Source organism: Cognatiyoonia sediminum (assembly GCF_900129845.1).
GTDB lineage: Bacteria > Pseudomonadota > Alphaproteobacteria > Rhodobacterales > Rhodobacteraceae > Cognatiyoonia > Cognatiyoonia sediminum.
Map to the genome: position 1 here is coordinate 112,236 of NZ_FQXB01000004.1, position 101,387 is coordinate 213,622.

Annotated in this window: 100 protein-coding genes, 1 tRNA gene and 2 pseudogenes; 65 read left to right on the top strand and 38 right to left on the bottom strand. The window is 55.1% G+C overall.

The features are described from left to right. Positions 1-8 precede the first annotated feature (8 nt). Both BUA85_RS12790 and BUA85_RS12795 read left to right on the top strand, forming a co-directional pair. Positions 9-650, top strand: a complete 642-nt coding sequence (locus BUA85_RS12790; RefSeq protein ID WP_072901714.1) for an LON peptidase substrate-binding domain-containing protein — start codon at positions 9-11, stop codon at positions 648-650. Then, the gene (locus BUA85_RS12795; RefSeq protein ID WP_072901715.1) at positions 647-826 is read left to right on the top strand and encodes a Trm112 family protein; all 180 of its coding nucleotides are present in this window, start codon (positions 647-649) and stop codon (positions 824-826) included. The genes BUA85_RS12790 and BUA85_RS12795 overlap by 4 nt, the downstream gene beginning before the upstream one ends. Here the strand turns inward: BUA85_RS12795 and BUA85_RS12800 are convergent. Then, on the bottom strand, positions 823-2,040 hold the full coding sequence (locus tag BUA85_RS12800; protein ID WP_072901717.1) for a UbiH/UbiF/VisC/COQ6 family ubiquinone biosynthesis hydroxylase: 1,218 nt from the start codon (positions 2,038-2,040) through the stop codon (positions 823-825). The genes BUA85_RS12795 and BUA85_RS12800 overlap by 4 nt on opposite strands. Positions 2,041-2,125: 85 nt before the next feature. Between BUA85_RS12800 and BUA85_RS12805 the strand changes: the two genes are divergently transcribed. The 5 genes from BUA85_RS12805 (at position 2,126) to BUA85_RS12825 (ending at position 9,761) form a co-directional block, all read left to right on the top strand. Then, entirely contained in the window at positions 2,126-3,454 is a 1,329-nt protein-coding gene (locus BUA85_RS12805) for an amidase (RefSeq protein ID WP_072901905.1), read from the top strand. A 118-nt stretch (positions 3,455-3,572) separates the two neighbouring features. Next, positions 3,573-4,751 carry an aminotransferase class I/II-fold pyridoxal phosphate-dependent enzyme gene (locus BUA85_RS12810; RefSeq protein ID WP_072901719.1) on the top strand — a complete coding sequence of 393 codons (1,179 nt, stop codon included), beginning with the start codon at positions 3,573-3,575 and terminating at the stop codon, positions 4,749-4,751. Between the two features lie 11 nt (positions 4,752-4,762). Then, positions 4,763-7,714 (top strand): DNA translocase FtsK, encoded by a 2,952-nt coding sequence (locus BUA85_RS12815; RefSeq protein WP_072901721.1) that lies wholly within the window; start codon positions 4,763-4,765, stop codon positions 7,712-7,714. 242 nt (positions 7,715-7,956) lie between these two features. Continuing rightward, a complete protein-coding gene (locus BUA85_RS12820) occupies positions 7,957-8,781 on the top strand; it encodes a bifunctional allantoicase/(S)-ureidoglycine aminohydrolase (protein ID WP_072901723.1) in 825 nt (274 codons plus the stop codon). Beyond that, positions 8,778-9,761, top strand: a complete 984-nt coding sequence (locus BUA85_RS12825) for a type I glyceraldehyde-3-phosphate dehydrogenase (RefSeq protein WP_072901724.1) — start codon at positions 8,778-8,780, stop codon at positions 9,759-9,761. The genes BUA85_RS12820 and BUA85_RS12825 overlap by 4 nt, the downstream gene beginning before the upstream one ends. Here BUA85_RS12825 and BUA85_RS12830 read toward each other — a convergent pair. Further along, a complete protein-coding gene (locus BUA85_RS12830) occupies positions 9,742-10,233 on the bottom strand; it encodes an ureidoglycolate lyase (protein WP_072901726.1) in 492 nt (163 codons plus the stop codon). The two genes, BUA85_RS12825 and BUA85_RS12830, sit on opposite strands and share 20 nt — an antisense overlap. After that, positions 10,230-11,639, bottom strand: coding sequence for an allantoinase PuuE (gene puuE / locus BUA85_RS12835; RefSeq protein WP_072901728.1), 1,410 nt, complete (start codon positions 11,637-11,639; stop codon positions 10,230-10,232). The genes BUA85_RS12830 and puuE overlap by 4 nt, the downstream gene beginning before the upstream one ends. Positions 11,640-11,930: 291 nt before the next feature. Between puuE and BUA85_RS12840 the strand changes: the two genes are divergently transcribed. Next, positions 11,931-12,530 (top strand): LolA family protein, encoded by a 600-nt coding sequence (locus tag BUA85_RS12840; RefSeq protein ID WP_072901907.1) that lies wholly within the window; start codon positions 11,931-11,933, stop codon positions 12,528-12,530. Here the strand turns inward: BUA85_RS12840 and BUA85_RS12845 are convergent. Together BUA85_RS12845 and BUA85_RS12850 are read right to left on the bottom strand one after the other, a co-directional pair. Further along, positions 12,527-13,111, bottom strand: a complete 585-nt coding sequence (locus BUA85_RS12845) for a transglycosylase SLT domain-containing protein (protein ID WP_072901729.1) — start codon at positions 13,109-13,111, stop codon at positions 12,527-12,529. The two genes, BUA85_RS12840 and BUA85_RS12845, sit on opposite strands and share 4 nt — an antisense overlap. A 77-nt stretch (positions 13,112-13,188) precedes the next feature. Beyond that, positions 13,189-14,070 (bottom strand): AEC family transporter, encoded by an 882-nt coding sequence (locus BUA85_RS12850; protein ID WP_072901731.1) that lies wholly within the window; start codon positions 14,068-14,070, stop codon positions 13,189-13,191. An 84-nt stretch (positions 14,071-14,154) separates the two neighbouring features. On the opposite strand from BUA85_RS12850, the gene hspQ reads away from it, so the two are divergent. Beyond that, positions 14,155-14,481 (top strand): heat shock protein HspQ, encoded by a 327-nt coding sequence (gene hspQ, locus BUA85_RS12855; RefSeq protein ID WP_072901733.1) that lies wholly within the window; start codon positions 14,155-14,157, stop codon positions 14,479-14,481. Positions 14,482-14,503: 22 nt separating this feature from the next. Here the strand turns inward: hspQ and BUA85_RS12860 are convergent, their stop codons facing one another. Continuing rightward, a complete protein-coding gene (locus BUA85_RS12860) occupies positions 14,504-16,081 on the bottom strand; it encodes a gamma-glutamyltransferase family protein (protein WP_072901734.1) in 1,578 nt (525 codons plus the stop codon). A gap of 253 nt (positions 16,082-16,334) precedes the next feature. On the opposite strand from BUA85_RS12860, the gene BUA85_RS12865 reads away from it, so the two are divergent. From BUA85_RS12865 to BUA85_RS12900, 7 genes are all read left to right on the top strand, one after another. Beyond that, positions 16,335-17,492 carry a thiolase family protein gene (locus BUA85_RS12865; RefSeq protein WP_072901736.1) on the top strand — a complete coding sequence of 386 codons (1,158 nt, stop codon included), beginning with the start codon at positions 16,335-16,337 and terminating at the stop codon, positions 17,490-17,492. 477 nt (positions 17,493-17,969) lie between these two features. Further along, positions 17,970-18,539, top strand: a complete 570-nt coding sequence (locus tag BUA85_RS12875; protein ID WP_072901740.1) for a helix-turn-helix domain-containing protein — start codon at positions 17,970-17,972, stop codon at positions 18,537-18,539. Between the two features lie 8 nt (positions 18,540-18,547). Beyond that, positions 18,548-18,937 (top strand): GFA family protein, encoded by a 390-nt coding sequence (locus tag BUA85_RS12880; protein ID WP_072901742.1) that lies wholly within the window; start codon positions 18,548-18,550, stop codon positions 18,935-18,937. Between the two features lie 10 nt (positions 18,938-18,947). Then, positions 18,948-21,410, top strand: a complete 2,463-nt coding sequence (locus BUA85_RS12885) for a GcvT family protein (RefSeq protein ID WP_072901744.1) — start codon at positions 18,948-18,950, stop codon at positions 21,408-21,410. Next, positions 21,407-22,279 carry a homocysteine S-methyltransferase family protein gene (locus BUA85_RS12890; protein WP_072901746.1) on the top strand — a complete coding sequence of 291 codons (873 nt, stop codon included), beginning with the start codon at positions 21,407-21,409 and terminating at the stop codon, positions 22,277-22,279. The genes BUA85_RS12885 and BUA85_RS12890 overlap by 4 nt, the downstream gene beginning before the upstream one ends. A gap of 2 nt (positions 22,280-22,281) precedes the next feature. Further along, a complete protein-coding gene (locus BUA85_RS12895) occupies positions 22,282-24,726 on the top strand; it encodes a GcvT family protein (RefSeq protein ID WP_072901748.1) in 2,445 nt (814 codons plus the stop codon). A 55-nt stretch (positions 24,727-24,781) separates the two neighbouring features. Continuing rightward, on the top strand, positions 24,782-25,198 hold the full coding sequence (locus BUA85_RS12900) for a VOC family protein (RefSeq protein WP_072901908.1): 417 nt from the start codon (positions 24,782-24,784) through the stop codon (positions 25,196-25,198). 54 nt (positions 25,199-25,252) lie between these two features. Here BUA85_RS12900 and BUA85_RS12905 read toward each other — a convergent pair whose 3' ends face one another. Further along, positions 25,253-25,822, bottom strand: coding sequence for a carboxymuconolactone decarboxylase family protein (locus BUA85_RS12905; RefSeq protein WP_072901750.1), 570 nt, complete (start codon positions 25,820-25,822; stop codon positions 25,253-25,255). 97 nt (positions 25,823-25,919) lie between these two features. Between BUA85_RS12905 and BUA85_RS12910 the strand changes: the two genes are divergently transcribed. Further along, on the top strand, positions 25,920-26,498 hold the full coding sequence (locus BUA85_RS12910) for a TetR/AcrR family transcriptional regulator (protein ID WP_072901751.1): 579 nt from the start codon (positions 25,920-25,922) through the stop codon (positions 26,496-26,498). Between the two features lie 286 nt (positions 26,499-26,784). Here BUA85_RS12910 and BUA85_RS12915 read toward each other — a convergent pair whose 3' ends face one another. The 6 genes from BUA85_RS12915 to BUA85_RS12940 form a co-directional block, all read right to left on the bottom strand. Continuing rightward, the gene (locus BUA85_RS12915) at positions 26,785-28,122 is read right to left on the bottom strand and encodes a S41 family peptidase (protein WP_072901753.1); all 1,338 of its coding nucleotides are present in this window, start codon (positions 28,120-28,122) and stop codon (positions 26,785-26,787) included. A 13-nt stretch (positions 28,123-28,135) separates the two neighbouring features. Then, positions 28,136-29,248: a murein hydrolase activator EnvC family protein gene (locus BUA85_RS12920; RefSeq protein ID WP_072901755.1), complete on the bottom strand. Its 1,113-nt coding sequence runs from the start codon at positions 29,246-29,248 to the stop codon at positions 28,136-28,138. Continuing rightward, the gene (gene gpmI, locus BUA85_RS12925; RefSeq protein ID WP_072901910.1) at positions 29,245-30,762 is read right to left on the bottom strand and encodes a 2,3-bisphosphoglycerate-independent phosphoglycerate mutase; all 1,518 of its coding nucleotides are present in this window, start codon (positions 30,760-30,762) and stop codon (positions 29,245-29,247) included. Before gpmI ends, BUA85_RS12920 begins: the two co-directional genes overlap by 4 nt. A gap of 68 nt (positions 30,763-30,830) precedes the next feature. Further along, positions 30,831-31,301, bottom strand: a complete 471-nt coding sequence (gene rlmH / locus BUA85_RS12930) for a 23S rRNA (pseudouridine(1915)-N(3))-methyltransferase RlmH (protein WP_072901757.1) — start codon at positions 31,299-31,301, stop codon at positions 30,831-30,833. Further along, on the bottom strand, positions 31,301-31,666 hold the full coding sequence (rsfS, locus tag BUA85_RS12935; protein ID WP_083526291.1) for a ribosome silencing factor: 366 nt from the start codon (positions 31,664-31,666) through the stop codon (positions 31,301-31,303). Before rsfS ends, rlmH begins: the two co-directional genes overlap by 1 nt. Positions 31,667-31,892: 226 nt before the next feature. Continuing rightward, on the bottom strand, positions 31,893-32,099 hold the full coding sequence (locus BUA85_RS12940) for a hypothetical protein (RefSeq protein WP_072901760.1): 207 nt from the start codon (positions 32,097-32,099) through the stop codon (positions 31,893-31,895). A gap of 424 nt (positions 32,100-32,523) precedes the next feature. Between BUA85_RS12940 and leuC the strand changes: the two genes are divergently transcribed. The 6 genes from leuC to BUA85_RS12980 all read left to right on the top strand — a co-directional run bounded on the left by leuC (position 32,524) and on the right by BUA85_RS12980 (position 39,054). After that, positions 32,524-33,930, top strand: coding sequence for a 3-isopropylmalate dehydratase large subunit (leuC, locus tag BUA85_RS12950; RefSeq protein WP_072901763.1), 1,407 nt, complete (start codon positions 32,524-32,526; stop codon positions 33,928-33,930). Then, positions 33,930-34,535 carry a 3-isopropylmalate dehydratase small subunit gene (leuD, locus tag BUA85_RS12955; protein ID WP_072901765.1) on the top strand — a complete coding sequence of 202 codons (606 nt, stop codon included), beginning with the start codon at positions 33,930-33,932 and terminating at the stop codon, positions 34,533-34,535. The genes leuC and leuD overlap by 1 nt, the downstream gene beginning before the upstream one ends. 412 nt (positions 34,536-34,947) lie before the next feature. After that, entirely contained in the window at positions 34,948-35,787 is an 840-nt protein-coding gene (locus BUA85_RS12965) for a hypothetical protein (RefSeq protein WP_072901770.1), read from the top strand. Between the two features lie 44 nt (positions 35,788-35,831). Further along, a complete protein-coding gene (locus tag BUA85_RS12970) occupies positions 35,832-36,818 on the top strand; it encodes an endonuclease/exonuclease/phosphatase family protein (protein WP_341350630.1) in 987 nt (328 codons plus the stop codon). Between the two features lie 85 nt (positions 36,819-36,903). Beyond that, a complete protein-coding gene (gene leuB / locus BUA85_RS12975; RefSeq protein WP_072901772.1) occupies positions 36,904-38,010 on the top strand; it encodes a 3-isopropylmalate dehydrogenase in 1,107 nt (368 codons plus the stop codon). 84 nt (positions 38,011-38,094) lie between these two features. Next, complete coding sequence (locus tag BUA85_RS12980; RefSeq protein ID WP_072901774.1) at positions 38,095-39,054, top strand: DMT family transporter; 960 nt, start codon at positions 38,095-38,097, stop codon at positions 39,052-39,054. An 11-nt stretch (positions 39,055-39,065) separates the two neighbouring features. On the opposite strand, the gene BUA85_RS12985 is transcribed toward BUA85_RS12980, so the two are convergent. Continuing rightward, entirely contained in the window at positions 39,066-39,356 is a 291-nt protein-coding gene (locus tag BUA85_RS12985; protein ID WP_072901914.1) for a DUF1244 domain-containing protein, read from the bottom strand. 11 nt (positions 39,357-39,367) lie between these two features. Continuing rightward, a complete protein-coding gene (locus tag BUA85_RS12990; protein WP_072901775.1) occupies positions 39,368-40,105 on the bottom strand; it encodes an N-formylglutamate amidohydrolase in 738 nt (245 codons plus the stop codon). 124 nt (positions 40,106-40,229) lie between these two features. Between BUA85_RS12990 and pyk the strand changes: the two genes are divergently transcribed. The 4 genes from pyk to rplT all read left to right on the top strand — a co-directional run bounded on the left by pyk (position 40,230) and on the right by rplT (position 42,629). After that, a complete protein-coding gene (gene pyk / locus BUA85_RS12995) occupies positions 40,230-41,675 on the top strand; it encodes a pyruvate kinase (protein WP_072901777.1) in 1,446 nt (481 codons plus the stop codon). Between the two features lie 35 nt (positions 41,676-41,710). Continuing rightward, positions 41,711-41,938, top strand: coding sequence for a hypothetical protein (locus tag BUA85_RS13000; protein ID WP_242649067.1), 228 nt, complete (start codon positions 41,711-41,713; stop codon positions 41,936-41,938). Positions 41,939-42,052: 114 nt separating this feature from the next. After that, on the top strand, positions 42,053-42,253 hold the full coding sequence (gene rpmI / locus BUA85_RS13005) for a 50S ribosomal protein L35 (RefSeq protein ID WP_072901778.1): 201 nt from the start codon (positions 42,053-42,055) through the stop codon (positions 42,251-42,253). Positions 42,254-42,269: 16 nt separating this feature from the next. Further along, positions 42,270-42,629, top strand: coding sequence for a 50S ribosomal protein L20 (rplT, locus tag BUA85_RS13010; RefSeq protein WP_072901780.1), 360 nt, complete (start codon positions 42,270-42,272; stop codon positions 42,627-42,629). 56 nt (positions 42,630-42,685) lie between these two features. Here rplT and BUA85_RS13015 read toward each other — a convergent pair whose 3' ends face one another. The 3 genes from BUA85_RS13015 to BUA85_RS13030 form a co-directional block, all read right to left on the bottom strand. Continuing rightward, complete coding sequence (locus tag BUA85_RS13015) at positions 42,686-43,447, bottom strand: hypothetical protein (protein WP_131802814.1); 762 nt, start codon at positions 43,445-43,447, stop codon at positions 42,686-42,688. 87 nt (positions 43,448-43,534) lie between these two features. Beyond that, complete coding sequence (gene ispH, locus BUA85_RS13025; RefSeq protein WP_072901784.1) at positions 43,535-44,485, bottom strand: 4-hydroxy-3-methylbut-2-enyl diphosphate reductase; 951 nt, start codon at positions 44,483-44,485, stop codon at positions 43,535-43,537. Between the two features lie 94 nt (positions 44,486-44,579). Then, positions 44,580-45,152: a LabA-like NYN domain-containing protein gene (locus tag BUA85_RS13030; RefSeq protein ID WP_072901786.1), complete on the bottom strand. Its 573-nt coding sequence runs from the start codon at positions 45,150-45,152 to the stop codon at positions 44,580-44,582. A gap of 90 nt (positions 45,153-45,242) precedes the next feature. Between BUA85_RS13030 and folK the strand changes: the two genes are divergently transcribed. From folK to recO, 12 genes are all read left to right on the top strand, one after another. Further along, complete coding sequence (folK, locus tag BUA85_RS13035; RefSeq protein ID WP_072901787.1) at positions 45,243-45,833, top strand: 2-amino-4-hydroxy-6-hydroxymethyldihydropteridine diphosphokinase; 591 nt, start codon at positions 45,243-45,245, stop codon at positions 45,831-45,833. 81 nt (positions 45,834-45,914) lie between these two features. Next, the gene (gene rpoZ, locus BUA85_RS13040) at positions 45,915-46,268 is read left to right on the top strand and encodes a DNA-directed RNA polymerase subunit omega (protein WP_072901789.1); all 354 of its coding nucleotides are present in this window, start codon (positions 45,915-45,917) and stop codon (positions 46,266-46,268) included. Between the two features lie 30 nt (positions 46,269-46,298). Continuing rightward, positions 46,299-48,431, top strand: coding sequence for a RelA/SpoT family protein (locus BUA85_RS13045; protein ID WP_072901790.1), 2,133 nt, complete (start codon positions 46,299-46,301; stop codon positions 48,429-48,431). Between the two features lie 12 nt (positions 48,432-48,443). After that, positions 48,444-49,085, top strand: coding sequence for a DUF2062 domain-containing protein (locus BUA85_RS13050; RefSeq protein WP_072901792.1), 642 nt, complete (start codon positions 48,444-48,446; stop codon positions 49,083-49,085). Positions 49,086-49,147: 62 nt separating this feature from the next. After that, positions 49,148-49,891, top strand: a complete 744-nt coding sequence (locus BUA85_RS13055) for a pyridoxine 5'-phosphate synthase (RefSeq protein ID WP_072901794.1) — start codon at positions 49,148-49,150, stop codon at positions 49,889-49,891. Further along, entirely contained in the window at positions 49,888-50,511 is a 624-nt protein-coding gene (locus BUA85_RS13060) for a LysE family translocator (RefSeq protein ID WP_072901796.1), read from the top strand. Before BUA85_RS13055 ends, BUA85_RS13060 begins: the two co-directional genes overlap by 4 nt. Beyond that, positions 50,511-50,915, top strand: coding sequence for a holo-ACP synthase (acpS, locus tag BUA85_RS13065; protein ID WP_072901798.1), 405 nt, complete (start codon positions 50,511-50,513; stop codon positions 50,913-50,915). The genes BUA85_RS13060 and acpS overlap by 1 nt, the downstream gene beginning before the upstream one ends. A gap of 65 nt (positions 50,916-50,980) precedes the next feature. Then, positions 50,981-51,805: a signal peptidase I gene (gene lepB, locus BUA85_RS13070; protein ID WP_072901799.1), complete on the top strand. Its 825-nt coding sequence runs from the start codon at positions 50,981-50,983 to the stop codon at positions 51,803-51,805. Then, entirely contained in the window at positions 51,802-52,482 is a 681-nt protein-coding gene (rnc, locus tag BUA85_RS13075) for a ribonuclease III (RefSeq protein WP_072901801.1), read from the top strand. Before lepB ends, rnc begins: the two co-directional genes overlap by 4 nt. Continuing rightward, positions 52,479-53,390 carry a GTPase Era gene (gene era / locus BUA85_RS13080; RefSeq protein WP_072901803.1) on the top strand — a complete coding sequence of 304 codons (912 nt, stop codon included), beginning with the start codon at positions 52,479-52,481 and terminating at the stop codon, positions 53,388-53,390. The genes rnc and era overlap by 4 nt, the downstream gene beginning before the upstream one ends. Beyond that, positions 53,387-53,713: a DUF1491 family protein gene (locus tag BUA85_RS13085; protein ID WP_072901805.1), complete on the top strand. Its 327-nt coding sequence runs from the start codon at positions 53,387-53,389 to the stop codon at positions 53,711-53,713. Before era ends, BUA85_RS13085 begins: the two co-directional genes overlap by 4 nt. A 12-nt stretch (positions 53,714-53,725) precedes the next feature. After that, entirely contained in the window at positions 53,726-54,448 is a 723-nt protein-coding gene (gene recO, locus BUA85_RS13090; RefSeq protein WP_072901916.1) for a DNA repair protein RecO, read from the top strand. Here the strand turns inward: recO and BUA85_RS13095 are convergent. The 4 genes from BUA85_RS13095 to BUA85_RS13110 all read right to left on the bottom strand — a co-directional run bounded on the left by BUA85_RS13095 (position 54,445) and on the right by BUA85_RS13110 (position 59,424). Then, positions 54,445-54,831 (bottom strand): META domain-containing protein, encoded by a 387-nt coding sequence (locus BUA85_RS13095; protein WP_072901807.1) that lies wholly within the window; start codon positions 54,829-54,831, stop codon positions 54,445-54,447. The two genes, recO and BUA85_RS13095, sit on opposite strands and share 4 nt — an antisense overlap. Beyond that, a complete protein-coding gene (locus BUA85_RS13100; RefSeq protein ID WP_072901809.1) occupies positions 54,828-55,850 on the bottom strand; it encodes an NAD-dependent epimerase/dehydratase family protein in 1,023 nt (340 codons plus the stop codon). The genes BUA85_RS13095 and BUA85_RS13100 overlap by 4 nt, the downstream gene beginning before the upstream one ends. 111 nt (positions 55,851-55,961) lie before the next feature. Continuing rightward, positions 55,962-57,641, bottom strand: coding sequence for an acyl-CoA dehydrogenase family protein (locus tag BUA85_RS13105; RefSeq protein ID WP_072901811.1), 1,680 nt, complete (start codon positions 57,639-57,641; stop codon positions 55,962-55,964). 184 nt (positions 57,642-57,825) lie between these two features. Beyond that, complete coding sequence (locus BUA85_RS13110) at positions 57,826-59,424, bottom strand: phosphoenolpyruvate carboxykinase (protein WP_072901813.1); 1,599 nt, start codon at positions 59,422-59,424, stop codon at positions 57,826-57,828. Between the two features lie 298 nt (positions 59,425-59,722). On the opposite strand from BUA85_RS13110, the gene BUA85_RS13115 reads away from it, so the two are divergent. From BUA85_RS13115 to BUA85_RS13145, 7 genes are read left to right on the top strand one after another with little or no spacing between them, the layout of a single operon-like run. Further along, entirely contained in the window at positions 59,723-60,424 is a 702-nt protein-coding gene (locus tag BUA85_RS13115) for a response regulator transcription factor (protein WP_072901815.1), read from the top strand. Positions 60,425-60,427: 3 nt separating this feature from the next. Beyond that, positions 60,428-62,170: a sensor histidine kinase gene (locus BUA85_RS13120; protein ID WP_072901817.1), complete on the top strand. Its 1,743-nt coding sequence runs from the start codon at positions 60,428-60,430 to the stop codon at positions 62,168-62,170. Between the two features lie 5 nt (positions 62,171-62,175). Further along, a complete protein-coding gene (locus BUA85_RS13125; protein WP_072901819.1) occupies positions 62,176-62,595 on the top strand; it encodes an HPr kinase/phosphorylase in 420 nt (139 codons plus the stop codon). Next, positions 62,592-63,509: an RNase adapter RapZ gene (gene rapZ / locus BUA85_RS13130; RefSeq protein ID WP_242649068.1), complete on the top strand. Its 918-nt coding sequence runs from the start codon at positions 62,592-62,594 to the stop codon at positions 63,507-63,509. The genes BUA85_RS13125 and rapZ overlap by 4 nt, the downstream gene beginning before the upstream one ends. Then, positions 63,506-63,898, top strand: coding sequence for a PTS sugar transporter subunit IIA (locus BUA85_RS13135; RefSeq protein ID WP_072901821.1), 393 nt, complete (start codon positions 63,506-63,508; stop codon positions 63,896-63,898). The genes rapZ and BUA85_RS13135 overlap by 4 nt, the downstream gene beginning before the upstream one ends. Positions 63,899-63,902: 4 nt before the next feature. Further along, positions 63,903-64,172: an HPr family phosphocarrier protein gene (locus BUA85_RS13140; protein WP_072901823.1), complete on the top strand. Its 270-nt coding sequence runs from the start codon at positions 63,903-63,905 to the stop codon at positions 64,170-64,172. Positions 64,173-64,203: 31 nt separating this feature from the next. Then, positions 64,204-65,085, top strand: a complete 882-nt coding sequence (locus tag BUA85_RS13145) for a lysophospholipid acyltransferase family protein (RefSeq protein WP_072901824.1) — start codon at positions 64,204-64,206, stop codon at positions 65,083-65,085. Here the strand turns inward: BUA85_RS13145 and BUA85_RS13150 are convergent. Next, complete coding sequence (locus tag BUA85_RS13150; protein WP_072901922.1) at positions 65,082-65,957, bottom strand: 3-hydroxybutyryl-CoA dehydrogenase; 876 nt, start codon at positions 65,955-65,957, stop codon at positions 65,082-65,084. The two genes, BUA85_RS13145 and BUA85_RS13150, sit on opposite strands and share 4 nt — an antisense overlap. A 166-nt stretch (positions 65,958-66,123) precedes the next feature. Between BUA85_RS13150 and BUA85_RS13155 the strand changes: the two genes are divergently transcribed. Further along, positions 66,124-66,975, top strand: a complete 852-nt coding sequence (locus tag BUA85_RS13155; protein ID WP_072901826.1) for a DUF6473 family protein — start codon at positions 66,124-66,126, stop codon at positions 66,973-66,975. 53 nt (positions 66,976-67,028) lie between these two features. On the opposite strand, the gene BUA85_RS13160 is transcribed toward BUA85_RS13155, so the two are convergent. From BUA85_RS13160 to BUA85_RS13185, 6 genes are all read right to left on the bottom strand, one after another. After that, positions 67,029-67,958 (bottom strand): electron transfer flavoprotein subunit alpha/FixB family protein, encoded by a 930-nt coding sequence (locus tag BUA85_RS13160; RefSeq protein ID WP_072901828.1) that lies wholly within the window; start codon positions 67,956-67,958, stop codon positions 67,029-67,031. Then, the gene (locus BUA85_RS13165; protein WP_072901830.1) at positions 67,958-68,716 is read right to left on the bottom strand and encodes an electron transfer flavoprotein subunit beta/FixA family protein; all 759 of its coding nucleotides are present in this window, start codon (positions 68,714-68,716) and stop codon (positions 67,958-67,960) included. Before BUA85_RS13165 ends, BUA85_RS13160 begins: the two co-directional genes overlap by 1 nt. 145 nt (positions 68,717-68,861) lie before the next feature. Further along, complete coding sequence (locus BUA85_RS13170; RefSeq protein WP_072901925.1) at positions 68,862-69,434, bottom strand: cob(I)yrinic acid a,c-diamide adenosyltransferase; 573 nt, start codon at positions 69,432-69,434, stop codon at positions 68,862-68,864. A 1-nt stretch (position 69,435) separates the two neighbouring features. Then, on the bottom strand, positions 69,436-69,639 hold the full coding sequence (locus tag BUA85_RS13175; protein ID WP_072901832.1) for a twin transmembrane helix small protein: 204 nt from the start codon (positions 69,637-69,639) through the stop codon (positions 69,436-69,438). A gap of 59 nt (positions 69,640-69,698) precedes the next feature. Beyond that, on the bottom strand, positions 69,699-70,526 hold the full coding sequence (locus BUA85_RS13180; RefSeq protein WP_072901833.1) for an SDR family NAD(P)-dependent oxidoreductase: 828 nt from the start codon (positions 70,524-70,526) through the stop codon (positions 69,699-69,701). A gap of 43 nt (positions 70,527-70,569) precedes the next feature. Then, entirely contained in the window at positions 70,570-71,166 is a 597-nt protein-coding gene (locus BUA85_RS13185; protein ID WP_072901835.1) for an SH3 domain-containing protein, read from the bottom strand. 146 nt (positions 71,167-71,312) lie between these two features. On the opposite strand from BUA85_RS13185, the gene BUA85_RS13190 reads away from it, so the two are divergent. Then, positions 71,313-73,655, top strand: coding sequence for a DNA topoisomerase IV subunit A (locus BUA85_RS13190; protein ID WP_072901836.1), 2,343 nt, complete (start codon positions 71,313-71,315; stop codon positions 73,653-73,655). 33 nt (positions 73,656-73,688) lie between these two features. On the opposite strand, the gene BUA85_RS13195 is transcribed toward BUA85_RS13190, so the two are convergent. Together BUA85_RS13195 and BUA85_RS13200 are read right to left on the bottom strand one after the other, a co-directional pair. Then, positions 73,689-73,946: an Imm27 family immunity protein gene (locus tag BUA85_RS13195; RefSeq protein WP_165611619.1), complete on the bottom strand. Its 258-nt coding sequence runs from the start codon at positions 73,944-73,946 to the stop codon at positions 73,689-73,691. An 11-nt stretch (positions 73,947-73,957) separates the two neighbouring features. Then, positions 73,958-74,329 (bottom strand): VOC family protein, encoded by a 372-nt coding sequence (locus BUA85_RS13200; protein WP_072901840.1) that lies wholly within the window; start codon positions 74,327-74,329, stop codon positions 73,958-73,960. Between the two features lie 182 nt (positions 74,330-74,511). Between BUA85_RS13200 and tuf (BUA85_RS13205) the strand changes: the two genes are divergently transcribed. Continuing rightward, on the top strand, positions 74,512-75,687 hold the full coding sequence (gene tuf / locus BUA85_RS13205) for an elongation factor Tu (protein ID WP_072901842.1): 1,176 nt from the start codon (positions 74,512-74,514) through the stop codon (positions 75,685-75,687). Positions 75,688-75,959: 272 nt separating this feature from the next. On the opposite strand, the gene BUA85_RS16870 is transcribed toward tuf (BUA85_RS13205), so the two are convergent. Together BUA85_RS16870 and BUA85_RS13215 are read right to left on the bottom strand one after the other, a co-directional pair. Further along, positions 75,960-76,172 carry a hypothetical protein gene (locus BUA85_RS16870; RefSeq protein ID WP_207548157.1) on the bottom strand — a complete coding sequence of 71 codons (213 nt, stop codon included), beginning with the start codon at positions 76,170-76,172 and terminating at the stop codon, positions 75,960-75,962. Positions 76,173-76,213: 41 nt separating this feature from the next. Beyond that, positions 76,214-76,867 (bottom strand): lysophospholipid acyltransferase family protein, encoded by a 654-nt coding sequence (locus tag BUA85_RS13215; protein WP_072901844.1) that lies wholly within the window; start codon positions 76,865-76,867, stop codon positions 76,214-76,216. Between the two features lie 104 nt (positions 76,868-76,971). Here BUA85_RS13215 and BUA85_RS13220 point away from each other — a divergent pair. The 10 genes from BUA85_RS13220 (at position 76,972) to rpoC (ending at position 90,071) form a co-directional block, all read left to right on the top strand. Further along, positions 76,972-77,047, top strand: a tRNA-Trp gene (locus BUA85_RS13220). Positions 77,048-77,081: 34 nt separating this feature from the next. Further along, a complete protein-coding gene (locus BUA85_RS13225; protein WP_072901846.1) occupies positions 77,082-77,963 on the top strand; it encodes a hypothetical protein in 882 nt (293 codons plus the stop codon). 64 nt (positions 77,964-78,027) lie between these two features. Then, on the top strand, positions 78,028-78,222 hold the full coding sequence (gene secE, locus BUA85_RS13230) for a preprotein translocase subunit SecE (RefSeq protein ID WP_072901848.1): 195 nt from the start codon (positions 78,028-78,030) through the stop codon (positions 78,220-78,222). Positions 78,223-78,416: 194 nt separating this feature from the next. Beyond that, positions 78,417-78,947 (top strand): transcription termination/antitermination protein NusG, encoded by a 531-nt coding sequence (gene nusG, locus BUA85_RS13235; protein WP_072901850.1) that lies wholly within the window; start codon positions 78,417-78,419, stop codon positions 78,945-78,947. 110 nt (positions 78,948-79,057) lie between these two features. Next, positions 79,058-79,483 carry a 50S ribosomal protein L11 gene (rplK, locus tag BUA85_RS13240; protein ID WP_072901851.1) on the top strand — a complete coding sequence of 142 codons (426 nt, stop codon included), beginning with the start codon at positions 79,058-79,060 and terminating at the stop codon, positions 79,481-79,483. Next, the gene (rplA, locus tag BUA85_RS13245) at positions 79,483-80,184 is read left to right on the top strand and encodes a 50S ribosomal protein L1 (RefSeq protein WP_072901853.1); all 702 of its coding nucleotides are present in this window, start codon (positions 79,483-79,485) and stop codon (positions 80,182-80,184) included. The genes rplK and rplA overlap by 1 nt, the downstream gene beginning before the upstream one ends. A 246-nt stretch (positions 80,185-80,430) precedes the next feature. Continuing rightward, entirely contained in the window at positions 80,431-80,943 is a 513-nt protein-coding gene (rplJ, locus tag BUA85_RS13250) for a 50S ribosomal protein L10 (protein WP_072901856.1), read from the top strand. 68 nt (positions 80,944-81,011) lie between these two features. After that, positions 81,012-81,389, top strand: a complete 378-nt coding sequence (gene rplL / locus BUA85_RS13255; RefSeq protein WP_072901858.1) for a 50S ribosomal protein L7/L12 — start codon at positions 81,012-81,014, stop codon at positions 81,387-81,389. Between the two features lie 235 nt (positions 81,390-81,624). Further along, the gene (rpoB, locus tag BUA85_RS13260; RefSeq protein WP_072901860.1) at positions 81,625-85,764 is read left to right on the top strand and encodes a DNA-directed RNA polymerase subunit beta; all 4,140 of its coding nucleotides are present in this window, start codon (positions 81,625-81,627) and stop codon (positions 85,762-85,764) included. Positions 85,765-85,817: 53 nt separating this feature from the next. Beyond that, positions 85,818-90,071, top strand: a complete 4,254-nt coding sequence (rpoC, locus tag BUA85_RS13265; protein ID WP_072901862.1) for a DNA-directed RNA polymerase subunit beta' — start codon at positions 85,818-85,820, stop codon at positions 90,069-90,071. A gap of 67 nt (positions 90,072-90,138) precedes the next feature. On the opposite strand, the gene BUA85_RS13270 is transcribed toward rpoC, so the two are convergent. Continuing rightward, positions 90,139-90,951 carry a hypothetical protein gene (locus BUA85_RS13270; RefSeq protein WP_131802815.1) on the bottom strand — a complete coding sequence of 271 codons (813 nt, stop codon included), beginning with the start codon at positions 90,949-90,951 and terminating at the stop codon, positions 90,139-90,141. A 68-nt stretch (positions 90,952-91,019) separates the two neighbouring features. Next, positions 91,020-91,541: pseudogene (locus BUA85_RS13275) on the bottom strand (P-loop nucleotide/nucleoside kinase family protein). A gap of 267 nt (positions 91,542-91,808) precedes the next feature. Here BUA85_RS13275 and BUA85_RS13280 point away from each other — a divergent pair. Together BUA85_RS13280 and BUA85_RS13285 are read left to right on the top strand one after the other, a co-directional pair. Beyond that, positions 91,809-93,866 (top strand): DEAD/DEAH box helicase, encoded by a 2,058-nt coding sequence (locus BUA85_RS13280; RefSeq protein ID WP_072901866.1) that lies wholly within the window; start codon positions 91,809-91,811, stop codon positions 93,864-93,866. 85 nt (positions 93,867-93,951) lie between these two features. Beyond that, entirely contained in the window at positions 93,952-94,836 is an 885-nt protein-coding gene (locus BUA85_RS13285; RefSeq protein WP_072901868.1) for a DMT family transporter, read from the top strand. Positions 94,837-94,840: 4 nt separating this feature from the next. Here the strand turns inward: BUA85_RS13285 and BUA85_RS13290 are convergent, their stop codons facing one another. Next, entirely contained in the window at positions 94,841-95,425 is a 585-nt protein-coding gene (locus BUA85_RS13290; RefSeq protein ID WP_131802816.1) for a hypothetical protein, read from the bottom strand. A 358-nt stretch (positions 95,426-95,783) separates the two neighbouring features. On the opposite strand from BUA85_RS13290, the gene rpsL reads away from it, so the two are divergent. The 4 genes from rpsL (at position 95,784) to tuf (BUA85_RS13310) (ending at position 100,029) form a co-directional block, all read left to right on the top strand. After that, the gene (gene rpsL / locus BUA85_RS13295; RefSeq protein ID WP_072901927.1) at positions 95,784-96,155 is read left to right on the top strand and encodes a 30S ribosomal protein S12; all 372 of its coding nucleotides are present in this window, start codon (positions 95,784-95,786) and stop codon (positions 96,153-96,155) included. A gap of 12 nt (positions 96,156-96,167) precedes the next feature. Then, the gene (rpsG, locus tag BUA85_RS13300) at positions 96,168-96,638 is read left to right on the top strand and encodes a 30S ribosomal protein S7 (protein WP_072901872.1); all 471 of its coding nucleotides are present in this window, start codon (positions 96,168-96,170) and stop codon (positions 96,636-96,638) included. A gap of 21 nt (positions 96,639-96,659) precedes the next feature. Then, positions 96,660-98,777 carry an elongation factor G gene (gene fusA / locus BUA85_RS13305; RefSeq protein ID WP_072901873.1) on the top strand — a complete coding sequence of 706 codons (2,118 nt, stop codon included), beginning with the start codon at positions 96,660-96,662 and terminating at the stop codon, positions 98,775-98,777. A gap of 76 nt (positions 98,778-98,853) precedes the next feature. After that, positions 98,854-100,029 carry an elongation factor Tu gene (gene tuf, locus BUA85_RS13310; protein WP_072901842.1) on the top strand — a complete coding sequence of 392 codons (1,176 nt, stop codon included), beginning with the start codon at positions 98,854-98,856 and terminating at the stop codon, positions 100,027-100,029. 152 nt (positions 100,030-100,181) lie between these two features. Here tuf (BUA85_RS13310) and BUA85_RS13315 read toward each other — a convergent pair whose 3' ends face one another. Together BUA85_RS13315 and BUA85_RS16955 are read right to left on the bottom strand one after the other, a co-directional pair. Continuing rightward, positions 100,182-101,291 (bottom strand): alpha-hydroxy acid oxidase, encoded by a 1,110-nt coding sequence (locus BUA85_RS13315; protein ID WP_072901929.1) that lies wholly within the window; start codon positions 101,289-101,291, stop codon positions 100,182-100,184. Next, positions 101,291-101,387: pseudogene (locus tag BUA85_RS16955) on the bottom strand (sulfopyruvate decarboxylase subunit beta); the annotation flags it as partial. The gene BUA85_RS13315 and the pseudogene BUA85_RS16955, both read right to left, overlap by 1 nt.

Below are 101,387 nucleotides of genomic sequence, written 5' to 3' on the forward strand. Positions count from 1 at the left end.
TCCCTGATATGTTCAAAGCCAAGGACTTACCCGAAACCATTGCGATCTTCCCTCTGCCCGGCGCACTTTTGCTGCCGCGGTCACGGCTGCCGCTGCATTTGTTCGAACCGCGCTACCTTGCCATGTTCGACGATTGTCTGAAAACGCCTGCACGGATGATTGGCATGATCCAACCGTTTGACGGCCCAAACGGGGAATCTTCGCTCCACAGCATCGGCTGCGCGGGGCGGGTAACAGCGTTCTCTGAAACCGAAGACGGCCGCTATATGATCACCCTCTCGGGCATCTCGCGGTTCCGCGTCGTGGACGAGGTCGAGGGCTTTACCCCCTACCGCCGCTGCAAAGTGAATTGGGAAGGGTTCGACCGCGACCTTGGCCCGACCGAGCATGATACTCAATTCGACCGCAAGTCATTCCTGTCGTCACTGGAACGCTACTTTGACGACCAAGGGCTAAAAACTGATTGGGAGTCTTTGCAGGAAGCCGAAGATGAGCTTTTGATAAACTCTCTGTCCATGCTTTGCCCCTTTGACGCCGAAGACAAACAAGCCTTGCTGGAAGCCCCATCGCTCACCACCCGTCGTGAGACCTTGATGACCCTTATCGAGTTTGCGATGAGAGGGGGATCAGGCGAAGAGGTGATGCAATGAGCGAGATGTCTTTCGATCCCAAGATGTTAGAGGCGCTGGTCTGCCCGCAGACCCAAGCGAGCCTGAGCTATGATGCAGATAAACAAGAGCTGATCTCAAAGCCGGCCAATCTGGCCTTCCCGCTCCGCGATGGTATCCCAGTGATGCTGGTGGATGAGGCGCGTCAGCTCGATTAACGCGCCATTAATGAAGGCAAATCGCCGTTCAACCCTGCCGCTTCTCGGATAAAGGCTCGACGTAGGGCGGGGGAGGCGTTGATAACACCCATCCCAATATCTCGCGCGGCGCGCAGCAGCGGATTGTCGTTTGAAAACAAACGGTTGAACCCATCCGTCGCCATCGCCAGCTTCGTCGTGTCGAATTGGCGCCAGCTTTGGTAGCGGGCGAGTGCTTGCGCCCCGCCAAAGTCCTCGCCCCGTTTGCGGGCATCAATCAGCACGTCGACTAAAGCCGCCACATCTCGCAGACCTGCGTTCAACCCTTGTCCGGCAATCGGGTGGATGCCATGCGCGGCATCACCGATCAAAGCCACGCGATCCGCGACTAAGCTCGTCGCAATCGACAGGCCAAGTGGGTAGGTGAACCGTTCACCGCATAAGGTGATCTCGCCAAGGAAATCTCCAAACGCGGGCCGCAGTGCATCCAAGAAACCGTCATCATCGAATGCCGCGACATGATGCGCCTTCGCGCGATCTTCGCTCCACACAATCGCGCTGCGGTTTCCCGTCAGCGGCAAGATCGCCAAAGGTCCGCCGGGCATAAAGAATTGATGCGCAATGCCACCATGCGGCTTGGCGTGCTCAGCAGCGCAGACCAAGGCGGTTTGCCCATAGTCCCAAGCTGTGCGCTTGATCCCAGCCCGCTGCGCCGTCCCGCTGGACCGCCCGTCAGATCCGATCAGAACGCTGGCTGAAAGTGTTGAGCCATCGGCAAGCGCGATTGAAATCCGACCCGCCTCTGCCGTTTGGTCCACGACCGTCGCAGGCGCGATATGCTCCAACTTCGGATGATCCTCCATCGCACTCAGAAACGCGCGTCGCAGGTGCCGATCCTCCACCAAATAGCCCATCGGCCCTTCGTCAATTTCAGCATGGTCAAAATGCATCATCCACGGGCTCGGCCCCTCGCCAGCGCGCCCATCAGTGACCTTGATCTCCAACATCGGCTGCGCATTCGGTTCTACGGTCGGCCAAACCCCGATACCCGACAAAAGCCGCTGTGACCCCAAGGCCAAGGCATAGGCGCGGCCATCAAATTCGGCATCTTCGCGCACGTCCTTTGGCAAACTGTCCACGATCCGAACCGAAAATCCAGCATTGCCCAAAGCCAATGCCAAAGCGGGGCCATTTAGCCCCCCGCCAACAATCAGAATATCCGAATGCGTGTCCATAAGGTGCTATATGTGCAGCGCAATCCGATTGTCCATGCGGTTTGCTGCCGCTACGGTGCCCTCAAACAGAAGTGAGGGGCGAAAGATGGAAGACTGGCGTTGGATGACAGCTGCGGATCTGGGCCGTGGAATTGGCGCAGGGGACATTGATCCGGTCGCCCTGACCGAGACGTATCTGGCCGCCATCGATGCGCACCCGCACCGGGATCGCATCTATGCCCGCGTCACCCATGACCGCGCGCGGGCCGAGGCCAAAGCCGCTTCGGAACGCGCCGCCAACGGGATGCGTCGCGGGCCATTGGACGGGGTGCCGATCTCTTGGAAAGACCTTTTTGACACTGCAGGAACGGCAACCGAAGCAGGCACAGCATTGCTCGAAGGCCGCGTGCCAGACACAGATGCGGAAGTTCTGCAAAACGCCACAGCTGCGGGTTTGGTTTGCCTCGGCAAAACCCACCTCTCGGAAATTGCCTTCTCTGGCCTTGGCTTAAACCCGATGACCGCGACACCGCCGTGCGTGAATGATGAAGACGCCGTGCCGGGAGGCTCTTCATCTGGTGCTGCCGCATCGGTTGCTTTCGGCCTCGCAGCTGCCGGAATAGGGTCTGATACAGGCGGATCGGTGCGCATACCATCGGCCTGGAATGACCTGACCGGCCTGAAAACCACCCACGGTCGGGTGTCTGTGAATGGTGTCCTGCCGCTCTGCCTGACCTTCGATACAGTTGGCCCGCTCTGCCGCTCTGTCGAAGATAACGCATTGATCCTTGCGGCCCTCGAAGGACAAAAACCCGCCGATCTTACTGCACCAACACTGGACGGAGCACGGTTCGCCATCCTGGACACAATCGCGATGGACGATCTCGAGGATGCACCCCGCGCGGCATTTCAGTCCGCTGTGGAACGCCTGCAAGCGGCGGGGGCGCAGGTCGAACATATTCAATTCGATGCTTTGAACGAGGCCTTTGCCATGACTGGTCCGCTTTACACGGCGGACGCATGGGCATGGTGGAAGCATCGTATCTTGGCTGATCCCGCCAAAATGTTCTCGCAAATCTATGACCGCGTTCGCGTCGGGGCGGACGTCGCTGCCTCAGATTATATCGCCCATTGGACCCGCCTTCGCGAAATTCGGGGCGAGTTTGCGTCCGCCACCGCCCATTTCGACGCAATCCTTATGCCGTCATCGCCGATCTTGCCGCCGAATGTCCAAAGGCTGCTCGAAGATGAAGACTACTACGTCACCAAGAACCTTCTAGCGTTGCGTAATACGCGTGTAGGCAACTTGACGGATACCTGTTCTATCAGCCTCCCCACTGGAGTTCCGTCCTGTGGGATCATGTTGAATGGGCGAAATGGTGGCGAAGAAAAACTGCTCCGCATTGCTGCAGCGGCGGAGAAGGCATTGTCCTAAAAGACACAATTCTCACCCAGACCCGAAAATAACCCGCCCTCAATTCTGGACAGGCCCAACCACCACGGGCTAATCTGCAAAAAAATGCACGGCAAAAGATCGTGCGATTGAGGCAGAGATGAATTTTCCTGAGCGGTTTGCAGACCTACCGGATGCAACGTGGCCACGCCTTCGTGGTCTGTTGGATTCTACCCCACCGGGTGGAGAGGTCATCAATATGACCATTGGGGAACCGAAGCACGACATCCCAGCCTTTATCGCACCAGCCCTTGCCGAGAATGCCGCAGGATGGCGTGGCTACCCCAACAACAACGGCACTCCAGAGCTGCTTGACGCAATTTCCGCTTGGATCAAGCGGCGCTATAACGTCGCGCTCGGGCATGAAAATCTGATGGCCCTCAGCGGGACGCGTGAAGGGCTTTATAACGCCGCGATGGCCCTATGCCCTGAAACCAAAAACGGTCATCCGCCCGCGATTTTGTCGCCCAACCCGTTCTATCCCGTCTACGGGATGGCGTCTTTCTCTGTCGGGGCCGAGGTTGTTTATTTACCTGCCGACGAAAGCACGGGGCATCTGCCAGATTTTCACGCAATCGATCCAGAACTTTTGGACCGTACAGCAATCGTCTACATGTGCAGCCCCGCGAACCCACAAGGGACCGTCGCGGATGAAGATTATTGGGCCCATTTGCTTGGTTTAGCGGAAAAGCATGACTTCATCGTCTTCTCAGACGAATGCTATTCGGAAATCTACCGTGACACACCGCCGTTGGGCGCATTGCAGGTCGCGGATAAGATGGGCGTCGATCCTGAGCGGGTCGTTGTGTTCCACTCGCTTTCAAAGCGTTCCAATCTGGCTGGCCTGCGGTCCGGTTTCTGTGCCGGTGGGCCAAAATCTATCGCGCGCATCCGTCAGTTACGGGCAGGGGCAGGCTCCCCGCTTCCGGCACCAGTACAGGCGGCATCGGCCCTTGCATGGCAAGACGAAGCCCATGTTGAGGAGAACCGAAGGCTCTACGCGGAAAAGTTCGAAATTGCGGATCGCATCTTTGCCGAACTACCGGGCTACCAAAGTCCGGACGCGGGGTTCTTCCTATGGCTTCCTGTGAAAGACGGCGAAGCCTCGGCCCTCAAATTATGGGCCGAAACTGGGGTTCGGGTCTTACCGGGCGCCTATATCAGTCGCGATGTTGGCCAAGGCAATCCTGGCAGAAATTATATTCGAGTGGCTTTGGTCGCTCCAAAAGAAGACGTGCAGCGCGGGCTGACCCTGCTCAGAAGCTGCCTTTATGGTTGAGGAAAAGTAACATGGCATCCTATTCCACGCGTCAACGTGATCCCTTGCTGGACAGCACCACCCAAGCTGCGATTGAAAAACGCAGCAAAGAGCTGATGGGGCTGGTGCTGATCGTTCTCGGCCTTTTGGCCGCGGCAATGATCGCGACGTACTCCGCGCAGGATCCAAGCTGGATGTCCGCAACCGATGCGCCAATCCAAAATTGGTTGGGCATGTTTGGCGCGGCAACCGCAGCGCCTATTATGATGATCGTTGGAAAAGGCATTTGGGTCGTACCTTTGGCCATGATCGCGTGGGGGCTGCGATTTGTCCTGCATTGGGGTGAAGAACGTGCGATTGGGCGTCTGATCTACACGCCTTTTGCGCTGGCCGCCGCATCGCTTTATGCCGCGACTTTGACACCTCCCGCCGATTGGCCTGCAAATTTTGGCTATGGCGGCTTGTTTGGCGACACAGTTCTAGCCGTCGCTCTCACCGTTATTCCGTTCGGCACCATTCTTTCCGTCAAGCTGATGTCCGTTCTTTTGGGCCTTTTGACCCTTGCGCTGACCGCCTTCGCGCTGGGCTTCACACGTCCTGAATTGCGCAGCGGCGGGCGGTTTGTCTTCCTCGGCACTGTGCTTATCTATGATTTCCTGATGCGGATGATCGGTAAAGGGGCTGCGACCTCAGCGACGCTTGCCAAAGGGGCTGGGTCAACCTTCGCAGCTCATCGCGCCGAACGTCGCGCGAACAAAGAAGCGCTCGCAACAGCCTACGCTCAGGAAGAGGTTGTCGAGCAAGGTGACTTGCCAGACGCAAAACGTCGCGCAGCTGCCGTTGTCCGCGCCAACCCTGCCATGCCAACTACACCCGGTGATGGCCGCAACATGCCGCCTGTGCTGCGTGCGACCCGTGAATACACCGAAGAACCAACACCGGTTGCTGAAACTCCTCAACCCGCGCCCACCGGCTTCCTGTCAGGATTGCTCAAGCGCAATGAACCGATGCCGCAGCCAGAGCTGGTTGACACGCATACCGCTGTTGAGGCCGAAGCCCCCGACAGCGACCGCATCAGCGCGCGTATCTCCGACGCGATCAAAAGCCGCGCGGGTGGTGTGGTGCCACCGGCGCAGACGACTGCACGCATCGAACCTCGCCTGACAGCAGGTCGCGGCCCGACGCCGCTGCTGCTGAACACTGATCCGCAGCCGCAAGAGGTTGAACTGATCGAAGCGGTCGAGGACGAAACCGTCATCGACACCCCCGCTGCAACACCAACCGCGCCGATCTATCGTCGGTCAGCGGAAGAGATAGAAGACGCCGCACTTCTTGTGGCCGAACCCCTGTTCGAAACCGAACGCGCCGCCCCAACCGCGCCGCGTGTTGTGCAGCCAACGCCGAAAAAGCCGCAGCCGTCAAAGCGCGCCAAGGCAGAAGAGCAGCCCTCTTTGCAGTTTGAGGACAAGTATCCGGGCTACGAACATCCGCCGCTCAGCCTTCTGACCAACCCATCTATGGTGCAACGCCATCACTTGTCTGACGAAGCGCTTGAAGAAAACGCCCGGATGCTGGAAAGCGTTCTGGATGACTACGGCGTCAAAGGCGAAATCGTCTCCGTCCGTCCAGGCCCCGTTGTTACGATGTATGAGCTTGAGCCCGCGCCAGGCCTTAAAGCTTCCCGTGTGATTGGTCTATCGGACGATATTGCGCGCTCCATGTCTGCGCTGTCTGCCCGTGTTTCCACCGTTCCAGGACGCACGGTCATCGGGATCGAATTGCCGAATGAGAACCGCGAGAAAGTCGTCTTGCGCGAAATCCTCAGCCACCGCGACTATGGCGACGGCAACCAGAAACTGCCGCTTGCCCTAGGCAAAGATATCGGTGGCGAGCCCATCGTGGCGAACCTTGCCAAGATGCCTCACCTGTTGATTGCAGGTACGACGGGTTCCGGTAAATCCGTAGCGATCAACACGATGATCCTGTCATTGCTATACAAGCTAACGCCGGAAGAATGCCGGATGATCATGATCGATCCAAAGATGTTGGAACTGAGTGTCTATGACGGCATTCCGCACCTTCTGTCGCCTGTCGTCACAGACCCTAAAAAGGCCGTTGTGGCTCTGAAATGGGTCGTGGGCGAGATGGAAGAACGCTACCGCAAGATGTCCAAAATGGGCGTCCGCAACATCGACGGCTACAACGGACGCGTGAAAGATGCGCTCTCCAAGAACGAAATGTTCAGCCGCACGGTTCAAACCGGCTTTGACGATGAAACCGGCGATCCGGTGTTTGAAACTGAAGAGTTCAAGCCAGAGGTTCTGCCCTATATCGTCGTCATCGTGGATGAGATGGCCGACCTTATGATGGTCGCGGGCAAGGAAATCGAAGCCTGTATTCAGCGCTTGGCCCAGATGGCCCGTGCCTCTGGTATCCACCTGATCATGGCCACACAGCGCCCATCGGTTGACGTCATTACCGGCACGATCAAGGCGAACTTCCCGACACGGATTTCGTTCCAAGTGACCTCCAAAATCGACAGTCGCACCATTCTGGGCGAGATGGGGGCAGAGCAACTGCTCGGTATGGGTGACATGCTCTATATGGCAGGCGGGTCCAAGATTACCCGTGTTCACGGGCCCTTCTGTTCCGATGAAGAGGTTGAGGAAATCGTCAATCATCTGAAATCATTTGGCCCACCAGAATACATGTCTGGCGTTGTCGATGGCCCTGCTGAAGATAAGGAAAGCGACATAGACGCTGTTCTTGGCCTCGGTGGCAATACCAACGGCGAAGATGCGCTTTACGATCAGGCGGTGGCGATTGTGATCAAAGATCGCAAATGCTCGACATCTTATATTCAGCGCAAACTGGCCATCGGCTACAACAAGGCTGCTCGGTTGGTGGAGCAGATGGAAGAGTCCGGCCTTGTTTCTCCTGCCAACCATGTCGGCAAACGCGAAATACTCGTCCCTGAGCAGTAGCAGCTACACGCTCCTCAGGTGGCATGAACCGGTCCGTGCGTGGGGTGCGGGCCGGTTTTGTTTTGATAGGGCGGCGGATTGCTTGCGAACTGGTTCGCGACCGACCCTCCCCCCAGGGCGGTCGCGAAACTCCGACGTTGCAATCCCTTGTAACTGGCGCAATTTGAAGACAGGCTACTCACAAACCAACCCCGCCCTCGGGCCGGTCGCGAACCTTATGGTGCTGCACAAGGAAGACTTAAATGACACGCTACGCCACACCCCCCGGCGGCCTCCCGCCTCAGTCCAAAACCTTGGACGAGCGTGCCGTGTTCACAGAAAGCTACGCCTTCATCCCTGCCGACACGATGCGCGATATCGTGACCAGCTTTTTACCCCATTGGAAAAACACCCGCGCTTGGATCATCGCCCGCCCGATGACGGGCTTTTCCGAAACCTTCAGCCATTACATCACCGAGGTTGGCCCTGGAGGCGGCAGCACCCGTCCCGATGACAATCCAAAGGCTCAGTCTGTTCTCTTTGTCGTCGCAGGCGCCGCCGAGATCACTCTCATGGGCCAGGCGCATAGCCTTACGGCAGGGTCATATGTCTACATTCCCGCAGGCGCAGATTGGACGTTCCGCAATATCTCTGACGTGCCCGCAACGTTCCATTGGATCCGCAAAGCCTATCAAGCGGCTGACGGCGTCGCCCTGCCGCAGCCTTTCATCACGCATGACGACAACGCCACGGTGATCGAAATGCCGGAGACAGACGGCAAATGGTCAACCTCCCGCTTTGTCGAACCCGAAGACCTGCGCCATGACATGCACGTCAACATCGTGAACTTTCTCCCTGATGGCTGCATTCCCTTCATGGAAACCCATGTGATGGAGCACGGCCTCTACGTTCTTGAAGGCACCGCTAAATATCGATTGAACCAAGATTGGGTGGAGGTCGGTCCGGGGGATTACATGTGGCTTCGTGCCTTCTGCCCTCAAGCCTGTGTCGCGACAGGCGACGGCCCTTTCCGCTATCTGCTCTACAAAGACGTTAACCGCCACATGCCGTTGGACCTCTGTCCATGACACGCGTTGCTATCAACGGCTTCGGCCGCATCGGCCGCACAGTTCTGCGCCAACTCCTAACCACGCGCAAAGACGCTGGCATCGAAGTTGCGCTGATCAATGACATCGCAACTGCTGAGCTTTGCGCGTACCTTTTTGCCCACGACAGCGTCTTTGGCGTCTACCCTGAACCAGTTACGGCAGAGGGCGACGCGCTGGTCATTGGCGACGCACGCATCGCTTTCACCAATGATCCTAATCTTAGCCAGACCGATCTGAACGGGATCGACATTATCCTCGAATGTGCCGGCCACGCGAAAACGCGCGACGTCGCGGAACGCGGGCTGAAGGCAGGCGCTGCACAAGTGCTGATCTCCGGCCCAACCGACGCTGCCGACATCACCGTTGTCATGGGCGCAAATGACAACGCCCTTGGCGATGCGCAGATCGTCTCAAACGCATCTTGTACCACCAATGCGCTGGCCCCAATCGTCAATATCTTGGACGATAGCCTTGGCCTAGAGGCCGCGCATATGACCACGATCCACTGCTATACCAGCAGCCAACCGATGATCGACGCCCCGCGTGGCGATATGGCGCGCAGCCGTGCAGGTGCGATGTCTATGGTGCCCACAAACACCAGCGCCACGAGCCGTGTCTTAGAAGTCCTTCCCGAACTCAAGGGCCGCCTGACCGGTGCCGCCGTGCGCGTGCCTACTGCCAGCGTGTCTGCTGTTGATCTTACGGCGACGCTAAATGCGGACGTGAGCATCGATCAACTGAACGATCTAATCCGAAAGGCTGATCCGAACCTGATCGGCACCACAGACCTACCGCTGGTTTCAACCGACCTGCGCGCGCGTCCTGAGTCTTTGATCGTGGCAACGCCGGAAACCATCGTCACCACGCCACGGCACGTGCGTATCTTTGGGTGGTATGACAACGAATGGGGCTTCTCGGCGCGGATGATTGATATGGCGCTCAGGATGGTGGCGCGGTGATGGTCACGGGTTGGTCCAGCCAAACCTCTTCTAAATTGGCCCCGTCCCCGATCCGATCCACAACCGCAAAAAGCCCCGGCGCGTGAAGCGGCGTCAGAACCCCGTGCCATGTCCCGCGATGGAAATTGATCGCCTGCCCGGGTTCCGTCAGAAACGCTAAAGGTGTCCCCGGTTTGCCACCCACATCAGGGGCCACGATCACCAGAAACCCATGCTCTGACATCGGCACAAAGGCCTGTGACCCATAGGGGTGCCGTTCCAGCAATTCCAATGTGTAGGGAAAGCTGCGCGGCTCTGCTCGAAACAGGCTGATCCCTGCATGGCCGTCGGAAAAGTCCATCACCGCCCGATCGTGATAGCGCCCGCATTTGCCCTGATTGATGATCTTATCCGGATCACCCGCGCAATCGATCACATCACCGAAAAGCGCGAACGCCTCTATCGACATCGGTTGAGCGACAATCTCCGTCACGGCAAAATATCCATCAACCGAAACTCTGCGATCCGCTCAACTTGCCGACAGGCTGTCGCAAATTCCGCGTCGCGGTCATTCTGCAACCGCGTCTCAAACTGCTTGAGGATCGACGCTTTGTCGTGATCTCGCACGGCGATGATGAACGGAAACCCGAACTTGGCGGTATAGGCCGTATTCGCTTTCTCAAACGTGTCGCGTTCTTCGTCGGTCAACGCATCCAATCCGGCAGAGGCCTGTTCCGACGTGGACTCAGCCGTCAGCCGCTTCGCCGCTGCCAATTTCCCTGCCAAATCGGGATGCGCGACCAAGACGCCCAAGCGTTCTTCGTCACTTGCTGATCGGAACACCCGCGCCAAAGCATTGTGCATCCCTGCCGATGTGTCATGAACGAACCCCAACTCACCATCAAAAGCTCGTTCCGCAATCCAAGCGGAATGCTCGAAAATCCCACCATAGGTGTCCACAAACATCGACTTGGACATCTCCGATGGCCGCACCCGATGTTTGTGCGGGTTCACGGTGGCCCAATGCTCCGCGATCTGTTCCCGCGTTGCGAACCACACGTCGTCATAGCTCTGCGCGTACTCAATAAACTGCCGCAGCGCCTCAACCCGCCCGGGCCGCCCGATCAGTCGGCAGTGCAGACCCACCGACATCATCTTTGGCGCACCTTCCAACCCCTCACGATAAAGCGCATCAAAGGAGGCTTTGAGGTAATCAAAAAACTGCGTCCCCGAGTTAAACCCCTGCGGCGTCGCAAACCGCATATCGTTACAATCGAGCGTATAAGGCACGATCAACTGATCCCGCCGCCCGAATTCCATCCAATAAGGTAGATCATCGGCATAGCTATCGGCGACATAGGCGAACTGCCCCGTTTCTGCCGCCAAGCGCACGGTGTTAACCGAACAGCGACCCGTGTACCACCCGCGCGGCGCTTCTCCGACGACTTCGGTATGCAGCCGAATGGCCTCTTTCATATCGGCGCGCTCGTCCTCTTCGGAGTGATCTTTGTATTCGATCCACTTCAGCCCGTGGCTGGCGATTTCCCAAGGCGCGGCCTTCATCGCCGCAACTTGCTCGGGCGAGCGAGCGAGGGCCGTTGCGACCCCGTAAACCGTGATCGGCAGGCCTTTCAGTAGCCGATGCAACCGCCAGAACCCCGCGCGGCTGCCATATTCATAGATGCTTTCCATGTTCCAATGGCGTTGGCCTTCCCACGCCGCAGCACCGACGATCTCGGACAAAAAAGCCTCCGACGAAGCATCGCCATGCAGAATGTTGTTCTCACCACCTTCTTCGTAGTTCAGAACGATCTGAATGGCGATTTTCGCCCCGTTGGGCCATTTCGGATCAGGCGGGTTGGCACCATAGCCGATCATATCGCGTGGGTATCGGTTCATGTCTCGCTTCCATCTTGACCGAACTGTTATAACCCGCGAATTGACCCATGAAAGTGGAAATCATACGGAACGGTCTGGTTGTGCGACGTGATTGATATGCCGGATCAATTCTTCGGCCAGTCCCTTTAGTAAATCTGCACGCTATGTCGTACCTTTCTGCTCTCCTCAGGCCGATCAAACGCACGCTATACGCAAACATTGGCCTGCTATCGCTTAGCAATGGCGAAACGGCTGTTGTGTCCCCATATCAAGCACGGGCAAAGTGAGCTCAAGCAACGGATAGGTGCAATGATGTTTCGACGTGGATTTTTAGCAGGTGCCGCAGCGCTGGCATTGGCAACACCAGCCAGCGCGCAGCAGCTTTCGTTGGCTGAGATTTCGAACTATTTGAACCGGCTCCAGACAGCAGAAGGCGGATTTACCCAAATCAACGGCGACGGCACGCTGTCCACAGGTCAAATCTACATCAAACGCCCGGGTCGCATCCGCTTCGAATACAACCCACCTGATGATAGCCTCGTTATGGCAGGCGGCGGTCAAGTTGCGATATTTGACCCACGTTCAAACGTGCCTCCTGAGCGTTTCCCACTGAACCAAACCCCGCTCAACATCATTCTTGAACAGAACGTTGATTTAACGCGCACCAATATGGTGACAGGGCACACATCGGATGGAACAACGACGACTGTTCGCGCCCAAGACCCCGACAACCCTCAGCTGGGGAACATCCAACTGGTGTTCACGGCAGACCCTATTGAGCTTCGCCAATGGATCGTCACAGATGATATTGGTGCCGAAACCACTGTCATTCTGAACGATCTCGAAAGCGGCGGGGCCGTTGGGGATATTCAGTTCAACATCCTGAACGAGATGAACAAGCGCGGGTTCTAAATCTTCCCGCACCTGCGCAGCTGTGTGTCGTAGAGAACGGCGCGGGCTTCGACCTCGCTCGCGATCCGGATCAGCCAGCGCTTCGAACGCCAAGTTCCGCGATTAAACCCTGCACGGCCATCATGATAGGCGAGGTATTGATTGCGTGTGTCGTTCAGCGCAACTCCGGTTTCTTCGACCGTGAGGTTCATATACCAGCCCATAAAGTCGGCAGCGTCGAAAATATCGGTCCGGTCCGCTCCGCGCCCGCCTTCTTCACGCTGATACTCGGCCCATGTGCCATTCAACGCCTGACTGTAGCCTAAGGCAGAAGACTGGCGTCCGGTCGGAATCACACCCAAAACGTACCGATGGGGCGGACGGTTATCAGAGATGAACTTACTCTCTTGATAGATGATCGCCATGAGAATGGGCATAGGCACGCCCCAATCACGCTCCACCCGTTTGAATGCGCGCTCGTATCTCGGACGCTCGTCCAGGATGGAACAAGCGTTATCTAGGTTGCGTGGCGCGTCGCCATACCGCGTCGAACAGCTTCCTAAGATCAGAAGCAATCCCAAAGTGCGAAAGAAAATGCTCATCTGCCTCTCGCTATGTTTTTTGTTTTTTTGAACTATAGCGCGATTTTCCGGTTTGGGGAACGGAAAACAGACCGCCTTTAGATCACAAATGAGAGGATGAGCGGCAAAGTGACCACCGAAAGCAACGTGGACACGACGACAAGTCCGGCAACCGGCTGCGCATCTGCCCCGTATTTCTCAGCCAGCAGGTAGGACGTTACGGCGACCGGCGTGGCGACCTGCACGATCAATACCGCCGCTGCAATTGGGTCAAGTTCGAACCAGACCGACACACCCCAAGCGCAAGCGACACAGACGATGACCTTAATGATCGACAGTATGACAGCTTGCCCGACTGCACGGATTTCCAATCGTGCGATAGCAACCCCCAAGGTAATAAGCATGATTGGAATCGCCATTTGACCAATCAAATCAAGCGAGTTGAAGATAAATTCCGGCGGTCGCCACCCTTGCCAAAGGAACAACGCACCAAGCAAAGTCGCCGCGACAAGGGGTTCTTTGATGACTTTCGCAGGCGATCCACCGCCTGAAACCAGCCAAACTCCGAACGTGAAGCTCAAAATACCCATGATCGCGAAGACAATGACCGCGTAGCCTAAGCCAATCTCGCCAAAGGCAAACAGTGCGAGGGGCAGACCAAGATTCCCGGTGTTTCCAAAGATAAGGGGCGCCAGATAAGTTGCTCTGTCCAATTTCCAAACCGCAACGACCACTGCAAATGCAACGGTCACAAGTCCGTAGGCCACAAAACTGGCAAGCGAAAGGGCTGCAAGCGCGTCAGGTTCCACATCGGTTTCGATCAACGCTACAAAGATCAAACAGGGCACAGAAAGTGTCATGGCAAGTCGTGTCACAAACTCGACCCGGTACTCGAATCCCAGCTTGACCCAAACATATCCAACGGCCGCCAAAATGAAGACGGGTGCCGTAATATTCAGCACTGTCACAGCAAGGTTCACAGACTGTTTCCTTATTTTTGCCACATTTGCGTGGACTTGCGCCGGCCAACAGGTCTAATTAGCCCGTAAAGGGCTAGTATGACTATGTTTAAAACACGTGCAAAATATCATCTTGGACAGGTTGTCCGCCATCGCAAACATCCGTTTCGCGGGGTCGTTTTTGATGTCGACGCAATCTTTTCCAACACAGAAGCTTGGTATGAGGCGATCCCAGAGGACGCGCGCCCAAGCAAAGATCAACCGTTCTATCATCTCTTGGCTGAAAACGATCAAAGCTACTACGTGGCTTATGTGTCGGAGCAGAACTTGATAGCGGATTATTCGGGTGAACCTGTGCAGCACCCCGACCTTGAAGACCTGTTCGGTCCGTTTGAGGACGGTCAATACCCACTTCAGGTGCAAATGAATTAGGGCCCAGGGGCCCTAAGCCACCTTAATACCCGATCGCACACCCATCTTTACGCGGATCAGACGCACCTTCGAGCGTTCCATTGTCATGGATTTTGATCACTTGTGCCCCACCAATGGCCGTATCAGGGATTTCGACCGTGTGCCCCAGATCGGAAAGCTCCGCACGCACGGCATCTGAATACCCGCGTTCGACCTTGACAATATCGCCTTCCACAAACGCGCGCGGCGCGTCGAGCGCGGCCTGCATGTCCATGCCGTAGTCCGCGATATTCGACAGGAACCGCGCGTGGCCGGTGGATTGATACTGCCCGCCCATCACACCAAAGGGCGCAACGGTTTTGCCGTTCTGCTGCAAAATTCCCGGAATGATCGTGTGCATAGGCCTTTTGCCCGGCCCTGCCTCGTTCGGATGACCTTCTTCGAGGGTAAAGCCCGAACCGCGGTTCTGGAACAGAATGCCAAACTTATCGGAGGCAATGCCAGACCCGAACCCGTGGAAAATGGAATAGATCAGTGACACGGCCATCCGGTCCTTATCGACGACAGTGATATAGATCGTGTCTTTGTGAACCTGTTCAGCCCCCGGAAGACCGGCAGGTAAAACCTTCTTAGGATCAATCAGCGCAGCCAGTTTAGCCGCCGTTTCTGGCGCCAACATATGCTCCAACCGCTCCATATGATCCATGTCCGACAGGAACCGATTGCGGGCGTCATAGCCCAGCTTGGTGGCCTCTGCTTCGATATGAAGACGTTCCGCGCCAAACGGATCCATGCCAGCCAGATCAAAATGCTTGAGCATGTTCAAAATCAAAACCGCCGTCGCCCCTTGGCCGTTGGGCGGATGCTCAAACAGCTCATAGTTGCCGTATTCGCCCTGGATCGGCGTTGTGTAGTCACAGGCGGTCGCAGCGAAATCATCCAAGGTGTGCACGCCGCCCATGCCGCGCAGTGTGTTCACCATGTCCTCAGCGATCTCACCTTCATAAAACGCCTCGCGCCCATCCATCGCAATACGGCGCAAGACCTCCGCCTGATCAGGCGCGCGGAACAGCGTACCGACCTGAGGTACCTTGCCACCTACTAGGAAGGACTCTTTCGCGCGGCCTTGCAGCTTCTCATAATCCTGCGACCAGTCCTTCGCGACACGCGGGGCCACTGGCACACCCGCTTCGGCATAGTGAATGGCGGGCGCGAGCGACGCCTTCAATCCGACCTTGCCCCAGTCCTTTGAGAGCTTGCAGAACGCATCTACCGCACCCGGTACCGTGATCGCCGCTGGGTCATATGGGGGAATCACTGAATGCCCCGTTGCACGCAAAGCCGCCGCATCGGTGCCCGCAGGGGCACGGCCCGATCCATTCAAAGCATACACCTTGTCATCACCGGGAGCCGTGAAAAGCGCGAAGCAATCGCCACCAATCCCCGTCATCTGTGGCTCACAGATACCCAGCAAAACCGCACCCGCGATGGCCGCATCCATGGCATTGCCGCCAGATTCGAGAATTTGAACCGCAACGTTAGCCGCCAAGGGATGTGAGGTCGCACAAATCCCGTTGGTGGCATAAACAGCAGATCGTCCTGGTAGGTGAAAGTCGCGCATTGTCTTAGTCCTTTTTTCGCAGCCGACAGACTACGTAAAAGGAAAGAGAACACAATCAAGTTGGGAAGTTTGTACCCGACGACGCACAACTGGGTGGGGGCTATAAATGCACATCGTCGGGTGAAGCTATGCAGCTACACCCCTAGTTTCGCGTTTGACTGAGGCGCGGGATTGTCCCGATTGTGTTCCTTTCTGGGCTTTCCCTTGCGGTAATCTCACCCTAACGTCCGGGTCAGAAAACGGAGGATTCCATGTGAAACCGGTCAACATTATTGGAGCCGCCCGCACCGCAATGGGCGGATTTCAGGGGGTTTTTTCCGATGTGGACGCTCAGACACTGGGCGGCGCTGCGATCAAAGCGGCCATGGAAAATGCGGCGAATCCAGCCGTTGATGAGGTGCTCATGGGTTGCGTTCTTCCGGCGGGTCAGGGGCAAGCACCCGCCCGTCAGGCCGCATTCTTGGGCGGGCTGGATGAATCGATTCCCGCCACCACGCTCAACAAAATGTGTGGCTCCGGCATGAAAACCGTGATGATGGCACACGACCAAATCGCGCTGGGCGGGGCCACCACCGTGGTCGCTGGTGGTATGGAGAGCATGACAAACGCCCCCTACCTGATGCCCAAAATGCGCGGTGGGGCACGGATCGGCCATCAACAGGTGATCGACAGCATGTTCCTCGACGGGTTGGAAGATGCATATGACAAAGGCCGCCTGATGGGCACCTTCGCTGAAGATTGCGCCGAAACCTTCCAATTCACGCGCGAGGCGCAGGACGCATACGCGCTCAAATCCCTCTCCAACGCGTTGGAGGCGCAGGCGAGTGGCGCATTCGAAACCGAAATCGCCCCCGTCACCTACACAACCCGCAAGGGCGATGTGACGGTTAGCGAAGACGAACAACCTGCCAACGCCCGTCCCGAAAAGATCCCACAGCTCAAACCGGCGTTCCGCAAGGACGGCACCGTCACGCCCGCCAACGCCTCCTCGATCTCTGACGGCGCAGCGGCGTTGATCCTCAGCTCCGAAGATCACCCGAATGTCCGCGCTCGCATCTTGGGCCACGCGAGCCACGCCCAAGCGCCCGGGTGGTTCACAACCGCCCCCGTGCCCGCCGCGCAAAAACTGCTCGCCCAGATCGGCTGGACTGTGGAGGAGGTCGATCTATGGGAAGTGAACGAAGCCTTCGCCGTCGTGCCCATGGCCTTCATGCACGAACTCAACATCCCCAGCGACAAGGTCAACGTGAACGGAGGCGCATGTGCATTGGGCCACCCGATCGGCGCCTCTGGTGCTCGGATCATCGTGACACTTCTGAACGCTTTGGAGAAACGCGGACTACAGCGCGGGGTTGCCGCGATCTGCATTGGGGGTGGTGAGGGGACAGCGGTTGCGATTGAGCGGGGGTAGTAGTGATGGTTGCAAGATATCTGCCCACCAGAACGAACCCAGTTTGCATCTTCAAACATTGGGTCTCTAGATTTGCAATATTTTAGGTAAGAGCAGCCATATCCATGACAAAAAAAAGATTTCTTTTTCTCCGGGTCCCAAGCTCCGGCCCTAAAGCTTTAGCGGGCCCGCCGAACGATTTTTCTTCTTTGAACGAAGCTGAAGCTCGGCTGAGAGATATCACTTCTGGGAATCTCAAAGCACATCACACTTATCTTGAGATAATAGAATACACTGGGGATAAAGTGGCCTTTCTAAATACCAAAGGCATTCTAGCCTGAAAATCGAGTTGGAAGTTTCAGCGGCAACGTCTTTTTCATCACAACGTTAGCCGCCTTTCCAAATCAAACTCCCCCAAACTCCGCCATGAAATTTCGCTTTGAAATTTCATGGAATCATGCTCTATGAAATTATTGAAGAAAATTTCACGGAAATCCGATGCTCCACAAAACCCTCGACGAAACGCAGACCTTAGGCGCGGATATCCGAGCGCTGCGGAAAGCGCGTGGGTTGACGCTTTCTGATCTTGCGGAGCGGTTGGGCAAATCCGTCGGATGGCTCAGCCAGGTCGAACGCGACATCTCCGATCCGTCCATTGATGATCTCCGCCTATTGGCCAGCCAGCTTGACGTGTCCATGTCCAGCCTCTTTCGCACCAAGGCTGCTGCAGGCGAAGAAGGCTACGTCGTTCGCAAAGATGCCCGCAGGCCCATCGGATCGCGTGAGGCGGGGTTGGTTGAGGAACTCCTCTCCCCTGACCTCACGGACGATTTCGAAGTGGTGCATTCCACGTTCGAACCCAATGCAGAACGGCGCGATGACACCGCCCGACCGACCCAAGAGGTGGGCTATATCGTCTCTGGCCAACTCGAACTTTGGATCAAAGACCAGAAGTTCCAACTCAAACCCGGCGACAGTTTCCGCATTCGGGGGGAGACCTACCGCTGGCGCAATCCGCATTCAGAACCTTGTGTTGCGATCTGGGTCATCGCGCCGCCGGTGTATTGAGGGGCGTCATGGAAAAGATCAAAGAAAGTTGTGAATGTGGCGCTGTTTCATTTGAAATATCAAATCCGCGTAAAAAAATCACATTCTGCCATTGCAGCCAGTGCCGCAAGTCCAGCGGCCATTATTGGGCTGCAACCAACGCCAAATTCGAAGACGTAACCTTCCTCAGCGACGATACGCTGACATGGTACACGTCCTCCGACTGGGCCAAACGTGGATTTTGCAGCACCTGCGGTTCCAGCCTGTTATATCGCATGAACGATGTAGAGGGCATCGGCATCGCTGCCGGTAGCCTTGAAGACCCGACCGGCCTCAAACCCGGCAAACACATCTTTGTCGCCGACAAGGGCGACTACTACGAAATCGCGGATGACATTCCGCAAATTGACAAGCTCTAGGGAGAAGAACATGGCAGATTTTCCAACATCAGCGCGTGTTGTCATCATCGGGGGTGGCGTCGTTGGCGTGTCCACCCTCTACCATCTGGCCAAGATGGGCTGGACCGACTGTGTCCTGCTTGAGAAGAACGAATTGACCGCAGGCTCCACGTGGCACGCCGCTGGCAACTGCCCGTCATTCTCAACCTCTTGGGGCGTGATGAACATGCAGCGCTATTCGCTGGGCCTTTATGCGGGTCTTGCCGAAGAGGTGGATTACCCGATGAACTATCACGTGACCGGCTCGCTGCGCCTGTCACATAGCAAAGAACGCACCCAGGAATTCCAGCGCGCCATGGGTATGGCCAACTATCAGGGCCTGAGCATGGAGATGCTGACGCCTGACCAAGCGGTTGGCATGTATCCCTTCCTCGAAACCCACGACATTGACTCGGTTCTGTTCGACCCTGACGACGGCGACATCGATCCAGCACAGCTGACCCAAGCACTCGCGAAAGGTGCGCGTGAAATGGGTGCGAATATCCAGCGTTTTTGCCCCGCCACTGGCGTAACCCAGAAACCTAATGGCACATGGACGGTGCATACTGAAAAGGGCGACATCGACTGTGAAAAAGTCGTCAACGCCGCCGGATATTATGCCCAGCGTGTTGGCGAGTGGTTCAAACCCTATGGCGGGCGCACTGTGCCCATGGCCACCATGTCGCACCAGTATTTCCTGACCGAGGAAATTCCAGAGCTGAAGGAATGGACCGAAAAGAACGGTCGCAAAATCCCTCTGCTGCGCGACGTCGATAGCTCCTACTATCTGCGCCAAGACAAAAACGGCCTGAACCTCGGCCCCTATGAGCGGAATTGTAAGGCACATTGGATCACCAAAGATGACCCAATGCCCGATGATTTCAGCTTCCAACTCTACCCCGATGATTTGGAACGCCTCGAATGGTACATCGAGGACGCGATGGCCCGGGTGCCTCTCCTCGGCACCGCCGGTGTCGGTCGCGTCATCAACGGCCCGATCCCTTACGCGCCAGATGGACTGCCTTTGGTCGGCCCAATGCCCGGCGTCAAAAACGCATTCGAGGCCTGCGTCTTTACCTTCGGAATTACCCAAGGCGGTGGCGCGGGTAAGGTCGCCGCCGAATGGATCGTCAACGGCGAAACCGAATGGGATATGTGGTCGGTCGATCCCCGACGCTACACCGACTACACCGATGAACAATATTGCATCGACAAAGCGATGGAGGTGTACGGCCATGAATACGCGATGCACTTCCCCCAGCACGAGTGGCCTGCGGCCCGTGATCGCAAACACTCCACCCTGCATTCACGGCTGCAAGACGCGGGCGCAGTTTTTGGCCCTTATAACGGTTGGGAACGCGCCAACTGGTTCGCGCAAGAGAGCGACGATACATCGCTCGAAGCGACCGAAACATGGTCCCGCAACGGCCCATGGCAGCAGCGTGTCAAAGAAGAATGCGAAGCGGTGCGTGATCACTGCGGGATGCTACCGATCACGGGCTTCAGCCGCTTCAAGGTCGAAGGCGCCGGTGCGCGCGACTATATCGACAGCTTGTCTGCCTCACGCCTACCATCCCCAGGCCGCATCGGTCTGATCTATTTCGCTGATGCCCGCGGCCGCATCGTGACAGAAATGTCAGCCGTTGTGCACAGCGATGACCATGTGTCATTGATCACAGCGGCCGTCGCTCAATGGCACGACGCTGAGGTGATCAAGGCAAACGCGCCGGAAGGCATCACCGTCACAGACCGCACGAAAGAGGTTGAGTGCCTGCTGGTGACCGGCCCGAAAGCCCGCGAGATCCTTGCGCCGCTTACCGAAGGTCATGATCTGTCCAAAGGCTGGCTCACCACCAGCCTCGCAGAGGAAGGCACCATCGCAGGCGAAGCCTGTGCGATGGTCCGTGTGTCCTTTGCGGGTGAACTCGGTTGGGAAATTCACTGCCCACCGGCCTCCATGCCGGCCATTTGGGACGCGCTTAGTGACGCTGGTGTGAAACCCTTCGGTATGTATGCGCTCAACGCGTTGCGGATGGAAAAGGGCTACCGCGCATGGAAGGGTGATCTTTCCACCGATTACTCCCTCCTCGAAGGCGGGCTTGACCGCTTTACCAAGCTGGACAAGCCGCACGACTTCCCGGGCAAAGCGGCACTGCTTGCGGAGAAACAGCGCGGCGTCTCCAAACGCTTCACCACGCTCACATTGGACGCGCCCGGAGAGTATGACGCGCCCTATATGTCGACCATCTGGCATGATGGCGCGGTTGTGGGGGAAACCACCTCCGGCGCGTTTGGCTACCGCACCAACCAATCCATCGCGCTCGCAATGGTCCAAGCGGAGCTTTCCACCCCGGGCACGAAGCTAGAGGTGGAAATCTACGGCGAACGCTATGCTGCCACAGTGCAAGAGGACCAACCTTTGTGGGATCCTGCAAACGAAAGGATCCGTGCATGATCACCCTTCTTGATGGCGGAATGGGGCAAGAGCTCGTCCGCCTTGCAGGAAAAGCAACGGGCATGTGGTCGAACCAAGCGCTGTTCGATCGGCCCGAGCATGTGCGCCAAGTGCATGATGCCTATTTTGCTGCCGGTGCAGATGTTGCTACCACCAACACCTATGCGGTGCTGCCTGACCGGTTTGAGGCGTATGACGTCCTCGACCGGTTGGACGAGATGACAGTCAGGGCATGCGAATTGGCCGTCGCTGCGCGCGACGCGCATGGCTCCGGCATTATCGCGGGCAGCATGGGCCCAATGGGGTTTTCCTATCAACCGGATAAAGCCCCGCCAGCCGCCGAAGCTGCCGAAGGCTACGCGCGCCTTGCCAAAGTACAGGCAGACTTTGTCGATGCGCATTTGTTGGAAACCATGGCCAGCGTCGATCAAGCCAAAGGTGGTCTGATGGGCGCCTCCGTTACCGGCAAACCCGTCTGGATCGGCCTCACAGTGAACGACGAAGATGGCACACAGCTGCGCTCTGGCGAACCACTAGCAGACCTTGCACCTGTGTTGGCGGAATACCAACCCGCGGTGATTTTCCTCAACTGCTCTATGCCCGAGGCGATCAACCAAGGCCTGCCCGAACTCGCCAAACTCGGCGACACGTTCGGGGCCTATGCCAACGGCTTTACCAAGATCACAGATGATTTCGATCACATCGGTGCCACGGTCGATCAACTGACAGCCCGAACTGATCTTACTCCAGACGCATACGCCGATCACGCCCAAGGCTGGGCTGATACCGGCGCAATCTACATCGGCGGATGTTGCGAGGTCACACCTGCGCACATCAAAGAACTCGCCCGTCGTTTTAAAGGAAACTAACCATGGCGCTTCCTCCGTCCCAAGCCCGCGTTGTCATCATCGGTGGCGGCGTTATCGGCTGTTCTGTTGCCTACCATCTGGCCAAACTCGGCTGGAAAGATGTTGTTTTGTTGGAACGCAAGCAATTGACGTCAGGCACCACATGGCACGCCGCCGGCCTGATCGCCCAACTGCGCGCGACGGCGAACATGACCAAGCTCGCGAAATACAGTCAGGAACTCTACGGCAACCTCGAAGCGGAAACAGGCGTGGCGACTGGTTTCAAACGCTGCGGATCCATCACAGCCGCGCTCACCGAGGAGCGCAAAGAGGAAATCTTCCGCCAAGCAGCTATGGCCCGCGCATTTGGTGTCGAAGCTGAAGAGATCTCCCCCGAAGAGGTCAAGGCACGGTACGAGCACCTCAACATTGATGGCGTCACTGGCGGCGTGTACCTGCCGCTCGACGGGCAGGGCGATCCGGCCAACATCGCGCTCGCCATGGCCAAAGGCGCACGTCAGAACGGTGCGCAGGTGATCGAACGCACGCTTGTCACTGGCGTAAAAAAAGAAGGTCGCCGCATCACCGGTGTCGATTGGGAACAAGGCGGCGAAAGCGGTCACATCACTTGCGAGATGGTCGTGAACTGCGGCGGTATGTGGGGCCATCAGGTTGGCAAAATGCTCGGCACCAACGTCCCGCTTCACGCCTGCGAACACTTCTATATTGTGACGGAAGCGATCGAAGGCCTCACCCAAATGCCCGTTCTCCGGGTGCCGGACGAATGTGCGTATTACAAAGAAGACGCAGGCAAAATGCTCCTTGGCGCGTTTGAACCAAACGCCAAACCATGGGCCATGGATGGCATCCCGAAGGACTTTGAGTTTGACCAACTGCCCGAGGATTTCGACCACTTCGAACCAATCCTAGAGGCGGCTTGCGAACGGATGCCAATGCTGGCCGAGGCAGGTATCCACACCTTCTTCAATGGTCCGGAAAGCTTCACACCAGATGACGCCTACCACCTCGGCCTCGCGCCAGAGATGGATAACGTCTGGGTGGCAGCTGGCTTCAACTCAATCGGTATTCAATCCGCCGGTGGCGCAGGCAGCGCGCTGGCCTCATGGATGGACACAGGCGAAAAGCCCTTCGATCTGGGCGACGTCGACATCAGCCGGATGCAGCCCTTCCAAGGTAACAAACATTACCTCTTTGAACGGTCCAAGGAAACGCTCGGCCTCCTTTACGCCGACCACTTTCCCTACCTGCAAAAGAACACCGCCCGCGGCGTCCGCCGCACGCCGTTCCATCAGCACCTGTTGGACAACGGTGCAGTCATGGGCGAACTCGCTGGTTGGGAACGCGCCAACTGGTTCGCCAATGAAGGCCAAAAACCAGAGTATGAATACTCGTGGAAACGTCAGAACTTCTTTGGCAACGTCGCGGCAGAGGTCGAGGCGATCCGCACCAACGTCGGCATGTACGACATGTCGTCCTTCGGCAAAATTCGCGTCGAAGGGCGCGATGCGACGGCCTTTATGAACTACATCGGTGGCGGACAGTATGACGTGCCTGTCGGCAAGATTGTATATACGCAGTTCCTCAACAAGACTGCTGGGATCGAAGCGGATGTGACCGTCACACGGCTATCAGAGACCGCCTACTTCGTAGTCACACCAGCCGCGACGCGCCTCGCCGATCAAACCTGGATGCAACGCCATGTGGGCGACTTCAACGTCGTGATTACAGATGTCACTGCAGGCGAAGGGGTCCTCGCTGTCATGGGCCCCAACGCGCGTAAACTGCTTGAAACGGTGTCGCCGAACGATTTCTCAAATGACGCGAACCCCTTCGGCACCGCGCAAGAGATCGAACTCGGCATGGGCCTCGCTCGCGTACACCGTGTCACCTACGTCGGGGAACTGGGCTGGGAGGTCTATGTCTCTTCCGACATGGCCGCCCATGCGTTCGAGACCTTGCACGCCGCAGGTCGGGATATGGGTCTAATGCTTTGCGGGATGCACATGATGGACGCCGCGCGGATGGAAAAAGGCTTCCGCCACTTTGGCCACGACATCACGGCGGAGGATCACGTGCTAGAGGCCGGTTTAGGCTTCGCTGTCAAAACCGACAAAGCGGATTTTATCGGTCGTGACGCCGTCCTGGCGAAGAAAGAAAGCGGCCTAGAAAACCGCCTCGTTCAATTCAAACTGACCGATCCTGAACCGCTCCTCTATCACAACGAACCTGTAGTTCGGGACGGCGAGATTGTTGGTTATCTGTCGTCCGGCGGCTATGGCCACCACCTCGGCGCCGCACTCGGTATGGGTTATGTGCCCTGCAAAGGTGAAACCGCGAAAGAGATGTTGGAAAGCACCTTCGAAATCGACGTTATGGGCACACGCGTGAAAGCTGAGGCTCAGCTGAAGCCTTTCTATGATCCGACGTCGGAGCGGGTTAAAGCCTAAGGTGTTGAGCGGGGCGGCGATCCGTCGCCCTGCACCAGTATTGGGCACAGTCACCATGATCGTATATGTCACTGTCGGCGTAGATGATATCGAAGCAGCAGAACGGTTCTACTCCGCTTTCCTGCCCGCACTGGGATACGGCTTGGAATACTACCACGGCGATCTCTGCTATGCCTTGCCGGTGGTGCCCGGCCAAACGCCGACTCATCCCGAATTCTACGTTAAGCGCCCCTTTAACGGCGCATCGGCCTCGGCTGGAAACGGCACGATGATCGCGTTTGAGGCTAGCAGCCAGCAACAGGTTCGTGATCTCCACGCCGCTGCCCTGAATGCGGGTGGCCAAGATGAAGGCCAACCTGGGTTTCGCGATGACTACGGCGCGAATTTCTTCGTTAGCTACCTCCGGGACCCACAGGGCAACAAGATCGCTATCTTCTCCAGCAATCCGAATGAACCAGGGCGAGGCGGATAATCCTTGGACCTGCCAGAGGCCGCAGGCACAGGTCGTGCCTGCGACAGGTGCGCTCTACGCGGCAATATGGGTGTCGCTGCGCGTCCAAGCCAACGGCTTGACCACATCGTCGAGCGGTGTTTCGGCAACATGGTTGATGTAGTTCGACATGACTTTCTGAGACAGCCCAAGGATGATCTCCAACACCGCGCGATGGTCATAGCCCGCGTCAAAGAAGGTTTGGATCTGTTCGTCTGTCACATTGCCGCGCTGGCGTAGCATTTGCAGCGTAAACACCCGCAGGGCTTCCAACTTCGCTGTTGGCAATGGCGTCTCATCCCGAAGCGCGTTGGAGATCTCATCAGACACTTTCATCCGCTTCGCAATGCCTGTGTGGGCCGGTACGCAGTAGTGGCACTCATGCTCCACATTGATGGTTTGCCAAACGACGGTCATCTCATCGGCGTCAAATGCGGTTTCGGTGAACAGCTTGTGCAACAGTTGATAGCCTTCCAGCACCTGCGGGCTTTCCGCCATCACTTTGTGCAGGCCGGGCAGGCGGCCGAAGGCTTTCTGGCTGTTTTCCAGCAGGGGCTTCGACCCTTCTGGCGCAGTTTCGAGATCGTGGGATGGGAAATCGGTCATGGTCAGTCCTCTTTTTTGCGATTTGAACTCTGTTACCCCTTTCTTGAATGATCATTCAAGTATATATTTGAGCAATCGATCAAGAATAAGTGAATTCATGCCTCGCAAACCCGAATATGACCGAGAAGAACTGATAGACCGTGCTTGCGATCTGTTTTGGACAAAGGGCTGGGCAGGGACATCGATGAAAGATCTCGAACAGACGCTCGGTCTCAAACCGGGCAGTTTCTACGCGGCCTTTGGGTCTAAGGCAGCTTTGTACGAACTGACACTCGACAGATATGCTCAGAAAGGGATGACACGGCTAAGCGCGATGGTCGCGGAACACGGCCCCCTCGGGGCGCTGCAAACCTATCCCATGCTCGTGATCGATGATTCAGCCGCCTCTGTTAAGGCCTGCATGTTGGCGAAGACTGTGCTGGAATTGCGGGGTCAAAATGATCCCCTCGCAGACTGCGCCAATGCGCATCTGACCGATAAAGAAGGTCAATTCGCTGATGTCTTTCAGAAGGCTCAGGAGGCTGGTCAAATTTCGACAGAATACGATCCCATCGCATTAGCGCGCCGGTATCAATCCGATCTGCTTGGCTTGCGTGTCTCTGCTGAACGTTCAGGCGTCGATGCCCACGCGATTGCGCAAGAAATCTCCGACAGTCTCGCGCGGCTCGCGCCTTAGGACCGAGAGATCTCGCCTGAATACCGCTGTGTCGCCTAAGTTTAGCATTTCTTAACCAAAAGCACCGTTCGCATCATTAAACCGCCAAAACGGTGCACGGCGTGTGTACGGGCTGTGTACGCCCGGTGTACGGAGCGTGACTCCCTCAAAAACCAGATTTCGCAGGACATTAACCAGATTCGTGCCTGAACCGGTTAATTTTGTAGAAAGACAGCACCGAGCGTTGCACAAAATGAAAAGGCCACGCAGTTTCCCGCATGGCCTCTTTGGCGTCCTTCGGTCTCGACTATTCTTGCAGATCGAGCGCGTTCAAGCCCTTCAGGATGTCGATCGCATAGGCCAGCTGATAGTCTTCTTCCCGCAGCTGTGCCGCCGCTTCAGCCCGTGCACGGTCTTCTTCGATCTGGCGGATTTCATCTTCTGAAAGACTGTCGTTACCAAGCGACCCCCGAAGGTCCGCTTCGGAGCGGAATTGTGGACCTTCATCCTCTTCCGCATTCGGATCAACCGGTTCACGACGAGGCTGTTCAACGATGATATCAGGCGAAATGCCAAGCGCTTGGATCGACCGGCCCGACGGTGTGTAGTAGCGCGAGGTGGTCAAACGCATGGCGCCGTCGCCTTGCAGCGGGATCACGGTTTGAACAGATCCTTTGCCGAATGATTTGGTGCCCACTACGATGGCGCGGCGATGGTCCTGCAAGGCACCGGCGACGATTTCAGACGCGGACGCAGACCCACCATTGATCAAAACAACAATTGGCTTGCCTTCGGCCAAGTCACCCGGCGTCGCATTATAGCGTTCGCCATCCTGAGGTTCGCGACCCCGTGTCGATACGATCTCGCCAGCGTCTAGGAACGCATCAGATACGAACACCGCTTGGTTCAGCAAGCCACCCGGATTGTTGCGAAGGTCGATGATGAATCCGTCAACATTTTCAATGCCTCCGGCCTCTTCAACCTGTTCTTTCAAACCTTCTTGAAGGTTCGGGAACGTTTGTCCGTTGAATGTCGTGACGCGGAGCACTACGGCTTTACCCTCGGTACGCGCACGCACCGCTGTCAGCTTGATCGTATCGCGAATGATGGAAACATCGAATGGCTCGATTTCTCCCTCTCGAACCACGGTAATGATAACTTCAGAACCAACTGGCCCACGCAGGAACTCAAGTGCCTCATCCAAAGTCAGACCAAGCAAACTCTCTCCATCCACAGCGGTGACGAAATCGCCCGCTTCCATACCTGCAGCGGCGGCAGGTGTGCCATCGATGGGGGAAACGACTTTCACAAAGCCATCTTCCTGAGTGACCTCAAGACCAAGCCCACCAAACTCGCCACGGGTCTGGACACGCATATCTGCTGCGTCATCTGCCGAAAGGTAGCTCGAATGCGGATCAAGCGAAGTGAGCATTCCATTGATCGCGGCTTCGATCAATTCCTTTTCGTCCACGTCTTCAACGTAGCCTGCGCGAATACGTTCGAAGATGTCGCCAAACAGATCCAACTGCTCATAGAGTGATCCGTTTTGTGAGGCCTCTTGCGCGATAAGCGGACCGGCCACTTGAGTCGTCGTCACTAGGCCCAGAACTGCACCGCCTGCAGCGGCCATCATCAGTCTTTTCATTTCGAATCCTACTCTAATTCATCGCAAACCAAGTGATCGGGTCCACCGGACTTTGCCCTTCTCTGACTTCAAGATAAAGGGTTTGTGTCGATGTGCCGCGATTTCCCTGATCCGTTTCACTCAAAATTTCGTCAACAACCGGCGATTGACCGCCCAAAAGCCCAATTGGAAACGCCTCTGGGATCACTTGTCCCGTTTCCGCATAGATGTCTGAAAGGCCTGCCAGAACGAACAGTATATTGGGTGCCGGTTCCAGAATAACAACATTTCCGTAATCGAGCAGGGGTCCGACAAACAGGACGGTGGCCGGCGTTGGGGATGTGATCAGCGATTTTGGTCGCGCTGCAATTTCGATTCCGGGGCGGATGAGGCCGGCGCTGTTTGGTTCGTTAAAGCCTCTTACAATTTGTCCTTGCAGCGGTAGCGACAGTGCGCCCTTTACGTCGGTGCTGTAAATCTGATTGTTCTCGACGGCGAAGGCTTCGGTCAATCCGCTTGCGAATGCGCTGAGCGTTTCGGCACTGTTGATCAGCAACCGCATCTGTTCCGGATCATCCTCGAACCGTTTGGGTAAATCGGTGCGTTGTGAGATCGCCTCGCTCAATTCCGCGCGCGCCTGCTGCGCGCCCTTCAGACCGCGATCCAACGTGTCTGCAGCGGTGTCTTGGAGCTGTTGCAAGATGGCGAGTTCTTCAAGTTCGGCTTGTAGCGCGGCGACTTCTGCCTGCAAGGTTGGTGTCACTTCTGTTGCGATCATCGCGGACCGCGCGAGATCCGTCGGGCCATTCGGATGCAGCAAAAGGGCAGGTGCGCCTGACCGTCCGAGGGTTTGCAACACACTCAGCAACCGCGCGACGTCGGTTTCTTTGGCGTCGAGCCTGTTTTGCAAATTGCGGCGTGCGATGGCCGCGTCGCGCAATCCGGCGCGCATCGCGATAAGGCCTTCTTCATACGCACGGACAGTCACGGTGAGCGCGGCTACACGGTCTCGCGCCCCTTCGGCACTGGCAAGGCGCGCGGAGGCGTCATCGAGCAACTTCACAGCATCCAATGCCGTCGCGCTTGACTGTGCTAGGCCGAGGTGCGGCCACCATAGCAAGCAGGCAAGAACGCAGGCGCGGATCATTTGATCAACAAACTCTGGCCGGTCATCTCGGGCGGTTGAGGAAGGTCCATCAACTCAAGGATGGTTGGCGCGAGGTCGGCCAATCTTCCGTCCCGCAGCCCAATGACATTGTCTGCGCCGACAATCGTGACAGGCACTGGATTGGTGGTGTGCGCTGTATGCGGTCCGCCCGTTTCGGGATCGATCATAGTTTCACAGTTGCCGTGATCTGCTGTGATGATCATCGCACCACCTGCTTTGTCGAGCGCTTCGAGCACTTTGCCCAATCCGGCGTCAACCGCCTCACAAGCGGCAATTGCTGCGTTCAAGTCGCCTGTATGACCAACCATATCTGGGTTAGCAAAATTGGTGACGATTAGGTCGTAACCTTTTTCGATTGCCGCCACGAAAGCATCCGTCACTTCGCCTGCCGACATTTCAGGTTGCAGATCATAGGTCGCGACCTTTGGGGACTTCGGCATAAACCGATCTTCTCCATCATACGGGGTTTCTACGCCACCGTTCAGGAAGAAAGTCACATGCGGATACTTCTCTGTTTCTGCCAGTCTGAATTGGGTTTTCCCATGTTTGGCAACCCATTCGCCCAAAGTGTTCTTGATGTCCCGCTTTGGGAAAACGGTTTCGTACCAAGCGTTATGCGTATCCGAATATTCGACCATCCCGAGCCGAGACGCGAGCGGCGGCAAGGCGCGTTCAAATCCTTCAAAATCAGGATTGCCCATCGCTGCGAGAATCTCACGCGCACGGTCAGATCGGAAGTTCAGACAGAACACCCCGTCGCCTTCTGTGATGCCTGCATACCCAGCGATAACCGTAGCCTCGATAAATTCATCGGTTTGGCCTGCAGCATAGGCAGCTTCAATTGCGTTGCCTGCGGTGGCAGCGGTTGCACCCTGGCCAAGAACGATAGCGTTGAACGCCTGTTCCACTCGTTCCCAACGATTGTCGCGATCAAGGGCGTAGTACCGACCGATGACAGTCCCAATACGGGCGCTTGATGGCAAGTTGGCTTCAATCGTTTTTAAATAGTCCAAAGCCGAAGAAGGTGCGACGTCGCGGCCATCTGTGATCGCGTGAACAACCGAAGGCACGCCCGCTGCATCCATCACTTTTAACGTCGCGATCAGATGATCAAGATGCCCGTGCACTCCGCCGTCAGATATGACGCCCATCAGATGCGCCGTTCCGCCGCTCTCTTTCAAAACTGAGATGAACCTTTGCAGCGCCTCCGCCTCGCCATAGCTGCCGTCTTCGATGGCGAGATCAATTTGGCCGAGGTCCATAGCGACAACGCGGCCTGCACCAATGTTCGTATGCCCAACTTCTGAATTTCCCATTTGGCCCGCCGGCAGACCGGCATCGCGCCCATGGGTCAATAACTGCGCCATCGGGCAGGTCCGAGCGACTTGATCCAAGTTCGGTGTCTTGGCAAGGAATGGCGCGTTACCCTCAGTCTCTTCGCGCTTACCCCAGCCGTCCAAGATACATAGTACAACGGGTTTCGGGGTGGTCATTGGGCGCTCCATTCTTGTGTCGGCCACTTCCTAACGCGTTCGGCCTCGGATCAAAACCGGCAATTGAGCTACGAGCGGTGATAGGGCGCCCCAGTGGCGATCGATGCGGCGCGGTAAAGTTGTTCTGCCAGCATCACGCGCACCAGCTTGTGCGGCCAGACCATTTTGCCCAATGAGATTGAAAAATCGGCCTCGGCGCGCAAGCTGGGATCAATCCCATCCGCGCCGCCAATCACAAAGGCTGTATCGCGTCCCTGATCGGCCCATTTCGTCATTTGGCTGGCAAATTCAGGCGAGGTGAGGAGCTTACCGCGCTCGTCCATAGTGACGATCAGCGCGCCGTTTGGAATGGCCTTACGCAGCAGCTTTGCTTCTTCTGCCATACCGAGGCTTCTCTTATCATCGGCCTCAGTTTCGCCAGTAAACTGCCAGCCAAGCTGACGCCCGGTTTGCGCAAACCGTTTGAGGTAATCGTCGGTCAGCACGCGTTCTTCGCTGCGGGCGCCAAGTTTGCCAATCGCGCTGAATGAAACCTTCATCAGGTGCTTGCGACAGCACCCGTGGCTGGCATCCACATTTTCTCAAGCTGGTAGAATTCCCGAACTTCGGGGCGGAAAATGTGGACGATCACATCGCCGGTGTCGATCAAAACCCAATCGCCGGCATCTTTGCCTTCGATTTTCGAGATCACGCCAAAGGTTTGTTTTACCCGTTCGACAAGCTTTTCAGCGATCGACGCGACCTGACGCGAAGACCGACCGCTCGCGATGACCATATAATCGCCCATCTCAGACTTGCCGCGCAGTTCAATCTGAACGACATCTTCGGCTTTGTCGTCATCAAGGGATTTCAGGATGGCCGCCAGGAGCTTTTCGCTCGTGACGTCTTGCGGTGTCAGTTCCATTTCTGATCCGCTTTTGGCAGGGGAGTCTGCCACGCTGGAAAGAGACAGTGCATTGTCCTCCATATGGGTTTGTGGGTCTCTGCCCGACTAGGATATCTCAAGGATAGCAACGCTCTTATGACAATTCAACATGGGCACCAGTTTGTGACCCCATGTCACGCCAAAAACCGCTGTCCCGATTAGGGAAGCGGTTTTGTCTTCAAAACTCACCTTTCTAAGAGGTGGGTTATTCGGCTGGCGGCATGTGGGACTGAACACGACGCGAATAGAACGAAACGTCCTTATCGCCACGAATCCAATCGGCAAGCTTAGCCCGCGTCAGGGGCCATTCCTTTGGTAAGAAACGTCCGAATTTATAGGTCCACCACACAAAAACACCAGCACCAGCAACAAGACCAACGAAATATCCGGACACAAAAGTCGAGATTTCCATTTAGTACTCCATATGACAGCAACATCGGCGCAATCGCACCTTCGTTGGTTAATATGTCGTCTACCAATGTGACCGGTGAATGATTGAATTAAGGCAAAATTTGAGCAAACGCGTCGAAACACCAAGTCTTGCCCCCATTTGCTTATATGTTTGCAACCCTAGGTGTCGGCATCCTCAAAAATTGCTCGCGGCGTTATGATTCCTGTCAGGCCGCGACTCAGAAGCCTTTTATCCTAGACTTGCGAGACTCAGCCCAGCGGTATATCCGGCATGCTATGACGATGATTTTTGACATGGACGACCGCGCGCGCCTGCCTTGGCGGTTTTATGGTGCGACCTGCACTGTTCTCGCACGTCTATGATTGCGGGGCGCTGATGCCCTGATTCCGAATGCCCCCAAATTTAAACAAAATGGGAGAGGACGATGTCCCCCAAAACACTCTATGATAAGATCTGGGATGCGCATGTTGCGCATGAAGCAGAAGACGGCACATGTCTTTTGTATATTGACCGGCACTTGGTCCACGAAGTGACCAGCCCGCAGGCATTTGAAGGCTTGCGGATGGCAGGCCGTAAGGTCCACGCGCCGGATAAGACAATCGCTGTGCCAGACCACAACGTGCCAACAACTCTCGGTCGCGATAATCCGGAGACGATGCCAGAAGACAGCCGCATTCAGGTGGCTGCACTTGATACAAACGCAAAAGAGTTCGGTATTCACTACTATCCTGTGAATGATGTCCGTCAGGGGATCGTGCACATTGTTGGGCCGGAGCAGGGTTGGACCTTGCCCGGAATGACTGTTGTATGTGGTGACAGTCACACCGCGACGCATGGGGCCTTCGGTGCCTTGGCACACGGCATTGGGACGTCCGAGGTGGAACACGTTCTGGCGACCCAGACGTTGATCCAGAAGAAATCCAAGAACATGAAGGTTGAGATCACCGGTTCTTTGCGCCCAGGCGTGACCGCGAAAGACATTACTCTTTCGGTGATCGGTGAAACTGGCACTGCTGGCGGTACTGGCTACGTCATCGAATATTGCGGTCAAGCGATCCGCGAATTGTCGATGGAAGGCCGTATGACCGTCTGCAACATGGCAATCGAAGGCGGCGCGCGCGCTGGTTTGATTGCGCCAGATGAAACAACCTTTGAATACTGTAAAGGTCGCCCTCATGCGCCGAAGGGCGCTGAGTGGGAAGCTGCTGAAGCGTGGTGGCGGACACTTTATTCCGATGACGATGCGCATTGGGATAAGGTCATCACCATCAAAGGCGAAGACATCGCACCCGTTGTGACATGGGGCACCTCGCCTGAGGATGTTCTTCCAATTACTGCGAATGTTCCGTCAGCCGATGATTTCGAAGGTGGCAAGGTCGGAGCGGCGCAGCGTTCGTTGGATTACATGGGACTGACACCTGGTACGCCGCTTTCTGAAATTGAGATTGATACGGTGTTTATCGGATCCTGCACGAACGGCCGGATTGAAGACCTCCGTGCAGCGGCCGAGATTTTGAAGGGCAAGAAAATCAAAGACGGCCTGCGAGCTATGGTTGTTCCAGGCTCTGGTTTGGTACGGGCGCAGGCGGAATACGAAGGTCTTGCTGACATCTTCAAGGAGGCCGGTTTCGAATGGCGCCTTGCGGGCTGTTCCATGTGTCTGGCGATGAACCCGGATCAGTTGGCCGAAGACGAGCGTTGCGCGTCGACCTCCAACAGGAACTTCGAAGGGCGTCAGGGCTATAAGGGCCGGACGCATCTTGTCTCACCGGGAATGGCAGCGGCTGCTGCGATCACAGGTAAACTCACTGACGTGCGGGAGATGATGTAATGGAAAAGTTTGAAAAACTCAGCGGGATCGCGGCACCAATGCCATTGGTGAATATCGACACCGATATGATCATCCCAAAACAGTTCCTCAAAACGATCAAACGCTCTGGTTTGGGTGTGAACCTCTTTGATGAGATGCGCTATGATCGTGAAGGCAACGAAATTGCGGATTTCGTGCTGAACAAACAGCAATATCGTGAGGCCGAGATTTTGGTCGCTGGCGATAACTTTGGCTGCGGCTCTTCGAGGGAACACGCGCCTTGGGCGATCAAGGATTTCGGCATCCGCTGCGTGATCTCCACAAGCTTTGCCGACATCTTTTACAATAACTGCTTCAAGAACGGCATCCTGCCGATTGTCCTGCCGCAAGAGCAGGTCGATGTGCTGATGGCAGATGCTGATAAAGGTGCAAATGCGCGGATCGAAGTGGATTTGGAAGCACAGACTGTAACGGCATCTGACGGGACAGCGTTTTCCTTTGAAGTCGACAGCTTCAAGAAGCATTGCTTGTTGAACGGTTTCGACGACATCGGATTAACGATGGAAAAATCGGGCTCGATCGCAAGCTTTGAGGCAGAAGCGGCCGCAGCCCGTCCTTGGGTCTAACAAAATCTGGTCTGCGACTCGCCAAAACGGGTCGCAGATTTCTGCCTGATTTTAGGCCTGGGCCGCCCAATTTCCGGAGAAACCAAAGAACAATAGGGCGCAATCCGCAAAATTGCTTCTATTTTTGGAACCAGTGCCATTTCAATATCTGGTTCAGAAAAGCCCCCAATACCAACATGTTGTGTGTTCACCCAAGGGAGACACATGGTTGTGCCGAAATGGTTGCAATGCTGCACCACCATTGTCCCAAAACTGCCTTGTTTTTTTCGTGAAAATTAACCCGCACTTGCGAGGATTTCTGAAAGTGGGCAGAAATATGACAACAATGAGGCAACCGGACAAAAAGCGCCGGATCAATTCGGGACAAAGGCTCGGCAACGTATCGTGTCTGCCCGGGAAGAGGGTTTAAGCAGTGTTCTCGCGACTGCCAGGTGCACTATTTCGTGCGTTTCTCGTGGTGCTACTGATCGTGGTACCATCGGTGTTCTTGCCCTTGGCAAGCTCCGACGGATCTCTGGTGGTCTTGTTGATTGCAATGTGTGCTGCGTTCTTCACCTTGGTTGAATACGCAGGCGCCAGCCCAAGCATTGTCGAGTTTCGTGATGCTCCGCCGTTCAATCGCATTCGTTTTTTCGCGCTTTTCATCACAGTCGGAATCCTCAGCGTTGTCTTGAGTGACGCCGTACAGACGAACTTGGCCGCGCAATTACTTGAGGTTCTCGGACAGAGGATTGGGGAGTCGATGGATTTCCCATTCTCACCGGTGCGTCTTTTGGTTCTTATGATGCCGCCAGACACCAATGCAGCCACCATCGAAGCACTGCGCATGTCGGGTGGTTTGGCTTATCTGATCTCGCTGCTTTCGATTGCGATCTTCGTTATCATGCTTCGCCTGAAGCGATGGCCACGTCGTAGTGGGACATTTAATGTCTGGGTCAACCTTCCAAGATTTGACCCAACTGCAGGTGGGGACGTTGTCGCGCGGCTGAATAAAGACAGCGGCGTTAACCTAATTTTAGGGTTCCTGCTGCCCTTTGTGATCCCAGCTGTTGTGAAGCTGGTGACGCTCTTTGGTGGCTCGGTCAACATCAGCAACCCGCAAACGATGTTGTGGATGATCACCGCATGGGCCTTCCTTCCTGCAAGCCTTCTGATGCGTGGCGTGGCGCTCAACAGAGTTGCGCAGCTGATCCATACTCAGCGCAAAAAGGCATACGCACAGGCTGTTTCCGACGGTATGCTGCCGGCCTAGCACTGGCGCTTCTGCCCGATATTTGTCTTTCAGAACCGATCAAAGTGGCCGTCTTTCACGCGCCACTTTCAAGAGATGGCCCGGGCCTGTTACTCCGAGACATTGAGGCGAGGGAGCGGGAGGTGACGGCGGTTGTCGCGCTTATCGGCGTGGTTCAGCCTGACGTCATTGCGTTGACAAATTTCGACTATGACGCTGATGGTCTAGCTCTATCGGCTTTCCAAAGGCTGTTGGACGAAAACGGCGTCATGCTGCCTTTCGCTTATGCCCCGCGCCCTAATAGTGGTCGCCCGAGTGGCATAGACATTGATCAAGATGAGCGCTTGGGCGAACCCGAAGATGCCGTTGGCTATGGTCGTTTTTGGGGCGATGGCGGCGTCGCTGTTTTGAGCCGTTGGGCGATCGACCTTGAGAAGAGTTCGGTAGACACCGATACGTTATGGGCAGATGTGCCAAACGCGTCTTTGCCCGACATGACAGATGCGCATTTGCTAGGTGCACTTCCAGTTTCAACCTCGGCTCACGTGCAGGCTTGGATCGATCACCCCGATGATCCTTTTGCCATCCTGACCAGCGCTTCCACCGCTCCGGTTTTTGACGGCCCAGAAGACCGAAACGGGTATCGAAATGCTGCGGAACTGGCGCATTGGCGGGAGATGATTGCTGACATAGAGGTCCCCTTCGTTTTGGCATTCAACGCGAACCTCGATCCAATCGATGGCGAAGGGCACCATCAAAAGATGTTAGAGCTTCTCGCTTCGCCAGACCTGATCGATACCGAACCCCGATCCACAGGTGGACATGAAAACGCTGACTCAAGCCATGCAGGTGATCCTGCTTTGGACACGGTGGATTGGGACGGACCCTCGCCCGGAAATCTCAGGGTCAGCTATGTGCTGCCGAGTGCGGGTTGGTCGGTACTTGAGGCTGGTGTGTTTTGGCCGGGGCGAGAAGACGTTGACGCTGCGCTGGTCGAAGCCGTGGGCCCACATCGATTGGTTTGGGCCGAGATTTCATTGAAGAGCGACTGAACCACGTGGATTCACGGTGCGCATCTTGATCCCAGATGCGCAAACCGCTAGGCCACGCCAAACAGTTTTCGCGAAGGAATAGCGCATGTCGAACCCATCCCTTTTGATCCTTGCTGGCGACGGCATTGGCCCTGAAGTCATGGAACAGGTGAAGCGGATCATCGGTTGGTACGGTGACAAGCGCGACCTGACATTTGACGTGTTCGAAGACCTTGTCGGTGGTGCGGCTTATGATGCGCATGGCGTTCCTTTGCACGATGACACAATGGCGAAAGCGCAAAAGGTCGATGCAGTACTGCTCGGCGCGGTTGGCGGCCCTGCCTATGACGACCTTGATTTCAGCGTGAAGCCAGAGCGTGGTTTGCTACGGTTGCGCAAAGAAATGGACCTTTTTGCGAACCTGCGTCCTGCACAGTGTTTCGACGCGCTGGCGGATTTCTCTTCGCTGAAGAAAGATATCGTTGCTGGCCTTGATATCATGATCGTCCGCGAATTGACCTCGGGCGTCTATTTCGGCGAACCGCGCGGCATTCATGTCGAAGACAACATGCGCGTTGGTATCAACACCCAGCGCTATACCGAGGCTGAGATTGAGCGTGCGGCACGCTCTGCTTTCGAATTGGCTCGCCGTCGGAACAACAAAGTCTGTTCGATGGAGAAGGCCAACGTCATGGAATCCGGTATTCTTTGGCGAGATGTCGTGAATGAAGTGCATCAGGCCGATTATGCAGATGTTGAGCTGTCGCATATGTATGCCGATAACGGCGCGATGCAGTTGGTGCGCGCGCCAAAGCAGTTTGACGTGATCCTGACAGACAACTTGTTTGGCGACATTTTGTCTGACTGTGCAGCGATGTTGACGGGTTCTTTGGGCATGCTGCCCTCCGCGTCGCTTGGCCTGCCAATGGCAAATGGTCGTCCAAAAGCGATGTATGAACCCGTTCACGGGTCTGCGCCGGACATCGCCGGTCAAGGCAAAGCAAACCCAATTGCCTGTATCCTCAGCTTTGCGATGGCGCTGCGCTATTCCTTTGATGAAGGCGCCGAAGCGGATCGTCTGGAAGCGGCGATTGAAAAGGTCTTGGCAGACGGGGCACGCACGGGCGATCTGATGGGGCCAGAAGGTGGGACGCCGATCAGCACGACCGAAATGGGTGACGTGATCCTCGAAGCACTCGACGCGTCTCTCTGATCGACGCTAAAGCTAAGAACAGCTTGACCCATTCTTCGGAATGGGTCTTTTTGTGCGCAACTCCATAGTTTGAGACGTTTTATCATGTCACCGAATGTTCGGGGCGCATTATTTGCCTTGGCCGCCTTTGCTGTTTTCTCGACCCATGATGTGATCATCAAGATCCTTGGCGGAACCTATTCGCCTATTCAGGTGGTGTTTTTCTCCGTTCTGCTCAGCTTTCCGTTGGCCACGGTTATGCTGATGAGAGACACGACCGCAGACACGCTCATCCCGCGGCATCCGTGGTGGTTGGCGCTGCGTACAATGGCGGCTGTGGTGACGGGCGTTTCGGCCTTCTACGCTTTTTCTGTTCTGCCGCTGGCGCAAACCTACGCGATTATCTTCGCCTCGCCTTTGATCATTACCGTCCTTGCGATTCCTGTGCTGGGGGAACGGGTTCGGCTGCGGCGTTGGATCGCTGTTTTGGTGGGCCTGTGCGGAGTTTTGGTCGTTCTGAGGCCTGGCGCAGAACCGCTTACACTGGGCCATCTTGCTGCTCTTGCTGCTGCGCTGGGCGGATCGGTCGCCGCGATTGTCGTGCGTAAGATTGGGGCAGAGGAACGTCCCGTTGTCATGCTCCTTTACCCTATGGTGGTGAACTTTGTGGTGATGGCGGCGTTGTTGCCATGGGTCTACGAACCTATGCCCATTGAGCATTTGGGACTTCTTGGGATTGTCGCCTTATTCGCATGGACGGCTAGCCGGATGATTATTGTTGCCTATCAGTCCGGTGAGGCCGCGATCATCGCGCCAATGCAATATTCGCAGATCCTATGGGCCAGCGTTTATGGGTTTTTGTTCTTTGACGAGATCATCGATGCACCAACGGCCATTGGGGCAGGGATCATCATCGCGTCAGGCCTTTACATCGTACTGCGGGAGAGCCGGACTGATGCTTCAGAAAACACACCCGTACTGCGCAGCCGGTCACGTCCGGAGACAGGAACCACGCCACGGGTCAGCTTGATTATGCGGGCGAGAGGGAAGACACCTCCACGCTAAAGCGTTGGAGGTCAGTGGCTTTTGTCAAAAGCCGCCTTTGCCTCTGGCGAGGCCTCGGTCTGATACTTCTCTTTCCACTCTGAGAAAGGCATCCCATAGAACGCCTCGCGCCCTTCGTCCTTTGACATCTCAATCCCGCGCTCGTTCGCGGCTTCTTGATACCAACGGCTGAGGCAATTCCGGCAGAAGCCTGCGAGGTTCATCATATCGATGTTTTGCGCGTCGGTGCGCTCTTCCATGAGATGCTTTTGCAACCGGCGAAAGGCTGCGGCTTCGAGTTCGATTTGCGTTTGGGCGTCGATTTTTGTCACGTCTACAATCCTGTTGCGGCGAGTGTTTCAGTTAAGATGGGGGCAAGCCGTTCGGCCCACAAGCGTTGACCGGCATCATCGGCAATCAAATCGTTGCGCAGTTCGATCAAAATGTTTGGGCGGCCATGTTGCAAGGCATGTTGGTCGATCGCATCGCCGGGCAGATCGCCATTGTAAGGCTCGTTATCACCAACGCACCACCCAACAGCGCGGCAAGCATCCATAAGCGGCGTCGCGAGGCGGGCGTCTTTGGCATAGAGGATGCCGATTTCCCAAGGGCGTTTGGGCTGATTTTGTAGTTGCGGCGTGAAGCTGTGGATCGCGCAGATCACAGGGTTTTCCACCTTCGTCGCGGTTTCAGCGATTGCAGCGTGATATGGGAAGTAAAGTTCATCTTTGCGGCGTTGCAAATCTTGCACTGTAGCATCGCGATTGGCGGGAATGATGGACCCGTCATAGATCTTGCGCATCAGCGTGGGATCGTCGTGCCCTCGGTTGGGGTCGATCACGATCCGAGAGAAATCCGACAGGATTGCGGGGCTGTTTAGCAACTCAGATAGATGCCGCGTTACCCCCGCCGCGCCGATGTCGAAGGCAATATGCCGCTGCATATCTTCAGCGGGTAAGCCAAGATCACCGCCGTTCACCCAGTTCGGCACACGGTTTGAGGCATGATCGCAGGTCAGAACCCATCGCCCTGTCTTGGCCTGATTGAATATATGATACACAGTTTCGGTCATTTTTGTCGTATTCCCTCTGAGAACTGCTTTAGGTCAGTTGTAGGCTAATGGGAATTGCGCAATAAGGGCGCAAACATAACTGTTACCGCTAACGGCGATCTAAGCCGATTCGAAGGATTAATTTATGAAACGCGATCGCAATGTAAAAATCGTCGCTACTTTGGGCCCTGCATCTAACGACTATAAGATGATCCGCGCTCTGCATGAGGCCGGCGCCGACGTTTTCCGCCTTAACATGAGCCATGGCGATCACGCTGAGATCAAAGTTCGGCATGAGATCATTCGCAAGGTTGAAGAAGACCTGAAAAGCCCGATTGCAATTTTGGCCGACCTTCAAGGGCCGAAACTGCGTGTTGGTAAATTTGCGAATGACGCTGAAGAACTCGTTGAAGGTGCGTCGTTCCGCTTGGATCTTGATGAAGCAGATGGCGACGTGAACCGTGTGTGTCTGCCGCACAAAGAAATTTTTGACGCTTTGGAGCCAGGTGCGCACCTGCTGGTGAACGACGGCAAGATCAAGCTACGTGTCAAAGACTGTGGCGCGACATTCGCGGATTGCGAAGTTGTGGTCGGCGGCACGATTTCAAACCGCAAGGGTGTGAACGTGCCGGACGTTGTGTTGCCCTTGGCCGCGCTTTCCGAGAAAGATCGCAAAGACCTTGAATTCGTCTGTGAGCTGGGTGTCGATTGGTTGGCTTTGTCCTTCGTTCAGCGCCCTGCGGACGTAGAAGAGGCCAGAAAGCTTGCGAAGGGGCGGGCTGCCATCCTTTCGAAGATTGAAAAGCCGGCGGCTGTGAAAGCCTTTGATGACATCCTTGAAGCATCTGACGGCATCATGGTTGCGCGCGGGGATTTGGGTGTCGAATTGCCTGTCCAAAACGTACCGCCCATTCAGAAACAGTTGGTGCGCAAATGTCGGACAGCAGCGAAGCCAGTGATCGTTGCGACCCAGATGTTGGAATCCATGATCGAAAGCCCAATGCCGACCCGGGCCGAGGTTTCCGATGTCGCGACTGCAATCTATGAAGGCACAGACGCCATCATGCTTTCAGCTGAATCTGCGGCGGGCAGCTATCCGATCGAAGCCGTCACAACCATGAACAACGTTGCGATGGAAGTTGAGAGCGATCCTACGTACACAAACATCATTGAGGCATCGAGAACCGCGGAACGAACTTCAGTTGCGGATGGAATTGTGGCCGCAGCGCGTGAAATCGCGGAGACGACAGATATCAAAGCGATTTGCTGTTTCTCGCAATCTGGAACGACAGCGGCGCTCGTTTCTCGTGAGCGCCCACGTGTGCCGATTGTTGCTTTGACAAGCTACGTTGGGACCGCACGTAAGCTTTGCCTATCTTGGGGTTGCAATTGTGCGGTAGTCGGCAGCGTCGCACGCTTTAAAGACGCTGTTATTGCGGCAGTTCGAGCAAGCCAAGAGCAAGGCATGGTAACAAATGCGGATAAAGTGGTCGTCACCGCTGGTGTTCCTTTCAATACACCCGGCTCGACCAATATTCTCCGCGTGGCGCCCTGCGACGAGAAGTTGATTTACCCATCTGATCCAGAGTAGCGTCCTCCAAAGGTCAATCTTGGGGAGGGTCGACCATGTTGGATTTGGACTTGTTGTTTGTCCTAGGCATCTGCTTGGGGGTGCTCATATTGCCTGCGGTGGTGAGTGCGATATTGGACGGGCGGGCACCGCGAACACCTGCTTTGCTATTGATCATTAGCGCGCTGATGATCGGCTATGCAGTCTTGCAAAAACCGACGGGATATTCGCTCGCGAGCATCCCAGATGTGTTCGCGAACGTGATTGCCCGATATACAAACTAAATCGGGCTTGCTTTACAGGCGACTCCCTTCTATACGGCGCTTCTGAACCCGCGCGGCCGGCCAGTATGGCATGCCGAGTCGTGCGAAACGACCGACCTGATGTAGGAGACGGAAATGCCAAAGATGAAGACAAAATCGAGCTGCAAAAAGCGGTTCAAAGTGACGGCCAAGGGCCGCGTGGTGGCGGCACAAGCTGGTAAGCGCCACGGCATGATCAAGCGCACAAACAAATTCCTCCGCAATGCGCGTGGCACGACCACCCTTTGCAAAGCTGACGAAGGTATCATCAAGCCGATGATGCCTTACGCTCGTTAATTAGGGGGACAGAGATATGCGCGTTAAAGGTGGAACCGTAACTCATCGCCGTCACAAGAAAGTTTTGGACGCTGCCAAAGGTTATTATGACCGTCGCTCCAAGACATTCAAAGTCGCCAAGCAGGCTGTCGACAAAGCCAACCAATATGCGACTCGCGACCGTCATAACCGCAAGCGGAACTTCCGTTCCCTGTGGATTCAGCGGATCAACGCAGGTGTTCGCGCGGTTGATGCTGACCTGAACTATTCAAAGTTCATCAACGGTCTGACATTGGCTGGCATCGAAGTGGACCGTAAGGTTCTTGCCGACCTCGCTGTGAATGAGCCGGAAGCATTTGCTGCGATCGTCGGCAAAGCGAAGGCAGCGATGGCGTAAGCCAACCTTAGAGAATTCTGGTAAAGGCCGCTCCAAATCGGGGCGGCTTTTGTCGTTTAGTGACCGAAGGCGAAAATGCCTGTCTCATCAATAGTTGCCGCTGTGAGGTGACGAAGTGTCACTACGCCGACGGCCTCCTCTGAATTGGGTCCCGCGATCAAACCTTGGTAGCTGGCATCAGTCACAGTTGATGCAGCAAAGCCGCCGCCGCTTGTGCTGCCAGAAAATGTGCCGTTTGAACTTAGGTTTGTTGAGTTCAATGTCAGGTCAGCGAGTGTTGTACCGATCGGCACAATGGTGTCTTTATTTCGAAGGATGCGGTTCGTGACTTCGCCGGACACCGTGGCATTGTTCAAGATTACTGTTAGCGCGGCGTCACCATTCGCTATGAACGTCAGTGTGTCGTCTACGGGATTGGTCAGAAAGGCGATGTAGTTTCCGGACAAGTTCACGACGCCCGATTGAGCGACTGGGCCAGCGGTTAGGCGTTGATACTGTGCTGCAGTCAGGTTGATCGCACCCTCAGTTTGCAAAAGGCTAACCGAAGACTGATCGCCAATGCTTGCATACATTCCCGTGCCGCTGATGGGATTGCTGGATCGGTCGAACGTGTTGAGATCGAGCGCAGGATCGCCAACCAGTAGGTCCATGTCGCCTTCGATTTCGACTGTGTAAATGTCTGCGCCGGAGTTGAAACTTACGGCAAAACTGCCCGTTCCGGTAGGCGTTGAAACCAAGTTGAGTGTACTTGGTCCTGACGGGCTACTTCCGCAGGCAGCAATGCTCGCTAGTCCTAAGCTAAGGAAAAGGTACTTCATGGTCGTGTTCTCCTTCACATTGGAAAAGAGTTCACGAAAACGATTGTTCTGAACAGTCAGGTTTTCCGTAGTATGGCGATTGTACCGCTAGGCTGGTTCGCGCAGAACTCTTGGCACCTTAAATTCGACGTTTTCCACCGCAGTCTCAACGATCTCAACCGTGGTGTCGTAGCGATCCTTGAAGGCATCAATAACTTCATTGATCAGAACTTCCGGCGCAGATGCGCCTGCGGTGATCCCGATGCTTTTAATGCCATTAAGCGCGCGCCAATCGATATCCGTCGCGCGTTGGACCAACTGCGCATAGTCGCAGCCTGCCCGCGCGCCCACTTCGACAAGTCGTTTGGAGTTCGACGAATTAGGTGCACCCACCACCATAATCGCATCGCACTTTGGCGCGATGGCTTTGACGGCTTCCTGCCGGTTGGTTGTCGCGTAACAGATATCCTCTTTGTGAGGGCCAACGATCCCAGGGAAACGCTCTTGAAGGGCTTTGACGATGTCGATCGTATCATCCACCGAAAGGGTGGTTTGAGTGACAAAAGCGAGCCGTTCTGGATCGCGTACCTCAACCGTGGCGACATCTTCGACCGTTTCGACCAATAGCACTTCGCCATCCGGCAATTGCCCCATGGTGCCAATCGTTTCAGGATGGCCTTCGTGGCCGATCATGATCATTTGCAGGCCGTTGTCCGAATGGCGTTGGGCTTCGATATGCACCTTGCTAACCAAGGGGCAGGTGGCATCGACGTAGATCATCTCGCGCTTGGCCGCCGCTGCGGGCACTGCTTTGGGAACGCCGTGGGCGGAAAAGATAACAGGGCGATCATCGGGGCATTCTAAAAGCTCTTCGACAAAAACAGCACCTTTGTCTCGCAGCCCATCGACCACGAATTTATTGTGGACGATTTCATGGCGGACGTAGACCGGCGCGCCCCATTTTTCCAAAGCCATTTCGACGATCTTAATCGCTCGGTCGACGCCAGCGCAGAATCCGCGCGGTGCTGCGAGGTATAGGGTAAGGCTTTGCTTGGTCATTCCGGGCCCTCATTAGACGCATAAGAGGTAATCAAACCGGCGGCTTACGTCTAGTAGGCCATATTACAAGGGGCGCCAAATGGCGCCCCTCAATTTATTCTACGTTTTCCAGTTCGGCAGCTGGCTCTTCCCTTGGTTCCCGAGGAGGCCTGCCAACGACATCACGCAATTCATCCAACTCAATGAAGTTGTCGCACTGGCGGCGCAGTTCATCAGCAACCATTGGGGGCTGGCTGCGAATGGTCGATACCACAGATACCCGAACGCCTTGGCGTTGAAGGGATTCGATCAAAGGCCGGAAATCGCCATCACCAGAGAAGATCACTGCATGGTCGATATGTGGCGCCAGTTCCATCGCGTTGACCGTCAACTCGATGTCCATGTTGCCCTTCACCTTACGGCGGCCCATGCTGTCGGTGTATTCTTTCGCAGGTTTCGTCACCATGGAGAAACCATTGTAGTGCAGCCAATCGACCAGCGGGCGGATTGGAGAGTATTCGTCATTCTCGAGCAGGGCTGTGTAATAGAACGCCCGAAGCAACTTGCCTCTGCGCATGAATTCCTGCCTGAGTAATTTGTAGTCGATGTCAAACCCTAGCGACTTAGCCGCCGCATACAGATTTGATCCATCGATGAAGAGCGCCAATCGCTCATCCCGATAAAACATAAAAAGTCCTTCCGATGTATCGCTTTGCTAGTCCGTGAGTGTGAGTGGTATTAAATTCGCAAAGCAGGTCTATTGTAATAGATTTGTGACATGAAACAACCTTTCAAAAGTGAGGTTCCAGTGGGAAGAGCCCTTGTTTGCGCCGGAGCTAACGCGACGTCAATTTGGGGTGATCCGTCGCGGACGATCAAAAAGGCGGTGGAAATGCTCAAAACGCGCCTTGGCTCCGATCTGGTATTGAGCCGTCTTTATCAGACGCCAGCATTCCCGGCTGGAGCGGGTCAAGATTTTGTCAATGCAGCTTTTACCTTCGAGACCGACTTGTCGGCGCATGAACTGCTTTCGGAACTGCATCAGATCGAATCAGATGCCGGGCGCACGCGTGAGGTACGATGGGGCGCACGGACGCTTGATTTGGACCTGATTGCAATGGATCAAGAGATTGCTCCAGACGCGGAGACATGGACCAAATGGGAAAATCTGCCTCTCGATGAACAAATGCGATTGGCGCCTGAACAGCTTATCTTACCTCACCCAAGGGTCCATGAACGCAGTTTCGCATTGGTTCCGCTCTGCGACCTCGCGCCGGACTGGCATCATCCGATCCTTGGCAAGACTTTGACCACGTTCCGCGATGCCCTTTCACCTGAGGATTTACAAAGCGTAAAGCCTTTGAACTAGGGACTGAATTCGCTTGTCATTTCGACAAACTGCCCTTATGTGCAAGGCTTCCTGATAGATTTTGCTTATTGGAGCTCGACAATGGCCCGCGTCACAGTAGAAGATTGCGTCGATAAAGTCCCTAACCGGTTCGAGCTGGTTATGCTGGCGGCACACCGCGCGCGCGAAATCTCTGCCGGTTCTCCGATCACTGTCGATCGCGACAACGACAAAAACCCTGTTGTGTCTTTGCGTGAGATTGCAGACGAAACACAGCAAGCTGATGACCTGCGTGAGCGTCTGATCGAAGCGAACCAGCATCAGATTGAGGTTGATGAGCCAGAAGAAGACAGCATGTCGCTTCTTATGGGTGCCGAATCTGACAAACCAGCAGAGGACGATATGTCCGAAGAAAACCTGCTGCGTGCATTGATGGAAGCACAGGGGCAGCGCTAAGCGCCAATCCCCAAAAGGTGGCGGGGTTTTATGACCACAGCTGATGATCTGATCGCGCTGGTCCGCACCTACAATCCTCGTACGAACGAAGCGATGCTTGCCGACGCTTACGCGTTTGGTGAGCAGATGCACGACGGTCAATTCCGCCAGTCGGGTGAGCCTTACTTTACCCATCCCGTCGCGGTTGCGATGTTGTTGGCTGAACAGCAAATGGATGATGCCACCCTCATCACCGCCTTGCTGCACGACACCATCGAAGACACTAAGGCGTCTTTTTCAGAGGTTGAAAAGCGGTTTGGTCGCGAAGTCGCCGATCTTGTTGATGGTGTTACCAAGCTGACCAATCTTCAACTTAACTCCGCTGAGACGAAACAGGCCGAGAACTTTCGCAAGCTCTTTATGGCGACCAGCCGCGATTTGCGCGTGACATTGGTGAAGCTTGCCGACCGTCTACACAACATGCGTACGATCAAGGCGATGCGGCATGAGAAACAGGTGCAGAAATCGCGAGAGACGATGGATATTTACGCGCCTCTAGCTGGGCGCATGGGTATGCAATGGATGCGCGAAGAGCTTGAAGACCTTGCCTTTCGCGTTCTGAATCCAGAAGCACGCAACTCGATCATTCGTCGCTTCATTACGTTGCAACGTGAAACCGGTGATGTGGTCCAGAAGATCACTGCGGACATGCGGATCGAGTTGGAAAAAGGACATATTCAGGCTGAGGTCTTCGGCCGCGCGAAAAAGCCTTATTCGATCTGGCGCAAGATGGAAGAAAAGCAGCAAAGCTTTAGCCGCCTATCAGACATCTACGGCTTCCGTATTATCACGGCGACAGAGGCTGATTGCTATCGCGCACTTGGTGCCATCCACCAACGCTGGCGTGCGGTTCCTGGGCGGTTCAAGGACTACATCAGTCAGCCAAAGTCCAACGGATACCGCTCAATTCACACGACAGTTTCTGGCCGGGATGGCAAACGCGTAGAGGTTCAGATCCGCACGCGCGAAATGCATGAAGTGGCGGAAACTGGGGTTGCGGCGCATTGGTCTTATCGCAATGGTGAACGGGTTGAGAACCAGTTCGCTGTTGATCCCGTGCATTGGATCGCCTCCCTGACAGAGCGTTTTGAGGATGATGAAGACCACGGCGAATTCCTCGAAGCGGTCAAGCTTGAGATGTACACTGACCAAGTGTTCTGCTTCTCGCCCAAGGGTGACGTGATCAAACTACCGCGCGGTGCGACACCTATCGACTTTGCTTATGCTATTCATACTCGCATTGGCTCAGCCTGTGTTGGCGCGAAGGTCGACGGTATCCGAGTCCCACTTTGGACGCGGCTTAAGAACGGTCAAAGTATCGAAATCATCACGGCCGAAGGTCAGACACCGCAGGCAACTTGGATTGATATTGCTGTCACGGGGCGCGCCAAAGCGGCGATCCGGAAGTCACTTCGGGAAGAAGATCGCGGGCGTTTCATCCGGCTTGGCCACGAGCTTGCGCGAGTGGCATTTGAGAATGTCGGTAAGAAAGTCAGCGACAAGGCGCTATCCACAGCGGCCAAAACCTTTGCATTGCCATCTGTTGATGAACTGCTTGTTCGGCTCGGCAGCGCGGAGTTGAGTGCGCGTGACGTCGTGACAAGTCTCTATCCGAAGCTGGCTGACAAGCATGATGACGAAATTGACAGCGTCCGTGCGGTTGTTGGTTTGCCTTCGGATCAAACCCATCGCAGGGCGCGGTGTTGCCAGCCAATTCCCGGTGAACGCATCGTTGGCATTACGTTCCGTGGCCAAGGCGTTGAACTTCACACGATCGATTGCGAGGCGCTGGTGCAGTATGAAGACCAGACAGAACGCTGGGTCGATTTGCGTTGGCAGGAGGGGCACCATAAGGCTGTAAACAACGTCACTATTGACGTGGCGATCAGCAATGAAACAGGCGTGCTCGGACGGATTTGTTCCTTGATCGGGGAACAGGGCGCCAATATTTCGAATCTAGAGTTTATTGACCGAAAACCAGATTACTATCGCCTTTTGGTCGATGTAGACCTAAGTGATACCGAACACCTCCACCGCGTCATGACAGCACTTGAAGCCGAAAGCGCGGTCAGCAGGGTGAAGCGGAAACAAGATCCTTCGCTGGCTGGGGTCAAAGAAACGTAAGGAACGCATAGATTGGTTTTTAAGCGTCGCGACAGACGACCGATCTGGCAGATCGCAGCTGAATTCATCTATCCAAAAGGTGGGTGGGGTCGTGCATTCGAATACGTAAAGCATCGCGTCCGGCGCCTTCCCGATACGCCTGAGAAGATTGCGCGTGGCGTCATGGCTGGTGTTGCGACGAGTTTCACGCCTTTCTTTGGTTTGCACTTCGTTGTTGCCGCCCTTTTAGCGAAGCTGCTTCGCGGGAATATCCTTGCGGCGCTTATGGGCACGTTCTTTGGCAATCCGTTGACCTATGTACCAATCGCTTGGGCGTCTTTGACGACGGGTCACTTGCTGCTTGGTTCGAATATGGACGAGGATTTGCTGCAAGAGCCTAGTCAAATTGAGTGCGGACTTGGTTGTCAGTTTTCAACGGCACTCAGCGATCTTTGGTATAATTTCCTTGCTGCCTTTACCGATGCGGAGGCTGACTGGTCCAGTCTGATCGTCTTTTACAACGAGACGTTTTATCCGTTCATGATCGGTTCCATTATCCCGGGTACGATCGCGGGAATTGTCGCTTACTATGTGACCGTCCCAATTGTAGCGGCTTACCAAAATAGTCGCCGCAAACGCCTTCGTGAAAAACTGAGCAAGCTCAACAACCAATAGAATTTCGCGCTGGTCGTCGCGGCTGAACTGTCTAGATTAAGCACAAATTCAGAAGGAATCGGATGATGAATGAACTTCGTCTGGGTGTGAACATTGACCACGTCGCGACTGTCCGCAATGCGCGCGGCGGCGCTGTGCCTGATCCGGTGCGGGCTGCCAAAATGGCGGAAGAAGCTGGTGCTGATGGGATTACGGCACATCTTCGTGAAGATCGCAGACATATTGCCGACGCCGATATTGAAGCATTGATGGATGCGCTGACGGTTCCATTGAACTTCGAGATGGCTGCGACGGCTGAGATGCAGGAAATTGCGCTGCGCCACAAACCTCATGCGGTGTGCATTGTTCCAGAAAAGCGGGAAGAGCGGACAACCGAAGGTGGTTTGGAAGTGGCGCGGGAAGAGAACTCTCTTGCGCACTACATCGCACCGCTCAGAGACGCTGGATGCAGGGTTTCAATCTTTATCGCTGCCGACCAAGCGCAGATCGAAGCGGCGTCTCGGATCGGGGCAGAAGTGATCGAACTCCATACTGGTGCCTATTGTGATGCGCATGCCGAAGGTCACTTTGATCTGCGAGATCTGGAGCTTGCGAAATTGACAGAGATGGCTGCTTTCGCAAATAGCTTGGGCCTTGAGGTGCACGCTGGCCATGGGTTGACCTATGGGTGTGTGTCCCCCGTCGCTGCTTTGTCGCAGGTAAAAGAACTCAACATCGGGCATTTTCTCATTGGGGAGTCGATCTTCCGTGGTTTGCCTGACGCCATTGGAGAAATGCGCCGCATCATGGATGAGGCGCGCGCATGATCGACGCCACATTTGGCTTTGTCCTCCTCGCGTGGGCGCTTGCCGGTGCGTCACCGGGACCGGCGACGCTGTCGATTGCAGGCGCGGCGATGCAACAGGGTCGGATTTCGGGTTTGGCGACGGCATCCGGTGTGCTCGCTGGGTCGGTGACTTGGGGCATTGCCGCGGCCTTCGGGATGAGCGCGATAATGTTGGCGCATGGCCGGTTGGTCGAAATCATCCGCTACATTGGCGCCGGGTATCTACTTTTTCTTGGGCTCAAAGCGGCTCGCTCCGCTCTGCAAGACAAACCTATGAAGATCGGAACAATAAATGAAGCGTCGGTAAGCCGGCATTTCTTGAAAGGGTTCTTGATCCACATCACCAATCCCAAAGCGATCTTTGCATTGGGGGCGATGTTCGCGGTTGTGATGCCACCCGGATCAGGCATCCAAGATATTTTGACGGCTCTCTTCCTTCTGTTCCTAGTCTCAGCAATCGTTTTTTTGAGCTATGGTCTGCTGTTTTCGACATCAGGTGCCATCGCGATTTATGTTCGCTTGAGACGTTGGATCGAAGGCGGGTTTGCAGCCATGTTTGGATACGCTGGCTTCAAAATTCTAACCTCAAGGCTCGTCTGATGATTTTGGGTATTGGGACCGATCTCGCGAATATAGAGCGCATCCAAGGAACCTTGGATCGGTTCGGAGATCGTTTTCGAAATCGCGTCTTTACTGAGAGCGAGCAACGCAAAGCTGAGCGCCGTAAAGATGTCGCTGGAACCTACGCAAAGCGCTGGGCGGCGAAAGAGGCGTGTTCCAAGGCTTTAGGCACTGGCTTGCGCATGGGGATCTCATGGAAAGATATGGCCGTGAGCAATCTGCGTACGGGTCAGCCAGTGATGGAAGTTACAGGTTGGGCCAAACAACGCTTGGATGAGATGACTCCTCTGGGTCATACAGCTACGATCCATGTGACATTGACGGACGATCATCCATGGGCCCAAGCCTTTGTTTTGATCGAAGCATTGCCCACTGAAGACTGAGCAGTTGCTTGACTTGGCGCACCCGTGACCTCATGTAGCTCAAAACCTTTCAAAGGACTTGGAACATGTCAGAAAGCAATGGTTTCCTCGGCGGTATTGTCGAGACGATTAAGACGGTCGTCTGGGCGTTGTTGATCGCCGGTGTGTTTAGAACCATTTTCTTTCAGCCATTTTGGATTCCGTCTGGGTCAATGAAAGACACTTTGCTCATTGGTGATTTCTTGTTCGTGAACAAAATGGCCTACGGCTACTCCTACGCGTCGTGCCCATCGATCCCATTCTTGGGCATAGGTGCAGACGATTTTTGCGGGTTCTTGGAAGGTGACAACGAGCGTCTTTTTGGCTCCGATCCTGAGCGCGGCGATGTCGCAGTGTTCCGCCATCCAGTGACGGGTGTTGATTTCATCAAGCGCGTGATTGGCTTGCCGGGCGATCGCATCCAAATGGTCGATGGCTTGCTCTACATCAATGATGAGCCGGTCGAGGTCGAACAGGTCGAGGATTTTGTTGAGCCTTGGACCCGACAGGGTCCGCAAGGCATTCCGCCTCGCTGCAGCAACGGTGCTGTGGGTGAGGGCGCGGCTTGTGTCAAAGAGCGCTTTATCGAAACGCTGCCAAATGGCCGCGCGCATTCGATCTTGAACATCACCGACAGTAGCGGTGATAACACGGGTGTGTTCACTGTGCCTGAAGGTCATTTCTTCTTCATGGGCGATAACCGGGACAACTCAACAGACAGCCGGGTGCCACAAGCCGCGCGCGGTGTTGGATTTGTCCCGCGTGAAGACCTCGTTGGCCGCGCGGATCGCATCATGTTCTCAAGCGCAGGGCGATCCATGTTTGCGTTCTGGACATGGCGCAGTGATCGTTACTTCAAGGCAATTGAGTGAAGCTATCCTCTGACCTGTCAGCCTTTCAGGCACGTCTAGGGTATGATTTTCGCGACCCGTCCTTTTTGGTGCGGGCGGTGACTCATTCCTCGATGGTGTCTGCGCATCGCGACGACAATCAAAGGCAAGAATTTTTGGGCGACCGTGTCCTGGGTTTGGTCATGGCCGAAGCGCTTTTATCCGCAGACGCCGCAGCAACCGAAGGTCAGTTGGCACCACGGTTTAATGCACTGGTGCGTAAAGAGGCTTGCGCCGATGTCGCGCGCCAGATTGATCTTGGCGCGGTTCTGAAACTGGGCCGGTCTGAGATGAAATCGGGCGGGCGTCGGAAAGAAGCGTTGCTGGCCGACGCAATGGAGGCTGTGATCGCGGCTGTGTACCAAGACGCTGGGTTCGACGTTGCACGGCAGACGATCTTGCGCCTTTGGGGCGACCGGATCAACAACGTGGCAGACGATGCCCGTGACCCCAAGACCGCGCTTCAGGAATGGGCGCAAGGGAAGGGCGAACCGCCACCGAGTTATGTGGAAGTTGCGCGATCTGGACCGGATCACCAGCCGGTTTTCACCATTGAGGCGCGCTTGAAATCGGGGCCATCCCAACGCGCGACCGCTGGCTCCAAACGACAAGCGGAACAAGCGGCTGCGAAAGCCCTGTTAGAGGAACTGACAAAATGACCGACACTCGCTGCGGCTTTGTGGCCCTGATCGGAGAGCCGAACGCGGGCAAGTCCACGTTATTGAACCGGATGGTGGGTGCGAAAGTCTCTATCGTGACCCATAAGGTGCAAACCACGCGCGCGCGCATTCGGGGTGTAGCGTTGGAAGGGGATGCACAGCTGGTCTTTGTCGATACGCCGGGCCTATTCCGTCCCCGTCGTCGTTTGGATCGCGCGATGGTTGCCGCCGCTTGGGGTGGGGCAGCGGATGCCGATATCGTCGTGTTGATGGTGGAGGCGCATCGCGGTGTCACAGCGGGCGTGAAGGCGATTTTGGAAAGCCTGAATGAACGGACGGACAACGCAAAGATCGCGCTCGCGATCAACAAGATCGACAAGGTGCCGACCGAAAAGCTCTTGGCGCTGACGAAGGAATTGAATGAGGCCTTCGATTTTATGGAGACATTCATGATCTCCGCCGAAAAAGGCCATGGGTGCGAAGATTTGCGGGCGTGGTTGGCGAAAGAATTGCCAGAAGGACCGTGGCTCTATCCTGAGGATCAGATTGCTGATTTGCCGTTACGGATGATCGCGGCAGAAATGACGCGTGAGAAGTTGACCCTGCGTCTGCATCAGGAACTGCCCTATCAATTGACTGTGGAGACAGAGAATTGGGAAGAGCGGAAGGATGGATCGGCCAAAATCGACCAGCTCATTTACGTGATGCGCGATGGGCACAAGGGGATCGTTCTTGGCAACAAGGGCGAAACGATCAAGGCCGTCAGCAAAGCCGCGCGGGAAGAATTGGAAGAATTCCTCGGCCGTCGTGTCCATCTGTTCCTGCAAGTGAAGGTGCGTCCGAATTGGTTGGAGGATGCAGAGCGGTATTCCGAAATGGGCCTCGACTTTAAGGACGGCAACGCGTGAGGCTGACTGCGGAAATCTGGGTTTCCGCCTACATCAAGCGGCTGAGCCTCCTTGAAATCCCGGCTTTTGTTGTGGCCAAGGGCGATGCGACTGCGGGCGCCGTTTTGGTTAAGATGAACACCCTCGACGGCCAAGCCTGCTGCTATCAACGGTCTTTCGATCTAATGTCGGGCGAACGCACATGGGTTGTCTTGAGCGAGGGGGACGAAAGCGCCGTCGATACTTCGATCCAAAAACAGTGCGGATTTGACCCTGACCTTTGGGTGATCGAAGTGGAAGATCGCGAGGGGCGGCACCTGCTTGGCGAAGATGGGCTGGAGTGAGGGCGGCCCATGATCCAATGGCGCGATGAAGGTATTCTGCTTTCCGTAAAGCCTTTTGGCGAGAATTCGGTCATTGCAGAGGTGTTTACCGAAAATCAGGGTCGCTATGCCGGAGTGATCCGTGGCGGGACCTCTCGAAAATTGGCACCGATGTTACAGCCGGGGGCGCAGTTACAAGCAGATTGGAAAGCGCGTCTGTCGGAGCATCTGGGTAGCCTGACCGTCGAACTGTTGCGCAGCAGAACCGCGCAGGCGATGTCGGGCCGTTTGGCTTTGGCTGGGTTAAACGCGGTGTGTGGTTTGCTATCTGTCGTCTTGCCGGAGCGGGAACCTCATTCTGATCTTTATGTGCAGACCGAGCGGCTATTGGACCTCTTGCCGAACGCCGAGGTTTGGCCATTGGCCTATGTGCAATGGGAAATTCAGGTTCTGTCGGACTTGGGCTTTGCGTTAGATCTATCTTCTTGTGCCGTGACGGGCGCGACAGAGGGGCTGAGTTTCATTTCCCCCAAAACAGGCCGCGCTGTCAGTACGGATGGAGCGGGAGAATGGGCCGACCGCTTGCTGCCTTTGCCCGCTGTACTGAAAGGCGAAGGCGAGGCGGAAGCGGAAGACATTCTCCAAGCGCTCGATGTCACGGGGTACTTTATCGAACATAAAGTTTTGGCTGGCTTAGGTGGGGCCAAAATGCCTGCCGCCCGAATGCGATTGATCGACGCGTTGAAACGCGGCTAATTCGCCTCAAACACCATTTCTTCCTTGGCGTCATTGGTCAGGATCAAGATCGGGCCGTTGACCTCGGCGATAGTCATTCTCTCGAGCGCCTGAAAAAACGTCCCTTCCGCGGGCAATTTTTCGCAAGCGCGTTCGGTCGCGGCAATCGGTCCGAGGTCAAACCAAGGGTAGGGAGCGGATTGTTCGGCGGAGTAACTGTTACAGGGCCCTTCGCCAGATACTTTTCCAGTTTCTGACAAATCAATCGTGGCGCTCGCTTGGAATGGTTGTTCGTTGATGGACTGAAGCGCGAAAATCGTGCTGTCGCCGACGTATCCCGACACTGTCTCGTCTTCATTGCAGGCCGCTAGAAGAACCGGCACAGCCAGCGAGAAATACCTCACACGATTTCTTTCTCGACGAGATAACGCGCGGTTTCCAAAACGCTCTCCTTCACGTCTGAAAGCTCTCGGCCCAACAATTCTGTCGCCTTCGCGTTATCAGCCTTCTGAACCACGCCAAGTTGCGACGTGATCTCTCTCACAGCCGGGTCAAAGAGACCGAGCGCCTTGATCAGCGCATGCGGCGCAACCTTTGTCGCGATGCGGCGATTTGGGTAATCCGCTTTGATCCACTCTGCTAATTCCACGAAGGCGACAAATCGATCTACACCCATAATGCGCTGACCAATGCTTCCGTCATCCTGAAGCGCTTTGACATGCAACGCGGCCACGTCTTTGACTCCAACGGAGTTCCAGCCAATATCGGGCACGATCGGATCTTTGCCGCGCAGGATGCGCTCTATGACGGCGACCGACGTGCCATATTGCGTATCAAGCGGCGCGCCGAGCACAAAGCCGGGATTGATCGACGTCAGTTTGATCTGAGGGGCTTGCGTTTCGGCAAAGTCCCAAGCGGCCCGTTCCGCCAAAGTTTTGGATTTTGCGTAAGCGCCAACGCCTTTCTCTTCCGTGTTAGTCCAATCAGCCTCGTCATATGCTTCTTTGCCTTGCGGAAGTGGTGAACCGGAAATGGCAGCTGTTGAGGACGTGATGATGACACGATCAACCTGAGCCTCCGCTGCTGCTTTTATGGCGCGCATCATGCCGTCAACTGCGGGCTTGATCAGTTCGTTTTCGTCTTTGGGGGCCGTCATCGGAAAAGGAGAGGCGGTATGAATGATTGCATCCACCCCCATCGCAGCGTTGTTCCAGCCGATGTCTTTCGACAGGTCCAATTCGCAAAAGCTGAGCCGTGTCAGAACGCTTGGATCAGATACCCCTATAGCAATCGCCGCGTTCACCTCTTGCACACGCTTCATGGATCGCATCGACCCACGCACGGCATAGCCCGCATCGAGGAGTTGTGCCGCTATGTGTTTCGCGATGTAACCGGTAATGCCCGTCAACAAGATGGTTTGCATCAGAATCGCCTTAACCTACGGCTAAGAGAATGGAGGCCATTCAGGGCGAGACAAGGGAACAATCGAAAGAAAACTCTCGACTGCGCTATTCATTTCAAAATTGTGTTCGGTTTAGCCCAACAAGCGGCGTGCAATCACCTGTGCTTGGATTTCTGCCGCACCTTCAAAGATGTTCAGGATACGTGCATCGCACAGGATTCGGCTGATCTTGTATTCCAGCGCAAACCCGTTGCCGCCATGGATTTGCAACGCGTTGTCCGCACAGGCCCAAGCGACGCGCGCACCAAGAAGCTTGGCCATACCGGCCTCTAGATCACAGCGGCGGTCATTGTCTTTTTCGTGGGCTGAGAAATAGGTCAGCTGCCGCGCGATCATGATTTCAACGGCCATCATCGCGAGCTTGCCGGATACCCGTGGGAAGTTGATCAGCGCCTTGCCGAATTGCTTACGGTCGCGGGCATATTGCAGCCCCTCGTCCAATGCAGATTGTGCCACACCGACCGCGCGGGCTGCGGTTTGGATACGTGCGCTTTCAAAGGTTTGCATCAGCTGTTTGAAACCTTGGCCTTCGACCTGACCAAGCAGGTTTTCACCATTTACTTTGAAATCGTCAAAATTCAGCGTGTATTCTTTCATGCCACGATACCCGAGCACCTCGATCTCGCCGCCGGAAATACCAGGATCCTGCCACGGATCTTCATCCGTGCCGGGTGTTTTCTCTGCCAAGAACATGGACAGGCCTTTGTAGTCATCCGTGTCGGGGATTGTGCGGGCGAGCACGGTCATCACATGGGTCCGGGCCGCGTGGGTGATCCATGTTTTGTTGCCGCTGATGATCCAATCATCATCTTCTTTGCGCGCTTTGGTGCGGAGGCTTCCCAGGTCTGAACCCGTATTCGGTTCGGTGAACACAGCCGTTGGGAGGATTTCACCGGACGCAAGGCCGGGCAGCCATTTTGCCTTTTGCTCATATGTGCCGCCACAGATGATAAGCTCCGCAGCAATCTCAGATCGTGTGCCGAGCGACCCGACACCGATGTAACCTCGCGACAGTTCTTCGGAAACGACGCACATGGACGCCTTGGAGAGGCCAAAGCCGCCAAATTCTTCTGGGATCGTAAGGCCAAAGACGCCGAGCTCTGCCATTTCCTCGATGATCTCCATCGGGATCAATTCGTCCTTCAGGTGCCATTCGTGCGCGTAGGGCTCGACGCGGTCGACGCTGAACCGACGGAATTGTTCGCGGATCATCTCCAACTCTTCGTCAAGGCCGGAGGCACCGACAGTGAGGTTGGCAGAGGTTTCTTCGATCAGGACGGCCAAACGGCTGCGCGCGGCTTGCGTGTTGCCGGAGGCCATGAGTGTTTCCACAGCTTCGATTTCAAACGTCTCACCAAGGTCGATATCCAAATCCTGCAAGCGCAGGATTTCGCCTTGGTTCATTTGAATGCCGCCTTGGATTTGCAGAAGATATTCACCGAACGCGATTTGGTGGATCAGTTGTTCGGTTTCACCGAATTTCCCTTCGCCATCGAGTTTTGCCGCCCACTTTTGCATCTGGCGAAGCGATTCAACGTAAGTCGCAAGCCAAGCTAACCCGTGAGAGGCGGTTTGGTTTGCTTCGATCAAACCATTACTCACGCGGCCATCTACTGAGACGGTCGCGCGCACGGCTTCGAGAGCGATCTCCAAGACATGTTCTGCGGCTGGAACAGCTTCTGCCGTCAGGTCCAGTAGGTCGGGCAATAGGACAGGTGGTGTCATTGGCATATCTTGACCGTCATGTGGCATGTGCGACTCCTTTTTGCAGTCGCAGAAATAATCTTTTTGCAGTCGCGGCGCAATATTAATTCAACCCAAATATATTATTTGAACAAATATGTCGCAGCGAAATTTTGGCCGCGAAACCTTCTTTAAATGCAAATCAGGCCGCGGATACCGCAGCCTGATCTGTTTTCTTGGATTTTGGAAGGTCTTAGCCAATCGCCGCGGCTTTGACGTCTTCGTCGATGTAAGGGACATATTTTTCAAAGTTGTCGCTGAACATCTCGACCAGTTTCGCCGCCTGCGCATCATAAGCGTCTTTGTCCGCCCATGTTTCACGCGGATTCAAAAGCTGGTCGTCAACGCCTTCGCAAGTCATCGGAACTTCAAAGCCGAAGTTCGGGTCTTTGCGGAAATGGTTTTCGACAAGCGACTGGTCAAGGGCCGCCGCGAGCAAAGCACGTGTCGCTTTGATAGGCATCCGTGAACCAGTGCCGTATGCCCCGCCAGTCCAACCCGTATTCACAAGCCAACAGGTTGCACCATGGGAAGCGATTTTCTGGCGCAAGAGGTCGCCGTAGGCCTCTGGTCGGCGTGGCATGAATGGTGCGCCAAAACAGGTAGAGAATGTCGGCTCTGGTTCCGTCACACCTCGTTCTGTGCCGGCGACTTTTGACGTAAAGCCGGACAGGAAGTGGTACATCGCCTGAGCTGGTGTCAATCGGCTGATCGGAGGCAGAACGCCGAACGCATCACAAGTGAGCATGATGATGTTCTTCGGGTGTCCACCCAGCGCGCTTTCGGAAGCGTTGGAGATGTAGTGCAACGGATAGGCGCAGCGCATATTTGCGGTCAGGCTGTCGTCGTTGAAATCCAATTCTTTCGTGTCCGGATCGAACACCATGTTCTCAATGACGGTATGTGGCATGGAGCACGTGGCGTAGATCTCCGGCTCCGCTTCTGGGTCTAACCCGATGGTCTTCGCATAGCAGCCGCCTTCAAAGTTAAACGTACCTCGTTCTGACCAGCCGTGTTCATCGTCGCCGATCAAAATGCGGCTGGGATCGGCGGAGAGGGTTGTTTTTCCTGTACCTGAAAGACCAAAGAAGATCGCCGTATCAACAGGGTTACCCGGCGCGTGGTTGGCGGAGCAGTGCATCGGCATGATGCCTTTTTCCGGCAGGAGGTAGTTGAGTAGTGTGAAAACAGACTTCTTGTTTTCGCCCGCGTACTCGGTGCCGCCAATCAGGATCAACTTGCGATCAAAGTTCAGCGCAATGACCGTTTCAGACCGGCAGCCGTGCTTGTCAGGATCAGCTTTGAACGTTGGGCAATTGATAATCGTGAAATCCGGTGCAAAGTTTGCCAACTCGTCCACTTCTGGGCGGCGTAGCAAGTGACGGATGAACAAACCGTGCCATGCAAGTTCTGTTACAACGCGCACGTCCAGGCGGTGCGTAGGGTCGGCCCCGCCAAAAAGGTCAGACACGTAGTAGCTGCCGCCTTCCATATGGGCGAGCATGTCATCGTAGAGCGCGTCGAACTTTGAAGGCTCCATGGGAGGGTTGTTTTCCCACCAGATCGTATCTTCAACCGAAGGTGTACGGACGACAAACTTGTCTTTTGGTGACCGCCCAGTGTGTTTCCCAGTGGTCGCAAGGAAAGTGCCACCTTTACCTTCGACACCTTCGCCATTGTCGATGGCGGCTTTCTGCAACTCTTCCTCAGAGTAGTTATAATAGACGTACCCAAGCCCTTTGATGCCTTGATCTTCAAGTTTCATCTGCGGGTTGACCGTTCCATGGTCCATGGGTGCATTCCTTTTTCTGCAGTGCCAAAATTGATTACGTAGCCTCGTCTTAACATTGCAAACCTTAAGGCAAACCCCCTTATTTCAGGCGTTAGCGCAACCATTTCGGTGTTAGCGCAATCAATTTGGAGTGGTGCTCATGGGTGAGGCATTTTAGCCATTACTTAGCCTTTAGTGCCGCAAATAAGGCACGGGATTCAGGCTGATTCGTGTTTAGGGATTGATTCGAGGCCTTAAAATGGCGAAACATCAGGAAAAGCAGGTCAAAACAAATAAATAAGCAGTAAGGGTCAAACCCATGTCTAAAATTGCCTTGGTCGATGACGACAGGAATATCCTGACGTCCGTATCGATGACATTAGAAGCCGAAGGCTTCGAAGTAGAAACATATAACGATGGTCAGGCTGCTCTGGATGCGTTCAACAAGCGCATGCCGGATATGGCTGTTTTGGATATAAAAATGCCTCGCATGGACGGGATGGATCTGTTGCAGCGTTTGCGTCAGAAAACCTCCATGCCGGTTATCTTTCTCACCTCCAAAGATGATGAGATCGATGAAGTTCTGGGCCTTCGTATGGGCGCAGACGACTATGTGAAAAAGCCGTTCTCGCAGCGTCTTTTGGTCGAACGCATTCGCGCGTTGCTGCGCCGTCAGGACGCCATCAGCGGCGAAACCATCGAGGAAACCGAAGACACCAAAGTCATGGTGCGCGGTGAGCTGACGATGGATCCTTTGCGTCACGCCGTGAAGTGGAAAGGCAAAGATGTGTCACTGACAGTGACTGAATTCTTGCTTCTTCAAGCTCTGGCGCAGCGCCCTGGTTTCGTGAAAAGCCGCGATCAGTTGATGGATGTTGCCTACGACGATCAGGTTTATGTGGATGACCGTACAATCGATAGCCACATCAAACGCCTTCGTAAGAAAATGCGCATGGCCGACGATGAATTTTCGGCGATCGAAACACTGTATGGGATTGGGTACCGCTACAACGAAGAGTAATTGATGTCCGACGTCACTGAAATTGACGTTCGTGATCTAAACTCTGTCCGGCGTGCCGCTAAGAAAGATGCAGGCACGCCAGACGTCGTTTTGGGTGACGATTGGGTCCAGCCCCAAGGGGTTGGGGACAACGAGCTTGCGGAAGGTCGCCGCAAGCGCGGTTTGTACAATCTGCGCAAGTCACCCCTCGCTCGAAAAATTATCACCTTCAACTTGATCGCCATGATCTTGTTGATCGCGGGGGTTCTGTATCTCAACCCCTCGCGCGATAATCTTGCGTATCAACGTGCCAATGGGCTGGTGAATGAGGCTGAACTGATCGCTGACGTGCTGGAGGCACGGATGCCTGCGACGGTTCCTGTTAACCTCATGACAGGTGATGGCATCGACGTCGTCGAGACCTTAGAGCAGATGGACCTGCGTGGCGGAATCGACGTTGTTGTTTTCGATGCGGATGGTACACTAGTTGCATCGGCCGTCGGAGCCGCCGATGTCTCATCTATTTCCGGGCTCAATCGCAATGAAAGCGATACGATTTTGACAGATTTTCTGGCGTCCACTTGGAATGGGGTTGCCAACAGTTTCCGCAACATCTTTGGCGATTGGCGGGAAGAGCGGGGTGGCCCAGATCAGGATGCGGTCCTGAGCGCCATGAACATGGGGACCAGTGTTCAGACTCAAAACGATGCGTCGGGTACAACTTTTGTTGTCATCACACCAGTAATGCAAGGCGACAGCCCCGTTGGTGCCGTCGCGATTTCGAGCGCTGCGGGTGAGCTTGATGCATTGGTTCGTCGCGAAAGGGAGCAGGTCTTACGCCTGTTCTTGGTCGGTATTTTCATCAGTGTTGGTTTGAGTTTGGTCTTGGCTTCCACGATCGCGAACCCGTTGGCGGACCTTGCAGCGGCGGCAGAGTTGGGCCGAGACAAGAACGCGCGTAAGCTGTCACCTACGCAGGTCCGCATTCCTGATCTGACTGGTCGGCCCGATGAAATCGGCCGCCTGTCTGGTGCATTGCGTGGCATGGTTCAGGCCCTGTCCGAGCGGATCGAAGGCAATGAACAGTTTGCCGCAGATGTCGCTCATGAAATCAAGAACCCGCTGGCCTCGTTGCGCTCTGCAGTCGGGACAATGCGTGTCGCCACACGCGACGATCAACGCGAGCGGCTACTGGAAGTAATCGAACACGATGTGCGCCGATTGGACCGTTTGGTCAGCGATATCTCGAACGCATCGCGATTGGATAGTGAACTCGTCCGCGAACAAGAAGAATCCTTCGATCTTCTGAAAATGCTCGGAAACCTCAATGAGTTTCTGGGTAAGGAAGCACGGGACAAAGGCATCGAATACATCGCTGACATTCCCGAAGAGCCGATTACGGTCGTTGGCCTTGAAGGGCGCTTGGCACAGGTGTTTGTGAACCTGATCACTAATGCGATTTCCTTTTGCGAAGATGGAGATGCGATCCGAGTCTGGGCGCGGCAGCGTGAGAATCGCGTTCTTGTTGTTGTTGAAGATACTGGCCCTGGTATCCCGAATGAAGCTTTGAGTAAGGTGTTCCAGCGTTTTTACTCTGAACGTCCTGAAGGGCAATTCGGCAACAACTCTGGGCTTGGTTTGGCGATCTCCAAACAAATCATTGAGGCGCACGGCGGCGTGATCTGGGCTGAGAACATCCGTCCGACAGAGGCAGACATGACCTCTGAGCCTTTGGGCGCGCGTTTCGTCGTGGGACTACCCGTCTAAGCATCATGGAACAGATCGTTCATGCCTCTTGCGTATCGGTCGATGGCAAGGGGCTGCTGATCATAGGTGCTTCTGGGTCGGGTAAGTCCGCACTCGCATTGCAACTTGTAACATTCGGCGCTGATTTGATTGCGGATGATCGCACCAATCTGACCAATACCGAGGAAGGGGTTGTTGCGTCCTCGCCGCCAGCGATTCGAGGATCGATTGAGGCGCGTGGCATGGGGATATTGCAGGCGCCAACAGCAGATAGCGCGGTTCTACGCTACGTTGTTAAAATGGATGAGGTGGAGAACCAGAGGTTGCCGGATGAAAAGAACCTCACGTTAATGGGACACACATACCCCTTGTTTTACAGGGTCGAAGGAATACATTTCGCGGCATCGCTGTGGCTTTTGATGCGCCATGGCAGGAGCACTCTATGACCGCATCAATGAAACCCGAACGGACGCTCCCTGCGATCCTACTCGTTACCGGCCCCTCTGGGGCTGGGCGGTCAACTGCAATCAACACGCTGGAAGACCTCGGATTTGAAGTCATCGATAACCTTCCTTTGTCTTTGCTCCCCCGCTTGCTTGAGGGTGCGCATGACAAACCGCTTGCTCTTGGGCTAGACGTCAGAAATCGTGACTTCAGTTCTGCCGCTTTGCTGGACGCGTTTGAGGATCTTTCGCGCCGCTTAGGGGATAAGGTTCAATTGCTTTATCTCGATTCCGCTGATGATGTGTTGCTGAACCGATATTCTGAAACGCGTCGCCGGCATCCTCTTGCCCCGACAGGCCGCCCACTCGATGGGATCGCTGCTGAGAAAGACCTGCTCGTTCCGATTAGAGAGCGGGCTGATGCGCTGATCGATACGACATCCTTCTCCCCACATGACCTAAAGGCAGAGGTGGAGCACTACTTTGGCGCACCTGCAGAGCAGCGACTAAGCATTTCGGTGCAGTCTTTCTCCTACAAGCGCGGATTGCCCCGAGGTTTGGACATGGTTCTCGATTGTCGGTTTTTGCGGAACCCACATTGGGATGAAAAGCTGCGTCAGGAAAATGGGACGAACGAGGACGTTGTCACGTATATCGCGGAAGACGAACGGTTTGAGCCATTCTATGAAGGAAGCCTCAATATGCTAAAGACCGTATTGCCTGGCCACGTCGATGAAGGCCGCGCAAACTTCTCGGTCGGCTTTGGCTGTACGGGTGGAAAGCACCGATCGGTCGCACTTGCAAAAAAAATTGCGACGACCCTTGCGCAAGACGGCTGGCAGGTATCAATAAGGCATCGGGAACTGGAGCGTCAGGGCATCGCCCCTGAAGTGATCCAGCAAGGAGTTAAGGCTTGATTGGTATCGTAATCGTCGCCCACGGCAGGTTGGCCGAAGAATATCTCGCCGCGATTGAGCATGTGGTGGGTCCTCAAACAGGTGTTGAGGCGATTACCATTGCGGCCGATGACGACCGTAGCGCAAAACAAAATGAAATTTGCCGAGCCGCCAATGATGTTGATAGCGGCGATGGGGTTGTCGTTGTGACCGATATGTTTGGTGGATCACCGTCGAACCTTTCGCTCAGAGCGTGCTCCGCCGATAAGCGCCGTATCATGTATGGCGCGAACCTTCCGATGTTGATCAAGCTGGCGAAGTCGCGAAAGAAGCCAATTGGTAATGCCGTAGACGCCGCCTTGAAGGCTGCGCATAAATATATCGACGCGCAAACGGTACGGGCGCATTAGATCTATGGCTGAATTGAAACTCGAAATTCAGAACATCAAAGGCTTGCACGCGCGCGCTTCGGCTAAATTGGTCGAAGTGGTCGAGATGTATGATGCCTCTGCCACGATTTCGAAGGATGGCATGGAAGCGGATGGCGACAGCATCATGGGCCTCTTGATGCTGGCGGCGACCATCGGCACCCACATCGAAGTTGAGACCTCAGGAGCACAGGCAGACGAACTTGCCGTTGCTTTGACTGATCTCGTCAATGACAAATTTGGCGAAGACGACTAGTCTGAACCGGTATTTTACTTCGGGACCGCATTTGTCTGAATCGATTTCACAGAATGAGACCGCTCCAGAGGCAGAACAAACACGTGGAAGAATTTATAACCGCGATGCGCTGACCTATTCGAATACATTCGAAAATCCGTTCAAGCGACAAACCATCAGAACCATTGAGTGGCTAACGGGTAAAGTCTCAATTGTGAGAATGATCACTGAGTTTGAGCGTCGGCCAGCGGTAAAAGGGCATGGTTTTTGGCGGGCGTGTTTGAACGTCATGCGGATCGAATTGCATACGCCGCTTGAACAACTCGAGAATATTCCAGCGACTGGTCCGGTCATTGTTGTAGCCAATCATCCGCATGGGATGGTGGACGGGATGATCCTTGCTGAACTGATCGGAAAACGACGCCGCGATTACCGGATTCTGACACGATCAGTGTTGACCGGTATCGATCCTGAGGCCGCGGCCTTTCTGATCCCTGTTCCTTTCCCGCATGAAGAGGACGCCCAACAAAAATTTCTTGAGATGCGCAAACAAGCCATGGCGCATTTGAAAGCCGGGGGGGTAGTCGCTCTGTTTCCTGCGGGCGGTGTGGCGGCCAGCGAAACCATGTACGGTCCGGCGGTCGATGCGGAATGGAATGTGTTCACGGCTAAAATGATCAGAACATCCGGCGCGACCGTGGTTCCTTGCTTCTTCCCTGGACAGAACTCCCGAGCTTATCAGATGGCCAACCAGATTTCGGCAACGCTACGCCAGGGTCTGCTAATCCACGAAATCGTCAAAGCTTGCGGAAAACCTCAAGCACCGATCGTTGGAAGTGCGATTGACCACTCAGAGGTCGAAACGCGCCTCTCAAACCCGCGGGAGTTCATGGCGTGGCTTCGCGATCACACGCTTTCTTTAGGTAAGTCCTAGCGCGTCGGAACGGGTTTATCACCGCTATAGTCATAGAAACCGCGCTTTGTTTTTCGTCCGAGCCATCCAGCCTCAACATATTTTGTCAGTAGCGGGCAAGGACGATATTTCGTGTCCGCCAGCCCATCATGCAACACGTTCATAATCGCAAGGCAGGTATCCAGACCAATAAAATCCGCGAGTTCCAATGGCCCCATAGGGTGGTTCGCCCCAAGTTTTAGCGACGTGTCAATAGACTGTACTGAGCCAACCCCCTCATAGAGCGTGTAGATTGCTTCGTTGATCATTGGCATCAAAATGCGGTTCACGATGAAAGCTGGGAAGTCTTCCGCCGTTGCGGCGGTCTTACCCAATCTGTCGACGACCTCTTTGCAGGAATTGAAAGTCGCTTCATCCGTTGCGATCCCGCGGATCAACTCCACAAGCTGCATGATGGGAACTGGGTTCATAAAGTGGAACCCCAAGAATTTTTCAGGTCGATCGGTGCGCGATGCCAAGCGCGTGATCGAAATCGATGAGGTGTTCGATGTTAGGATCGTTTCCGGCTTGATATGCGGCAGCAGGTCTTCAAAAATCGCTGTCTTGATCGTCTCGCGTTCGGTCGCCGCTTCGATAATCAGGTCGCTTGGTCCCAACTCCGCCAAAGCGGTCGTCGTCTTGATCCGCGACATTGCCGCCGCTTTGTCCGCCGTAGAAATGGCTTCCTTTAAAACCTGACGTTCGAGGTTTTTGTCGATCAACGCCACGGCGCTGCGTAGGGCATCTTCGTTGATGTCGTTCATCATAACGTCGTAGCCGGACAACGCGAAGACATGAGCAATGCCATTCCCCATTTGGCCTGCGCCCACAATACCAACTTGTCTGATCGTCATGCCATCGTCTCCTGCTGATGCCCTCACCTTATGCCTCGCCGTTCGGATCATTCAAGGTTGGCAGGTACGTAAAAATTGGATCAAAAGCGGACTTTAGCAAATTCGCAAGAGCTTTAGGCAAGACTGCATCCCGGGTGTAACGAAATATGTGGCGGGAAAGAGTTTTATGAAACATGAAATCGTTGATGGCGGGGGGTTATCCTACGCTCCGTGTAGGTATGGAATGTCGCGTATCTTTTTCAGGGGGCCGCGACGACGTTTGGATCAGCCTTATATCGCCTTTCTTGGCGGGACAGAGACATACGGGAAATTCATTGATCAACCTCTTCCAGCCTTGCTTGAGGATGCTCTGAAGCAAACTTGCGTCAATTTTGGATGCGTCAACGGCGGTGTCGATACCTTCGTCAATGACCCGACGATCATGGCAGCGTGCCACGATGCGGACGTGACGGTGGTGCAGGTGATGGGTGCCAATTACCTTTCGAACCGATTTTACTCGGTCCACCCGCGACGGAACGACCGGTTCCTGCGGGCCTCAACGGTGATGGAGGCGATTAATAACGATGTGGATTTCTCTAACTTCACCTTCACGCGCCACATGCTGAGCTGCCTTTACGAAAAATCGCCGGAGCGTTTTGATATTGTCGTTCAAGAACTGCGGGAAGGTTGGGTTGCGCGGATGAAGAATATGCTGACTCAGATCGGACCGCGGGTGGTTTTGTTGTGGTTCTCGAAAGATTCTCTCAACAACGAACCTTGGTTCAAAAAGAAGAACCCGATGCAATCTGACCCACTTTTTATCACTGAAGCGATGGTCGATGAGTTGCGACCGATGGTGATGGATGTAGTGGGCGCAACACCGTCAAAAATTGCGATGGAGCGAGGGACCGTCGGAATGTTCTATTCCGCGATGCAAGCTAAAGCTGCGTCAGAAATGTTGGGCGTGGCGTGCCACAAGGAAGCCTGTCAGCATCTTTTGCCTGTTTTGCGAAAGGCGATGCTCGCGCCGCGGATGTAGAAACGAAAAAGGCCCGCAATTTGGCGGGCCTTTCTGAATTGGTTCATTGCCGATTAGCCCAGCTTGGATGTGAGCTCAGGAACCGCGTCGAAGAGGTCAGCAACCAAACCGAAGTCAGCAACTTGGAAGATTGGAGCTTCTTCGTCTTTGTTGATCGCAACAATGATTTTGGAGTCCTTCATGCCAGCCAAGTGCTGGATCGCACCGGAGATGCCGACAGCAACATAAAGGTCAGGTGCCACAACTTTACCAGTTTGGCCAACCTGCCAATCGTTTGGCGCGTAGCCACTGTCGACCGCCGCACGAGACGCACCAACAGCCGCGTTCAACTTGTCAGCTAGGCCTTCGATCAGGGCGAAGTCTTCTTCGGAGCCAACGCCACGACCACCGGAGACAACAACACCGGCAGATGTCAGTTCAGGGCGATCGCTTTCGGCAACCTTGTCTTCAACCCAAGAAGACAGTCCTGGATCAGCAGGGGCGCCGATCGCTTCAACAGAAGCAGAACCACCCATGCCTGCCGCGTCAAAGCCGGCTGTCCGGATGGTCATAACTTTTGTTGCATCACCGGACTTAACAGTCTGGATTGCGTTACCGGCGTAGATTGGGCGCTCAAATGTGTCACCATCCACAATTGCGGTCACTTCAGAGATGATCTGTGTGTCCAACAATGCCGCAACGCGCGGCATGATGTTTTTCGCATCTGTTGTGCCGGGTGCTGCAATGTGGCTGTAGTCACCAGCCAGAGATACGATCAGGTCGGCGGCCGGCTCTGCCATCTGGTGGCCCAGAACAGCGTCTTCCGCGCAAAGAACTTTGGCAACGCCGTCGATCTTCGCAGCTTCATCCGCAGCGCCTTTGCAGTTTGCACCAACGCACAGCACAGTTACGTCACCCAATGCACCAGCCGCGGAAACAGCTTTTGCAGTTGCGTCAACGGACAGCTCGCCCGCGTTTACGTCAGCAATCAGAAGAACAGCCATTATACAGCCCCCGCTTCTTTGAGTTTCTCTACAAGCTCATCAACAGAGCCAACCATGATACCGGCGGAACGCGCTTCCGGCTCTTTCGTGGACACCACTGTAAGACGAGGAGAGGCATCAACGCCGTAGTCGGCAGGTGTCTTCTCGTCCAATGGCTTCTTTTTCGCTTTCATGATGTTTGGAAGCGATGCGTAGCGCGGTTCGTTCAAGCGCAAGTCAACGGTCACGATGGACGGCATCTTGACCTTGATTGTCTGTAGACCGCCGTCAACTTCGCGGGTCACAACGGCGCTGTCACCATCGACGTCAACTTCAGAGGCAAAGGTTGCTTGCGACCAACCCAACAGAGCAGAGAGCATCTGGCCGGTTGCGTTCATATCATTGTCGATCGCCTGCTTGCCACAAAGAACCAGACCAGGCTGTTCCTCATCAACGATGCCTTTGAGTATTTTGGCAACCGCGAGCGGTTCGATGTCGTTGTGCACATCATCTGCTGCAACAACCAAGATGGCGCGGTCGGCACCCATCGCCAAAGCAGTCCGCAAAGTCTCTTGTGCCTGCTTCACGCCGACAGAAACGGCAACAACCTCATCGGCTTTGCCAGCTTCTTTCAAACGGATCGCTTCTTCTACAGCAATTTCGTCGAACGGGTTCATCGACATTTTGACGTTCGCAAGATCAACACCGCTGCCGTCCGCCTTAACACGAACTTTTACGTTGTAGTCGATCACGCGTTTGACAGGTACCAAGACCTTCATCTTGCATATCTCCTCGCAAGGGTTCCGCAGAATTTCGGAACGGTTTCAGCGAAGGTGTAGTAGAGTCGCAATCGCGATGACAATCAAAAATCGACGTCAGAATGAAAAATTTCGCCAAAATTTCACGAACTACGCAGCGTTATCGCTACCTGTTGGCGCCGGGGACCCACAAAACGTCATTCCGGCCGTCATCATTTGCAATCCGACTGGCCTGAAAGAACCAATCAGACAGGCGGTTTAGGTATTTTACCGCCGAAGGGTTGATTGATTCCACTGTCGCAAGTTCCACCGTCAGCCGTTCCGCGCGGCGTGCGACGGTACGACACAGGTGCATATGAGCGGCCAAAGGCGACCCGCCGGGTAATATGAAGCTGCGCAAAGGTTCGACCGCTTGTGTCATTTCGTCCAGTTCTGATTCCAAACGTTCAACCTGGGCGGCTGACATGCGCAAAACGGGGTATTCGGACTCGTGATCCTTTTCCATATCTGGGCGGCAGAGATCAGCGCCGAGATCGAAGAGGTCATTCTGGATCATCGCGAGCATGTCGTCGGCTTGACCTTCGGCGTGAAGCCGCGCGAGGCCGACTGTGGCGTTCAATTCATCAACTGTCCCATAGGAATTGACCCGCAAAGAGTGCTTTGCCACCCGCGCGCCGTTGCCAAGTGCGGTTTCACCGGCATCACCAGTTTTGGTGTAGATTTTGTTTAGAACGACCAAGTCAATTTCCTCCGCGTACCCAGACATAGAACAGGATCAATACGACCGCTATGAATTGGGCTCCGATCCGCCAACGCATAATCTTGTTGGCGTATTTCTTGTTGAACTCTCCACCTCTGCCAAAGGTGCCGATCCCGAGCAAAAGGATCCCTGCGACGATCAGAACCGCAAAAAGGACCAGATAGAATAGAGGATCGTCGCGCATCTTTTGGTCCTTTCATTTGTCTCAGGCGATGTAGCAGGCGTGGGTGTAAAGGAAAGGGGTCAGCCCTTCGAAATGATCCGATCCAGCATGCGTGTCGAAAGAATGCGGCGGAATGTTCCCATCATATAGGTCGGGGTGGTCACATAGTACCGCGCCTTTGGTCGCTTACTTTCAAGCGCATGGCGTAATTTCTTTGTCACCGCAGACGCTGGCAATTCGAAGGGGTCTGGCCCTGTGTCGGTGTAGAGGCGGTCACGTAGGGCCGCGTATAAACGGGAACGGGCGGAGTTTTCCCAATCGATCCATTTCTCAAAATGGGGGATCGCGTTTTGGCGGATGTCAGAGGTAATGGGCCCCGGTTCGATCAGAATGATGTCAATGGGCGTATCTTCCATTTCGATCCGCAGAACGTCTGTCAGACCCTCCATCGCGAACTTCGTTGCGACATAGGCGCCGCGCCACTTCATCCCCACCATGCCAAGAACCGAGGAACAGTTCACGATACGGCCATACCCTTGGTTGCGCATCACAGGGATGACCATTGTAGTCAGTTCATGCAGTCCAAAAAGGTTGGTTTCAAAGATTTCCCGCAAAGCGCCTCGCGGCAAATCTTCGACTGCCCCGGGGCAGACGTAGGCACCATTGTTGTAAAGCGCATCGAGCGTGCCGCCAGTAGCCTCCAACACCTCTGCCAATCCATTGGCGAGCGTATTGCTGTCGGTATAGTCGATCAAAGGGCTTTCGAACCCTTCTGTGATCAGGCGGTCGCAGTCGGCTTGTTTTCGGCAACTCGCAAAGACGCGCCATCCGGCGTCACGTAAACCGTGGGCGGCATCATATCCGATGCCAGATGAAGAACCGGTGATAAGGACTGATTTCTGTGTCATGGCCTCTCCCTGCACTGAAGTGTGGGAAAGGGCAAGTCGGCGCTTAGTTAGTGGTCAATAGGCGTTCGGCCATCCATCCGATGCGATTGGAGTCGGGTAGACGGATGCGGGCCCAACCGCTGGCATCGACTTCTAGAACTTCTGCGGCCGTTCCGCCGTCCAAGGTATCGAGTACAGAGTAGTTTGTTCCGGGACCAGAGCGCATGTTCACGCGCGATCCAGAAACAAAACGCATATCAAGATCGGGCTCAACAGCAGCAACCTCAACCGCGAGTTCCTCGGTTACATCATCAACGAGGGTCGCCAACACCGCCACAACGTCGGCATCGTTGGTTTCCGGCTCTGCCAAAGGCGTTGCTAAGGACGTGAACACCGGTTCAGGTTCGGTTGGTGTCAGTTCGGCTGTGGAGAGGTTTAACAGTGCAGAAGTGTCTGCCCGTGTCGTCTGAACCTCGACAACCGGTTCGTCTTCAACCGGCTCGACCACAGCAATCTCTTCAACCCCGACAACAGGTTCTTTAATGATCTCGGGCTCAACTTCGGCAACGACGCGTTCTTCCGGTACAAAATCCGGACCATCGGACAGGATGTAGAAGGCGAGTCCTAGGACCATGAAGGTCCCAAAAACAAATTTTGACATAATGTTCCCCCCCCCGGGAAATCGGCAGGATTGTTGGCAACGAATCGAATTTATCAAACTACCTATGCGTGCGATAAGGGGAAAAACCGGAAAGGCGCACCGTTGTTGCCTTTACGCCATTTCACCGCTCCGCTACACCGTTTGCCATGAGCGAGAGCAGCGACGAGTTCCAGGAAGAGAACACCGATGTGACAGAACCCCTTCGCCGAGCGATTGGCGAGCGGTACCTGACCTATGCGCTATCTACGATTATGAATCGTGCCTTGCCGGATGCGCGAGATGGGTTGAAGCCTGTGCATCGTCGCATTCTCTATGCAATGTCGCGGCTGAAACTATCCTCAACGGGTGGGTTCTTGAAATCAGCTAAGATCAGTGGCGACACGATGGGCGATTTCCACCCGCACGGTGACGCCGCGATTTATGATGCGATGGCGCGTCTCGCGCAGGATTTCAACGTTCGCTACCCGCTCGTCGATGGGCAAGGGAACTTCGGCAACATCGACGGCGATAACCCGGCGGCGGCTCGTTACACCGAAGCGCGGATGACCTCTGCGGCAGAGGCGCTTTTGGTTGGCCTCAGCGAAAACGCAGTTGATTTCCGCCCGAACTACGATGGCCGCCTCGAAGAACCGTCGGTCCTTCCAGCGACATATCCAAACCTCCTTGCCAACGGGGCAGCGGGGATTGCCGTGGGTATGGCCACAAACATCCCGCCGCACAATCTGCACGAATTGATCGACGCCTGTCTACATCTGATCAAAGCCCCGAATGCGCGCGACGAAACCCTAATGGAATACGTCCCCGGACCAGATTTCCCCACCGGTGGCGTGATCGTTGAAAGCCCCGAGAATATTCTGGAGGCCTATAAAACCGGTCGCGGCGCCATGCGCCTACGCGCCAAATGGGAGATCGAGGATCTTGGCCGCGGCCAATGGCAGGCCGTTGTCACTGAAATTCCCTATCAAGTCCAAAAATCCAAGCTGATCGAAAAGCTCGCCGAGGTCATCCAAACCAAGAAGGTGCCATTGCTCACCGACGTGCGCGACGAAAGCGCTGATGACATCCGCATCGTCCTCGAACCCCGTGCAAAAACGGTCGATCCAGAAGTGATGATGGGACTGCTCTTTAAACATTCGGAGCTTGAAACGCGCTTCAGCCTCAACATGAATGTGTTGATCGACGGTCTAACGCCCAAGGTCTGCTCGCTCAAAGAAGTGCTGCGCGCGTTTCTTGATCACCGCCGCGACGTTCTGATCCGCCGCAGCCAACACCGGATGGAAAAGATCGACATACGCTTGGAGGTGCTTGAAGGGTTCATCGTTGCCTTCCTCAATCTCGACCGCGTGATTGACATCATCCGTTACGATGACGACCCAAAAAAGGCCCTGATGATCGAAGACTGGGCGCTCGATCACCCCCGCGCCACGTCCGAGAAGGATTACGTCTCCCCAATCACGGAGGATGCCGATCCAGAGGTCTCCCTGACCGAGGCGCAGGCCGAAGCCATCCTCAACATGCGCCTGCGCAGTTTGCGTCGCCTCGAAGAGATCGAGCTCTTGAAAGAGCGCGACGATCTGATGAAAGAACGCGCCGACCTCGAAGACCTGCTTGAAGACGAAGGCCTGCAATGGTCCAAGATTGCCGAACAACTGCGCGAAACCCGCAAAGAGTTCGGGCGCGACAGCACAGGCGGCGCCCGCCGCACCCAATTTGCTGAAGCCGAGGAGATCGCCGACATCCCGATGGAGGCTATGATCGAACGCGAACCGATTACCGTGGTTCTCAGCCAAATGGGCTGGATCAGGGCGATGACCGGCCATATCGATCTTGCGCGGGAGCTGAAGTTCAAAGACGGCGACGGCCCACGCTTCATCTTCCACGCCGAAACCACCGACCGCCTGCTCGTCTTCGCCTCCAACGGGCGTTTCTATACAGTGTCCGGCAGCAACCTGCCCGGCGGGCGGGGTATGGGTGAGCCACTGCGCCTAATGGTCGATCTGCCGAATGAGGCGGAGATCATCGATATCTTCGCCCATAAATCGGGGGAAAAGCTGCTTGTGGCGTCAGCGGAAGGCAACGGCTTCGTCGTCCCCGAAGACGACGTCGTCGCCCAAACGCGCACGGGCAAGCAGGTGCTGAACGTCAAAGACACGGTTGCGAAAATCTGCAAACGCGTCACGGGCGATCACGTCGCGGTGGTGTCTGAGAATGCTAAACTGCTGGTCTTCCCCCTAGAAGACCTGCCCGAAATGGGCCGCGGCAAGGGCGTGCGTATCCAGAAGTATAAAAAGGCGACGGGCCGTCAGGGCACGCTGGAACTCGACGGTGGTTTGTCAGACGTCACGACCTTCAACTGGGCCGATGGCCTCAGCTGGGAAATGGGCGGCGGAAAAACCCGGACAGAGCCCGATATGACCGACTGGAAAGGCGCGCGGGCTGGGGTCGGGAAACGGCCGCCCTACGGGTTCCCGAAGAACAACCGGTTTTGATATCTGCTAAAATAAATAGCGACCTAAGGAACATTAGAAATCATAGACCGATCGAGCGGCGATTTCCTTGATTTTGGTCAAGCACTTCGCTCCGCCTCCGTGGGATTCACTTTTAGGACACGTAAGTTCCCAATAGTCTCCATCGGTATCAACAAACAACCCAGACCAGTCTGCTGTTGCTATGCTTTTGAATTCTTCGCGAATGCGTCGTTCGATCTCTTCTGCTAAGTGGTCAAGCTTCATTGCCCCATCTTGCAAAACCCAAGAGCCTACCAGCTGATCTTTCGACATTTTGTCCACCATCACCGATGCTGATCGATCAAAATCGCATTTCCATCCGGGTCCAACAGCGAAATATGCGCAGGTCCTGAGCCGTCCTCATCACACTCATCCCTCAGAGCAATCCCGGCCGCCTTCAACCGCTTCTGGATTTCGCGCACGTCATCAAACTCCGCAACCTCCTGCGCGTTCGCATCCCAGCCTGGGTTAAACGTCAGCGTGTTCTGCTCAATGAACCCGCCAAAAAGGCCCAGCAACGTCTCGCCATTCTTCAAAATCAGATAGCCATGCTCCAGATTGCCGCCGAATTCCTCAAACCCCAAATGAGCGTAAAAATCGCGGCTCACGGCCACGTCCTTCACATTCAAACTGACCGAAAATGCACCTAACTTCATATTGCGACTCCCTTAAATACTTCCAGCTTAACACCCATTCTCTTTTGAGCAAAAATACCTCCGCCGGAGGCATCCGCGCGCGCAATCAACCCAACGCTTGATTTATGCCCCAAAGGGCAATACATGCGCGCGGTAATGAAAGGGGCAATCCGGCCCCGTTTACTCAATTGAAGGGCCCAATCATGGCTAAGGAAAAGTTTGAACGTAATAAGCCGCACGTGAACATCGGCACGATTGGACACGTTGACCACGGCAAGACGACGCTGACAGCAGCGATCACGAAGTATTTTGGCGACTTCCAGGCGTACGACCAGATTGATGGCGCGCCAGAAGAGAAGGCCCGCGGCATCACCATCTCAACAGCACACGTTGAGTATGAAACAGCGGATCGTCACTACGCACACGTGGACTGCCCAGGCCACGCTGACTACGTCAAGAATATGATCACTGGTGCGGCTCAGATGGACGGTGCGATCTTGGTTGTGAACGCAGCCGACGGCCCAATGCCACAGACACGTGAGCACATCCTGCTCGGCCGTCAGGTTGGTATCCCATACATCGTTGTCTACATGAACAAAGTTGATCAGGTTGACGACGAAGAGCTGCTAGAACTCGTTGAGATGGAAATCCGCGAGCTGCTGAACGAATATGAGTACCCAGGTGACGATATTCCGATCATCAAAGGCTCTGCTCTGGCAGCCATGGAAGGCCGTGACAACGAGATCGGCGAAGATTCTATCAAAGCTCTGATGGAAGCAGTCGACAGCTACATCCCAACACCAGCGCGTGCGGTTGACCAGCCGTTCCTGATGCCAATCGAGGACGTGTTCTCAATCTCTGGCCGTGGTACAGTTGTGACAGGCCGTGTTGAGCGTGGCGTGATCAACGTGGGCGACGAGATCGAAATCGTTGGTATCCGCGACACATCCAAGACCACATGTACAGGTGTTGAAATGTTCCGCAAGCTGCTGGACAGCGGCGAAGCAGGCGACAACATTGGTGCGCTTTTGCGTGGTGTTGACCGTGACGGCGTTGAGCGTGGTCAGGTTCTGGTGAAGCCAGGGTCTGTTCAGCCCCACACAAAGTTCGAAGCAGAAGCCTACATCCTGACCAAGGAAGAAGGCGGACGTCACACACCATTCTTTGCGAACTACCGTCCACAGTTCTACTTCCGTACGACTGACGTGACCGGCACAGTGAACCTGCCAGCAGGTACAGAGATGGTTATGCCAGGCGACAACCTGAAGTTCGACGTTGAGCTGATCGCCCCCATTGCGATGGAAGAAGGCCTGCGCTTCGCGATCCGCGAAGGCGGCCGCACTGTTGGTGCGGGTGTGGTTTCCAAGATTACCGAATAATCGGTAATCTGAACCACTACCCGACCGTGTGACGCCGCAAAACAGGTGATTGGCAACAACCACCGAAAGTGCGGGGTCAGCACACGGTGGAAATAGAAAAAGGCCGTTGCAATACGCAGCGGCCTTTTTTTAAGTCATAAACTTGCCAAAGACTTTAGAGCCAACTTGCGTACCAAATCGCTCGGAATTGGGTTGCTGTGGCTAAAAGTTATTCCGGTCTTGGTGTGTTTGAAGCCCAGAGCCGCAATCTCGGTTGAGTATTCCGAGATGGCTTATTTTGATACATAGAGCCCGCACTGTTTGCTGAAAGCTGCATAGCCAGCGGCAATCGCTGATCCCTTTCCAAATCCAGGCATATCGTATGCGATCAGGTCCTCACAATCAGGCAGTGCGGCGGCAAGAGCGGTTCGCAAATCGTGGAGACTGGTTCTGAACTCTTCCGGAGCATTGGTAATATAGTCGTCGTGGTTTTGAAATTTAGACATGGGATATTTTGCGACTTTTCGGGGGTTTTCGCAAATCGGGTTTAGTAAATGGAGTCTAGAAGCCCCTTCATCCCGCTCCTCAACCTCTCCAATGCTTCTGCATCAACCTTCCGCGGAACTTCTGCCTCCCATCTCCGAAACACCGCGCGACCTGACCCAAATGGCTTCGGCAGCCACATGTCGTCCCAACTGTCTAGCTTTCGCCCTCCAGACGTTTCAAAGGAATAACACCAGACAGGGCGCTGCATCACACGCGCCCATTCGAGCGGTGCGTCTTTCACTTCAAATGCCGGTCCGGTAGGTCCGTCGGCGGTCATCCCGATGCTTGCACCTTCTTTCACGCGTTTGAGGATTGCGCGGGATTGAGCGATGTTTGAGGACCGATCGCTCATTTCCATTGGAGTGTAGCCCATCTGTCGATGAAGTGCGCCGGCAACCCGTCCCACAGGGGAGCGGGCGTAGAGGGAGGTAAGTTGGCCATCAGACAAAGGCCAGTGGTAGGGTGCCATCAGCAAACGACCGTGCCACATCACCAAAAGCACCGGCCCGTCTGCCAGATCGGCTTTTAATTCCTCTAACCCTTCGACCTCCCAACGGATCGTGCGATTGCAGAGCCAAAGGTAGCCACCCGCCAAGCGGGCCAGCGCTCCTGCGGCGGCGGGCGAATGTTCAAGTCTGCGACGTAGGCTTGGCATAGGGATTCCTGCTGGTTCCCAGCACTGATGCGATATTTCTTGGTCAAAGAGCAAGCCAACCCTTGATCCTGCTTGCGCTTCGGGCTAACCGAATGCTCGGCCATAGGGGTATAGCTCAGCTGGTAGAGCGACGGTCTCCAAAACCGTAGGTCGCGGGTTCGAACCCTGCTGCCCCTGCCACCCACACCTGAAAGAGGTGGAGCAATTTAAAGCGATGGCCAAATCTCCGAACGTTATCTTGCACATCGGCGTGCATAAGACAGCGACGACTCATTTGCAGATGGCCTTACAGGCGGCGCGGCCTGCGTTGAGTGCTCAGGGCGTTGCTTACTACGGGCCGAGTCAGCTGCGGAAGGATGGTCAGTTTCTGCCGGAACGGTTGGGGCTCCCATTCGCCAAGGTACAATCAAACGTAGACCAAAAAGCTGAATGGCAGGCGATGGTTGGGGACGCCCATCGCGTTGTTCTCAGCGAAGAGAACTTTGTCGGGGTGTTGAATAGGAAAGGTGCGCAGCTGGTGACGCCGCTTTATGCGAATGCGGTTGAACGGATCGCAGCATTGGCGAGCGTTACTGCCCCTAACGGCGTTGATGTGTTTCTATCGATCCGTGCACCGGCGACATTCCTCAACTCGGCCTACAGCCAAATTCTGATGGCAGGCGGAAAGGTGCGGCCAGAAACGTTCAAGGCACAGAACCCTCTTCCCGCTGTGGATTGGGTAAAATACATCAACCGCCTGACGCGCATTCAATCTTTGCGCAGCTTGACGGTTTGGCCATACGAAGACTACGCCGCGCACTTCTTAAAGATCGTTTCTCTAATGGTAGGGTCCGAGCCTGCCAAGGCAGTGCAGTGGGAATCGGAGTGGGCTCATCGAAGTCTTTCCGCCCGCGCGGTGGCTGAATTGCTGGAGTTAGACCAAGCAGATCGCACGCCGCGCAAGGCAAAGCTGGTCAAGTCACAGTTTCCGGTTTCTGAGCAGTTTGCGCAGTTCGATGTGTTTTCCGGTGAAGATCACGCTCAATCTGGTGTCCTTTATGCTGATCAGATCAGAGCGATCGAGCAAATGCCGAAGGTCACGTTATTGCGTGCGTGAAGTCCTTGAAAAAGGAACCGTCAAAGCGTATGTGCCCTGAGCATCCGCAGAAAAGGACAGAACCGTGGCCACTAATCCTGTCAAATTCATTAACGAAACACGCGCTGAGATTTCCAAAGTTGTATGGCCGACGCGGCGTGAAGTGGTGATGACAACCATCATGGTCTTCATCATGGCGGCTTTGACAGCGGTTTTCTTTAGCTTGGTTGATCTGATTATCCGCACCGGACTTGCCGGTGTCTTGGGTATGTTTAGCTAATCTGACCTTTTCGAAATTTGCACGAAACCCCTTGTCAACAAAGGGTTAGGGAGGTACACGCCCCTACGTTTTGAAATTGGCGTGCGGCGAATCGAGTTGCGCGCCGCTTTTTGTTTTCAGGGCCTTCAGCCTAACGGGTTGAAAAATATCAGAAATTCGCGGGGCGACCCGCAAGCGACGAGGTGTCGAGTAACATGGCGAAACGTTGGTATTCAGTTAGCGTGCTCTCGAACTTCGAGAAGAAAATCGCTGAAACCATCCGCCAGAAGGCAGAAGAGCTTGGTCTGAGTGATCAGATCGACGAAGTTCTTGTGCCCACCGAAGAGGTGATCGAGGTGCGTCGCAACAAGAAAGTGACGGCAGAGCGTCGCTTTATGCCGGGTTATGTGCTGGTGCATATGGAGATGTCGGATGAGGGGTATCACCTGATCAACTCCATCAACCGTGTCACCGGTTTCTTGGGACCGCAAGGTCGTCCGATGCCAATGCGTGATGCAGAAGTGAACGCGATTCTGAACCGCGTCGAAGAAGGTCAGGAAGCGCCACGCACGCTGATCAGCTTTGAGGTTGGTGAGAAAGTGAAAGTCAACGACGGGCCATTCGAAGACTTCGATGGTCTGGTTGAAGAAGTTGATGATGAGAACCAGCGCCTGAAGGTGACGGTCTCTATCTTTGGCCGGGCGACCCCGGTCGAATTGGAATACACGCAGGTTACCAAGCAGTAATCTGCGGTGTGTCTGTGGGAGGCGAGCGGCGCGCGCGTCGTAGACCGGACCACACAACTAAAGGCCTGAGCGACGCGTCGCAAAGGTGTTGAGAAAGAAGGAGAGGCCACATGGCCAAGAAACTCGCTGGCACGATGAAACTGCAGGTTCCTGCAGGTCAAGCCAACCCATCCCCGCCTGTCGGCCCTGCACTGGGTCAGCGCGGCATTAACATCATGGAATTCTGTAAGGCGTTTAACGCCAAGACACAGGATCTTGAGCCTGGTGCGCCATGCCCAACCGTGATCACATACTATCAGGACAAGTCCTTCTCGATGGATATCAAGACGCCGCCTGCGTCTTATTTCATCAAGAAAGCAGCAAAGCTGAAGTCTGGCTCCCAGACACCTGGTAAATCTGTTGCGGGGTCCATCACATCCAAGCAGGTGCGTGAAATCGCAGAAGCGAAGATGAAAGACCTGAATGCCAACGACATCGAAGGCGCAATGCTGATCATCATGGGCTCCGCCCGTTCTATGGGCATCGAGGTAAAGTAATGGCGAAGGTTGGTAAAAGAACAGCCGCGGCGCGCGAAGCGTTTGCCGGTAAAGAAAACGTCACAGTCTCCGAAGCGGTTGCTTTGGTGAAAGGCAACGCAACTGCAAAGTTTGACGAAACTGTTGAGATTTCGATGGTTCTGGGCATTGACCCACGTCACGCTGACCAGATGGTTCGCGGCACAGTAACCCTGCCAAACGGCACTGGTAAAACTGTCCGTGTTGCTGTGTTCGCACGTGGCGACAAAGCTGACGAAGCAAAAGCAGCTGGCGCAGATATCGTTGGTGCAGAAGACCTGATGGAAACCATTCAGGGCGGCACAATCGATTTTGATCGCTGTATTGCGACGCCTGACATGATGGGTATCGTTGGCCGCCTTGGTAAGGTCCTTGGCCCACGTAACCTGATGCCAAACCCACGCGTCGGTACAGTGACACCAGACGTTAAGGCTGCTGTTGAAGCTGCCAAAGGCGGCGAAGTTCAGTTCAAAGCTGAAAAAGCTGGCGTTGTTCACGCTGGTATCGGCAAAGCATCCTTTGGTGCGCAGCAGATCGAAGAGAACGTGAAGGCGTTCGTTGATGCGGTCAGCAAAGCGAAACCAACAGGCGCTAAGGGCACTTACATGAAGAAGATCTCTTTGACTTCGACAATGGGCCCAGGCGTTTCCGTTGCGGTTGATGACGCAACCGGCAATGCCTAATTGAATTCGGCGCCTCTCGGGGCGTCGTTTAGCCACGCCAGACGATCGGTGTGGTTCTGTCCGAGACGGAGGGTTTGAGGTGCGCCTTGAATAATTCCTTCCTGAGATGGGAAACGAGAACGAGATTTACGAAGGCTTAGACCTTCGGGCGATCAAGGCCTCGGGACCCAGAAATTGGACCCGAACGCCCCAGACTATCGGGGCAAATATGAGCCGGGGAGAAATCCCCAAACTTGGAGTGAAACTGTGGATAGAGCACAAAAAGAACAGCTGGTCGAAGAACTCGGCCAAGTCTTTGAAAGCTCTGGCGTCGTTGTGGTGAGCCACTACGAGGGTATGACAGTTGCTGAAATGCAGGACCTGCGCGCAAAAATGCGTGAAGTAGGCGGGTCCGTACGCGTGACCAAGAACAAGCTCGCCAAGATCGCCCTTGAGGGTAAGCCATGTGCAAGCATCGCTGAATACCTTTCGGGCATGACGGTGCTCGCCTATTCCGAAGACCCAGTGGCTGCGGCCAAGGTCGTGGATGGTTACGCCAAAGAGAATGACAAACTCGTCATCCTCGGTGGTGCAATGGGCGATCAAGCACTTGACGTTGCCGGTGTGAAAGCCGTTGCGGCAATGCCATCCCGCGAGGAGCTTATTGCTTCTATCGTTGGCTGCATTGGTGCACCTGCTTCCAACATTGCCGGTGCGATTGGCGCGCCTGCTTCGAATATCGCAAGCATTCTCTCTACAATCGAAGAGAAGGCTGCATAAGCAACTTGAACATCCCCGTTTGGCAATCTGCTGACGTTGGAACACAAATTTAGAAATGGAAAAGCAAAATGGCTGATCTGAAGAAACTTGCTGAAGAGATCGTTGGTCTGACACTTCTCGAAGCACAAGAACTGAAAACCATCCTCAAAGACGAGTATGGCATCGAACCAGCTGCCGGTGGCGCAGTTATGGTTGCTGGTGCAGCTGGCGGCGACGCTGGTGCGGCAGCTGAAGAGAAAACAGAATTCGACGTTGTCCTGAAAAACGCAGGCGCATCGAAAATCAACGTGATCAAAGAAGTTCGCGGCATCACTGGTCTTGGCCTCAAAGAAGCAAAAGATCTCGTCGAAGCTGGCGGCAAGATCAAAGAAGGCGTCGACAAAGCAGAAGCAGAAGACATCAAGGGCAAGCTGGAAGCAGCTGGCGCAGAAGTCGAACTGGCCTAAGTCACGCTTTACGAACCCGCATGGGTTCGGAATTTACGGCTGGATCCGCGAAAACGTGGGTCCAGCCAAACCTGTCTTAGAAGGGTGTCTTGCGGGACACGCGTCTTGGGTAGGTTTTCATCGGGAGGCATTCGGTGGGACGGATGCCACGAATAGATGAAACCCCCCTCTCAATGGGAGAGTCTCGCGTTCCCGGCGGCGGCTCGCTCGCAGAGAAAAGAAGGTGAAATTTCACATGGGTCAGTCCTTCCTAGGTCAAAAACGCCTGCGTAAATACTACGGTAAAATCCGTGAAGTCCTTGAAATGCCGAACCTTATTGAGGTTCAGAAATCATCCTACGATCTGTTCCTGCGCTCCGGCGACAGCGACACACCGTTGGATGGTGAAGGCATTAAAGGCGTATTTCAATCGGTATTTCCGATCAAAGATTTCAATGAAACCGCTGTTCTTGAGTTCGTAAAATACGAGCTGGAAAAGCCAAAGTATGACGTTGAAGAATGTCAGCAACGCGATATGACCTACAGCGCGCCGCTAAAGGTTACTCTGCGTCTGATCGTGTTTGATGTGGATGAAGATACTGGCGCGAAGTCGGTTAAAGACATCAAAGAACAAGACGTGTTCATGGGCGACATGCCTTTGATGACACCGAACGGCACGTTCGTTGTGAACGGTACCGAGCGTGTGATCGTGTCTCAGATGCACCGTTCTCCTGGCGTTTTCTTTGACCACGACAAGGGCAAAACCCACTCTTCTGGTAAACTCCTGTTTGCTTGCCGCATTATCCCCTACCGCGGCAGCTGGCTGGACTTTGAATTCGACGCAAAAGACCTTGTCTTTGCGCGGATCGACCGTCGCCGGAAGCTTCCTGTTACCACGCTGCTTTATGCGCTTGGCTTCGATCAGGAAGGCATCATGGATGCCTACTATGACACTGTTGACTACACGCTCGACAAAAAAGGCAAGGCTTGGTCCACCAAGTTCTTCCCAGAGCGCGTGCGCGGCACCCGTCCAGCCTTTGATCTGGTAGACGCAGGCACAGGCGAAGTTATCGCCAAAGCAGGTGAGAAAGTCACACCGCGTTCCGTCAAAAAGCTGATTGACGAAGGCAAAGTCACCGAACTGCTGGTCCCATACGAACAAATCGTCGGCAAGTTCGCAGCGAAAGACATCATCAACGAGGAAAACGGTGCGATCTACGTCGAAGCCGGTGATGAGCTGACGCTTGAGATGGACAAAGACGGTGAGGTGATCGGCGGCACGCTGAAAGACCTCCTCGATGCGGGCATCAAAACGATCCCAGTGCTCGACATCGATAACGTCAATGTCGGCTCTTACATGCGCAACACCATGGCCGCAGACAAAAACCTCAACCGTGAAACCGCGTTGATGGACATCTACCGCGTGATGCGTCCGGGTGAGCCACCGACCGTTGATGCGGCCTCGGCCCTGTTTGACACATTGTTCTTTGACTCAGAGCGGTATGACCTCTCCGCTGTTGGTCGCGTAAAAATGAACATGCGTCTCGACCTCGATGCAGAAGACACCATGCGCACGCTGCGCAAGGAAGACATCGTCGCTTGTATCAAAGCGCTGGTTGAACTGCGTGACGGCAAAGGCGACGTGGACGACATCGACCACCTCGGCAACCGCCGTGTGCGTTCTGTTGGCGAATTGATGGAAAACCAGTATCGCGTTGGCCTGCTTCGCATGGAGCGCGCGATCAAAGAGCGTATGTCCTCCGTCGAAATCGACACGGTCATGCCTCAGGATTTGATCAACGCGAAGCCGGCTGCTGCGGCTGTCCGTGAATTCTTCGGCTCTTCTCAGTTGTCGCAGTTCATGGACCAAACCAACCCGCTGTCCGAGGTTACGCACAAGCGTCGCCTTTCAGCGCTTGGCCCGGGTGGTTTGACACGCGAACGTGCAGGCTTTGAGGTTCGCGACGTTCACGCCACGCACTACGGTCGCATGTGTCCGATTGAAACGCCAGAAGGGCCAAACATTGGTCTGATCAACTCTCTGGCGACATTCGCGCGCGTGAACAAATACGGCTTCATCGAAACACCGTATCGTAAGGTCGAGAACGGCGTTGTGACTGACGAAGTCAGCTACATGTCCGCGACCGAAGAAATGCGTCACACCGTGGCGCAGGCAAACGCAAAGCTGGATGACAGCGGCAAGTTCGTGAACGATCTGGTGTCTACACGTCAGAACGGCGAATACATGTTGGCGCAGAACGAAAGCGTTGACCTCATTGACGTGTCACCAAAGCAGCTGGTGTCCGTTGCGGCCTCGCTCATCCCATTCCTTGAGAATGACGACGCGAACCGCGCTTTGATGGGTTCCAACATGCAACGTCAGGCAGTCCCACTCTTGCAGGCGGAAGCTCCGCTTGTGGGTACTGGCATCGAAGAGGTTGTGGCCCGCGACTCTGGTGCGGCGATCATGGCGAAACGCGCAGGTATCATCGACCAGGTTGATGCCTCCCGTATCGTTATCCGCGCGACAGAGGATCTGAAACTGGGCGACGCTGGTGTTGACATCTACCGGATGCGCAAATTCCAACGCTCGAACCAGAACACCTGCATCAACCAGCGTCCGCTGGTGAAAGTGGGTCAGCAGATCAAGAAGGGTGAAGTTATCGCCGACGGTCCATCCACGGATATGGGTGAACTGGCGCTTGGTAAGAACGTGGTCGTCGCGTTCATGCCTTGGAACGGCTACAACTACGAAGATTCCATCCTGATCTCTGAGCGTATCGTGCGCGACGACGTGTTCACATCCGTCCACATCGAAGAATTCGAAGTGGCGGCCCGTGACACGAAGCTTGGGCCAGAGGAAATCACACGCGACATTCCAAACGTGGGTGAAGAAGCGCTGCGCAACCTCGACGAGGCTGGCATCGTCTACATCGGTGCGGAAGTTGGCCCTGCTGATATCCTCGTCGGTAAGATCACACCAAAAGGCGAAAGCCCGATGACACCAGAAGAAAAGCTTCTGCGCGCCATCTTTGGTGAGAAAGCATCAGACGTCCGTGACACATCCCTGCGCTTGCCGCCGGGTGACTTTGGCACGGTTGTTGAGGTCCGCGTCTTCAACCGCCACGGCGTTGAAAAGGACGAACGTGCTCTGCAGATCGAGCGTGAGGAAGTTGAACGCCTCGCTCGTGACCGCGACGACGAGTTGGTGATCCTTGATCGGAACATCTACGCCCGTCTGAAAGGCATGATCCTTGGCAAAACAGCTGTCAAAGGTCCAAAGGGCTTCAAGGCCAACTCTGAAATCACCGAAGAGGTGTTGGCAGAGCTTTCCCGCGGTCTGTGGTGGCAATTGGCGCTGAAGGATGAAGCTGACGCTCAGGTCGTTGAAGCCCTGAACGAACAGTATGAAATCCAGAAGCGTGCTATGGATGCCCGTTTTGAGGACAAGGTCGAAAAAGTCCGCCGCGGCGACGATCTGCCACCGGGTGTGATGAAGATGGTCAAAGTCTTCGTTGCTGTGAAGCGTAAGCTTCAGCCAGGTGACAAGATGGCCGGTCGTCACGGGAACAAAGGTGTTATTTCCAAGGTTGTGCCTATGGAAGACATGCCGTTCCTCGCAGACGGTACTCCGGTTGACTTCTGTCTGAACCCGCTCGGCGTGCCATCGCGTATGAACGTCGGTCAGATTTTGGAAACACACATGGGCTGGGCCGCACGCGGGCTTGGCATTCAGATCGACGACGCGCTTGGTGAATACCGTCGCTCTGGTGATCTGACACCAGTGCGCGAAGCCATGCGCATCGCTTATGGTGATGATGTGTACTCTGAAGGTCTGGAAGGCATGGGTGAGGATGACCTGCTCGAAGCGGCAGGCAACGTCACACGCGGTGTTCCAATCGCGACACCAGTCTTCGACGGTGCGAAAGAAGGCGACGTGAACGACAGCCTTGTGAAGGCTGGTTTCGACCAGTCTGGTCAGTCGATCCTCTTCGACGGCCGCACAGGCGAACAGTTCAGTCGTCCGGTGACAGTGGGCGTCAAATACCTGCTGAAACTGCACCACTTGGTGGACGACAAAATTCACGCACGCTCCACGGGTCCATACTCGCTCGTCACGCAACAGCCGCTGGGGGGTAAAGCCCAGTTTGGTGGTCAGCGCTTCGGTGAGATGGAAGTCTGGGCGCTGGAAGCATACGGCGCGGCCTACACGCTGCAAGAGATGCTGACCGTGAAGTCTGACGACGTTGCTGGCCGGACGAAAGTCTATGAAAGCATCGTTAAAGGCGAGGACAACTTTGAGGCTGGCGTCCCAGAGTCGTTCAACGTGCTTGTGAAAGAAGTCCGGGGCCTCGGCCTCAACATGGAACTCCTGGATGCGGAGGTGGATGAGTAAGGCTCCCCCCTTACTCCCCCAATCCCCAACGCACCCTATTCAAGGAATTGAAGATGAACCAGGAACTGACAAACAACCCGTTTAACCCGCTCACACCGGCGAAAACGTTTGACGAAATCAAGGTCTCATTGGCCTCACCAGAACGGATCCTGTCTTGGTCCTTTGGTGAGATCAAGAAACCAGAAACCATCAACTACCGGACGTTCAAGCCTGAGCGTGACGGCCTCTTCTGCGCACGTATCTTTGGTCCGATCAAAGATTACGAATGCCTCTGCGGTAAATATAAGCGCATGAAGTATCGCGGCGTTGTCTGCGAGAAATGCGGTGTGGAAGTTACACTGCAAAAGGTCCGTCGTGAGCGTATGGGCCACATCGAACTGGCGGCACCTGTCGCGCACATCTGGTTCCTCAAGTCGCTGCCATCCCGCATCGGCCTGATGCTGGACATGACATTGCGCGATCTTGAACGGATCCTCTACTTCGAAAACTACGTGGTCATCGAACCCGGTCTGACGGATCTGACATACGGTCAGCTGATGTCAGAAGAAGAGTTCTACGACGCCCAAGATACCTACGGCATGGACGCGTTCCAAGCCAACATCGGTGCGGAAGCGATCCGTGAGATGCTCTCCATGATCGATCTGGAGTCCGAAGCGGAGCAGCTCCGCGCTGATCTGAAAGAGGCAACAGGCGAGTTGAAGCCAAAGAAGATCATCAAGCGTTTGAAGATCGTCGAGAGCTTCATCGAATCCGGCAACCGTCCGGAATGGATGATCCTGACCGTCGTGCCAGTGATCCCGCCAGAACTGCGCCCATTGGTGCCGCTGGATGGTGGCCGCTTTGCGACGTCTGACCTGAACGACCTTTATCGTCGTGTGATCAACCGGAACAACCGTTTGAAGCGTCTGATTGAGCTTCGCGCGCCTGACATCATCGTCCGCAACGAAAAGCGGATGCTGCAAGAATCTGTTGACGCATTGTTCGACAATGGCCGTCGCGGTCGTGTGATCACTGGTGCCAACAAGCGTCCGTTGAAGTCACTCTCTGACATGCTGAAAGGTAAGCAGGGTCGCTTCCGTCAGAACCTTTTGGGTAAGCGGGTCGACTTCTCTGGCCGTTCGGTCATCGTGACCGGTCCGGAACTGAAGCTACACCAATGTGGTTTGCCGAAAAAGATGGCGCTCGAGCTCTTTAAGCCGTTCATCTATTCGCGGCTTGAGGCCAAAGGCCTGTCCTCCACAGTCAAGCAAGCCAAGAAATTGGTCGAAAAAGAACGCCCAGAAGTGTGGGACATCCTTGATGAGGTGATCCGCGAACACCCAGTGATGCTGAACCGTGCGCCAACATTGCACCGTCTCGGCATCCAAGCGTTCGAACCCGTTCTGATCGAAGGTAAAGCGATCCAGCTGCACCCGCTTGTGTGTTCTGCGTTTAACGCAGACTTCGACGGCGACCAGATGGCGGTACACGTTCCTCTGTCGCTTGAAGCCCAGCTTGAAGCACGCGTTCTGATGATGTCCACGAACAACGTTCTGTCACCGTCCAACGGTGCGCCGATCATCGTGCCATCACAGGATATGATCCTCGGTTTGTACTACACGACTATCGAACGTGAGGGGATGAAGGGCGAAGGCATGACCTTCTCGAACATCGAGGAAGTCGAGCACGCGCTTGGTGCTGGTGAAGTCCATCTGCACGCGAAGATCACGGCCCGTATTCCTCAGATCAACGAGGAAGGCTTGGAAGAGCTGGTGCGCGTTGAAACGACACCAGGTCGTCTGCGTTTGGGCGCTTTGTTACCACTAAACGCAAAAGCGCCGTTCTCTTTGGTGAACCGCCTTTTGCGTAAGAAAGAAGTGCAGCAGGTCATCGATACCGTCTACCGTTACTGTGGTCAGAAAGAGTCGGTTATCTTCTGTGACCAGATCATGTCGATGGGCTTCCGCGAAGCGTTTAGGGCCGGTATCTCCTTCGGTAAGGATGACATGGTTATCCCTGACACCAAGTGGGATCTTGTGAACGAAACACGTGAGCAGGTGAAAGACTTCGAACAACAGTACATGGACGGCCTGATCACTCAGGGTGAAAAGTACAACAAAGTTGTCGATGCTTGGTCCAAGTCGAACGACAAAGTCACCGACGCGATGATGGCGACAATTGGTGAGACACCAACGCTGGAAGATGGCTCTCAAGGTGAACCAAACTCGGTTTACATGATGGCCCACTCCGGTGCGCGTGGCTCGGTCACTCAGATGAAACAGCTGGGCGGTATGCGCGGCCTGATGGCCAAGCCGAACGGCGAAATCATCGAAACGCCGATCATCTCGAATTTTAAAGAAGGTCTAACCGTTCTTGAGTACTTCAACTCCACCCACGGCGCCCGTAAGGGTCTGTCGGATACGGCGTTGAAAACTGCGAACTCTGGTTATCTGACCCGTCGTCTGGTGGACGTTGCACAAGACTGCATCGTGCGTGAGCCAGATTGCGGAACAGAGAATGCGATCACAGCAGAAGCAGCCGTGAACGATGGTGAGGTTGTTGCAACCTTGGCCGAACGTGTTCTGGGTCGTGTCTCTGCTGATGAAGTTCTCAAGCCCGGTACAGACGAAGTTCTGGCCGAAAAAGGCGAACTGATCGACGAACGCAAAGCTGACATGATCGATGCCGCTGGTATCGCGAAAATGCGCATTCGCAGCCCGCTGACCTGTGAGTCAGAAGACGGCGTTTGTGCGACCTGCTACGGTCGTGACCTCGCGCGCGGTACACGCGTCAACATCGGTGAGGCCGTCGGCATCATCGCGGCGCAGTCCATCGGTGAACCTGGTACTCAGCTGACCATGCGGACCTTCCACATTGGTGGTGTTGCGCAGGGTGGACAGCAGTCGTTCCTTGAAGCGTCTCAGACTGGTAAGGTCGAATTCCGCAATGCAAACCTGCTTGAAAATAAAGCAGGTGAGCAGGTGGTCATGGGCCGTAACATGGTTCTGGCGATCATGGGTCCAGACGGTGAAGAACGTGCGAACCACAAGGTTGGCTATGGCTCCAAAGTCTTCGTCAAAGAAGGTGCCGACGTTCACCGTGGCGACAAGCTGTTTGAATGGGATCCATTCACACTGCCAATCATCGCGGAGAAAGCCGGTAAGGTGAAATACGTTGACCTCGTCAACGGTATCGCCGTGCGCGAAGAAACCGACGATGCGACAGGTATGACGCAAAAGATCGTGGCCGACTGGCGTGCAGCGCCAAAAGGCAACGAACTGGCGCCGAAGATCATTGTTGCTGGCACAGATGGCGAGCCTGTTCTGAAAGACGACGGTAACCCAGTGTCTTATGCGATGTCTGTGGATGCGGTTCTGTCCGTCGAGGATGGCGAAGACATCCAAGCCGGTGACGTTGTCGCGCGTATCCCTCGTGAGGGTGCGAAGACAAAGGACATCACCGGTGGTCTGCCACGTGTTGCTGAACTCTTCGAAGCCCGTCGTCCGAAAGATCACGCAATCATCGCTGAAATCGATGGGTATGTGCGCTTTGGGAAGGACTACAAGAACAAGCGTCGCATCGCGATCGAAAGCTCCGATGATCCGGACACCAAGGTTGAATACATGGTGCCAAAGGGCAAGCACATCCCAGTTGCGGAAGGTGACTTTGTCCAGAAGGGTGACTTCATCATGGACGGCAACCCAGCGCCGCACGATATTCTTGCGGTTCTCGGTGTCGAAGCCTTGGCTGACTACATGATCAACGAGGTTCAGGACGTCTATCGCCTGCAGGGTGTGAAGATCAACGACAAGCACATCGAAGTTATCGTGCGTCAGATGCTCCAGAAGTGGGAGATTCAGGACAGCGGTGACACCGTTCTGCTGAAAGGCGAGAACGTCGATAAGGCCGAGTTCGATGAAGCCAACGCAAAGGCAATCGCCCGCGGTGATCGCCCAGCAACTGGTGAGCCGATCTTGCTTGGTATCACCAAGGCGTCCTTGCAGACCCGTTCCTTCATCTCTGCCGCGTCGTTCCAGGAAACAACGCGTGTTCTGACCGAAGCGTCAGTTCAGGGTAAGAAGGACAAGTTGATCGGTCTGAAAGAGAACGTGATCGTTGGTCGTTTGATCCCAGCGGGTACAGGTGGTGCGACACAGCGCGTCACACGTATCGCGTCCGAGCGTGACAACGTCGTCATCGAAGCGCGTCGCGAAGAAGCCGAACAGGCCACTTTGCTCGCTGCTCCGACAGAGATGGCGGATGATATCGTGGGCGGGGATGAGTTCGATCAGATCATCGTCGACACACCGGAAAGCCGCGACGAGTAAGACGGTCGGACCTAATAATACGGAGGGCCGCCTTCGGGCGGCCTTTTCTGTTTCTTAGGATTCGTATCTATGTTGGTTGATAGCCAGAGGTTTCAATCTCCCGTTCGAAAATTTTCGCAACGCGCTTGGCATTCTTGTTGTCGAAATTTTCGCCAAAGAACTCCTCTAAGGTTCGTTTCTTTCGAACATTTGATTTCGCATTCATTTGGGAAATGTCAAAATCTGACAGCCCGCGAGACCCGAGAAACTCATTAAGGTCGACAGCTAGATTTTCATATCTTGCAACAAAACCGGCCGCCAATCTCCCATCTCTCGAATACATATCGAAGTCAGAGAAGTAGCTGAGTTGTTTCTTACAGAACGCTGTGAATTGGCGATCGATATCAGTGATTGGCCCTCCGCGACGATGCATCCAGAAAAAGAATGCTGACACTGCCTTATCCCATGGATTCCGCTCCACGCAGAAACTCTCACAACCAGACGAAATATCGTCGAGATAGGACTCAGCAACGTCGAGGCCAAGGTGGGGGTAGCGTGCGCGGACCTTTCCTTGAGCACGTTCGCGAAGAAGGCGGACCGACTCTCTGACGATCTTCCGTTTCTTTGGTCGTAATTTTTCTTCATCCGGCAACAGAGGCGTCGCGAAGTCACCTTGCTGCAGGTGTTCACTAAGCAGTATCTCTATCGATGTTCCAGCTGTTTTCTTCGTTTTAACGAATAGAAGTTTTTGCTCTCGAAGTATTAGCATTTTCGCTAGTGATTTGCTGCGTAAAAGTATTCGATAGTTTGAATTGAATCTCAAAGCATTGATTTCGATAGGCTCGATCGAAATTTCCTGAACGGCGTCACAAAAAGGGAACTTGCAGCCGTATACAAACAACAGGGAGGACCTATGCGAAGCGACCTTTGGCAGGTCCACCAATAGTCGGACCCGAACAGCCTTCGAATCTATGCGTCCGCCCTATGCCAAACGATGTGAAACCCTTCATCCTCTGTGGGTGCCACAAAGTGTTTGGCAAAGGCTTCAAACTGCGTGTCAGTGACCTGAAACGCGTGATTTCCTTCAGCGTTTCGGGCGTGCAACCGCGCCAAACAAACAGCATTCGGAACGTCTAGGTAATGAAGGGCATGTTCCGTGCCTGCGTCATCGACAAGGCTCCGCATCCATTGCCGTGCCTCCAAAGTGTTTGCAGCGAAATCCAGCACCACGGAGGTGCCAGCACGTAGCTATGCAACAACATGTGGCTTGATGACGCTCCGCAATTTCTTGGAATAGACCAAAAAATCCGCGCCTGTTTTCATTTGATCACCGAAGAGGGCGCTTAGCCATTCATCTTCGACAACGACAACCGTTCGTGGTTGTTCACCCAGTTTCTTGGAAAGGGTCGATTTACCCGAGCCTATTTTCCCGCACACCATGTGCAGGGTAACTTGAGAGACTGACATCGTTCTGTCCTTTATATTGCGCATTGCGCAAGTGCATTGAAAATACCAAATGACCCGGCCCGGCGGTTCAGGCTGGGACAGTAATTCGCGCCTGTTTCAGCGCGTTGGTATTCAAAAAGCAAAAGTTCATGGGCGCCACATGGGTGAGCCCGCGGTATCTGTCACGACATCAGCATTTAGAACGAGAGAGGAGTTTGCGTTTCCATTAAATTGGTCCATGGACACAACGTGGGCTATACACGCCCGCCAATAGCGACTATGGGCCAGTTCTTTCCCGGCACTTGGTGACCCATGCAAGATTTCTCTGGCCTTCCCCACACACTCTCAACCGCTCTCTCGAAAAAGGGGTATAGCGGTTTGACCCCTGTTCAGCAGGCCGTCACCGACGAGGGCCTGAGGGGCTCGGACTTGCTAGTCTCGGCTCAGACGGGTTCCGGTAAGACGGTGGGCTTTGGCTTGGCTATGGCTGGCGACCTGCTGGATGAGGACGGTCGGTTTGGTCGTCCCGCCGCGCCGCAAGCTGCGGTGATTGCCCCCACACGCGAATTGGCGCTGCAAGTGCGGCGTGAATTTGATTGGCTCTTTGGCGAGGCTGGCATTGTCACTGCATCTGCCGTGGGCGGCATGGATGCCCGGACGGAACGGCGCGCGATTGAGCGTGGGGCGCATGTCATCGTTGCGACGCCTGGCCGTTTGCGCGATCATATTGCGCGCGGCGTGATTGATATGAGCGATCTGAAAACAGTTGTTCTCGATGAAGCCGACGAAATGCTCGACATGGGGTTTTCAGAAGACCTCGAATTTATCCTCGACCATACGCCCGAAAGCCGTCGCACTTTGATGTTCTCCGCGACGGTGCCACACGGTATCGCAAAGCTCGCGCAAACCTATCAGAACGAAGACGCTGAGCGGCTGAAGGTTGGCAGTGCGGAAAAGCAGCATTCCGACATTTCTTACAGCGCCCTGACCGTTGCGCCGTCGGATATCGAAAAAGCCATTATCAACCTGCTGCGTTTTCATGATGCGCAGACCGCGATCGTCTTTGCCAACACACGATCCATGGTCGCCCGTCTGACGGCGAAATTCGCCAACCGGGGGTTCTCTGTGGTGTCTTTATCCGGTGAATTAAGTCAAGCCGAACGGACCAATGCGATGCAGGCCCTGCGGGATGGTCGCGCGCAGGTTTGTGTGGCGACGGATGTGGCCGCACGCGGGATCGACCTGCCGGGGCTGGAACTGGTAATCCACGCTGATTTGCCGTCCAACGTCGAAGCCTTGCTGCACCGTTCTGGCCGAACAGGTCGGGCAGGGCGCAAGGGCAATTCCATCCTGATCGTGCCTGCCCGCCAGCGGTCAAAGGCGCAAAGGCTTCTGAAGTTCGCAAAGCTGGAGGCCGACTGGGGTACGCCACCTTCGGCAGAGGAGGTTCTCGCCAAGGACGAGGAACGGATCGCCTCTAACCCCGCGTTGGATGAACCGCCGAGTGCTGAAGAACTGGCCTTCGCCGCACGCTTGCTGGACGGACGCACGCCAGAACAAATAGCCGCCGCCTATTTGCGCCTCTATCGCGAACGCCACTCCGCCCCTGAAATTCTTGGCGCAGTGCCAGAGCCCGGACAACGCAAGCCGCGCGATCATGCAGAGTTTGGCCCTAGCACGTGGTTTTCGATGTCGCTTGGCCGCAAGGACCGTGCCGAGCCTCGCTGGCTCCTCCCGATGCTGTGTCGGAACGCGGGACTGTCCAAAAGCGCCATCGGCGCGATCCGGGTGCAGTATCAGGAAACCTTCGTGGAAATCGCTAGTGATGCTGTAGCGACTATGAAGCAAGAACTGGGCCCAGACTTGAACCTAGAACAGGGTGCTGCGCTGACAGAGTTGACTGGCAAACCGGATTTCGAAGGCTCGCCGAAAGGCCCGCCCGCAGATGCGCGCCCGCCACGTGACGGAAAGCGGGGGCCAAAACCGCAGTCGTTCGATAAGCCCAAATCTGCTAAACGGCCGCAAAAGCCCAAGGATGATGCCCCTGTTGCATCAAAGCCCAAGGCGGATGTCTCTAAGATGACAAAGAAGCCTTCGGACAAACCCGCGTCAAAAGCCAAGCCAAAGCACAGTAAACCGCCTGCATCAAAGCCCAAATCGGAAGGGCGCAGCGCTGCGCCTTCGACTAAGTCGACAGACAAAAAACGGCAGAAAAAACCGTTTAACGCGTCGGATCCGTCCAAATCTCTAGGGCCACGCAAAGCGCGCCATAAAGGCAAAGGAAAAGGCGCTGGTGCCCCGACCGCAAAAAGTGGGCGCGGCAAAGGTGGGGATGCAAGGCCGTTTAGAAAGCCGTCAAAGCGCTCTTGATGCTTCATGGCGTAGGTTAGATTTGCGACTGGCAAAAGTCGCGTTTGGTATGGCGCTGTATCTGCGAAACCTTTAGCGCGGGGCTATGGCGATGCTTTCCGAAAATATGCGCGGCGCGCTGCTGATGGTGGGGTCAATGACAGCGTTCACTTTGAACGACGCCTTTATGAAATCTCTCTCAGATGAATTGCCGCTGTTTCAGTCGATCTTTTTCAGAAGCATCGGCGTGTTCATCTGTCTTTCGATCGCAGGTCTTGCGATGGGGCAGATTAAGTTGAACCAGTCGCGTCGGGATTGGATGTTTATCTCGCTCCGATCGCTCTTTGAACTTGGCGGTGCGCTGTTCTTCCTCTTGGCACTGTTCAACATGCCGATTGCGAATGTCACAGCAATTTTGCAGGTGTTGCCGCTCACGGTCAGCTTGGCCGCCGCGGTGTTCTTAGGAGCCAGTCTTGGTTGGAGAAGGCTGTCCGCAATCTTGGTCGGATTCGCGGGCGTCCTATTGATCGTCAAACCTGGTGGCGAGGGTTTCAACATTTATGCGGTAAGTGCGCTGCTCGCCGTCCTTTGTGTGACGATCCGCGATATCCTTGTGCGCAAGATTTCCCCGGAGGTTCCGACGATGCTGGTTTCTTGGTTTACTGTCTTTGCGGTTATGGCGGGTTCGGGCTTGGCCTCTCTCACCGAAGTGTGGCAGCCGGTCAGCAGTCTTGCCGCCTTCCAGCTTGGCGGAGCGATCCTGACAATCATCGGCGGTTACATTTTCTCAGTCGCTGTTATGCGCCACGGTGACATCGCATTCGTCGCTCCGTTCCGCTATTCCAGCTTACTGGTCGCCGTCGTCATCGGCTTTTGGATTTTTGGGGAGGTTCCCGATACCCTGACGATTGTGGGGTCAATCATCGTGGTCGGTACCGGCCTCTTTACTCTCTATCGAGAAGGGCAAATTCGAAAACGCGCGAAGGCCTAGGGCCCTAATCCTCGGTTCCAAAGAATGTGCCAGAGCCTGTCACGAAGAAATCGTCATCGACACTGGTAGAGGCTCCGACCCAAGTGCCGAAAACAGCCGTATCATTGCCGTCCTGACGCGTGCCGCCAGTCATAGCAAACTCAACATTCGTGGTGCCGCGAAACGGAAGCAAATCGTTCACAGCGTCAAGCTCACCACTTGCACGGGCAACGATGTCGCCGCCAGAACTACTACCCCGAATGTCTAATCGCCCGCCTAAGAGCTGATCCGGCGCACCACGCTCTGTCAGGTTTAGGTTCCGGACAGAACCGCTTACCCTATTGGATCCACCAAAATCGATCGTCATCGCCAGATCGCCCAAGACACCGTAGCCGCCCTCACCATCAATCATTAGATTGTTGCTGAGGAAATTGCCTGAATAGTCCACTGACGAAGTCGGAAGATCGGTGCCTGCCACGTCTGGTAACAGTGAAATCCGCTGCCGTTCGGCGTCTGCAGCGGCAATGTCTGTCGCTGACACAGAAGGTGGCGTTGGGGACGCACAGGCAGCAAGCGCTGCAAATGGGACAATAACCAAAGATCGAAACAAAATAGACTCCAAATTAGACAAGTGATCGCCATTGAATTGTGGCAAGCATTCAATATTTATACCGCGTTCTGGCGCGTCGAAACAGCGGTTCTTTACCCCCTGTTGACAGGTTCCGCGACTCCGCCTATACGCCGCTCATCCGAGCCAGAGGGCCTTATTCTCTTGCTTGTATCAAAACTGAAGTGGTCAAGAACCGAGCTACTGCTGCTTTGTTCCTCTGAATACTCACCGCACCAAACCTCCGGTAAGGGTTTGACTGCGGAATTTTTGTGCTTTTCGCATGCGAGGGGCATTTGCCGAACTTAAACCTCGCGCCGTCAAAAGCGCACAACATGTGAATAGATGGGAACATCAAACGATGCCAACGATTCAGCAGCTGATCCGCAAACCGCGCCAGCCGAAAGTAACACGATCCAAGTCTCTCCATATGGAGGGATGCCCTCAGAAACGCGGCGTTTGCACACGCGTTTATACAACAACTCCTAAGAAGCCGAACTCCGCGATGCGGAAAGTTGCGAAGGTCCGCCTGACCAACGGTTTCGAAGTCATTTCCTACATCCCAGGTGAAAGCCACAACCTTCAGGAACACTCCGTGGTTCTGATCCGTGGCGGCCGTGTGAAAGACCTTCCAGGTGTGCGTTACCACATCCTGCGCGGTGTTCTCGATACACAGGGTGTTAAAGACCGTAAGCAACGTCGTTCGAAGTACGGCGCGAAGCGTCCTAAGTAAGGGTAGAAATACATGTCACGTCGTCACGCCGCTGAAAAACGCGAAGTTCTGCCAGACGCAAAGTTTGGTGACGTTGTTCTGACAAAGTTCATGAACAACCTGATGATCGATGGAAAGAAATCCGTCGCCGAAAAAATCGTTTACAACGCATTTGACCGCGTTGAAGACAAGCTCAAGAAAGCCCCGGTTGAGGTTTTCCACGAGGCTCTCGACAACATCAAACCAAACCTTGAGGTTCGCTCCCGCCGTGTGGGTGGTGCGACATATCAGGTGCCTGTTGATGTCCGCCCAGAGCGTCGCGAAGCATTGGCCATCCGCTGGATGATCGCCGCTGCGAAAAACCGCAACGAAAACACAATGGAAGAGCGTCTGGCAGGCGAACTTCTGGACGCTGTCAACAACCGCGGTGCGGCTGTGAAAAAGCGCGAAGACACTCACAAAATGGCTGAGGCGAACAAAGCGTTCTCTCACTATCGTTGGTAATCTGAGGAAAGAAGCAGACCTATGGCACGCGAATATCCCCTCGAACTTTACCGTAACTTCGGGATCATGGCGCACATCGATGCAGGTAAAACAACCTGTTCCGAGCGTATCCTGTACTACACGGGTAAAGAGCATAACATCGGCGAAGTGCATGATGGTGCAGCAACCATGGACTGGATGGAGCAAGAGCAGGAACGTGGCATCACGATCACCTCTGCGGCGACAACCACATTCTGGGAACGCACAGAAGACGGCACAACAGCTGACACACCAAAGCACCGCCTGAACATCATCGACACACCAGGCCACGTTGACTTCACAATCGAAGTTGAGCGTTCCTTGGCTGTCCTAGACGGCGCAGTTTGTGTTCTCGACGCAAACGCAGGTGTTGAGCCTCAGACAGAAACTGTTTGGCGTCAGGCTGACCGCTACAAAGTGCCTCGCATGGTCTTCGTCAACAAAATGGACAAGATCGGCGCTGACTTCTTCAACTGTGTGAACATGATTGAAGATCGTACAGGCGCACGCGCGATCCCTGTTGCCTTCCCAATTGGTGCAGAAAACGAACTCGAAGGCCTCGTCGACCTCGTCACTATGGAAGAGTGGCTGTGGCAGGGCGAAGACCTTGGCGCATCTTGGGTCAAAGCTCCAATTCGTGACAGCCTGAAGGATCAAGCAGACGAATGGCGCAACAAGCTGGTTGAAGCTGCTGTTGAGCAGGACGACGATGCAATGATGGAATACCTTGAAGGCAACGAGCCTGACGTTCCATCACTGCGCGCATTGGTCCGCAAGGGCTGCCTCTCCATGGCATTCGTTCCGGTACTTGGCGGTTCTGCATTCAAGAACAAAGGTGTTCAGCCTTTGCTCAACGCGGTGATCGACTACCTGCCAAGCCCGCTCGATGTTGTCGACTACATGGGCTTTAAACCAGGCGACGAGACAGAAGAACGCAACATCGCACGTCGCGCTGACGACGACATGGCCTTCTCTGCCCTCGCATTCAAAATCATGAACGACCCATTCGTGGGCTCCCTGACGTTCACACGTATCTACTCCGGTACGCTGAGCAAAGGCGACACGATGCTCAACTCCACTAAGGGGAACAAAGAGCGCGTGGGCCGCATGATGATGATGCACTCCAACGATCGCGAAGAGATCGATGAAGCATTTGCAGGCGACATCATCGCGTTGGGTGGTCTGAAGAACACCACAACAGGTGACACGCTTTGCGCGCAAAACGATCCCGTTGTCCTTGAAACAATGACGTTCCCAGATCCAGTGATCGAGATCGCCGTTGAGCCAAAGACAAAAGGCGACCAAGAGAAAATGGGCATCGCGCTGCAGCGTCTGTCCGCCGAAGATCCATCCTTCCGCGTGGAAACTGACCTCGAAAGCGGTCAGACCATCATGAAGGGCATGGGCGAACTTCACCTCGACATCCTTGTTGACCGCATGAAGCGTGAATTCAAGGTTGAGGCGAACATCGGTGCACCTCAGGTGGCCTATCGTGAGACCATCGGTCACGCGGTCGAGCATTCCTACACCCACAAGAAACAGTCCGGTGGTTCCGGTCAGTTCGGTGAGGTGAAGCTGAACATCATCCCAACGGAGCCAGGCGAAGGCTACTCCTTCGAGTCGCTTATCGTTGGTGGTGCGGTTCCAAAGGAATACATCCCAGGTGTTGAAAAGGGCATCCAGTCCGTGATGGACTCTGGTCCCTTGGCCGGCTTCCCAGTGATCGACTTCAAGGTTCAGCTTCTGGACGGTAAGTTCCACGACGTTGACTCCTCTGTCCTCGCATTCGAAATCGCCGCACGTATGTGTATGCGTGAAGGCATGAAGAAAGCGGGCGCGAAACTTCTTGAGCCTATCATGAAGGTCGAGGTCATCACGCCAGACGAATACACCGGTGGTATCATCGGTGACCTGACATCCCGTCGGGGTCAGGTGTCTGGTCAGGACACACGCGGCAACGCCATCGCGATCGACGCAATGGTGCCACTGGCGAATATGTTCGGTTACATCAACACATTGCGCTCCATGTCTTCGGGCCGGGCGCAGTTTACGATGCAGTTCGACCACTACGACCCAGTACCGAACAACATCTCTGAAGAGATCCAAGCGAAATACGCATAACGGCGGGGCGGTTTATCCGCCCGCCCCCAACCGTAGGGCTGCATAGCTGCCCGAAACACTTATCAAGGAGGCCATCATGGCTAAGGAAAAGTTTGAACGTAATAAGCCGCACGTGAACATCGGCACGATTGGACACGTTGACCACGGCAAGACGACGCTGACAGCAGCGATCACGAAGTATTTTGGCGACTTCCAGGCGTACGACCAGATTGATGGCGCGCCAGAAGAGAAGGCCCGCGGCATCACCATCTCAACAGCACACGTTGAGTATGAAACAGCGGATCGTCACTACGCACACGTGGACTGCCCAGGCCACGCTGACTACGTCAAGAATATGATCACTGGTGCGGCTCAGATGGACGGTGCGATCTTGGTTGTGAACGCAGCCGACGGCCCAATGCCACAGACACGTGAGCACATCCTGCTCGGCCGTCAGGTTGGTATCCCATACATCGTTGTCTACATGAACAAAGTTGATCAGGTTGACGACGAAGAGCTGCTAGAACTCGTTGAGATGGAAATCCGCGAGCTGCTGAACGAATATGAGTACCCAGGTGACGATATTCCGATCATCAAAGGCTCTGCTCTGGCAGCCATGGAAGGCCGTGACAACGAGATCGGCGAAGATTCTATCAAAGCTCTGATGGAAGCAGTCGACAGCTACATCCCAACACCAGCGCGTGCGGTTGACCAGCCGTTCCTGATGCCAATCGAGGACGTGTTCTCAATCTCTGGCCGTGGTACAGTTGTGACAGGCCGTGTTGAGCGTGGCGTGATCAACGTGGGCGACGAGATCGAAATCGTTGGTATCCGCGACACATCCAAGACCACATGTACAGGTGTTGAAATGTTCCGCAAGCTGCTGGACAGCGGCGAAGCAGGCGACAACATTGGTGCGCTTTTGCGTGGTGTTGACCGTGACGGCGTTGAGCGTGGTCAGGTTCTGGTGAAGCCAGGGTCTGTTCAGCCCCACACAAAGTTCGAAGCAGAAGCCTACATCCTGACCAAGGAAGAAGGCGGACGTCACACACCATTCTTTGCGAACTACCGTCCACAGTTCTACTTCCGTACGACTGACGTGACCGGCACAGTGAACCTGCCAGCAGGTACAGAGATGGTTATGCCAGGCGACAACCTGAAGTTCGACGTTGAGCTGATCGCCCCCATTGCGATGGAAGAAGGCCTGCGCTTCGCGATCCGCGAAGGCGGCCGCACTGTTGGTGCGGGTGTGGTTTCCAAGATTACCGAATAATCGGTAATCTGAACCACTACCCGACCGTGTGACGCCGCAAAACAGGTGATTGGCAACAACCACCGAAAGTGCGGGGTCAGCACACGGTGGAAATAGAAAAAGGCCGTTGCAATACGCAGCGGCCTTTTTGAATTTCTTAGAACTGGTTGAAGCTATCCGCTTCGCCTCACATCCCACACTTTTGTCACCCCCATCTGCGCCATCGCGATCGACATCTCATCCGTCAACACATCCCAAAGCGCAGCCAGCCCTTTTTCCCCCGCTGCCGCGATCGCAAACTGCAACGGCCGTCCGAAGAACGCAAAATCCGCCCCTTCAGACATAACTTTCAGCACGTCCTCGCCAGACCTCAGCCCACTGTCGAAGAGCAAAGGGAAATCCGGCCCCAGGGCCTCTCGCATCGGCCTGACAACATCAATAGGTGTAGGCACACTCTCCAATTGGCGGGCTCCATGGCTCGAGACTTGCACGGCATCCACATCTGCAGCCTTCAAAGCCACAGCATCCTCGACGTTCAACACCCCCTTCACCACCAGATTGCCGGGCCATGCGTCGCGCAGTCTTCTTAGGGTGTCCCAATCAGCCTTTGCGCGGCTCTCGGTCCGGTCAAATTCAAACCCATCCATGTGGAAGTTCGCCATATCGGGCTTGCCCGCCAAAAGCGATGAAATCGACCAAACGGGATGTAGCGCGAAATCGGCAAACTGCTTTGGCCCGATCCGAAACGGCATCTTGAACCCATGCCGCAACTCGCGCGGCCGACGTCCGACCTCTGGCACATCCACGGTCAGCACAAGTGTCTGATACCCCGCCGTCTTCGCCCGCTCGACCAGTTTGAATGTCCCAACGCCATCGCCGCTGAAATAGAGCTGGAACCACGCGTGGCCTTCGGACACCTCAAGGATCTTCTCCATCGGAGTTGAGGCCACGGTCGAAACGCCATGCGGCACCCGATATTTCGCCGCCAACCGCGCCAGCATCAAATCTGCGCCGGGGCCAGAGAGGTTGCACATGCCCATAGGTGCAATGCCAAACGGGACGGCGGTTTCCACACCAAAAAGCTTGGTGGACAGATCGCGCTGGCTCACATCGCGTAGGATGCGCGTCGGGAGCGTGACAGCATCAAGGGCCGCACGATGTCGTGCGGCCCCCGTTTCATATCCTGCGGCCCCGTCGATATAATCGAACACCATCCAAGGCAGCTTGCGCTTCGCGATCCTGCGCGCGTCCTCGCTGGAGTGGATATGGGCCGCGGTCCCTATCAAGCCTCGATCGCTTTCATAAAGCGGTCCTTGATGATGACGGGGTCCATGGTGATGACGGGCATCTTGGCGTTGCCGCTGTCGCATTTGACGATC

Bases quoted from the DNA above. Each gene is read 5' to 3' on its own strand.
- BUA85_RS12890 (WP_072901746.1), top strand. From the start codon at position 21,407: ATGATCACCCTTCTTGATGGCGGAATGGGGCAAGAGCTCGTCCGCCTT.
- BUA85_RS13000 (WP_242649067.1), top strand. From the start codon at position 41,711: ATGTTGGATTTGGACTTGTTGTTTGTCCTAGGCATCTGCTTGGGGGTG.
- leuD (WP_072901765.1), top strand. From the start codon at position 33,930: ATGGAAAAGTTTGAAAAACTCAGCGGGATCGCGGCACCAATGCCATTG.
- lepB (WP_072901799.1), top strand. From the start codon at position 50,981: ATGTCAGAAAGCAATGGTTTCCTCGGCGGTATTGTCGAGACGATTAAG.
- BUA85_RS13175 (WP_072901832.1), bottom strand. From the start codon at position 69,639: ATGCGCGACGATCCTCTATTCTATCTGGTCCTTTTTGCGGTTCTGATC.
- BUA85_RS13115 (WP_072901815.1), top strand. From the start codon at position 59,723: ATGTCTAAAATTGCCTTGGTCGATGACGACAGGAATATCCTGACGTCC.
- ispH (WP_072901784.1), bottom strand. From the start codon at position 44,485: ATGACCAAGCAAAGCCTTACCCTATACCTCGCAGCACCGCGCGGATTC.
- BUA85_RS13185 (WP_072901835.1), bottom strand. From the start codon at position 71,166: ATGTCAAAATTTGTTTTTGGGACCTTCATGGTCCTAGGACTCGCCTTC.
- BUA85_RS12885 (WP_072901744.1), top strand. From the start codon at position 18,948: ATGGCAGATTTTCCAACATCAGCGCGTGTTGTCATCATCGGGGGTGGC.
- rpoZ (WP_072901789.1), top strand. From the start codon at position 45,915: ATGGCCCGCGTCACAGTAGAAGATTGCGTCGATAAAGTCCCTAACCGG.
- BUA85_RS12795 (WP_072901715.1), top strand. From the start codon at position 647: ATGAGCGAGATGTCTTTCGATCCCAAGATGTTAGAGGCGCTGGTCTGC.
- rplL (WP_072901858.1), top strand. From the start codon at position 81,012: ATGGCTGATCTGAAGAAACTTGCTGAAGAGATCGTTGGTCTGACACTT.
- pyk (WP_072901777.1), top strand. From the start codon at position 40,230: ATGAAACGCGATCGCAATGTAAAAATCGTCGCTACTTTGGGCCCTGCA.
- rlmH (WP_072901757.1), bottom strand. From the start codon at position 31,301: ATGAAGGTTTCATTCAGCGCGATTGGCAAACTTGGCGCCCGCAGCGAA.
- BUA85_RS12895 (WP_072901748.1), top strand. From the start codon at position 22,282: ATGGCGCTTCCTCCGTCCCAAGCCCGCGTTGTCATCATCGGTGGCGGC.
- BUA85_RS13120 (WP_072901817.1), top strand. From the start codon at position 60,428: ATGTCCGACGTCACTGAAATTGACGTTCGTGATCTAAACTCTGTCCGG.
- BUA85_RS13140 (WP_072901823.1), top strand. From the start codon at position 63,903: ATGGCTGAATTGAAACTCGAAATTCAGAACATCAAAGGCTTGCACGCG.
- BUA85_RS12820 (WP_072901723.1), top strand. From the start codon at position 7,957: ATGACACGCTACGCCACACCCCCCGGCGGCCTCCCGCCTCAGTCCAAA.
- BUA85_RS12940 (WP_072901760.1), bottom strand. From the start codon at position 32,099: ATGGAAATCTCGACTTTTGTGTCCGGATATTTCGTTGGTCTTGTTGCT.
- BUA85_RS13100 (WP_072901809.1), bottom strand. From the start codon at position 55,850: ATGCAAACCATCTTGTTGACGGGCATTACCGGTTACATCGCGAAACAC.
- BUA85_RS12900 (WP_072901908.1), top strand. From the start codon at position 24,782: ATGATCGTATATGTCACTGTCGGCGTAGATGATATCGAAGCAGCAGAA.
- BUA85_RS13030 (WP_072901786.1), bottom strand. From the start codon at position 45,152: ATGTTTTATCGGGATGAGCGATTGGCGCTCTTCATCGATGGATCAAAT.
- puuE (WP_072901728.1), bottom strand. From the start codon at position 11,639: ATGAACCGATACCCACGCGATATGATCGGCTATGGTGCCAACCCGCCT.
- BUA85_RS12910 (WP_072901751.1), top strand. From the start codon at position 25,920: ATGCCTCGCAAACCCGAATATGACCGAGAAGAACTGATAGACCGTGCT.
- BUA85_RS12825 (WP_072901724.1), top strand. From the start codon at position 8,778: ATGACACGCGTTGCTATCAACGGCTTCGGCCGCATCGGCCGCACAGTT.
- acpS (WP_072901798.1), top strand. From the start codon at position 50,511: ATGATTTTGGGTATTGGGACCGATCTCGCGAATATAGAGCGCATCCAA.
- rpsG (WP_072901872.1), top strand. From the start codon at position 96,168: ATGTCACGTCGTCACGCCGCTGAAAAACGCGAAGTTCTGCCAGACGCA.
- rplA (WP_072901853.1), top strand. From the start codon at position 79,483: ATGGCGAAGGTTGGTAAAAGAACAGCCGCGGCGCGCGAAGCGTTTGCC.
- rpsL (WP_072901927.1), top strand. From the start codon at position 95,784: ATGCCAACGATTCAGCAGCTGATCCGCAAACCGCGCCAGCCGAAAGTA.
- BUA85_RS12840 (WP_072901907.1), top strand. From the start codon at position 11,931: ATGTTTCGACGTGGATTTTTAGCAGGTGCCGCAGCGCTGGCATTGGCA.
- BUA85_RS12990 (WP_072901775.1), bottom strand. From the start codon at position 40,105: ATGACCGAAACTGTGTATCATATATTCAATCAGGCCAAGACAGGGCGA.
- BUA85_RS12875 (WP_072901740.1), top strand. From the start codon at position 17,970: ATGCTCCACAAAACCCTCGACGAAACGCAGACCTTAGGCGCGGATATC.
- leuC (WP_072901763.1), top strand. From the start codon at position 32,524: ATGTCCCCCAAAACACTCTATGATAAGATCTGGGATGCGCATGTTGCG.
- BUA85_RS12915 (WP_072901753.1), bottom strand. From the start codon at position 28,122: ATGAAAAGACTGATGATGGCCGCTGCAGGCGGTGCAGTTCTGGGCCTA.
- leuB (WP_072901772.1), top strand. From the start codon at position 36,904: ATGTCGAACCCATCCCTTTTGATCCTTGCTGGCGACGGCATTGGCCCT.
- rpmI (WP_072901778.1), top strand. From the start codon at position 42,053: ATGCCAAAGATGAAGACAAAATCGAGCTGCAAAAAGCGGTTCAAAGTG.
- rplT (WP_072901780.1), top strand. From the start codon at position 42,270: ATGCGCGTTAAAGGTGGAACCGTAACTCATCGCCGTCACAAGAAAGTT.
- era (WP_072901803.1), top strand. From the start codon at position 52,479: ATGACCGACACTCGCTGCGGCTTTGTGGCCCTGATCGGAGAGCCGAAC.
- tuf (WP_072901842.1), top strand. From the start codon at position 98,854: ATGGCTAAGGAAAAGTTTGAACGTAATAAGCCGCACGTGAACATCGGC.
- BUA85_RS13110 (WP_072901813.1), bottom strand. From the start codon at position 59,424: ATGGACCATGGAACGGTCAACCCGCAGATGAAACTTGAAGATCAAGGC.
- BUA85_RS12920 (WP_072901755.1), bottom strand. From the start codon at position 29,248: ATGATCCGCGCCTGCGTTCTTGCCTGCTTGCTATGGTGGCCGCACCTC.
- tuf (WP_072901842.1), top strand. From the start codon at position 74,512: ATGGCTAAGGAAAAGTTTGAACGTAATAAGCCGCACGTGAACATCGGC.
- BUA85_RS13285 (WP_072901868.1), top strand. From the start codon at position 93,952: ATGGCGATGCTTTCCGAAAATATGCGCGGCGCGCTGCTGATGGTGGGG.
- BUA85_RS13160 (WP_072901828.1), bottom strand. From the start codon at position 67,958: ATGGCTGTTCTTCTGATTGCTGACGTAAACGCGGGCGAGCTGTCCGTT.
- hspQ (WP_072901733.1), top strand. From the start codon at position 14,155: ATGTTTAAAACACGTGCAAAATATCATCTTGGACAGGTTGTCCGCCAT.
- gpmI (WP_072901910.1), bottom strand. From the start codon at position 30,762: ATGACCACCCCGAAACCCGTTGTACTATGTATCTTGGACGGCTGGGGT.
- BUA85_RS13155 (WP_072901826.1), top strand. From the start codon at position 66,124: ATGAAACATGAAATCGTTGATGGCGGGGGGTTATCCTACGCTCCGTGT.
- BUA85_RS12800 (WP_072901717.1), bottom strand. From the start codon at position 2,040: ATGGACACGCATTCGGATATTCTGATTGTTGGCGGGGGGCTAAATGGC.
- BUA85_RS13280 (WP_072901866.1), top strand. From the start codon at position 91,809: ATGCAAGATTTCTCTGGCCTTCCCCACACACTCTCAACCGCTCTCTCG.
- BUA85_RS13190 (WP_072901836.1), top strand. From the start codon at position 71,313: ATGAGCGAGAGCAGCGACGAGTTCCAGGAAGAGAACACCGATGTGACA.
- BUA85_RS12815 (WP_072901721.1), top strand. From the start codon at position 4,763: ATGGCATCCTATTCCACGCGTCAACGTGATCCCTTGCTGGACAGCACC.
- fusA (WP_072901873.1), top strand. From the start codon at position 96,660: ATGGCACGCGAATATCCCCTCGAACTTTACCGTAACTTCGGGATCATG.
- BUA85_RS13045 (WP_072901790.1), top strand. From the start codon at position 46,299: ATGACCACAGCTGATGATCTGATCGCGCTGGTCCGCACCTACAATCCT.
- rplK (WP_072901851.1), top strand. From the start codon at position 79,058: ATGGCCAAGAAACTCGCTGGCACGATGAAACTGCAGGTTCCTGCAGGT.
- BUA85_RS13060 (WP_072901796.1), top strand. From the start codon at position 49,888: ATGATCGACGCCACATTTGGCTTTGTCCTCCTCGCGTGGGCGCTTGCC.
- BUA85_RS16870 (WP_207548157.1), bottom strand. From the start codon at position 76,172: ATGTCTAAATTTCAAAACCACGACGACTATATTACCAATGCTCCGGAA.
- rpoC (WP_072901862.1), top strand. From the start codon at position 85,818: ATGAACCAGGAACTGACAAACAACCCGTTTAACCCGCTCACACCGGCG.
- nusG (WP_072901850.1), top strand. From the start codon at position 78,417: ATGGCGAAACGTTGGTATTCAGTTAGCGTGCTCTCGAACTTCGAGAAG.
- BUA85_RS12880 (WP_072901742.1), top strand. From the start codon at position 18,548: ATGGAAAAGATCAAAGAAAGTTGTGAATGTGGCGCTGTTTCATTTGAA.
- BUA85_RS13195 (WP_165611619.1), bottom strand. From the start codon at position 73,946: ATGTCGAAAGATCAGCTGGTAGGCTCTTGGGTTTTGCAAGATGGGGCA.
- BUA85_RS13125 (WP_072901819.1), top strand. From the start codon at position 62,176: ATGGAACAGATCGTTCATGCCTCTTGCGTATCGGTCGATGGCAAGGGG.
- BUA85_RS12980 (WP_072901774.1), top strand. From the start codon at position 38,095: ATGTCACCGAATGTTCGGGGCGCATTATTTGCCTTGGCCGCCTTTGCT.
- BUA85_RS12805 (WP_072901905.1), top strand. From the start codon at position 2,126: ATGGAAGACTGGCGTTGGATGACAGCTGCGGATCTGGGCCGTGGAATT.
- BUA85_RS13180 (WP_072901833.1), bottom strand. From the start codon at position 70,526: ATGACACAGAAATCAGTCCTTATCACCGGTTCTTCATCTGGCATCGGA.
- BUA85_RS12860 (WP_072901734.1), bottom strand. From the start codon at position 16,081: ATGCGCGACTTTCACCTACCAGGACGATCTGCTGTTTATGCCACCAAC.
- BUA85_RS13015 (WP_131802814.1), bottom strand. From the start codon at position 43,447: ATGAAGTACCTTTTCCTTAGCTTAGGACTAGCGAGCATTGCTGCCTGC.
- BUA85_RS13225 (WP_072901846.1), top strand. From the start codon at position 77,082: ATGGCCAAATCTCCGAACGTTATCTTGCACATCGGCGTGCATAAGACA.
- rsfS (WP_083526291.1), bottom strand. From the start codon at position 31,666: ATGGAACTGACACCGCAAGACGTCACGAGCGAAAAGCTCCTGGCGGCC.
- BUA85_RS13215 (WP_072901844.1), bottom strand. From the start codon at position 76,867: ATGCCAAGCCTACGTCGCAGACTTGAACATTCGCCCGCCGCCGCAGGA.
- folK (WP_072901787.1), top strand. From the start codon at position 45,243: ATGAAACAACCTTTCAAAAGTGAGGTTCCAGTGGGAAGAGCCCTTGTT.
- BUA85_RS13165 (WP_072901830.1), bottom strand. From the start codon at position 68,716: ATGAAGGTCTTGGTACCTGTCAAACGCGTGATCGACTACAACGTAAAA.
- BUA85_RS13150 (WP_072901922.1), bottom strand. From the start codon at position 65,957: ATGACGATCAGACAAGTTGGTATTGTGGGCGCAGGCCAAATGGGGAAT.
- BUA85_RS13105 (WP_072901811.1), bottom strand. From the start codon at position 57,641: ATGCCACATGACGGTCAAGATATGCCAATGACACCACCTGTCCTATTG.
- BUA85_RS12845 (WP_072901729.1), bottom strand. From the start codon at position 13,111: ATGAGCATTTTCTTTCGCACTTTGGGATTGCTTCTGATCTTAGGAAGC.
- BUA85_RS12905 (WP_072901750.1), bottom strand. From the start codon at position 25,822: ATGACCGATTTCCCATCCCACGATCTCGAAACTGCGCCAGAAGGGTCG.
- BUA85_RS13055 (WP_072901794.1), top strand. From the start codon at position 49,148: ATGATGAATGAACTTCGTCTGGGTGTGAACATTGACCACGTCGCGACT.
- BUA85_RS12810 (WP_072901719.1), top strand. From the start codon at position 3,573: ATGAATTTTCCTGAGCGGTTTGCAGACCTACCGGATGCAACGTGGCCA.
- BUA85_RS13200 (WP_072901840.1), bottom strand. From the start codon at position 74,329: ATGAAGTTAGGTGCATTTTCGGTCAGTTTGAATGTGAAGGACGTGGCC.
- rpoB (WP_072901860.1), top strand. From the start codon at position 81,625: ATGGGTCAGTCCTTCCTAGGTCAAAAACGCCTGCGTAAATACTACGGT.
- BUA85_RS12790 (WP_072901714.1), top strand. From the start codon at position 9: ATGTTCAAAGCCAAGGACTTACCCGAAACCATTGCGATCTTCCCTCTG.
- rapZ (WP_242649068.1), top strand. From the start codon at position 62,592: ATGACCGCATCAATGAAACCCGAACGGACGCTCCCTGCGATCCTACTC.